Annotated in this window: 101 protein-coding genes, 1 tRNA gene and 1 rRNA gene; 33 read left to right on the top strand and 70 right to left on the bottom strand. The window is 70.2% G+C overall.

Going from position 1 to position 104,175, the window contains the following annotated elements; all coding sequences use genetic code 11:
* Nucleotides 1-95: 95 nt before the first annotated feature.
* From O2L01_RS06845 to O2L01_RS06830, 4 genes are all read right to left on the bottom strand, one after another.
* Complete coding sequence (locus tag O2L01_RS06845; RefSeq protein WP_270121169.1) at nt 96-491, bottom strand: type II toxin-antitoxin system VapC family toxin; 396 nt, start codon at nt 489-491, stop codon at nt 96-98.
* A complete protein-coding gene (locus tag O2L01_RS06840) occupies nt 488-718 on the bottom strand; it encodes a FitA-like ribbon-helix-helix domain-containing protein (RefSeq protein WP_270121168.1) in 231 nt (76 codons plus the stop codon). Before O2L01_RS06840 ends, O2L01_RS06845 begins: the two co-directional genes overlap by 4 nt.
* Before the next feature lie 67 nt (nt 719-785).
* Nucleotides 786-2,501, bottom strand: coding sequence for an ABC transporter permease subunit (locus O2L01_RS06835; RefSeq protein ID WP_270121167.1), 1,716 nt, complete (start codon nt 2,499-2,501; stop codon nt 786-788).
* 6 nt (nt 2,502-2,507) lie between these two features.
* Nucleotides 2,508-4,046, bottom strand: coding sequence for an ABC transporter substrate-binding protein (locus O2L01_RS06830; protein ID WP_270121166.1), 1,539 nt, complete (start codon nt 4,044-4,046; stop codon nt 2,508-2,510).
* A 65-nt stretch (nt 4,047-4,111) separates the two neighbouring features.
* On the opposite strand from O2L01_RS06830, the gene O2L01_RS06825 reads away from it, so the two are divergent.
* The gene (locus O2L01_RS06825) at nt 4,112-4,702 is read left to right on the top strand and encodes a GNAT family N-acetyltransferase (protein ID WP_270121165.1); all 591 of its coding nucleotides are present in this window, start codon (nt 4,112-4,114) and stop codon (nt 4,700-4,702) included.
* Between the two features lie 111 nt (nt 4,703-4,813).
* Here the strand turns inward: O2L01_RS06825 and O2L01_RS06820 are convergent, their stop codons facing one another.
* Nucleotides 4,814-5,848: a glycerophosphodiester phosphodiesterase family protein gene (locus O2L01_RS06820; protein ID WP_270121164.1), complete on the bottom strand. Its 1,035-nt coding sequence runs from the start codon at nt 5,846-5,848 to the stop codon at nt 4,814-4,816.
* 629 nt (nt 5,849-6,477) lie between these two features.
* On the opposite strand from O2L01_RS06820, the gene O2L01_RS06815 reads away from it, so the two are divergent.
* Complete coding sequence (locus O2L01_RS06815; protein WP_270121163.1) at nt 6,478-7,206, top strand: DUF6270 domain-containing protein; 729 nt, start codon at nt 6,478-6,480, stop codon at nt 7,204-7,206.
* 304 nt (nt 7,207-7,510) lie between these two features.
* On the opposite strand, the gene O2L01_RS06810 is transcribed toward O2L01_RS06815, so the two are convergent.
* The 10 genes from O2L01_RS06810 to O2L01_RS06765 all read right to left on the bottom strand — a co-directional run bounded on the left by O2L01_RS06810 (nt 7,511) and on the right by O2L01_RS06765 (nt 18,340).
* On the bottom strand, nt 7,511-9,325 hold the full coding sequence (locus tag O2L01_RS06810) for an ABC transporter ATP-binding protein (protein ID WP_270121162.1): 1,815 nt from the start codon (nt 9,323-9,325) through the stop codon (nt 7,511-7,513).
* 203 nt (nt 9,326-9,528) lie between these two features.
* The gene (locus tag O2L01_RS06805) at nt 9,529-11,397 is read right to left on the bottom strand and encodes a CASTOR/POLLUX-related putative ion channel (RefSeq protein ID WP_270121161.1); all 1,869 of its coding nucleotides are present in this window, start codon (nt 11,395-11,397) and stop codon (nt 9,529-9,531) included.
* Nucleotides 11,398-11,660: 263 nt separating this feature from the next.
* Nucleotides 11,661-12,122 carry a hypothetical protein gene (locus O2L01_RS06800; protein ID WP_270121160.1) on the bottom strand — a complete coding sequence of 154 codons (462 nt, stop codon included), beginning with the start codon at nt 12,120-12,122 and terminating at the stop codon, nt 11,661-11,663.
* Nucleotides 12,119-12,616, bottom strand: coding sequence for an RNA polymerase sigma factor (locus O2L01_RS06795; RefSeq protein WP_270121159.1), 498 nt, complete (start codon nt 12,614-12,616; stop codon nt 12,119-12,121). Before O2L01_RS06795 ends, O2L01_RS06800 begins: the two co-directional genes overlap by 4 nt.
* Nucleotides 12,613-13,980, bottom strand: a complete 1,368-nt coding sequence (locus O2L01_RS06790) for an alpha/beta fold hydrolase (protein ID WP_270121158.1) — start codon at nt 13,978-13,980, stop codon at nt 12,613-12,615. The genes O2L01_RS06795 and O2L01_RS06790 overlap by 4 nt, the downstream gene beginning before the upstream one ends.
* An 86-nt stretch (nt 13,981-14,066) precedes the next feature.
* Nucleotides 14,067-15,284 (bottom strand): methyltransferase, FxLD system, encoded by a 1,218-nt coding sequence (gene fxlM, locus O2L01_RS06785; protein ID WP_270121157.1) that lies wholly within the window; start codon nt 15,282-15,284, stop codon nt 14,067-14,069.
* Nucleotides 15,285-15,354: 70 nt separating this feature from the next.
* Nucleotides 15,355-16,209, bottom strand: a complete 855-nt coding sequence (locus O2L01_RS06780) for a hypothetical protein (protein WP_270121156.1) — start codon at nt 16,207-16,209, stop codon at nt 15,355-15,357.
* 238 nt (nt 16,210-16,447) lie between these two features.
* A complete protein-coding gene (locus O2L01_RS06775; protein WP_270121155.1) occupies nt 16,448-17,041 on the bottom strand; it encodes an RBBP9/YdeN family alpha/beta hydrolase in 594 nt (197 codons plus the stop codon).
* A gap of 124 nt (nt 17,042-17,165) precedes the next feature.
* Nucleotides 17,166-17,966, bottom strand: a complete 801-nt coding sequence (locus O2L01_RS06770; protein ID WP_270121154.1) for a hypothetical protein — start codon at nt 17,964-17,966, stop codon at nt 17,166-17,168.
* Nucleotides 17,966-18,340 (bottom strand): hypothetical protein, encoded by a 375-nt coding sequence (locus O2L01_RS06765; protein ID WP_270121153.1) that lies wholly within the window; start codon nt 18,338-18,340, stop codon nt 17,966-17,968. The genes O2L01_RS06770 and O2L01_RS06765 overlap by 1 nt, the downstream gene beginning before the upstream one ends.
* Nucleotides 18,341-18,448: 108 nt before the next feature.
* Here O2L01_RS06765 and O2L01_RS06760 point away from each other — a divergent pair, with 108 nt between their 5' ends.
* Nucleotides 18,449-21,784 carry a CHAT domain-containing protein gene (locus O2L01_RS06760; protein ID WP_270121152.1) on the top strand — a complete coding sequence of 1,112 codons (3,336 nt, stop codon included), beginning with the start codon at nt 18,449-18,451 and terminating at the stop codon, nt 21,782-21,784.
* Between the two features lie 36 nt (nt 21,785-21,820).
* Here O2L01_RS06760 and O2L01_RS06755 read toward each other — a convergent pair whose 3' ends face one another.
* The 3 genes from O2L01_RS06755 to O2L01_RS06745 form a co-directional block, all read right to left on the bottom strand.
* The gene (locus O2L01_RS06755; protein WP_270121151.1) at nt 21,821-22,633 is read right to left on the bottom strand and encodes a class I SAM-dependent methyltransferase; all 813 of its coding nucleotides are present in this window, start codon (nt 22,631-22,633) and stop codon (nt 21,821-21,823) included.
* A 166-nt stretch (nt 22,634-22,799) separates the two neighbouring features.
* Nucleotides 22,800-23,420, bottom strand: coding sequence for a LysE family translocator (locus tag O2L01_RS06750; protein ID WP_270121150.1), 621 nt, complete (start codon nt 23,418-23,420; stop codon nt 22,800-22,802).
* Between the two features lie 91 nt (nt 23,421-23,511).
* On the bottom strand, nt 23,512-24,216 hold the full coding sequence (locus O2L01_RS06745) for a YqeB family protein (protein ID WP_270121149.1): 705 nt from the start codon (nt 24,214-24,216) through the stop codon (nt 23,512-23,514).
* A gap of 293 nt (nt 24,217-24,509) precedes the next feature.
* Between O2L01_RS06745 and O2L01_RS06740 the strand changes: the two genes are divergently transcribed.
* Nucleotides 24,510-24,998 (top strand): hypothetical protein, encoded by a 489-nt coding sequence (locus tag O2L01_RS06740; protein ID WP_270121148.1) that lies wholly within the window; start codon nt 24,510-24,512, stop codon nt 24,996-24,998.
* A gap of 43 nt (nt 24,999-25,041) precedes the next feature.
* On the opposite strand, the gene O2L01_RS06735 is transcribed toward O2L01_RS06740, so the two are convergent.
* The 4 genes from O2L01_RS06735 to O2L01_RS06720 form a co-directional block, all read right to left on the bottom strand.
* On the bottom strand, nt 25,042-26,175 hold the full coding sequence (locus O2L01_RS06735; protein WP_270121147.1) for a PrsW family intramembrane metalloprotease: 1,134 nt from the start codon (nt 26,173-26,175) through the stop codon (nt 25,042-25,044).
* Nucleotides 26,172-26,768: a hypothetical protein gene (locus tag O2L01_RS06730; protein WP_270121146.1), complete on the bottom strand. Its 597-nt coding sequence runs from the start codon at nt 26,766-26,768 to the stop codon at nt 26,172-26,174. The genes O2L01_RS06735 and O2L01_RS06730 overlap by 4 nt, the downstream gene beginning before the upstream one ends.
* 64 nt (nt 26,769-26,832) lie before the next feature.
* Nucleotides 26,833-28,290 carry a hypothetical protein gene (locus tag O2L01_RS06725; RefSeq protein ID WP_270121145.1) on the bottom strand — a complete coding sequence of 486 codons (1,458 nt, stop codon included), beginning with the start codon at nt 28,288-28,290 and terminating at the stop codon, nt 26,833-26,835.
* 34 nt (nt 28,291-28,324) lie between these two features.
* Nucleotides 28,325-29,014: a hypothetical protein gene (locus O2L01_RS06720; protein ID WP_270121144.1), complete on the bottom strand. Its 690-nt coding sequence runs from the start codon at nt 29,012-29,014 to the stop codon at nt 28,325-28,327.
* A 238-nt stretch (nt 29,015-29,252) separates the two neighbouring features.
* On the opposite strand from O2L01_RS06720, the gene O2L01_RS06715 reads away from it, so the two are divergent.
* The gene (locus O2L01_RS06715; RefSeq protein ID WP_270121142.1) at nt 29,253-30,185 is read left to right on the top strand and encodes an FG-GAP repeat domain-containing protein; all 933 of its coding nucleotides are present in this window, start codon (nt 29,253-29,255) and stop codon (nt 30,183-30,185) included.
* A 4-nt stretch (nt 30,186-30,189) separates the two neighbouring features.
* On the opposite strand, the gene O2L01_RS06710 is transcribed toward O2L01_RS06715, so the two are convergent.
* Together O2L01_RS06710 and O2L01_RS06705 are read right to left on the bottom strand one after the other, a co-directional pair.
* A complete protein-coding gene (locus tag O2L01_RS06710; protein WP_270121140.1) occupies nt 30,190-31,698 on the bottom strand; it encodes a hypothetical protein in 1,509 nt (502 codons plus the stop codon).
* Entirely contained in the window at nt 31,695-35,996 is a 4,302-nt protein-coding gene (locus O2L01_RS06705) for a glycosyltransferase (RefSeq protein WP_270121138.1), read from the bottom strand. The genes O2L01_RS06710 and O2L01_RS06705 overlap by 4 nt, the downstream gene beginning before the upstream one ends.
* Between O2L01_RS06705 and O2L01_RS06700 the strand changes: the two genes are divergently transcribed.
* Together O2L01_RS06700 and O2L01_RS06695 are read left to right on the top strand one after the other, a co-directional pair.
* Nucleotides 35,988-36,218, top strand: coding sequence for a hypothetical protein (locus O2L01_RS06700; RefSeq protein WP_270121137.1), 231 nt, complete (start codon nt 35,988-35,990; stop codon nt 36,216-36,218). The genes O2L01_RS06705 and O2L01_RS06700 overlap by 9 nt on opposite strands.
* 241 nt (nt 36,219-36,459) lie before the next feature.
* Nucleotides 36,460-37,167 (top strand): hypothetical protein, encoded by a 708-nt coding sequence (locus O2L01_RS06695; protein WP_270121135.1) that lies wholly within the window; start codon nt 36,460-36,462, stop codon nt 37,165-37,167.
* Nucleotides 37,168-37,367: 200 nt separating this feature from the next.
* Here the strand turns inward: O2L01_RS06695 and O2L01_RS06690 are convergent, their stop codons facing one another.
* Entirely contained in the window at nt 37,368-37,733 is a 366-nt protein-coding gene (locus O2L01_RS06690) for a hypothetical protein (protein WP_270121133.1), read from the bottom strand.
* A gap of 85 nt (nt 37,734-37,818) precedes the next feature.
* Nucleotides 37,819-38,115 (bottom strand): hypothetical protein, encoded by a 297-nt coding sequence (locus O2L01_RS06685; protein ID WP_270121132.1) that lies wholly within the window; start codon nt 38,113-38,115, stop codon nt 37,819-37,821.
* A 359-nt stretch (nt 38,116-38,474) separates the two neighbouring features.
* On the opposite strand from O2L01_RS06685, the gene O2L01_RS06680 reads away from it, so the two are divergent.
* The 3 genes from O2L01_RS06680 to O2L01_RS06670 are packed head-to-tail and all read left to right on the top strand — an operon-like array spanning nt 38,475 to nt 40,138.
* Nucleotides 38,475-39,278 carry a Scr1 family TA system antitoxin-like transcriptional regulator gene (locus tag O2L01_RS06680; protein WP_270121131.1) on the top strand — a complete coding sequence of 268 codons (804 nt, stop codon included), beginning with the start codon at nt 38,475-38,477 and terminating at the stop codon, nt 39,276-39,278.
* Nucleotides 39,262-39,507 (top strand): DUF397 domain-containing protein, encoded by a 246-nt coding sequence (locus tag O2L01_RS06675; protein ID WP_270121130.1) that lies wholly within the window; start codon nt 39,262-39,264, stop codon nt 39,505-39,507. Before O2L01_RS06680 ends, O2L01_RS06675 begins: the two co-directional genes overlap by 17 nt.
* 4 nt (nt 39,508-39,511) lie before the next feature.
* Complete coding sequence (locus O2L01_RS06670) at nt 39,512-40,138, top strand: class I SAM-dependent methyltransferase (protein ID WP_270121129.1); 627 nt, start codon at nt 39,512-39,514, stop codon at nt 40,136-40,138.
* 96 nt (nt 40,139-40,234) lie between these two features.
* On the opposite strand, the gene O2L01_RS06665 is transcribed toward O2L01_RS06670, so the two are convergent.
* From O2L01_RS06665 to O2L01_RS06655, 3 genes are all read right to left on the bottom strand, one after another.
* Nucleotides 40,235-41,062 (bottom strand): alpha/beta fold hydrolase, encoded by an 828-nt coding sequence (locus O2L01_RS06665; RefSeq protein WP_270121128.1) that lies wholly within the window; start codon nt 41,060-41,062, stop codon nt 40,235-40,237.
* Nucleotides 41,055-41,492: a MarR family winged helix-turn-helix transcriptional regulator gene (locus O2L01_RS06660; RefSeq protein WP_270121127.1), complete on the bottom strand. Its 438-nt coding sequence runs from the start codon at nt 41,490-41,492 to the stop codon at nt 41,055-41,057. Before O2L01_RS06660 ends, O2L01_RS06665 begins: the two co-directional genes overlap by 8 nt.
* Nucleotides 41,493-41,578: 86 nt before the next feature.
* Nucleotides 41,579-42,115 (bottom strand): GNAT family N-acetyltransferase, encoded by a 537-nt coding sequence (locus O2L01_RS06655; RefSeq protein ID WP_270121126.1) that lies wholly within the window; start codon nt 42,113-42,115, stop codon nt 41,579-41,581.
* Nucleotides 42,116-42,250: 135 nt separating this feature from the next.
* On the opposite strand from O2L01_RS06655, the gene O2L01_RS06650 reads away from it, so the two are divergent.
* Nucleotides 42,251-42,838, top strand: a complete 588-nt coding sequence (locus tag O2L01_RS06650) for a DinB family protein (protein ID WP_270121125.1) — start codon at nt 42,251-42,253, stop codon at nt 42,836-42,838.
* A gap of 47 nt (nt 42,839-42,885) precedes the next feature.
* Here O2L01_RS06650 and sigJ read toward each other — a convergent pair whose 3' ends face one another.
* Nucleotides 42,886-43,788: an RNA polymerase sigma factor SigJ gene (gene sigJ / locus O2L01_RS06645; RefSeq protein WP_270121124.1), complete on the bottom strand. Its 903-nt coding sequence runs from the start codon at nt 43,786-43,788 to the stop codon at nt 42,886-42,888.
* Nucleotides 43,789-43,954: 166 nt separating this feature from the next.
* Here sigJ and O2L01_RS06640 point away from each other — a divergent pair, with 166 nt between their 5' ends.
* The 5 genes from O2L01_RS06640 (at nt 43,955) to O2L01_RS06620 (ending at nt 48,061) form a co-directional block, all read left to right on the top strand.
* A complete protein-coding gene (locus tag O2L01_RS06640) occupies nt 43,955-44,407 on the top strand; it encodes a nuclear transport factor 2 family protein (protein ID WP_270121123.1) in 453 nt (150 codons plus the stop codon).
* Nucleotides 44,408-44,434: 27 nt separating this feature from the next.
* Nucleotides 44,435-45,010 (top strand): NADPH-dependent FMN reductase, encoded by a 576-nt coding sequence (locus O2L01_RS06635; RefSeq protein WP_270121122.1) that lies wholly within the window; start codon nt 44,435-44,437, stop codon nt 45,008-45,010.
* A 66-nt stretch (nt 45,011-45,076) separates the two neighbouring features.
* A complete protein-coding gene (locus tag O2L01_RS06630) occupies nt 45,077-46,099 on the top strand; it encodes an adenosine deaminase family protein (protein WP_270121121.1) in 1,023 nt (340 codons plus the stop codon).
* A gap of 108 nt (nt 46,100-46,207) precedes the next feature.
* Nucleotides 46,208-46,786 (top strand): dihydrofolate reductase family protein, encoded by a 579-nt coding sequence (locus tag O2L01_RS06625; protein ID WP_270121120.1) that lies wholly within the window; start codon nt 46,208-46,210, stop codon nt 46,784-46,786.
* A 30-nt stretch (nt 46,787-46,816) separates the two neighbouring features.
* Nucleotides 46,817-48,061: a low temperature requirement protein A gene (locus tag O2L01_RS06620; protein ID WP_270121119.1), complete on the top strand. Its 1,245-nt coding sequence runs from the start codon at nt 46,817-46,819 to the stop codon at nt 48,059-48,061.
* Here the strand turns inward: O2L01_RS06620 and O2L01_RS06615 are convergent, their stop codons facing one another.
* A complete protein-coding gene (locus O2L01_RS06615; RefSeq protein ID WP_270121118.1) occupies nt 48,062-48,790 on the bottom strand; it encodes a hypothetical protein in 729 nt (242 codons plus the stop codon).
* Between the two features lie 115 nt (nt 48,791-48,905).
* On the opposite strand from O2L01_RS06615, the gene O2L01_RS06610 reads away from it, so the two are divergent.
* A complete protein-coding gene (locus O2L01_RS06610) occupies nt 48,906-49,664 on the top strand; it encodes a VOC family protein (RefSeq protein ID WP_270121117.1) in 759 nt (252 codons plus the stop codon).
* A 51-nt stretch (nt 49,665-49,715) separates the two neighbouring features.
* Here O2L01_RS06610 and O2L01_RS06605 read toward each other — a convergent pair whose 3' ends face one another.
* The gene (locus O2L01_RS06605) at nt 49,716-50,132 is read right to left on the bottom strand and encodes a DUF6069 family protein (protein WP_270121116.1); all 417 of its coding nucleotides are present in this window, start codon (nt 50,130-50,132) and stop codon (nt 49,716-49,718) included.
* A gap of 151 nt (nt 50,133-50,283) precedes the next feature.
* On the opposite strand from O2L01_RS06605, the gene O2L01_RS06600 reads away from it, so the two are divergent.
* The gene (locus tag O2L01_RS06600; RefSeq protein ID WP_270121115.1) at nt 50,284-51,249 is read left to right on the top strand and encodes an AraC family transcriptional regulator; all 966 of its coding nucleotides are present in this window, start codon (nt 50,284-50,286) and stop codon (nt 51,247-51,249) included.
* 289 nt (nt 51,250-51,538) lie between these two features.
* Here O2L01_RS06600 and O2L01_RS06595 read toward each other — a convergent pair whose 3' ends face one another.
* Nucleotides 51,539-52,762: an MFS transporter gene (locus O2L01_RS06595; RefSeq protein WP_270121114.1), complete on the bottom strand. Its 1,224-nt coding sequence runs from the start codon at nt 52,760-52,762 to the stop codon at nt 51,539-51,541.
* A 386-nt stretch (nt 52,763-53,148) separates the two neighbouring features.
* Here O2L01_RS06595 and O2L01_RS06590 point away from each other — a divergent pair, with 386 nt between their 5' ends.
* Nucleotides 53,149-54,063 (top strand): cation diffusion facilitator family transporter, encoded by a 915-nt coding sequence (locus O2L01_RS06590; RefSeq protein WP_270121113.1) that lies wholly within the window; start codon nt 53,149-53,151, stop codon nt 54,061-54,063.
* Nucleotides 54,064-54,072: 9 nt separating this feature from the next.
* Nucleotides 54,073-54,348 (top strand): Smr/MutS family protein, encoded by a 276-nt coding sequence (locus tag O2L01_RS06585; protein ID WP_205327976.1) that lies wholly within the window; start codon nt 54,073-54,075, stop codon nt 54,346-54,348.
* A gap of 60 nt (nt 54,349-54,408) precedes the next feature.
* Here O2L01_RS06585 and O2L01_RS06580 read toward each other — a convergent pair whose 3' ends face one another.
* Nucleotides 54,409-54,687, bottom strand: a complete 279-nt coding sequence (locus tag O2L01_RS06580; protein WP_270121112.1) for a helix-turn-helix domain-containing protein — start codon at nt 54,685-54,687, stop codon at nt 54,409-54,411.
* A gap of 251 nt (nt 54,688-54,938) precedes the next feature.
* On the opposite strand from O2L01_RS06580, the gene O2L01_RS06575 reads away from it, so the two are divergent.
* The 3 genes from O2L01_RS06575 to O2L01_RS06565 are packed head-to-tail and all read left to right on the top strand — an operon-like array spanning nt 54,939 to nt 58,865.
* The gene (locus tag O2L01_RS06575) at nt 54,939-55,778 is read left to right on the top strand and encodes an ABC transporter ATP-binding protein (protein ID WP_270121111.1); all 840 of its coding nucleotides are present in this window, start codon (nt 54,939-54,941) and stop codon (nt 55,776-55,778) included.
* Nucleotides 55,779-55,788: 10 nt separating this feature from the next.
* Nucleotides 55,789-56,784, top strand: coding sequence for an ABC transporter substrate-binding protein (locus O2L01_RS06570; protein ID WP_270121110.1), 996 nt, complete (start codon nt 55,789-55,791; stop codon nt 56,782-56,784).
* Nucleotides 56,781-58,865 carry an iron ABC transporter permease gene (locus O2L01_RS06565; RefSeq protein ID WP_270121109.1) on the top strand — a complete coding sequence of 695 codons (2,085 nt, stop codon included), beginning with the start codon at nt 56,781-56,783 and terminating at the stop codon, nt 58,863-58,865. Before O2L01_RS06570 ends, O2L01_RS06565 begins: the two co-directional genes overlap by 4 nt.
* Here the strand turns inward: O2L01_RS06565 and O2L01_RS06560 are convergent.
* Nucleotides 58,834-59,319 (bottom strand): HIT family protein, encoded by a 486-nt coding sequence (locus O2L01_RS06560; RefSeq protein ID WP_270121108.1) that lies wholly within the window; start codon nt 59,317-59,319, stop codon nt 58,834-58,836. The genes O2L01_RS06565 and O2L01_RS06560 overlap by 32 nt on opposite strands.
* 125 nt (nt 59,320-59,444) lie before the next feature.
* Between O2L01_RS06560 and O2L01_RS06555 the strand changes: the two genes are divergently transcribed.
* The gene (locus tag O2L01_RS06555; RefSeq protein WP_270121107.1) at nt 59,445-60,719 is read left to right on the top strand and encodes a phytase; all 1,275 of its coding nucleotides are present in this window, start codon (nt 59,445-59,447) and stop codon (nt 60,717-60,719) included.
* Between the two features lie 1,573 nt (nt 60,720-62,292).
* Here O2L01_RS06555 and O2L01_RS06550 read toward each other — a convergent pair.
* The 8 genes from O2L01_RS06550 to iolC all read right to left on the bottom strand — a co-directional run bounded on the left by O2L01_RS06550 (nt 62,293) and on the right by iolC (nt 71,534).
* Nucleotides 62,293-63,327, bottom strand: coding sequence for a TRM11 family SAM-dependent methyltransferase (locus tag O2L01_RS06550; protein ID WP_270121106.1), 1,035 nt, complete (start codon nt 63,325-63,327; stop codon nt 62,293-62,295).
* Between the two features lie 115 nt (nt 63,328-63,442).
* On the bottom strand, nt 63,443-64,450 hold the full coding sequence (locus O2L01_RS06545; protein ID WP_270121105.1) for a Gfo/Idh/MocA family protein: 1,008 nt from the start codon (nt 64,448-64,450) through the stop codon (nt 63,443-63,445).
* Between the two features lie 29 nt (nt 64,451-64,479).
* On the bottom strand, nt 64,480-65,436 hold the full coding sequence (locus tag O2L01_RS06540) for a TIM barrel protein (RefSeq protein WP_270121104.1): 957 nt from the start codon (nt 65,434-65,436) through the stop codon (nt 64,480-64,482).
* Nucleotides 65,437-65,457: 21 nt separating this feature from the next.
* Nucleotides 65,458-66,954 carry a CoA-acylating methylmalonate-semialdehyde dehydrogenase gene (locus O2L01_RS06535; protein WP_270121103.1) on the bottom strand — a complete coding sequence of 499 codons (1,497 nt, stop codon included), beginning with the start codon at nt 66,952-66,954 and terminating at the stop codon, nt 65,458-65,460.
* Nucleotides 66,955-66,964: 10 nt separating this feature from the next.
* On the bottom strand, nt 66,965-68,845 hold the full coding sequence (gene iolD / locus O2L01_RS06530) for a 3D-(3,5/4)-trihydroxycyclohexane-1,2-dione acylhydrolase (decyclizing) (RefSeq protein WP_270121101.1): 1,881 nt from the start codon (nt 68,843-68,845) through the stop codon (nt 66,965-66,967).
* On the bottom strand, nt 68,838-69,716 hold the full coding sequence (gene iolB, locus O2L01_RS06525) for a 5-deoxy-glucuronate isomerase (protein ID WP_270121100.1): 879 nt from the start codon (nt 69,714-69,716) through the stop codon (nt 68,838-68,840). Before iolB ends, iolD begins: the two co-directional genes overlap by 8 nt.
* Complete coding sequence (locus O2L01_RS06520) at nt 69,713-70,585, bottom strand: Cgl0159 family (beta/alpha)8-fold protein (RefSeq protein WP_270121099.1); 873 nt, start codon at nt 70,583-70,585, stop codon at nt 69,713-69,715. The genes iolB and O2L01_RS06520 overlap by 4 nt, the downstream gene beginning before the upstream one ends.
* A complete protein-coding gene (iolC, locus tag O2L01_RS06515; protein ID WP_270121098.1) occupies nt 70,575-71,534 on the bottom strand; it encodes a 5-dehydro-2-deoxygluconokinase in 960 nt (319 codons plus the stop codon). Before iolC ends, O2L01_RS06520 begins: the two co-directional genes overlap by 11 nt.
* 237 nt (nt 71,535-71,771) lie before the next feature.
* On the opposite strand from iolC, the gene O2L01_RS06510 reads away from it, so the two are divergent.
* Nucleotides 71,772-72,749 (top strand): LacI family DNA-binding transcriptional regulator, encoded by a 978-nt coding sequence (locus tag O2L01_RS06510; RefSeq protein ID WP_344469172.1) that lies wholly within the window; start codon nt 71,772-71,774, stop codon nt 72,747-72,749.
* Here O2L01_RS06510 and O2L01_RS06505 read toward each other — a convergent pair.
* Nucleotides 72,746-73,921, bottom strand: coding sequence for an MFS transporter (locus O2L01_RS06505; RefSeq protein ID WP_344469063.1), 1,176 nt, complete (start codon nt 73,919-73,921; stop codon nt 72,746-72,748). The two genes, O2L01_RS06510 and O2L01_RS06505, sit on opposite strands and share 4 nt — an antisense overlap.
* 276 nt (nt 73,922-74,197) lie before the next feature.
* A complete protein-coding gene (locus tag O2L01_RS06500) occupies nt 74,198-74,491 on the bottom strand; it encodes an SHOCT domain-containing protein (protein ID WP_270121095.1) in 294 nt (97 codons plus the stop codon).
* Between the two features lie 179 nt (nt 74,492-74,670).
* On the opposite strand from O2L01_RS06500, the gene O2L01_RS06495 reads away from it, so the two are divergent.
* Nucleotides 74,671-75,087, top strand: a complete 417-nt coding sequence (locus tag O2L01_RS06495) for a DUF7144 family membrane protein (RefSeq protein WP_270121094.1) — start codon at nt 74,671-74,673, stop codon at nt 75,085-75,087.
* 81 nt (nt 75,088-75,168) lie between these two features.
* On the opposite strand, the gene O2L01_RS06490 is transcribed toward O2L01_RS06495, so the two are convergent.
* The 13 genes from O2L01_RS06490 to hemW all read right to left on the bottom strand — a co-directional run bounded on the left by O2L01_RS06490 (nt 75,169) and on the right by hemW (nt 86,109).
* A tRNA-Met gene (locus tag O2L01_RS06490) sits at nt 75,169-75,242 on the bottom strand.
* Nucleotides 75,243-75,396: 154 nt separating this feature from the next.
* Complete coding sequence (gene era, locus O2L01_RS06485) at nt 75,397-76,296, bottom strand: GTPase Era (protein ID WP_270121093.1); 900 nt, start codon at nt 76,294-76,296, stop codon at nt 75,397-75,399.
* Entirely contained in the window at nt 76,289-76,627 is a 339-nt protein-coding gene (locus O2L01_RS06480) for a cytidine deaminase (protein WP_270121092.1), read from the bottom strand. Before O2L01_RS06480 ends, era begins: the two co-directional genes overlap by 8 nt.
* On the bottom strand, nt 76,620-77,924 hold the full coding sequence (locus tag O2L01_RS06475) for a hemolysin family protein (protein ID WP_270121091.1): 1,305 nt from the start codon (nt 77,922-77,924) through the stop codon (nt 76,620-76,622). Before O2L01_RS06475 ends, O2L01_RS06480 begins: the two co-directional genes overlap by 8 nt.
* A 6-nt stretch (nt 77,925-77,930) precedes the next feature.
* The gene (gene ybeY / locus O2L01_RS06470) at nt 77,931-78,404 is read right to left on the bottom strand and encodes an rRNA maturation RNase YbeY (RefSeq protein ID WP_270121090.1); all 474 of its coding nucleotides are present in this window, start codon (nt 78,402-78,404) and stop codon (nt 77,931-77,933) included.
* The gene (locus O2L01_RS06465; RefSeq protein ID WP_270121089.1) at nt 78,382-79,428 is read right to left on the bottom strand and encodes a PhoH family protein; all 1,047 of its coding nucleotides are present in this window, start codon (nt 79,426-79,428) and stop codon (nt 78,382-78,384) included. The genes ybeY and O2L01_RS06465 overlap by 23 nt, the downstream gene beginning before the upstream one ends.
* A gap of 142 nt (nt 79,429-79,570) precedes the next feature.
* Nucleotides 79,571-79,924, bottom strand: coding sequence for a histidine triad nucleotide-binding protein (locus O2L01_RS06460; RefSeq protein WP_270121088.1), 354 nt, complete (start codon nt 79,922-79,924; stop codon nt 79,571-79,573).
* Nucleotides 79,925-79,938: 14 nt separating this feature from the next.
* Nucleotides 79,939-80,664, bottom strand: coding sequence for a 16S rRNA (uracil(1498)-N(3))-methyltransferase (locus tag O2L01_RS06455; protein ID WP_270121087.1), 726 nt, complete (start codon nt 80,662-80,664; stop codon nt 79,939-79,941).
* Nucleotides 80,665-80,714: 50 nt separating this feature from the next.
* Nucleotides 80,715-81,194 carry a hypothetical protein gene (locus O2L01_RS06450; protein ID WP_270121086.1) on the bottom strand — a complete coding sequence of 160 codons (480 nt, stop codon included), beginning with the start codon at nt 81,192-81,194 and terminating at the stop codon, nt 80,715-80,717.
* Between the two features lie 160 nt (nt 81,195-81,354).
* Nucleotides 81,355-82,488 carry a molecular chaperone DnaJ gene (gene dnaJ / locus O2L01_RS06445; RefSeq protein WP_270121085.1) on the bottom strand — a complete coding sequence of 378 codons (1,134 nt, stop codon included), beginning with the start codon at nt 82,486-82,488 and terminating at the stop codon, nt 81,355-81,357.
* A 15-nt stretch (nt 82,489-82,503) separates the two neighbouring features.
* Entirely contained in the window at nt 82,504-83,520 is a 1,017-nt protein-coding gene (gene hrcA / locus O2L01_RS06440; RefSeq protein ID WP_270121084.1) for a heat-inducible transcriptional repressor HrcA, read from the bottom strand.
* Nucleotides 83,521-83,651: 131 nt separating this feature from the next.
* Nucleotides 83,652-84,776 (bottom strand): CapA family protein, encoded by a 1,125-nt coding sequence (locus tag O2L01_RS06435; protein WP_270121083.1) that lies wholly within the window; start codon nt 84,774-84,776, stop codon nt 83,652-83,654.
* 139 nt (nt 84,777-84,915) lie between these two features.
* On the bottom strand, nt 84,916-86,109 hold the full coding sequence (gene hemW, locus O2L01_RS06430) for a radical SAM family heme chaperone HemW (protein ID WP_344469174.1): 1,194 nt from the start codon (nt 86,107-86,109) through the stop codon (nt 84,916-84,918).
* 66 nt (nt 86,110-86,175) lie between these two features.
* Between hemW and O2L01_RS06425 the strand changes: the two genes are divergently transcribed.
* The 4 genes from O2L01_RS06425 (at nt 86,176) to O2L01_RS06410 (ending at nt 90,500) form a co-directional block, all read left to right on the top strand.
* Complete coding sequence (locus O2L01_RS06425; RefSeq protein WP_270121081.1) at nt 86,176-86,943, top strand: enoyl-CoA hydratase-related protein; 768 nt, start codon at nt 86,176-86,178, stop codon at nt 86,941-86,943.
* Nucleotides 86,944-86,976: 33 nt separating this feature from the next.
* Nucleotides 86,977-87,828: a hypothetical protein gene (locus O2L01_RS06420; RefSeq protein ID WP_270121080.1), complete on the top strand. Its 852-nt coding sequence runs from the start codon at nt 86,977-86,979 to the stop codon at nt 87,826-87,828.
* 130 nt (nt 87,829-87,958) lie between these two features.
* Nucleotides 87,959-89,620: an alkaline phosphatase D family protein gene (locus O2L01_RS06415; RefSeq protein WP_270121079.1), complete on the top strand. Its 1,662-nt coding sequence runs from the start codon at nt 87,959-87,961 to the stop codon at nt 89,618-89,620.
* Between the two features lie 214 nt (nt 89,621-89,834).
* Nucleotides 89,835-90,500: a hypothetical protein gene (locus tag O2L01_RS06410; protein ID WP_270121078.1), complete on the top strand. Its 666-nt coding sequence runs from the start codon at nt 89,835-89,837 to the stop codon at nt 90,498-90,500.
* A 55-nt stretch (nt 90,501-90,555) separates the two neighbouring features.
* Here the strand turns inward: O2L01_RS06410 and lepA are convergent, their stop codons facing one another.
* Together lepA and O2L01_RS06400 are read right to left on the bottom strand one after the other, a co-directional pair.
* Nucleotides 90,556-92,388 carry a translation elongation factor 4 gene (gene lepA / locus O2L01_RS06405; RefSeq protein ID WP_270121077.1) on the bottom strand — a complete coding sequence of 611 codons (1,833 nt, stop codon included), beginning with the start codon at nt 92,386-92,388 and terminating at the stop codon, nt 90,556-90,558.
* A 337-nt stretch (nt 92,389-92,725) separates the two neighbouring features.
* Nucleotides 92,726-93,757 carry a YhgE/Pip domain-containing protein gene (locus O2L01_RS06400; RefSeq protein ID WP_270121076.1) on the bottom strand — a complete coding sequence of 344 codons (1,032 nt, stop codon included), beginning with the start codon at nt 93,755-93,757 and terminating at the stop codon, nt 92,726-92,728.
* A 90-nt stretch (nt 93,758-93,847) separates the two neighbouring features.
* Between O2L01_RS06400 and O2L01_RS06395 the strand changes: the two genes are divergently transcribed.
* Nucleotides 93,848-94,444 (top strand): TetR/AcrR family transcriptional regulator, encoded by a 597-nt coding sequence (locus tag O2L01_RS06395; protein ID WP_270121075.1) that lies wholly within the window; start codon nt 93,848-93,850, stop codon nt 94,442-94,444.
* A gap of 235 nt (nt 94,445-94,679) precedes the next feature.
* On the top strand, nt 94,680-94,952 hold the full coding sequence (gene rpsT / locus O2L01_RS06390; protein WP_270121073.1) for a 30S ribosomal protein S20: 273 nt from the start codon (nt 94,680-94,682) through the stop codon (nt 94,950-94,952).
* Nucleotides 94,953-95,250: 298 nt separating this feature from the next.
* Here the strand turns inward: rpsT and O2L01_RS06385 are convergent, their stop codons facing one another.
* From O2L01_RS06385 to O2L01_RS06370, 4 genes are all read right to left on the bottom strand, one after another.
* The gene (locus O2L01_RS06385; RefSeq protein ID WP_270121072.1) at nt 95,251-95,502 is read right to left on the bottom strand and encodes a hypothetical protein; all 252 of its coding nucleotides are present in this window, start codon (nt 95,500-95,502) and stop codon (nt 95,251-95,253) included.
* Nucleotides 95,495-96,538, bottom strand: a complete 1,044-nt coding sequence (gene holA, locus O2L01_RS06380) for a DNA polymerase III subunit delta (protein WP_374727628.1) — start codon at nt 96,536-96,538, stop codon at nt 95,495-95,497. Before holA ends, O2L01_RS06385 begins: the two co-directional genes overlap by 8 nt.
* A 239-nt stretch (nt 96,539-96,777) precedes the next feature.
* Nucleotides 96,778-99,093, bottom strand: a complete 2,316-nt coding sequence (locus O2L01_RS06375) for a ComEC/Rec2 family competence protein (RefSeq protein WP_270121070.1) — start codon at nt 99,091-99,093, stop codon at nt 96,778-96,780.
* Nucleotides 99,094-99,129: 36 nt separating this feature from the next.
* Entirely contained in the window at nt 99,130-99,909 is a 780-nt protein-coding gene (locus O2L01_RS06370; protein ID WP_270121069.1) for a helix-hairpin-helix domain-containing protein, read from the bottom strand.
* A 216-nt stretch (nt 99,910-100,125) separates the two neighbouring features.
* Here O2L01_RS06370 and O2L01_RS06365 point away from each other — a divergent pair, with 216 nt between their 5' ends.
* Nucleotides 100,126-100,458 (top strand): hypothetical protein, encoded by a 333-nt coding sequence (locus O2L01_RS06365; protein ID WP_270121068.1) that lies wholly within the window; start codon nt 100,126-100,128, stop codon nt 100,456-100,458.
* A gap of 212 nt (nt 100,459-100,670) precedes the next feature.
* Here O2L01_RS06365 and O2L01_RS06360 read toward each other — a convergent pair whose 3' ends face one another.
* The 6 genes from O2L01_RS06360 to rrf form a co-directional block, all read right to left on the bottom strand.
* Nucleotides 100,671-101,519, bottom strand: coding sequence for a DegV family protein (locus O2L01_RS06360; RefSeq protein WP_270121067.1), 849 nt, complete (start codon nt 101,517-101,519; stop codon nt 100,671-100,673).
* Nucleotides 101,520-101,532: 13 nt separating this feature from the next.
* Nucleotides 101,533-101,994: a hypothetical protein gene (locus tag O2L01_RS06355; protein WP_270121066.1), complete on the bottom strand. Its 462-nt coding sequence runs from the start codon at nt 101,992-101,994 to the stop codon at nt 101,533-101,535.
* Nucleotides 101,995-102,115: 121 nt separating this feature from the next.
* Nucleotides 102,116-102,772 (bottom strand): histidine phosphatase family protein, encoded by a 657-nt coding sequence (locus O2L01_RS06350; protein ID WP_270121065.1) that lies wholly within the window; start codon nt 102,770-102,772, stop codon nt 102,116-102,118.
* Complete coding sequence (rsfS, locus tag O2L01_RS06345) at nt 102,769-103,194, bottom strand: ribosome silencing factor (protein ID WP_270121064.1); 426 nt, start codon at nt 103,192-103,194, stop codon at nt 102,769-102,771. The genes O2L01_RS06350 and rsfS overlap by 4 nt, the downstream gene beginning before the upstream one ends.
* Before the next feature lie 121 nt (nt 103,195-103,315).
* Nucleotides 103,316-103,909, bottom strand: a complete 594-nt coding sequence (gene nadD / locus O2L01_RS06340) for a nicotinate-nucleotide adenylyltransferase (RefSeq protein WP_344469176.1) — start codon at nt 103,907-103,909, stop codon at nt 103,316-103,318.
* A gap of 141 nt (nt 103,910-104,050) precedes the next feature.
* A 5S ribosomal RNA gene (rrf, locus tag O2L01_RS06335) occupies nt 104,051-104,167 on the bottom strand.
* Nucleotides 104,168-104,175: the final 8 nt, after the last annotated feature.

Genomic DNA, 104,175 nt, shown 5'->3' with positions numbered 1-104,175 from the left:
CCCCCGGCCCCCGGGGCGCGGCGCCCCCCCCCCCCCCCGCGGCCGGCCCCCCGCCCCCCCCCCCCCCCGGCTCCCCAACATCGCCGAGTCGCTTTCTAGGTCTCGGGAACCGTTATGACGCAATCGGTCCCGGGCGCGTTCGCGAGCCTGCGGTCGAAGGTCCACAGATCGGCCCCGAAGCGCTCCGCGAGCGCGACATAGGCCGCGTCGTAAGAGGTCAGGTTGTGCCGAAGCTCCCAGATCCGAGGCTCGAGCGCCGCCGAGGGCACACGCTCGACGGGAAACTCGTAAAGGTCGAAAAGCGCCAGTGCCGCTCGTTCTTCGGTGATGACCTTTCGCCGACAGTATTTGCGGAGGACGGACATCACCTCGAGGTTGATATGGCTCGGTGCCGCCATTTCGTGCTGCTGGATCGATTTCCGCAGCCGCATGTCCGCTTCGTCGAAGGAGAGCAGCACCGGCGCGAGCACCGAGGCATCGATGACGATCAACGCGACTCCCGGTCCTCGCGGAGCATGGAGACGATCTCATCGCGGTCGAGTTTCGGCCCGCCGCGGTGTTCTACCCTCGCGAGGACTTCGGCGACCGTGGGACGCTGCGCTTCCTGGGTCAGCTTGCGGTGCAGGTATTCCTGAAGCGACATACCCGCCGCCGCCGCCCTGGTCTTCCACACCCGGTGGACTTCGTCGGAAACGTTCTTCACCTGGATGTTCTTCATGGAGCCAGTGTAACTCTCAAGCATGCACAAAGCATATTTTCGATGCGAGGCCAATCCGCGTCTTAGCTCATGTTCGGCGCGTCGGGAGCGAAACCGCCGCCATGACGGCGAGCGTCAGGGCGATCATCGCGGCGGCCGGGGCGAGGGCCGCGAGCGGCGCCCGTTCGAGATACGGGAGCGACCGGGCGAGGCTCGCGCCCCATTCGGGCGAGTCGGGTGCGGCGCCGAGGCCGAGGAAGCCGAGCGAAGCGATGCCCAGGGCCATGCCGGGCAGGCGCAGACCGGCATGGGCCGCAAGGGGCCCGACGACGAGCGGCAGCGTGTGCCTGCGCAGCAGCCACCAGGGCCCGGCGCCGAGGGCAAGGCGCGCTTCGCGGTGTCCCGCGTTGCGGGCCTGGGCGGTGAGTTCGGCGGCGTGGGCGGCGAGCGGCGGCCAGGAGACGGCGACGACCGCGAGGACCGCCCCGAACTGGCCGCGCCCGAGGACCACGACGACGATCATCCCGGCGATCGCGACCGGGAACGAGTTGAACGCCTCCGCGAGCGGATGCGCCAGGCGCGGAACGAAACCGAGGGCCAGCGCGAGCAGGTAGGCGAGGCCGCACGCGAGGAACGCGGCCCCGGCCGTCCACAGCGCGCCCTGCCCGAGGCGGGCGAGCACGTCGCGGCCGAGTTCGTCGGTGCCGAGCCAGGCGGCGGCCGAGGCCGGTTCGAGCCGGGCGCCGGTCGCGATGTCCCCGGATCGCCAGAGGCCGTAGGCGACGGCCAGCAGGAGCGGCACGGCGGTGGCGGCGATCCAGGCGTGGTGGCGGCGGCGTCCGCCGCTGGTGGTGATGGCGCTGGCCGGTGGCGCGACGGGGAGGTCCGCGGCGGGTCCGTCGAGGGCGCTGGCGGCGAGGCGGGCGGTGAGGCCCGCGGTGAAGCCGAAGGCGATGAGGAGTGCCATGCAGGCCTGGAGGACCGGGAGGTCTTGGGCGTCGGCGGCGGCGAGGGCGGCGCGGCCGAGGCCGGGGACGGCGAAGATCGTTTCGACGGCGACGGCCGCGCCGGTGATGGAGACGGCGATGATCGCGAACTGCGGCAGTACAGGCGGGAGGGCGCGGCGCAGGAGGCCGCGGGCGATGCGGGCGCGCGGGTATCCGGCGGTGCGCCATTGGCGGACCCAGTCTTCGGCGGCGACGCGGCCGATGGCGTCGCGGCCGAGCCGGGCGAGGACGCCGCCGCCGGGCAGGCCCATGGCGAGCGCGGGGAGAACGAGGTTGGCGGGTCCGTTGAAGCCGTAGGCGGGGAGGAGTCCGGTCCAGGTGGCGAAGACGGCGACGCCGAGGGTCGCGATGAGGAAGTCGGGGAGGGCGGCGAAGGACGCGACGGCGACGCCGCCGGCGCCCACGGGCCGGCCCTCCGCGGCCCGGAGGAGGGCGGGTGCGCAGGCGGCGGCGGTGACGGCGAAGGTGACGGCGAGCGCGGCGATCATCACCGTGAGGGAGACGCCGAGGGCCGGGAGCACCGAGGCGGCGACGGGTTTCCCACTGGTCCAAGAGGTCCCGAAGTCGCCGCGCGTCAGGCCGGTGAGCCAGTCGCGCAGGAGGGCGAGGGGCCCGGCGTCGAGGCCGAGTTCGTTCCGGATGGCGGCGAGTGCGCCGTCGGTGGCTTCGCGGCCGGGGTAGCGGGCGCGGAGCACGGTGAGGGCCGGGTCGCGGTCGGCGAGCCATGGCAGGAGTCCGATGGCGGCGAGCACGGCCAGGAGGACGGCGGCCCGGGTGAGGATTCCCCGCAGGAGCATCACCGTCTACTCCATGGTGGTTGCGGCGGTGATGATCTCGCGTTCGCGCGGGTCGCTGGTGACGTTCGCGGCGCCGCCCGCGACGCCGGTGACGAGGCGTTCGTGGGCGATGGGGACGACGGCGACGGTGGCGAGCACGACGGCTTCGGCGTCGAGCACGGCGTTCTGGCGGGCCGCGGCGGCGGCGTCGGGGTCCATGCCGCCCTCGACGGAGCCTGCGGAGTCGTGAATTGGCACAGTGGCGGCGGTCGCGATCGCGGCGACGGCGGCGTCGACGGCGGGGTCGGCGAGGCGGGAGGCGTTGAAGCCGCCGTCGCTGGTGAAGTCGGAGTCGAGGTAGGTGTAGGCGTCGCCGGAGTCCTGGACGACGGAGCGGGACATGAGGAACGCGTCGAATGCTCCGGCGAGCATGTCGGGTTCGATGTCGTTGTATTCGCGCACTTCGGTTTCGACGGCGAATCCGGCGGCCTCGAGCTGGGCGGCGATGACGGTGAGCGCTTCGGGGAGCTCGGCGCGGTTGGAGTAGGTGGCGACGCGCAGCGCTTCGCCGGCGGGCGTCCCTGCCTCGGGGAGGGTGTGTTCGCGGTGGTCGGCGGCCCAGGCGAGGGCGGGGCCGAAGAGGCCTTCGGGGGCGTCGGCGCGGCCTTCGTAGATGTCGTCGACGATCGGCGCGGTGTCGATCGCGGCGGCGACGGCGGCGCGGAGCGCGGGGTCGGCGAGGGGGCCGGTCGCGGTGTTGAGGTAGAGGCTGACGGTGCGGCCGGTGGGGGCGTCCTGGAGCTGGGAGGCGTCGAGGTTCGCGATCTGGGCGTAGGGGACGGCTTCGATGACGTGGGCTTCGCCGGAGCGGAGCGCGGCGACGCGAGTGGCAGCGTCGGGCACGTAGTCGGCGCGGTAGCCGGCCATCGCGGCGGGCTCGCCCCAGTGGTCGGCGTTGCGTTCGAGGGTGACGCCGGTGGAGGTGGACTCGGTGATGGTGAAGGGCCCGGAGGCGAATCCGACGGGATCGACCGTGGCTCCCGTGTAGGCGCCGGGGGCGAGGATCGCGAGGTACGGGCTCGAGAGTCGTTGCGGCAGCACGGGGTCCGGGGCGGCGGTGGTGACGCGCAGGGTGCGGTCGCCGGTGGCTTCGGCGGCGAGGCCGACGCCGTCGATGACGCGGGGCACGGACGACGCGCCGGCCGCGGCGTTGAGCGCGGCGGCAGCGGCTGCGGCGTCGAGGGCGGTGCCGTCGTGGAAGCGGACGCCTTCGCGGAGTGTGAGGTCCCAGGCGGTGTCCTCGGTCTGGGTCCAGTCGAGGGCGAGCTTCGCGACCGGGAGGCCGTTGTCGTCGAGGCCGAGGAGGGTTTCGGCGACGGCCCAGCGGGCGAGGAGGAACGCGTCCTCGGACAGCGGCGAGAGGCCCGCGGCGGGGGTGAGGGCGGTGGCGAAGACGAGTGTGCCGGATTCGCTTGCGGTGGAGGAGAAGCAGCCGGTGGTGGCGAGGAGGCCGCCGAGTCCGAGGGGTGCGGCGGCGGTGATGAGGTGGCGCCGGGAGAGCGGCATGGAGTGGGCCTCGTCTCTTGTTGCGAAGGGTTTCCTATTGCAAATTGGATGCAATAATGGCACACATGTCAGATATCGCGGTGGCACGAGGAACCAGAGGTGTATCGGGTTACGTTCTGCGTCAGGCGGAACCGGAGGACCTGCCGGGCGCGCGGTCGGTGATGCTCGACACCGTCCACCGGGACTTCGGGCACGGCTACCTGCCGCGATGGCACTCCGACATCATCGATCTCGAGTCGTACTACCTTGCGCCCGAGGACAACGCGCTGTTCGTCGCGGTCCGGGACGGCGTCGTCGCCGCGACGGCCGGCGTGCGCGGCCAGACCCCGGTCTCGCCGCCGCACCCGATCGAGGTCGCGAGCCGCTTCGAGGAGGGACGCACGGCGACCCTCTACCGCGTGTACGTGCGGCCCAAGCACCGCCGCCAGGGGCTCGCGGGCGCGCTGGTCGACACGTGCCTGGCGTTCATCGCCGGGCGCGACCGCTACAGCGGCGTGTACCTCCACACGGACGCGCGCACCCCCGGCGCGGTCGAGTTCTGGTCTAAGCGCGGCGAGGTCCTGTTCGACGAACGGACCTCCCCCGACCGCATGAGCACCGAGACCCGCGACGAGCCGTTCCAGACCGTCCACTTCAGCCTCGACATCCCGCGCTGACCACCGGCTCACTGCTCGTGAACAAGACGAAGGGCCGCCCCGGCGGCAGGGCGGCCCTTCGTCTTCTTCTGGTGCGAATCCTGGATTCTCGGCGGCGATGCCGCCCCCGGTCTAGCAGTCGCGGGCCGCGATCGCCAGGTCCGGGAAGTCGCTGAAGACCGCGTCCACGCCGAGGTCGTAGAACAGCTCGAACTCGGCCTCGATGTCGCCCCACGCGGCCGGGTCGGAGCCCGAGCGCAGGTTGGCCGGCAGGAACGAGTTCTCGGCGCGGAAGGTCCAGACGTGCACGTCCAGGCCGCGGTCGTGCGCGCGCTCGACGATGTCCGTCGGCTCCGAGATCGAGCCGTCCGCCGCGCGCGGGAAGATGCGGTTCTTGTTGAGGCTCACCGTGTCCAGCGTCTCGGCGTACTCGTCGAGGGTCGCGTCCGGGATCTCGCCCTGGCCGTCGATGTTCAGACCGATCGGGTTGTCGACGCGCTCGGCGATGTTGAGCAGGCTCTGGTACTCGAACGACTGGATCCACACCGGCGAGCGCTTCCGGTCGAGCTTGCGCTCCTCCAGGAGGTCCGCGAGCGCGTCCTCGATGCTCATGCCCTTGTCCTCGTAGTAGGACGGGTGCTTCATCTCCGGGTAGGTGATCACCTTGCGGTCCAAGGTGTCCACGTAGTCGAGGACCTCGTCGTAGGTGACGAGCGCGAACTCCCCGTCGTGCTCGGCGCTGCCGGGCCGCAGGGCGGGCAGGCGCTCCTCGGCGCGGAGGGTCTTGAGCTCGGCGAGGGTGAAGTCGTCCGCGAAGAAGCCGGTGACGGGCTTGCCGTCGATGAGCTTGGTGGTCTTGCGGTCCGCGAACTCGGGGTGCGCGGCGACGTCCGTGGTCTCGTCGAGGACCGGCTCGTGGCGGGCGAGCAGTTCGCCGTCCTTGGTGAGCACGAGGTCGGGCTCGATGACGTCCGCGCCCATCTCGACGGCGAGGGCGTAGGCCTCGAGCGTGTGCTCGGGCAGGTAGCCGCTGGCGCCGCGGTGCGCGATGACGAGGGGCTCGTCGTGGTGGGGCTTGGCGACGGCCGGGGAGGCGGCGAGGCCGGCGAGGGCTCCGGCGGCGGTCAGCACGGCCGCACCGCGCACGAGCACGCTCTTGAGGGACATGAAGGTCCTTTCGTGGGGAAGGCGAGGCCTTGCGGCACCGGACGCCATCGGGGATGGGCCTTCAGTCAAGCGGCCGCGGTCGTCACCCGTTCGGCGCGAACGTGAACGACGCCTGAACGATGTCAGAAATCCGCCGCCCCCCGCGGCCGACACGCCGCCGCGAGCACCTCCGCAAGCAGCGCTTCGCCGCGCCCGTTCAGGAGGCCGTCGCTTCGGCGGTGGTGGCCACCCCGGCATACACCACCATGACCATCGGTACGGTCACCGAGGCGACGGCCTCCCGGTCGGTCCCTTCGGGTCCGATCCGGCACCGGCGGTCGCGAATCCGCAGGTATCGGTTTCTAGATCGGAACTCCTGTCGGGAAGCGGGAGAGGCTGTACCTCCCCCAAACGATCCATATATCGATAGGAACCGTTTTCTAAGACATCTTGGCGCATCCGCGCCCCGACGTCAAGCATCGATGCCCTCGAATGCCTCAGGTTGCGTCGAGGCGGGCGGGAGGTTGCGCGCGGATTGACGCCGGAGAAACACCGGGAAAGGGCCGGGCCGCGGCTTCCGGACGGCCCCTTAGTCCTGCATACTGGCCCCTTTACGTGCCTTTGTCGCCACTGGATCGGAGCATCCTCCAATGGAGCAACTTCCCCCGACCTACTCCCTGATCGGCTGCTGCGTCACCCGGGACGCCGCCGACCTCGGCCGCGACCCGCTGCCCCGCCCGGTCCACTTCGTCTCGCGCACGCGCATCCAGAGCCTCGTCTCGACGCCGAGCCCGATCGAGGCCGAGGACATCAAACTCGACTCGGCGTTCCAGCGACGCACCATCGTCGAAGACCACCACAAGACGGCGCTCGACCCGCTCGCCGGGATCGACCACCCGATCGTGATCGACCTGATCGACGAGCGCTGGCCGCTCGTCGACACCGGCTCCGGCCTGGTGACCTCGACGATCTACTTCCGCAACGCGGGCCTGGACAAGCAGCCGGGGGTGCGCCCGGCGATCAACGACGTCGAACTCGCCGCCGACGGGCCGTTCGCCTTGGCCACCAAGGAGTTCGCGGCCCGGCTCCCGAAGGTGCCGGTGCTGATCCACCGCGCGTTCTGGGCCTCGCACGACATCGCGGGCGAGCCGGTGAGCGACCTGCGGGTGACCCGGCGGAACAACAACTGGCTCGAGCACGCCTACGCGCTTCTCGAAGCGGCCCTGGGCGACCGCGCCCTCCCGCCGGTCGAGGTCGACGCGAGCGCCCGCATCGCCGACCCCGGCCACCGCTGGGGCCCGGGCCCGTACCACTACATCGACGAGTACTACACCGAGCTCTCGGACCAGGTCCGCAAGGCCTTGGCGAACGCCGGCTAGGAAAGCCGCCTACCAGGCAAAACGCCTCCGGGCAGCCCCCCGCCCTCCCAGGGGGGCGACCCCAGGCCAAGTCTCTCGCCGGGGTCCGACAAGAAACCCCCGTTCTTACCGTCGTAAGGAAAAGTGTCACCCGAAAGAGGTCGCCGCGGCATCTCTGGACGCCGGCTCCGGTTCGGCCACCGTGCGCCTTCGACCGCCCGTCGGAGGCGCGCACGACTCAGGCGGCCGCGTGCTGACGCGACCGCCTGAGCGTGGCCTTTGAGCCGCGTGTGCGTACGCGGGCCGCCGAAAGGCGCGGCTTTCGCTATGCGGCCGTGAGCAGTTGCGAGGCCGCCAGGTCGCGATACAGGTCGTCGTTCTCGACCAGTTCGGAGTGCGTGCCGACCGCACGCACCAGGCCGGCGTCGAAGACGACGATCTGGTCGGCACTCGTCACCGTCGAAAGACGGTGGGCCACAACGAGAACGTTCGTGCGCTCGGCCGCGTCGAGCATGACCTGCTTGAGCGCTGCCTCGTTCGCCGCGTCGAGCTGCGAGGTCGCCTCGTCGAGCAGCAGCAGGCGCGGCTTGCGCAGCAGCGCCCGCGCGATCGCCACGCGCTGGCGCTCGCCGCCCGAGAGCGTCGTGCCCCGGTAGCCGATGCGCGAGTCGAGCCCGTCCGGCAGCTTGCCGACCAGCTCGGTGAGGCGCGCGACCTCCACGACCTCGTCCAGCTCGGCGTCCGTCGCATCCGGCGCGGCCATCACCAGGTTCTCGCGGAGCGTGCCGTCGAGGACCGGCGCGTCCTGCTCGACATAGCCGATCAGGCCGCGCAGTTCGTCGAGCGGCCAGTCCACCACGTCGACCCCGTCGACCTTCACCGAACCGCTGGTCGCCGGATAGAACCGCTCGATGAGCGAGAACACCGTGGTCTTGCCGGCGCCAGAAGGCCCGACCAGCGCGGTGAGCCCGCGCCCGCTCGACGCGAACGACACTCCATGATGGACGTATGGCAGGTCCTCGGCGTACCGGAAGGTCACGTCCTCGAACACCACCTGCGCGGGCCCCGAAGTCACCGGGATGCGCACGGCCTCAGGGAGGTTGCCCTCCGAGGAGGAGTCCTCCGCCTCGAGGTTCTCGATCTCCTCGATGCGGTGGATCGCGGCCAGGCCGGTCTGCAGCTGCGAAAGCGACGCGACGAGGCCGTTGACCGGGCCCATCAGGTAGAACAGCAGCAGCAGGAAGCCGATCAGCGTGCCGACCTCCATCGCCCCGGAGGCGACGCGCGCGCCGCCCACGCCGAGGACCATGAGGAACGCGATGTTCACCGGCAGGAACGCGACGACCCCCGCCAGCGCCTCCCAGAAGGAGGCCTTGACGCCCGTGTCGCGGGCGGTGGTGGCCGCGCCGTTGAGGCGGCCGATCTCGTAGTCCTCGGCGCCGGAGGCCTTCACGGTGCGGAAGGCGCTGAAGGTCCGCTCGAGGAGCGAGCCCATGTTGCCGAGGGCCTGCTGCGAGGCGACGGTGGCCTTCTGGATGCGCGGCATGATGAACAGCATCGTGACCGTGATGAAGACGACCATGGCCATGGTGGTGCCGAAGAGGGTGAGGTCGAGCCAGGCCATGAGGGCGATGCCGCCGATGATCATGAAGGCGTCGGTGACGCCGCCGATGACGGTGGTGCTGGCGACGGTGCGCAGGAGGTTGGTGTCGGAGCTGAGCCGGGAGACGAGGTCGCCGGGTTTGAGGCGGTCGACTTCGGCGACTTCGAGGCGCACGAGGCGGTCGATGAGTTGTTTGCGCACGGTGAAGACGACGTCTTGGCCGGCGATCTGCATGAAGTAGGGGCCGAGGGCGCCGAGGGCGCCGCCGATGAGGACGACCGCGGCGAGGTAGAGCAGCGGTCGGGTGAGGGATTCGTTCGCGGAGAGGGTGTCGATGACGTCCATCGCGATGAGCGGTTGGACGAGGCCGACGAGTCCTCCGGCGAAGGAGAGGGCGCCGCCGATGATGAGGAGGCGCAGGTGGTGGCGGGCGTAGGCCCAGAGCCGGGTCATGGGTGCTTTGGATGGCGGCGCTGGGGCCGCTTCCGGTTCGGAGGCGGTGGCCGCTTCCGGTTCGGGTGTGGTGGTGTCGGTCATGTGTTTCGGTTTCCTCCGCTGGGTGCTGCGGTCTCCATCGAAGTTACCCGCGGGGTGTGACGCTGCCATCGGCCGATGGTCGGGAACGTCCTACGACCAAAGTCGTACGCCGGTCGGGTGAGGGAACCTGAGGGTTCCGCTCGGCCCGGCCGGCGTGCGTTCGGTCGTCGTTCGGTTCGTGCGTTCAGCCGTGGTTGGTTCGTTCAGTCTTCGGCGAGGACGATGATCTTGTCGCCTGGTTGGAGCATGAACTGCATGCCTTTGTCGGGGTTGAGGTGGACGCCGTAGCCGGGGGCCTGCTTGGCGAGGGCGGCGACGCGGTAGCCGATGGCGCATTCGCCGCGGCGGCGGGCGGATTCGGCGACGGTGTAGAAGTTGACCGGCACGCCGGGGCGCACGTAGTGCTCGGCGGGTTTGAGGTAGATCTCGGAGCCGTCGGGGCTGAAGAGCTGCCCGAAGACCTGGGAGAGGTGGGGGTTCTCGGCGGTCTGGGTGAGCAGGAGGCTGATGAGCTTGTCGCTGACGATGAAGTCGTCGGCCTGCGTGACCTGGGCGAGGGTGCGGTTGCGGTCGTCGGCCATCTCGGAGACGACTTTGAAGCGGCTGTTGGAGCGTTGGGCCATGTCGCGCAGGTGGAGCAGGGTGACGAGGGTCTTGGAGTCGGCGAGCTGCGGGGCGACGTCGTCGGAGCACAGCGCGATGATGTGGTTGTAGGAGCCGGGGTTGAGGGATTCGAGGAGGAGCCGGTCGGTGGTGTCGTCCTCTTTGAAGTTGAGGCCTTGGACGCGCATGGTGGGGCCGATCTTGCGGATGGCCTCGGGGGCGTCGGGGTGGTCGGTGACGACGTCGGTGACGGAGCCGGGGGCGACGTACTGGTCGAGCTGTTCGAGGATCGTGCGGGACATGGCGTTCCAGCCGAGGATGAGGGTGCGTTCGGGCCGGTTGGCGTCTTCGGCGCGGGCGACGATGACGCCTTCGTCGATGACGGGGCGGGAGCCGTCGAGCTGGATCGCGGAGTCGTCGGCGGCGATGAGGATGAGCTTGTCGCCGGGTTGGAGCGAGGCGGAGGAGGGCGGGTTGATGATGCAGCGGCCCTCTTTGGTGAGCACGCCGATGAACGAGGACGTGCGGTAGGAGTGGAGGGCTTGGCTGAGGGGGCGGCCGAAGAGGCCGGGTTCTTCGACCATGTAGATCTCGTCGCCGCCGAAGTCGAGGAGGTCGGTGTAGACGACGGAGAGGCCGGATTGGCGGCAGGTCTGGACCATGAGGCGGGCCATGAGGTCGTTGGCGTCGACGATGTGGGCGGCGCGGCCGCCGGCGAGGCGGGCGGCGGGGAGGTTGCGGCCTTGGGTGACGGCGCCGACGACGTGGCATTTGATGCCGTTGCCGCCCTGGGTGACGGCGAGGAGTGAGCGCACGAGTTGGGCGTCGGGGTCGTCTTCGGCGGAGGTGAGGAGGATGACGCTCTTGGCCTGGCCGGGGTTGACGAGGGCGATGCTGTCGGGGTCGGCGGGGTCGCCGGTGCGGCAGACGACGTGGGTGGATTTGAGGTCAGTGATCTTGGTGCGGATCTCGTCCTCCATCTCGACTTTGTCGCGGTCGGCGAGGATGGCGATGACGGCGCGTTTCTCGCTTTCGTTGGCCTCCACCAATTCCGAGATGACGATGAAGACCTGGTCGGACCATCCGAGAATGACGGTGTGATCTTTCTCAACGACGAGGGAGCGGCCTTTTCGGAGGTCTTCGAGTTTCGCGTCGAGACCGGTGGTCAGCACACCGACGAGTGACGAGAGGATGACGAGGCCGCCGATGGTGGTGACGAACATGACGACCATTCCGGGGCCGCCGGCGTCGTCGCCGGTGATGGTCCCGGCGTCGAGGATGTGGATGAACGACTTCCACAGTGTACCGCCGAAGCCGTCTCCCTCCCTTACGACGGCGAGGAACAGCGCGCCAATCGCGGTGAGCGCCAACGTGATTACGGTCAGCCAACCGATCAGCGCTTTCGTGCCCTTCGACATGGTGTTGTCGAACCAATAGCGTGCCCGCTGTTTGAACGTGGGATCGGACATCGGGAGCGTCCTTTCTGGGAACGGCTTTCGACCGGCCGACTCGGGGCGGAGGCGAGTGGGGCCGGGAGTGTTTTTCCGGGGCGTCAGCCACTATTACTGCATTGCGTCCACTGCGAACGGTCGCAGTGGGGCTACGCGGGGTCACCCGGATCCGAGGTGCGCCAGGGGGTGGGCGCGCTGTCGCCGGGCGACGACGCTTCCCACCCTAGTTCGAATCGTTGGGCGGATGTGCCGAGGGTGACCGGACGCCGCGGGCCGGGGGCTCAGCCTTGCATGCGGCGCTGCAGGAGCCGCAGTGACCGCCTCCCGGACTGCTTGACGCCCAACGGGATCAGTGCCGCGCGGCCGGGGACGCGGACGCCGCCGGTGAACGCCACCCGGGTGCGTTCGGGCCCGTCGGGGGCGGCGGCGACGCCGATGAGCAGGAACCGGCTCTGCAGCCAGCACCAGCCGGGCCGGAGGGTCCCGCGCAGCCGCGCGCGCATCCCGTACCGGCTGACGGCGAGCGCTTCGAGGCGGCCGTTCTCGTTGCTGAGCACGGTGAACCGCCGCATGTCCGGCTCGACGTCGCCGAAGCCCTTCTCGAGGTCGGCGAGGTGCGCCCAGACGCGCGCGTAGGGGGCGTCGACGACGCCTTCGGTGACGCTGGCGCCCCGGACCCCGGCGGCCAGGGCGTGGAGGCGGGCGACGGCGTCGGGTTCGGCCACGGGCCAGTGCTGGTTCACGCGGACCACACCTTCTGGAAGGATCGCCGGGCCCGGTGGAGCCTGGACTTGACGGTGCCCACTTCGATGGCGAGGAGTGCGGCGGCCTCGGTTTCGCTGTAGCCCTCTTGGTCGCGGAGGACGAGGATGGCGCGGTGCTCGGGCGAGAGCCGCCGCAGCACGTCGGCGATGTCGGTCTCGAGCTGGGGGTCGCCGGCCTGCGGGAGGTCGGCGAGTTCGGCGGGGACGGTGCGGCGGTCGTTGGCGATGCGCACGGCTTCGCGCACGGCGATGGTGCGCGCCCAGGCGAGGAGGGCTTCGGGGGCGCGGAGGTGCTTGAGGGACTTGAAGATCACGATGAGGGCTTCTTGGGCGGCGTCGGGGCCGTGGCCGAGGGCGATGGGCGCGCAGATGCGGCCGACGTAGGGCGCGAGGGCGTCGAGGAGGTCGTTCATGGCGAGGGTGTCGCCCCGCTGGGCCTGGCGGACCAGCGGGGCGAGCTCGTCGGGGTTCACGCGAGGAATCCTGACATGAGGGTGTCGACCTGGTCGGGGCAGTCGATGGTGAGGGCGTGCCCGCAGCCGTCGAGGATCTCGAGGCGGGCGTCGGGCAGGCGGGTCGCGAAGACCTCGGCGTCGGCGATGGGGACGACGGTGTCCGCGGTGCCCCAGACGAGGAGCACGGGTTGGCGGGTGGCGGGCATGGCCGCTTCGGTCGAGTACCAGTCGAGGCCGCGTTCGTAGAGGTAGGTGGAGCGGAGGTTCACGGTGCGGGTGTTGGGTTTCCAGAACGCGTCGATGAGCGCGTCGGTGACGACCTCGTCGTGTTCGACGATGCCGAGCAGGGATGCCTCGGCGGCGTCTCGTCCTGAGTAGACATTGGTGAGGAGTTCGCCGGCGACGGGCGGTTTGAGGGCTTCCCAGGCGGCGGGGTCGGGCCGGTCGGCGCCGCTGGGGGCGAGGAGGACGAGCCGGTCGACGCGGTCGGGGTGGGCCTGGGCGTAGGCGAGGGCCCAGCCGCCGCTCCAGGAGTACCCGGCGAGGGCGACGGTGTCGAGGTCCTGGGAGTCCAGGAACGCGTCGATCGCCTCCGCTACGGCTTCGAGGGTGTAGTCGAAGTCCTGGTGGAGTTCGGTGAAGCCTTGGCCGGGGAGGTCGACGGCATAGACGGTGTGCTCGGCGGCGAGGGTGTGCGCCTGCTCCTGCCAGGCGAAGAGCCAGGACGCGCCGGGCGAGAGGAGGACGACGGGGCTGCCGTCGCCTTCGCGGGTGTAGTGGAAGCGGGCGAGATCGGTGTCGGCGTAGCGGGAGTCGACGCCCGCCTCCGCGGGGTCGTAGGGCGCTTCCGTTGGGGCCCAGGCGTAGGCGCCGGCGAGGAGCGCGGCGATCGCGATGAGCGGCGCGGCCAGGGCGAGTTTCCCGCGCAGGCGCAGCGGTTTCGCGCCGTGCCGCGAGACGGCGAACACGGCGGCAGCCATGGCGAGGCACAACGGGGTGTAGAGCAGCAGGTTGAGCCAGTAGTAGGCGGGATAGTCGGGCGGCGTGCCGATGCCGAGGCACCACACGAGGCCGGCCATGGCACGGAAGGACAGGAAGGCGAGGAACGCGAGGGTCCCGGCCTGGAGGAGCGGGTAGAGCCGGTGGTCGCGGGTGACGCGGGCCCGGGCGTGGATCAGGGCGAGCGTGGCGAGGGCGATGCCGGCGAGCGTGAGCAGGAGCCGGGGCGCGAACGACACTTCGGCGCCGAGGAGCGCGTAGGAGAGCGTGCGGACTTCGCTTGCGGGCCAGGTGCTTCCGGTGGCCCAGAGGAGGTGGAACGCGGCGTCTGCGGCGAGGGCGGCTACGACGGCGTACGCGAGCCGGGTGGGGCGGGAGGTCAAGGTCTGCTCCTTCCGAACGGAATGGTTCGTCGGGAGAGAAGAGGAACGCCGGAGGTGGAACGTTCCCTGCAGTGGCGACGGCCACGTCAGAGGTAGTCGTCGGGGGCGACCTCGATGGCGAGGCGCGTGTGGCGCTTCGGGACGGTGAACCGCGGCTCGGACTCGGGGCCGGTGCCCTTGCGGTAGGCGGTGATCTGGAGGCTCACACCGTCGCGGCACTCGCGGTCCCACACGCGCACTTCCTCGGCGACGCGCGCGGCGAGCGCCGGACCGTTCGGGCCGTGGCCGCGCACGCCGATCTCGTTGCCGCCGCCGGTCTTGCGGCACACCAGGTACGCGAAGTCCTCGCCCTCCACCACGGCCGGGTTGGCCCAGCGCAGCAGCAGCCGCTGCAGGCCGTGGTCGCCGAAGGGCGCGCTCATCCGCCCGTACCCGGCGAACGCGCAGGCCAGCCACAGGGAGAGCTGCGTGGCGTCGTCGTTCACCTTGAGCTGCACCGGAGTCCAGACGGTGGTGCCGCGCCCGTCGAGCACGCCGCGCACGCCGTCGGCCTCGACCTCCTGCTCCACATGGAAGGTCATGATGCGGCCCTCGGAGAGCTCGACGGCCTGGCCCTCCTGGCTGCCGAGGCCTCGCATGGGCATGAAGCCGCAGCTCACGATCGAGCGGCTGCGCATCACGCCGTCCGCGTAGTCGAAGGCCACCGAGTGCTCGCAGCCGCGGATGCTCAGGGGCGCAACGAGTCTGCCGCCCTCGGCCAACTGGTCCCACCAGGCCGGGGGCAGGTCCCAGGTGCCGACGGTCGCGATGATCCGGTCGTACGGCGCGCCGTCGATGAAGCCGAGCTCGCCGTCGCCCTCCACGACCCGCACCCGTTCGGACCCGACCTCCTCGAGCGCCCGGCGGGCCCTTCCGGCCGTCTCCGCATCGATGTCCACAGTGGTCACCGCGCCGCCGGGGCCGACGAGCGCGTCGAGCAGCGCCGCGTTGTAGCCGGTGCCCGCCCCGATCTCGAGCACGCGATGCCCGGGCCGCACGTCGAGCTGCTCCAGCATCTCGGCCACGATCGACGGCTGCGAGGCGGAGCTGACGGCCTCGCCGTCGCTGTTGCGCTTGGTGACGTACACGTCGTCGGCGTAGGCGATGCGCAGCGGCGCCTCGGGCACGAAGCGGTGGCGGGGCACGGCGAGCATCGCCGTCTCGACCGCCTCGCTCCGGATCACGCCGCGCGACCGCAGGCCGCCCACGAGACGGGTGCGCAACTGGTGCGCCTCGTTACCCGAAGTATCGGTGTGATCACCCACGCTTTCCAGCGTACGTCCGATGTGCCATGTTCGCCTCCCCCAGTTCCAGCGATTGGAACGGTTCAACCGGTCATTCCCGCTCGCCGCACCGCACGTCGAGCATGCTCCACAGCGCCTCGCGCCGGTCGTCCGCCACGTTGAGCGGCACCGCGACCGGCTCGCCGCCGTCGATCGCCACCCACACGGTGAACCCGAACGGGTGCTTCGCGTCCCCCACCGCATGGCCGTCGCACCGGACCACGTCGAACAGCAGCGTCACCGTCACGCCCCCGCCCTCCGGCACCGACTCGCCGGCCAGGACTTCGAACAGGACGCTCCCGCGCACGTCGGTCACGTCCAGCGCCGCCTCCCCCAGCGGCGTCACGCTCAACCTCCCTTCGAGGGTGCCGTCCGCGGCGGCGGTCAACTCCCCCAGCTCGATGCGGGCCGATTCGGCGACGGCCTGCGCCGCGCAGGCCTCCCGCACCAGTCGGTCAAGTGTGCCGTTCGGGTACGACAATTCCAGTTCCACCAGGTGCACGGCCTGGTCCTCGGTCGCGACATGGAGGACCACGGCGGCCGGGTCGGCCTTCGACGCGGTGCCGTCCGGGCAGGTCGCCTCGCCGAACTTCGTGATCAGGTCGCGGGCGTTCGTGCTCGGCGGGACCTCGGTGTCGAATTCCTGGACGCCCAAGGGCGCGAACGAATCCGTGAGCAGTTCGACCCCGGTCACGCGCACCGGCGCGTCACCGTGGTTCGTGACCGCGATCGCGACCTGCCCCGGCTTCATGAACATGCGCCGCAGTTCAGCCGTGGCGGTCAGCTCGGGCGGGTCGGAGGTGAAGGCGGGCGCGTCGCCGCGCGGGCCCGCGAGACTCCCGGCCAGCGCCGCCGAACCGGCGACCAGCACGAAGACGCCCACGATGACGATCCGAACCCAGCGCATGAGCCCTCCCGGAGAGCCGATCCGAAGGCCCGCAGGGGAACGCGAGGAGCGAACGGGCCCGATCCGATCCAGTCTGGCACTGGTCGCGGCCCGTGTGAAGGGCTTGGTCCCGGTGGCGCCGTTCGGGGGAGCCGTTTCGGTGCCCCCGGGGTCGGGTGTGTCGGCGCGCGGCGCCCCGATACCAAGGGTGCCTCCCGGGTACGACAATGCGTCTCGACCGGGTTCGCCCGAGCCCGCGTCACCGGTTGGGGGTCAGGCGTTCCGACTCGTCGAGGCACCAGGCGAGCGCCGAAGGCCAGCGCCCGTAGCCGTCGCCGATCGCGAGGTGGCCGCCGCCGGGGATCACGTCGACCTCGCAGCCGAGCGGTCGGCCGTAGTGCTCGGCGGCGTTCTCGACGCAGTACGGGTCGTCGTCGGAGCAGACCAGCCGCGCCGGTCCCTTCGCGAGCCGCAGGCCCGCGAGGTCGAGGCCCGTGGTGGTGAACCCGGCGATGACGTCCCAGTCGAACGCCTTCGGTCCGGGCGGACTCACGAGGAGCACCCGGTCGGCCGAGTGCGGGTTCGAGGAGGCGGCGTCGGCCGCCGCGAGGTGCATCCACGCGACGCTCGCGAGGCTGTGGCAGACCACGACCTTCTCGCCGCGCATGAGCGCCAGCTCCGAGCGGATCGCGTCGGTCCAGTCCGCGAGCTTCGGCCGGTCGGTCTCGGGCAGTTGCGGGTAGAAGACCTGCTCGCCGCGCTCGCGCAGATCCATGGCGAGCTCGTGCTGCCAGTGCCCTTCGGGCCTGCGGTTCTCCACGCCGTGGAGGATGAGCATGCTGCGGTTCCACATGCCATCGGAGAATAGCGGGGGCACGTCACGGCCACAAGCGAAGTCTCGACATCCGGCGCCGGACACGGCCCCAGGTGAGATTGGCACTCCCGCGCCACCGGCTCTGTCGCATCCGGTGCTCGCTTCACGTGTGCTTGGTGATCAGGACATTGATTTGGGGCCCTTCCGCCCTGGTGACGCGACCGTCGTCCAGCTCGACTCCGAGGCTCGCCGCGAGGTCGCGCTGATGGAGGTCGACCGTCGATTCGATCAGCGTCGCGAGCACGGAGGCGCTCGCCAGCGACCGCCGATAGCCGACGGTGAGGCCGAGGCCCGCGAGCAGCGCGGCAGGCCACCACCAGACCGTCAACGGCAGCACGAGGAGCGCCCAGGCGGTGAGCACGGTGTCCGCCCGGTACCTGTCACTGGCGCGGGCCAGCAGCTCGCGAGTGTCCGGACCGGCGAGGATCAGCAGCCGTGGCCACACGTCCGGGAGCGAGAGCCCGTACTGGGCGTCGACCTTCTCACCGGCAGTCCGGAACCGGTCACCGATCGGCGTGAGCCGTTGGGGCGCATAGCGTTCCGGCACGTCTTCGTGGCGCGCCCTCCAGGCTTCCCCGCGGCGTGCGAGCCATCGTTTCGGCGCACGGCGCCCGCTCCACACGCGTCCCACGACCTCGGTCGCCACGGTCGAGGCGGCGATGCCGATCGCGGTGGCGGCGAGCAGCGCCAGGCCGATGTCGACGGCAAGGGCGAGCGGCACGGCCTGGGCCGACGCCGCCCAGCGGTCGATCACGGCGGCGACCCGTGTCGGCTCGAACGGGTGGGCGTGCCCGCTGGAGACGGCCCAGCAGGAGAGCGCGATGTACAACAGGCCAGGCAGTGTGAGCCTCGCGGCCACGCGTTCGGTGAGCCTGGTCCCGAGCACCGCCAGCATCTCGCCCATCAGGCGTCCTTGAGCGCGAACCGCATCGGGCGGCCCGCGAGGGCGCAGCGCGGCTCCGCACCGGACTGCGGGTGCACGCTGCCGCGGTTGGTGCACGCCCGAGCGAGTGGACAGCGGTATTCCCCTTTGACGGGTACCCGGTCGATGAGCGGCGTGAGGTCCACGGGCGCGCCGCGATCGGGCCCGCTCGCACCCAGTGGCGGCAGCCCGTGCCGGGCCTGCGCGTCGGCGAACGAGCCGCCGGCCCTGAGGTCCGCCACTACGGCGTCGAGCACGTCACGCCAGTCGTCAAGGTCCGCCGCCGCCTCGAACTCGGGAAGCTCTCGGCACAGCCTCGCCGTCTGTGCCGCTTGGGAGTCTGCATGCTCGGTCATTTGGCCTGGCCCGCTCCGTCTCGTCGAGGGTCGCACACAGGCGAGAACCACTCGCAATGGTCGAATCCACCTAGACTAGTACGTGAACCCGAGCCGAAGGGTCCGCACATGAGCGCATCCGAGCGATTCCAGCGTTTCCTTTTGAAGACCGCGTCCGCGCTCGATCCCGAGTTCGGGGCGATGGTCAAGGGAAACCAGCTCCTTCTCCGCGTGATGCACACGAAAGACTATGCGGCCATGGACGAGGCGATCGACTGCCTTCGCCGCGCGCTCGCCGGGACCTCCATCACCGGCGACGACCGCAGCACTACGCTCACCTCGCTCGCCACCGCCCTGATGATGCGGTTCGAGCGCACCCGCGACAACGCCGATCGCGACGGCGCCATCGACGCCGAGCGCCAGTCCCTCGCCATGCGCCCGCCCGGTCATCCCAAGCGGCACTCCAGCCTGGCCAACCTCGCCGGGATGCTGACCCAGCGGTACATGTTCGGCGGCGATCCCGCCGACATCGACGCCGCGATCGAATGCGGCAGTGAAGCGGTCGAACTCGTGCCGGAGGGCGACGAGAACCGTGCGACGGCGTTCGCGAACCTCGGCTCCGCCTACCGGTACCGGTTCGAACGCCAAGGCGACCCCAGCGACATCAGGGCCGCCGTCGAAGCCGCCGAGACGGCCGTCGAGTACTCCGTGGCGGGCGATCCGCGCGCCGTCACCCGCCGCTCCGACCTCAGCAGTGTGCTGGTCGCCAAGGTCCGAGCGGTCGGCGGCACCCGGGACCTCGACCGGGCCGTCGACCACGCGGCCGCCGCGGTGCTGGGGACCTCCTCGGAGAGTCCTTACCTGGCAACGGTGCTCACGAACTACGGCGTGGCGCTCCGGGCCCGTTTCGACTTCGTCGGCGAATCCTCCGACCTCGATACGGCGATCAAGGTCTCGGCCGCGGCCGTGGAGGCGACGCCCGAGCGGCACGTCAAACGCCCCGACCGGCTCACGAGCCTCGCACTCGCACTGCGCGCGAGGTTCGAATACCACGGCGGGGACGCCGACCTCGACGCGGCCATCGACGCGCTTCGCGCCGCCACACTCGGCACTGAGCACTCCAGAGCGACCGCGACGAGGCTCCAGAATCTCGGCTCCGTACTGCGAACCCGGTTCGCGCGCACCGGGGACCGCAGCGATCTCGACGCCGCCGTAGGCTTCCTGCAACAGGCCCTCGACGCGCTGGGCCCCGACGACCCCGCCCGCACCCGCGTACTCTCCAACCTCGGCATCACCCTCCTCACCCGGTCGGCGAGGTTCGGCGCCCCCGAAGACCTCGACGCCGCGGTGGACCTGGGCAGGCGCTCCATTGAGGCCACGCCCGACGGCGACCCGTACCTCGCCATGCGCCTGCTCAACACGGCCAGCTCGCTGATCAGCCGATACGAGAGGGCCGACGCCCCCTCCGACATCGACGAGGCGATCGACCTCGCCCGGCGTGCCGTCACGGCGACACCCGACGGCCATCCCCGCCTCGCAGCGGCATGGAACCTCCTCAGCGCCTCCCTCCAATACCGGTACAAGACCCGATTCGATCCCGACGATCTCCGCGAAGCGGTCGCCGCCTCCTCCCACGCCGTGGCGAAGAGCGCACCCGACGAGTTCAACCGAGCGCCCCGCCTCGCCTCACTCGCCGCCGCGCTGATGCTCCGGTACGAACTCGAGCAACGGATCGAACTCGTCGACGCCGCGATCGCAGCCCTGCAAGAAGGACTCGCCGTCAAAGGCGCCGCCACCACCGACCGCATCGACATCACCAAGAACCTGGCGCACACGACGATCGCCCGAGCCGAAGCTTCAGGTGCGGCTCCGAAGCGGGCCCCGGCGTTCGGCCTCCCCCACTACGAGAAGGCGATCGAGCAACTGGCCACCCTGTCTCGACGCGGACTCGCCCATGAAGACCACCAGCACCGACTGGAAGCCCACGCGGCGGCACTCGGGCGCGACGCGACCGCCGCCGCCATCGCCTCCGGCGACCTCGAGAAGGCCGTACGCCTCTCAGAGCAGGGCCGATCCGTCTGGTGGAGCGGCGTTCTCGACCTCCGGGCCGACCTCACGGAGCTGCGGACCGCCCATCCCGCGCTGGCGGCCGAACTCGAACGATGCCGCGCGATCCTCGACCGGCCTTCGATGTCGGCGTTCACCATCGAGTTCGAATCGACCGCCGAGGCACCCGACCGCGCCGCGACACTCGACGCGGGCGAACGATACGACGAGCTCGTAGGCCGGATCCGCGCTCTGGAACCGACCGAGGCGTTCCCGCACCCGGTCCGGTTCCTGCTCGGACCGTCGCCGGCAGACGCCTCCGATGTGGACCTCGGGGGGCCGGTGATCCTGGTCAACGTCAGCGGCTGGCGTTGCGACGCGCTCGCGATCACGGGCGGGACGATCGAGCATGTCGAACTCTCGATCACGCTCCGCGAGGCGGAGGAGAAGACGCTCCGCTATCTGGAGGCGTTGGGCCGCTACTCGAACGGCGATCCCGACGGTCGGTTCCTCCTGGAGATGGCGACCCGCCCGGTCCTCGAGTGGATGTGGAAGGGCATCGCCGAACCGGTCCTCAAGCGACTCGGCCTCCTCGGCGAACCCGGGGCCGAGCCGCCCCGCGTCTGGTGGTGCCCGACGGGACCGCTCTCGCTGCTGCCGCTTCACGCGGCCGCGACCCGCAAAGGCGACGGCGGCGCGGTGATGGACCAGGTGGTCTCCTCGTACACGCCGACCCTTCGCGCTCTCGCAGAAGCCCGCTCCAAGCCCGTGGACCAGTCACCGAGCCGCATGCTCGTCGCGACGATCGCCCGCACGCCCATCGGAAGCGCCTCAAGTGAACAGGCGACCTCCCGCGCCGACCTGGCGGGGGCCGCGGCCGAGCGGAGCCTGCTCGCGGAACTCTTCGACGAGGACCGCCTCACCCTGCTCGGCGACGAGCGGGCCACAAGGGAGGCGATGCTCACCGAACTGGGGCGCCACCGATGGGCTCACTTCGCCTGCCACGGCGTACAGAACCTCGCCGAACCCGGCCGAGGCGGCCTCGTCCCCTTCGACTGGGAGCACAGCGGCCTCATCACGGTCGCCGACCTGAGCAGCACCTCCGCCGGAGCAGGAGAGTTCGCGTTCCTCTCCGCCTGCCAGACCGCCACCGGGGGCGTCACGGGCTTCGACGAGGCGGTCAACCTGTCTGCCGCCCTGCACTATTCGGGTTGGCGACACGTGATCGGGACGCTCTGGACCGTCTACGACGACTCGGCGAGCCAGGTCGCGGACGACCTCTACCGAACCTTGGTCAAGGACGACGCCATCGACTCGGCCGAGACCGCCCGGGCACTGCACGATGCGATGCTGCGGATTCGGAAGGAGCACCCGAACGACACCGCCGCCTGGGCCCGATTCATCCACTCGGGACCGTAGCCGGGCGCCCGGATCGCTCCGGGCGCCCCGCGTCTCCTACGCCGGGATCGTCGCGATCGTCAGGAGGTGGTTGCTCGCGCCGAGGAGTGAAGGCTCGGCTTCGATGACCCGCAGGCCCTCCATCAGGTGTTCGCGCGCCGCTTCGTCGTCGATGAGCTTCTCGAGATCCGGCACGTAGCCGGGGAAGCCCTGCACCGCGTACTGCGCCGCGCCGGGAAGCCCCGCGTCGGCGAACTCGCTCGCGACCTCGCCGGGGTGGTGCAGGTAGGCGGTGGTGAACATGTCCTGCTCGAAGTGGCGCAGGTCGCCTTCGCGGAGGATGCGCATGCTGTCCTCGGCGTTCAGGCCCCGGTCGATGCCGTGGGACATCGACAGCAGCCAGTCGTTCCAGCCCGCGCTGCGGTTGATGGTCGCCGCCGCGACGATCCCGCCCGGCCTCGCGCAGCGCCGCGCCTCCGCGACGGCCCGCACGCGCTGCTCGCGGTCGGTCAGGTGGTAGAGCGGCCCCATCAGCAGGACGGCGTCGAAACTGGCGTCGTCCCAAGGGAGTTCGCGCGCGTCGCCGACCACGGCCGTGACGCCGGGCAGCGCGCCCGCGATCTCGACCTGGCTCGCCACCGGGTCGATCAAGGTCACCCGGTGGCCGTCCTCCGCGAGCCACTTCGCGTGGATCCCGGTCGCGCCGCCCACGTCGAGCAGGTCGAGGTGCTTACCGGGAAGCTTGCGGCGCAACACGTCCTGCGTGCGGGCGAACTCCAGGCGGCCGCGCGCGTTGCGCGTCAGGCGCTCGCGCTCCCCGCCGCGCTCGTAGTACGACTCGATCTCAGGTTCGAGTTCCCAGGTGCTCATGGCGATCATTCTGCGCGAATGGCAGGGAAACCGCTATCGAGTTACGTGCGGAGACGGCGGCCGGTCTGCCGTCCCGCCGTACTCCCGCAAGTGCGACGGGTCGGCCGGCTGGCCGCCGCGCTGTAATCTCACCGCATCGCCCGCGCGCCCCGCGCGCGGGGCCCGGTCAGTTGGCGGCGACCCGCAGACCGAGGCCGACCATGACCGCTCCGGTGACGCCGTTGAGCCAGGCGCGTACCCGCGGCCGTTCGAGCACCGCGCGGAACAGGTTGATCAGGTTCGCGAGTCCGATGTAGAACAATCCGCAGACCGCCATCCCGACGACCGCCAGCTCCCCGATGAGCACGGCCTGTGAGCCGCCCCCGACGAGGAACTGCGGCATGAGCGCGGTGAAGAGCACGACCGCCTTCGGATTGAGCAGGTTGCACAGCAGCCCCGACCGGAACGCCGCCCAGTGGCTCATCGGCCGGTCGAGTTCGACCTCCGCGACGGGCCGCCGCCGCTCCTTGACCGCCGCCCGGATCGACCGCACCCCCAGGTAGACCAGGTAGACGGCGCCCGCGAGCTTGACGACCGTGAACGCCAGCGCCGAAGCCGCGAGGAGCGCGGCCAGCCCGATCGAGGTCGCGACGACCCACACGAGGATGCCGAGCCCGATGCCCGTCGCCGTCCACATCCCGCTCACCCGCCCGGAGAGCACGGTGTTGCGCACGACCATCGCGAAGTCGGGTCCGGGCACGATGGCGGCGAGCAGGATCGCCAGGCCGAAGAGCAGCGGCGCGGTCATGGTTCCCCCTGTGGTCGGGTGCGTTCGCATCCATCCTCCGCGCCGGGGACGCGTGCCGCATCCGCACGGTGACGGGGTTCGGTGACCGGGTTCAGGCGGGGTCGGCGAGCCGCCAGTACTGCTTCTTGTCCTTGTCGTGGACGACGACGCCGAGGGCGTCGAGCTCGTCGAGGAGTTCGCGCAGGTCGCCGGTGTTGGACTTCTCGAGTGCGTGCTGGCGGGCTTTGAGCACGGCGTTGGCGCCCTGCGGGAGGCCGTCCGCGCCGGGGACCCAGCGTTTGAACTCGGCGGCGTACGGGTCGCCGTCGGGCAGCCAGCCGTAGCCGTGCCGGCGGAGGGCGGCGGCGAGGCGGTCGCGGTCGAGGTCGAATTCGACGTTGGCGAGTTCGCGGCGGCGGGGGCCGAGGACGACGATCCGCTTGTCCTGCACGAAGACGCCGGTGACGTCGGCGCGGTGGATCTCGCGCTCGTAGTCGCCGCGTTCGAGGCCGATGGCGTCGCGGCCGACGGTGACGGTGAGCATCTCGTGGAGGACGAGGAACGCGACGACGAGGCCGAGGACCACGCCGGCCGCGAGCCCGACGACGAGCTGCAGGGTCGGCGAGAGGTCGGTGAACAGCTCGAACAGGCCTTGGAACGGGAACCAGGAGAGCCCGACGATCCATTCGACGATGAAGGTGAGCCCCCACCCGAGGGCGGCCCCGGCGAGCGGCAGCCCGATGAGGAAGGCCGGGCCGACCCAGGGGGCGTCCGCGACGGTGGTGGTGTCGCCGGTGCGGGTGCTGTCGGTGGGCATGGGGTCGCCGCCTTTCCGTTCGATGCGAGCGCCTTCACTGTATCCACGCCTTATTACCTGCGCGAATGTTCGGTTCGAGATCCAGCCCAAGGGATGAGGGATCTGGCGCGGATCGATACCGAAGGCGCGCGGGGCGGGCCCGGGGCGATACGAAAGTATCGGCGATCCGACACCGCCGTACGGCCGTGAAGGGGCGAAAACGCCGCAGAGGGGCTGCGGCGCGACTAGCGTCCAGATCGTTCGATCCGGAACGCGGCCATGGCAGTGGCCGCGCGCGAGAAAGGCCCGGAGCCGTGCCGCACCGCCGCCCTGCAACGCTCGTCGCCGCCGCGGCGGCGCTCCTGCTCTGCACCACCGCCACCGCCTCGGTCGCCGCCTCCACCGGGGCGACCGCCGATTTCGTGGATCTCGTTCTGGCCGAAGGCGGGAGCCGCTGCGAGGCCGACCGCGTCCAGGTCGGGGCCGCGCCGCCGGCGACCGTGGCGATCGACGCCGACAAGGTCGACTTCGACTGCCGCGGCGACACTTCCTTCAAGTTCGGCGGGGACGCCGCGTTCGCGTTCGACGACGCGAAGGGCACCGCGACGGCCGAGGATGTGCGCATCGCGGCCAGGAAGTTCGGGGTGACCTGCACGTACGAGGCGTCGCGGGTGACGCTCGAACGCGACGGCGCGACCCGGGAGTACCGGGGCGGGCCGATCGGCGCGAAGAAGGTCGGCGGCTCGTTCCTGTGCCCCGGCTCGGTGAACCTCGACTCGGCCGAGGTCGTCTTCCACCAGTGACGCAACGGGAAAGGGCCGGGCGGGAAGCCCGGCCCTGCACGCGTCACAGGACCTGCGGCGGCCGGTCCAGCAGCGTCCCTTGCCTGGCGGCGGCGACGGCGTCGCGCCACGGCTGGGCGGCGGCCGGGTCGATCCCCTCAGGGATCCGCTCCTCGAGGAGGTCGAGTTCCAACTGCTGCAGGCGCTGCTGCGCCACCCGCACCGCCCCGAAGCTGCGCAGGAACCGCCGCCGCGCGCGCCGCTTCGACAGGCTCTCGGCCTCCACGGGCGCGAGGCTTCCGTACTGGACCTCCTCGGCCGTCACGGCGGCCCAGCGGGCCCGGAAGCCGCGGCGGACCACGAGGTACACGACGACCATGATCGCGAAGTTCGCGAGCGGCTTGCCGATCGTGCCCGCGATGCCGCCGAACAGCGGGCTGTTGAACAGCCAGTGCATGCCCATCGCCAGCGCGAAGCACCCGGCGGCGACCCCGATGCGCCGTGCCGTCGACCGTCCCGAGGCGCTCACGAGGTACCCGATCCCGGCGCCCGCCACCGCGCTCATCGTCCAGTGCGAGCCGATGCCGGTGAGGAGGATCCGCACCCATAGCACCTGCCCGGTCGCGCCCACCGGGTCCACGCCCCCGGCGAGGCCGATTCCGTTGAGCCCGTATGTGAAGTTCTCCATGATCTGGAAGCCGAAGCCGACGAGCGCGCCGTACACGAAGCCGTCCGCGGTGCTGCGGACGAGCCGCGTCGAGACGCACGCGAGCAGCACCACCCCGGCGGCCTTCGCCGCCTCCTCGTTGATCGGCGCGGTCAAGGCGGCCGCCCAGTCCCCGGCCGCGTTCGGCCCGAGGGCCCGCGACCAGGCCGAGAGGAGGATCCCGTTCATCACCAGCGCGAGCCCGCACGCGCCGAACGCGCCCCACATGAGCGCGAGCCACGTGCCCGACCACGCCGGGGCCTGCACCGGCCGCAGGAACCGCCGCGCGATCCACAGGGCGACCACGATGCCGAACCCGGTGACGAGGACGCCGAGCGCCGCGCTGCCCGGGAAGGCGATCACGACCGGCAGGAAGTCGGACTGCAGCGTCCACAGCCCGAAGGCGGACACGATGATGAGCATCCAGAACGCGACGGTCCGGGCGCTGATGTTGGCCGGGCGCGGCATCACGGTGTGCGCGTACGTGGTCATGACGCCTCCTGGAACGCGATCGAGTCGATGACCTTCGCGGCGGCGGCCAGGTCCTGGTCGCTCGCCTGGGACGGCGCGAGGACCTTCGCCTCGACCGCCTGCGCGCCGTCCGGGCCGGCGAGCACGAAGGCCTGCCCGACCCGGGTGCCGACCTGCAGGTTGCCTTGCAGCCCAGTCGTTCCGGCGGCGTTCTCGTAGTCGGTGGGGGTGTCGAGCCACACCTCGGTGCCGTGGTGGCGTTCGATGTCGAGGAGCCGGTCGAGGCCCGTCCACATCTCCTCCGGCGACGTGCCGGTCGGCAGGGTCACATCGGACAGTTCCACGAGCGTGTTGCCGCGGACCAGCACGATCTGCGAGTTGATGTCGCTCGCGCCGCTGTCGAGGACCCACCCGTCGCCGACCTGGACCGTCGCGTCCCGCTCGGCGCCGAACTCGATCACCGTGTCCGGCACCAGTGTCACCCCGGCCGGCTGCGACCTCGCGAAGAGCGCTTCAGCGCCGATCAGCGCCAGCAGCACCCCCGCCACGGCGAGCGGCGCCCAGATGCGGCGCCTCCCGTACACCGCGTTCCCCGCGGCCCCTATGTCGTTCATGCACAGAACATAGCCACAATCAGGCCGCGCTAACCTGGGAAAACTATCAACGTCAGATGAGGACTCACGGACCGCCGTGGACGGCGACCCCGTTGAGGAACGTCTGCTGGACGTTCCACACGTCCGGGTTGAGCGCCATCCGCGCCGAGTACCACACCTGGTATCCGGGCACGCCGTACTCGGTGCCCGGGAGCATCGACGCCCGGTACAGGTGGTCGTGCATGAACGGTTTGAGCCTCGGGACGGTCGAGAAGCTGCCGTTCGTGAAGCTCGTCGGCGTCGTGCCGTACAGGAAGATCAGGTCGCCGTCGCGGCCGGTCGAGGCGAGCGCGGTGTCGTTGAGCAGCCCGATGTAGGCGGTGCCGTTCTTGGTGATGGAGAGGTGCCACGGCTCCTTCTCCTTCTGCATCGCCCCCAGGCTCACCGTCTGCATCGCGCCCCAGTTGGCTTTGGCGGGGGTGGCCCCGCCTTGGAAGAACACCATGCGGTTCGGGGACCGGTTGATCTCGACCGCCCACATCTTCCAGGCGCCGTTCTCGTACATGAGTGCGGGGGACACCGGCCGGCGATCGGCCATGGAGCTCCGCAGGGCCTCCGCAGGCGCGGTCCAGTTGACGCCGTCGGTGGAGGTCGAGTACTTGATCCGCTCCTGGGAGAGGTCGGGGATCACGGTGCGCCAGAAGACGTACAGCGTGTTGTTCGGGCCCATCTCCAGGTCGGTGTCGGAGTTGTAGGGGCCCGGCAGGCCGGGCTGGTCGTCGATCGGGTTGGTCAGGCCCGGGGGCACGACCCAGGTGACGCCGTCGGTGGACGCGGCGATGTTCGGGTCCTCCCAGGCGGAGTTGCTGCCGGGGTAGGGCGTGTGCGCCATCCAGTACTCGTAGCCGTTCCAGCCGCCGGGCACCCGCACCACGCTCGGGTGGGTGGTCTGGCCGCCCGCGGGGTCCTGGTGGGTGGGGATGGTCCGCTTGCCGCCGTAGGGGCCCCAGACGCGGCCGGGGTTCTCGGCGCCCTGCTCGGCGCGCTGCTCGGGGCCGTGCTCGTGCTCGACGGCCTGTTCCGGGACGACCGGCGCGCATTCCTTCAGCACGGCCTCGCCTTCGACCACGATCCGCTCGGTCCCGTCCGCGGAGGTGCGGTCGATCTCGGCTTCGAGGATGACGTGCTTGGTGTCGCCCGGGACCACGGTCATGCCGGAGAGCGAGCCTTCGCCGGGCGGCGGCACCTCGGCACCGGGAATGAGCGTGCCCGCGAGTTCGCTGCCGTGCAGCGGTTCCGACTCGGGGCCGCTCCGCACATGGGTGCTGACGACGACGTACTTGAACTCGGGGTGGGCGGGGGCGCCGATCGCGTCGGTGAGCAGGAACTCCACGTCCAGCTCGCCCGAGCCGCTGCAGGTCGCCGTGGCGAACTCGACGACCGGCTCGGGGCTCCGCTCGGCTTGGGAGGGAAGTCCGACCGCCAAGGCGGCCAGGAGTCCGGTTGCGGCTACGACGAGCTGTCCGCGTGTGGTGAAGCGCATGCTGCTCCCTCTCTCTGGTGGAAGGGTCGTCCGTCTATCCGCCGTGGGTGATGGTCAGCTCGAAGTGGCTGATGAAGCCGATGGGCTCGGAGCCGGTGACGCCGTCCGCCCCTTCCCAGAGCATCACGATGCTCGGGATGGTGAAGGTCTGCTCGTACGGGGGGAACTCCGGGTCCGCGACGGGCGCGGTCGGCAGCATCCGGATCGGCTGGGTGTAGAGGTAGTCCGTGCCGTTGCGCAGGCCGGGCACCGTCTCCGCCTGGATCTCGATGCCGGGGTTGAAGATGATCGACTGGGTCGAGGTGTCGTACTGGTAGTCCACGGGGACGCCGGGGCGCATCGCGAAGTACACCTGGCCGAAGTCCGCGATCACGTCCGAGGAGCCGGTGAGGTTCGCGGCCACCATGGACTGGTCGCCTTCCGCCCTCGCGAGGTCGACCTCGCCCGTGACCCCGCCCGTGCTGAGCGAGTCGGGCTGGCCGAGGATCTCGACTGTCACGCCCGCGCTCGAGAACGCGACGCGGCGGTAGTTCGGGTTGTCGATGGTCGGGTCCTGCTCGGTCCGGTCCGAGGCGAAGGGCGGCGCGGCCGCGCTCAACGTGGCGGCCAGCATGACCGCGAGCGGTGCGGTGACCGCGACGACGGCCACGCGATGCCTGCGCAGGAGCGCGGAGAGGCGCCGGGGGGATCGTGCTGGCGACGGTTCGGCCGGTTCGGGCGCCATGACGCCTCCTGTTCCCTCGTTGGTCGCAAGTCATTCCATACCGGACGATAGTCACCAGAGGCACCGGATACACCGTTTCAGCCGAACTCCTCGGCGGGCGCCGCAACTAGACACTTTGGTACCGGCGCGGCCCGTCCTTCGCGAGAAACCCGTCTATTTCCCTTATGTCTAGTTGAATGAGGATCGCCCATATCGGGCACAACAGCGGGCCATCGGCCCTGATCAAGAGGGAAACGAAATGGAAGCAAGCACAAGGCGGGGGCGCCTCGCCCGGGTCCTGCGGCGGTTCCTCGCCTGGAGCGCCGGGATCGCGGGCATCGCGGTCCTCATCGCTCCGAGCGCGGCGTTCGCCCAGTCCACGACCGAAAGCGGCGTCAACACGGGCGGGTCCGAGCAGGTCCCCTCCGGGAACTACGACTACAACGGCGACGGCCTCGCGGACATCGTGGCCCGCCGCAACTCGACCGGCGGCCTGGAGATCTGGCCGGGCAACGGCTCGAGCGGCTTCGGCACCCACTACACCGTCGGCTTCGGCTGGAACGCGATGAACCTCATCGAGACCGCGGGCGACCTCAACAGCGACGGCCTGGCCGACCTCATCGCCAGGGAGACGAGCACCGGCCGGCTCTACCTCTACCCCGGCAACGGCACCGGCTTCGCGCCGTTCCAGTCCATCGGCCGCGGGTGGGAGGTCATGAGCCAGATCGTCTCGGGCCACGACTACAGCGGCGACGGCAAGGTCGACATCATCGCCGTCGAAGCCGGCACCGGCACGCTGTGGCTCTACCCGGGCACCGGGACGGGCGTCACGTTCGCCCCGCGGCAGAACATCGGGTCGAGCTGGAACCTGACGCACGAGCTGACCGCCGTCGGCGACACCAACGAGGACGGCTTCGCGGACGTCGTCGCGGTCCGCAACGCCGCCGAGTGCATGTACTTCTACGCCGGACCGGGCAGCGCGAAGTTCTCGCCCGGCGTCCTCATCGACTGCGGCTGGGACGTGCTGGTGGGGGCCGCCGCCGTCGGCGACTTCACCGGCGACGGCCACCTCGACTGGGTCGGCAAGGACCCGGACAGCAACTTCCTCATCCTGTTCCACGGCGACGGCACGGGCAGCTTCGACAACTCGCCCGTCATCGACACCGGCTGGAACTCCATGACGATCGCCTGACGGCTCACGCCGGTCCCGGCGCGCCCAGCGGCAGCCGGTCCATCAGCGCCTTCGCTGAGAACCGGTCGGCGAGGTGGCCCCAGGCGGCCGCCTGCTGCGCCGCGTACGCGGCGGGGTCGGCGGCCAGCCGCTCAGCGGTGGCGCCCACCTCGCCGGGTGCGCAGTACAGCGCGGCGGGACCGAACGCCGGCTCGAAGCGGCGGTCCATGAGGACCGGCACTCCCGCGGCCATCGCTTCGAGCGGCGCCCGGCCGAACGACGCGCCGCCCTCGGCGGCGGTGAAGTAGGCCATCACATCGATCTGGGCCAGGAAGTCCTTGGCGGGCATGGCATCCGCCGGATGCACGGTCCAGTTCCCCGGCAGCCCGTCGAGCAGCCGCGCCGGCGCTTCGGCCCCGCCGAGCACGTGGACCTCGAACGGGTCCCGCTCCGGGTAGCACTCCAGCAGCGTCCGCGAGTCCTCCGGCCACTGCAGCCGGTGGTCGCGGGTGTGGCGGCCGATCCGGATGCGCCCGTCGGGTGCGCGGCGGCCGTCGAGCCGCCACTGGTCGATCTCGATGACCCCCTCCCACGGCTCGGCGGCGAGGTCAAGGTCCGCGATCTCCTCCGCGTGGTGCTCCCGCAGCGCCGCCTGGACGAGCGGATCGCCCGCGTACCAGGTGTGCGGCCCCAGCCAGTCCGTGAGATGCCGCTCCACGGTCGCGATGTCCCACACGGACGCTCCCGGGCCCTCGGGCCCGTAGCTCAGAAACGGTGTCCGGTCGGCGATCACGGCCGTGCGCCCGGCGGTGATCGTGGGCCGCCGCTCGAGCGGGTGCATCATGACGACCGGCGGCCGCACGATGGCGAGCGCGCACTCCACCGCTTCGGGACCGCTGCCGATGCCGATGCGCCGCACCGACTCCCCGTCGATGAGCGCTTCGATCCGCGGGTGCACCGGCGCGTTCGGGTGCTCCGCGTAGACCGGGTGGTGCAGCAGTCCGACGGTGAGGCCGAGGTCCCGGCAGATCGCGATCTCGGCCGCGTTCGCGGCGGTCCCGCCGCCGGGCATCCCGGCGTGGGTCACGAACACGATGTCGAACGCGGAGCGCTCGGGCGCGGCCTGGAGCGAGCGGTCGTGCTCGATCTGCCACGCGGCCAACGACTGCAGCAGCGCGTACCGGTCCGCGATCGGGATCTCGGTGTCCGCGGCGAGCTCCTGCGCCTCCCGCGCCGCCGAGTCCGGGAACCCGCCTTCCAGCGCCTCGTGGATGCGCCGCATCCGGGCCGCGTCACGGGTCTCGCCGGACCGCACCGCGCGCGAACGCAGCAACTCGGCGGCGGCCTGCTTCACGGCGGTGTCGCGGCGCAGCCGCTGCAGCCGGCGCGAATCGGCCCAACCGAGTCCGATGAGGATGATCAGCATGAGCAGCGCCGCGGCCAGCGCGTACTGCGGTTCGAGCACGAACGCCAGCGCCGGGGCCACGGCGACCGCGGCGAAGGTGAGGACGGTACGGCGGAGCGCGGTGTTCATTCGGCGCCTCCCAAGCTCATCGGGACGATGGTCCGGTTCGGTTCCCTGGCGGTGACGCCGAGGCCGTTCACCCTGCGCAGCAGGGCGTCCGGCGAGAACCGCTCGTGCACGACGCGCAGTCCGGCGGCGGCGCGCTCGGCGTAATAGGCCTTGTCGGAGGCGAGCAGCCGCACTTGGGCCTCGACCTCCCCGGGCTCGCAGTAGATCGCGCCGTCGCCGAAGAGCTCGGCGAAGTTCGGCGGCAGCAGGCAGGGCACCCCGGCGGCCATGGCCTCCATCGGCGCGCGCCCGAAGGCTTCGAGCAGGTTCTCGTCGATGAAGTACGCGTACACGTCGACCTGCCCGAGGAAGTCCACGGCGGACATCGTGCCGAAGCGGTGCGAGATCCACCCCGGCGGGATCTTGCCCAGGATGCGGTGCAGCGCTTCGTGTCCGCCGAGCATGTGGACTTCGATGTCCTCGGCGACCGGGTAGGCGGTGAGCAGCCTTCGGGCCATGTTCGGGAACTTCGTGACGTGGTCGCGGCTGTGCCGCCCGAGCCGGATCGGCTCGCCTTCCCCGCGCACGCGGCGCTCGCGAGGCGTCCATTCGGCGATGTCGATGGTCTCGTACCAGAAGTCTTCGGCGAGGTCGATGTCCTCCATCTCCTCGGCGTGGTGGGCGCGGAGCACATCGCGCACGGCCGGGCCGATGGCGTACCAGGTGTGGTGGCCGACCCAGTCGGTGACGTTGCGGTGCACGTCGCGGATGCTCCAGGCGGTGCCGTACCCGCCGACCGGGCCGTACTCCTCGAACGGGGTCTGGTTGACCAGCAGCACGGTTCGTGCTGCTTCGATCCGCGGCCGGTCCTCCATGAGGTTCTCGAAGGCCACGGGGAAGCGCATGATCGCGAGGTCGCAGTGGACGGTGTCCTGGGGGCGGACCTCGAAGACCAGCTCGTCGTCGATGAGCGCCCGGATCTTCGGGTCGACAGGACGGCCCATCGCGCGTTCCTTCACCGGGTGGTGCACGAGCGCGACGGTGAGACCCGCGGCGCGGTACGCCAGGATCTCGGCCTCGTTGGCGGAGGTGGTGCCGCCCTTGAGGTTCAGCGTGGAGACGATGACGATGTCGACATGGAGCGTGCGCGCGCGCCGGTGGTTCCGGGCGCGGGCCGCACGGTAGCCGCAGAGGGCCGCGAGGGCCTGGATCTGCGTTTCGCGGTAGCCCTTCTCGGCGCCGGCCGCGATCCCTTCCAAAGTGGCGGTGGCGCTGACGGACCAGCCGTAGTGCAGGCGCGTCTCCCACCGCTTGATCATCTGGCGTTTCTGCGCGGTGAGCGCGACGCCGGTCTCAGTGGTCGCTTCCGGTTCGGCCGCTTCGGCTCTGACGCGTTCGTAGGCGCGATTGAGCCCCAGGTCGATGCAGGCGGCGAGCACGCAGAGCACGGTGATCGCGATGCCGGCCGGGAGCCAGGGCTGCGGGGCCGCGATGCCGAGCGCCGGGATGAGCGGCGCGGCGGAGGCGGCGGTCCAGATCGGCCGACGCGCGGCGGCGCTGGGAATCTGGCGCAGTCGGATCGGGTCCTCACTGGGCCCCTCGGGCATTTCGGCGATGGTCGACCGCCCGGGCGCGGGCCGCACGGCGGCGCGCCATGCGGTGAGCGCGGCGAAGGAGGCGACCCAGACGGCGGCGCTCGCGCCTGCGACCCAGGGCAGGGACGCGGGATCGAAAGCGGCCGTGAGCAACAGGGCCGCGACGACCGAGGCCAGGCCGCCGCCGATGACGAGAAGGTCATTGCGGCGGAAGATCCGCGGTGCGGCGGGTTGGGCGGCGGGTTGGGCGGCAGGTTGAGCGGCGGGTTGAGCGGAGTCGAGCGCTGGGTCAGCGGCCGAGCGGTCTGCCGCGGAGCCTCGCGTGGAAGCAGCGGCGTGATCCGCCGGGGTGCCTTGCACGGGCGCGGTGGTGGAGGCGGGGGTGTCGGTCGCGCCGGAGCCGCCACTCGACACGCCTTGCACGGCCGAGGCCGAATCGCTCGCCGCCCGGCCCTGCGCGGGTGCGGTCCCGGTCGCGCCGGAGCCGCCGCTCGCGCCAGGCGCAGACCCGGCCGAGGCCGAACCGCTCGCTGCGGCTTGCGAGGTCACCGCCGAGCCGGATCGGTCCGCCGCGGAGCCTCCTGCGGTTGAGCCCGAGCCGGATTCATCGTCCGCCGCGGCTTGCGCATTCGCTGCCGAGGCGGCATCGCTCGATGCAAGACCCTGCTCGGGCACGGCCGAGTCCGTACCTCCGGCCGAGCCGCCTTGCGCAATCGCGTCTCGCTCGACCGCAGCGGCTCGGTGAGGGCGGTCCACCACAGCGCCTTCCGCGATCGCGGCCGACTCGACCGGTGCGGCGCGGCCGAGACCACGCGCCGTCGAGCCTTGCCCGGTTGCGGCCGAACCGGGACCGCCCGCTGCCGCAGCGCCTTGCGCGGTCACCGCTGAAGCAGCGCCGCCCGCTGGTGCTTGCGCGGTCGCAGCCAATGCGGCGTCACCCGCCGCCGTGCCGTCCGTGGTCGCGTTCGAGACGGAGTCGTCCGCCGCGGCCCAGCCGGAGCGGTCCACCACGGCGCCTTGCACAATCGCCGCCGGTTCAACCGCTGCGTCCAAGAACGAATGATTCGCGGCCGCACCTCGCACGGGCGCGGTCGGACCGGCATCGCCGGCCGCGTCATGCGCGGACCCGCCGACGGAGGCGCGGCCACCGCGCTCCCTGTCGCCGAGCGCACCGGTTCCCGGCCCCGGCAGCAGGCGGATCCGTTCCGCCGGGATGTCGGGGTGCTCGAACCGGAGCAGCTCGCCGTACGCCTCGCTCGGGACGATCACCGGCGCGGTGTGCCGCGGCTCCGGCTCGATGAAGTCGAGCCCGTGCTCGGCGGCCGCACGGAGCACGGCCCGGTCCACCAGGGCCCGGTCGCCGATCACGCCGCTCCAGTCGGGCGAGTGCAGCAGCCCGACCGCCATGCCCTCGTCGGCGCGCTTGCCCGCGTCGTCGAGCATCGAGCGGCGGCGCGGGCCGAGTTCGCTCCAGTCGGCGGCGTAGATGCGACCGTACTCGATCGCGCGGTTCTCCGCGTTCGACCGGGTGAGGTCCTGCGTGATCGGGAACGGCCGGGGCCGCGGCATTGAAGCGAGGAACGGCGAGGCCTGCTCGCGGTCGATCGCGCGGTGCCAGCGGGCGAACCCGGAGTAGTAGGCGAAGCGAGCCGCGGACATCCAGTGCCGCGAGACCTCGCCCGCCGAGAGCGTGCTGTCGTTGTGCCGCACGGCGGTCAGCGGACCGCCGCTCAGCCGCACGAACGCGTCCTTGCCGAAAGCGGCCCGGATCCGGAAGCGGTACTCCGAGTCGGCGGTCTTGCGCACCTCGTCGTAGAAGCCGACCTTCCCCAGGACCTCCTCGGCCCGGATCATGATCGGCGTCGACCGCGCCGCGATGAGCGCGACCTGCGGGTCGATCATCAGCGACAGGTCCTCGGCGAGTGCGATGCACCGCGTCTCGACCATCACGAGGTTCGAGTTCGCGATCATCGGCCGCACCTGCGTCGCCAGGCGCGTCGGGTGCGCCCAGTCGTCCGAGTCGAGCCCGGTGATGTACTTGCCTTGCGCGACGGCCATAGCGCGGTTCCGCGCCTGGTAGGTCCCCGCGTTCTCGGGCTGGATGAGCAGCTTCACGCGCGGGTCGAGCGCGGCGGCCGCCAGCAGCACGTCCTCGTAGTCGGGCCCCGAGCCGTCGTCGACGAGCAGCAGCTCCCAGTTCTGCCACGTCTGCGCCACGATCGACTGCACCGCGGTCAGCAGCGCCTCGTCGGGACGGAAGCAGGTCATGACGACCGAGATCTTCGGGCCGCGGGCGATCGGCTCGAGCGGCGCGGTCCGCAGCGAGTCGAAGCACAGCGACGCACCGGGCTCGGGCGACTCCAGCTCGGGCCAGCCGGTGAACTCCTTGAAGCGCCGCATGTACGCCTTCACGCTGCCGCCGTGGCGAGGATGGGCGTCCTGGCACGCGAACGAGTCGGCCACCGACTCCGGGATCGCGCCGTACGCCTTCATCAACTGCTTGAACAGCAGCTTGCGGCCGTTCAGGTAGGCCGTGGTCACGTGCAGCGCTTGGTGTTCGGCGGGCATGTCGCCGCCGAGGCGGCGATAGGCGAGGTCGAACAGGGCCAAGGCGCGGTCGCGCTCCATGTGCGTGCGGGCCTTGAGCCCGATCGACGCCGCGAGGGCGCACACCGCTTCGAGGTTCAGCGCGGCCTTCTCCAGGCGGCGTTCCCGGTGGCGCACATCGAGAAGCGCCGCGGGCTCCTCCGGGAAGGCAAGCCGCGCCAGCACATGCAGTGCAAGACGCGAATTGTGGTACTGGCCCCACTCGTGAATGTCATTGATACTGGCGGAACCAACCGAGTCGAGCGCGCGCTCCACGAGATCATGAACGCTCGCAGGCGGTTTCGCCTGCCGAGATTCATCATGGTCGGCGATTGGGCTTCGCCGGGATTCGGGCACTGACTGGAGGGTTCTGATATCGGGCGAACCGGTCATGGGCAAGAACTTTACGAGTGTTTACAACCCGATTCAGCCATCTCTCCGGCGTGTTGCGCTTCTCCTGATCGCACCGCGAGGAATCGCACTCGCGACGGCAAGCGCTTGGAATCGCACCCACGCCCTCGCACACCTGGACGCGAATTCCGCTTGTGGGATAGGCGATTGACGGACCAGGTGGAAGGAGGCAGGATCAGCTTCCGTGACAATGTCAAAGGATTACCTGGTCCGGCTTGCGGCCCGCAACAACGCCGAATGGTGCGAGGCGATGTGCCGCTCGCATGGACTGACGGGCGCGTTCAGTCCTCAGGCGTGGACCGCGGCGGTCCGGACGCCGCTGTTCTACCCCGACGCGGTGACGCTGGCTCCCGCCGCCGACGCCGCCGAGCTGGTCCACTCGATCGACACCGCCGCGCCCGGGGCGAGCATCAAGGACAGTTTCGCCGACCGCGACCTGACCGGGTACGGCTTCGGAGTCTTGTTCGACGCGCAGTGGATCTGGCGCCCGGCCGGACCTCCGGCCGCCGCCTCGGACCTCGATTGGGAAGTGGTGCGCGAGCCGGCCTCGCTGCATGATTGGGCGCTGGCCTGGGACGGCGGGGACGGCAACGCGGATCTGTTCGGGCCCGCGCTGCTGGAGGACGCGGCCACGTTCGTGCTCGCGGGCCGCTCTGCCGACGGACGGCTGGCCGCCGGTGCGGTGGCGAGCCGCAGCGAACAGGTGGTGGGCGTTTCCAACGTGTTCGCGCTCGACGGTGACGCCGATGCCGCGTGGCCGGGAGTGTTGGCGGCGTTGCACGAGCTGTTTCCCGCTGTGCCGGTTGTCGGCTACGAACACGGAGACGACTTGGCGGCCGCCGTCCGCCACGGCTTCGCACCGATCGGTCCTCTTCGGGTCTGGATGCACGGCCTCTGATCGAGCGAGCCGGGCACCCTCATTCTTTCCCCACCGCCGCGTCCTTCCGCACCAGTGTCATGGGGCTTGGTGCCGAAGGGCGCGCACGGGGCCGGTGCCCGGGGCGCGCCCACGACCGGCGGGCAAACACGCCGCCCTGCGCGATTGGGGCCGGCCGACCCCCACCTGAGTCGGCCGGCCCTACCGGGAGGGTCAAGTCTTCAGTTGTCGCCCGAGGCGGCGATCAGCTCGCACACGCGGCCCATGATCCAGCCGCACCACTGATCGCCGTTCCACGCGCCGCGCCAAGTCACGTCGAACCCCCTGAGCTCCGAGCCACCGGTCTTCGAGACGCCGGGTCTTGAGCCCCGGCGCTTCGAACCGCCGCTCGCTTCGGCGTCGCCGTGTTCGGACGCGCTGCGCTCGGACTCATCGACGCTGAACCGGCAGACCTCATGCGGCCCAACGCCGTCATCGCAGTCGACCAGGTACTCGCACGGACCGTTCGGGTACTGGCTCTGATCCGGACCGAGGCGGTACAGCGAGAACAACGCATGGCCCCTTGCGAAGTCGCCGAGGAAGCCCACCGTCGCCAACCCGCCGTCAGATCGTCGTCCGCACCGCCCGCGACCGGGATCGCCCGGGGAGGCGGTCGCAGCGGCGACGGCCGAATCAGCCATCACAGAACCTCAGCGACGCCGGGTTGCGCTCGATCATGTGCTGCCCCATCGGGGACGGTCGGCCCGGACGCGGACGCTCCCCCGCCCGGGCGCCCACGTGCGCGCCCACGATCACGAGGCTGAAGGCGCACTCCTCCACCCAGACCTTCCAGTCCTCTTCCGCCCCACGCCAACCCGGGCCCCAAGTGGCCTTGAGGTCGCCGGAGTTGATCCCGGAGACGATGAGCACGATGTCCTCGCGCTGACCGGTGTAGACCTGGAACGAGTCCGGTGCTTCATTACTTGACACGCGAACCCGATAAGTCCGCAAGCTGTCCCGGAACTCCCCTCGTTCCAGTCCCTTACCCTCTCCCGCATTGTTCTGCTGCTGCTCGATCAATGCCTTACCTCCTTTCGAGCTGTCGCATTCCTGACAGATTCAGGAACCGAACCGATCTTCTCGATGGATTCAATCTAGGCTCTGACCATGGGTTTTGGAAGTTCGACGCGATGGCACTAGCTGCCTCACAGTACCTCTCAGGCAGGTAACGACCGGAAAGTTTTGCACCCCAAAACTTTCCTTATCGGACTCCGTATTGCGCCGCATATTTGCGCGAGGGTACCGTCTGATTACAGTGCGTTTCCACCAACGAACTCCGGGAGGCCTGAATGCCGCTCTCACACCTCGCCGACTGGTATGTCCCGGCAGAACTCCAAGCGCTGTATACGGAATCGGGTCTAACCTACGCTCAGATCGGAGCCAAGCTCGGCGTGAGTGTGCGAACCGTCGGGAACTACCTGACCGGCGAGACCCGACCCAAGCTCGCGATGGCGGCGAAGTTCGCCGAGGTCTGCGGCGCGACCGAGAAGCAGGCCGGATTTCTGATCCATGTCATCAGCCAGATGGACCACGGAAGGATCGTGTCGGACCTCGACGAGAGAAATATCTTCATCATTGAACGAGCTGAGGCGAGCTACGGCGATTTCTGGAAGTGGGAACCTTGGTATATCCCAGGGCCACTTCAGATCGAGCTCTATCACATGGAAGCCTTGGCAGGCCAAGACGAGAAACCGATGGAGCAGTGGCAGCGCAAGCTCCGCCGCCAGATCATGATCCTCCGCCGCAACCCGCGCCCAGCCATGAGGTTCCTCATCGGCCTCAACGCCCTTCAGCCCCTGGTGCAGTGGGAGTGGGGCCAAGACCAGTTCACAAAGCTCCTTGAATTCAACCGGCTGCCCAATTGCGAGATCCGAATTCTCGAAGGCCTGCACCGAGGCGTGGAGCACTCCTTCGACATCTATCAACCAGCCGAAATGACCAAAGCCGGACCGGCTTTCGTCTACGTCGAAGCCCTTGATCAGAGCCGACACATCGAAGAGGCGATCAAGATCGACATGTACCATGACCGGGTCAACAAGATGTGGTCGTTTGGTACACGATTCGGAGGGTGCCTGAATGACTGGGTTCACTAGCTGGCGGAAAAGCTCCCGCAGCTCAGGGGCATCAGACAGCAACTGCGTCGAGTGCCGCGTGACCTGGCGGAAGAGCATCCGTAGCGGCGGCGGCGATGACAGCAACTGCGTCGAGGCCCGTTCGCAAGACGGAGCATTCCAAGTCCGGGATTCGAAGCTGGGTCACGATTCCCCGGTCTTCGACCTCGGAGTAACCGACTTCAGGGCACTGCTCAGTGCAGCCGAGTGAGTTCGTGAACTCCGCCGAGTACTGGGAGCGCCGGTACGCGAAGGGCGGCAACTCGGGTGCGGGCTCGCGCGGCAGGCACGCCGAGTTCAAGGCGGAGGTCCTGAACAGGTTCGTGTCCGAGCAGGGCATCGAATCGGTCATCGAGTTCGGTTGCGGCGACGGGGAACAGCTCGCGCTCGCCGCGTACCCCCGTTACCTCGGGTTCGACGTGTCCCCCACGACGCTGAGCAACACCATGGCGAAGTTCGAGGCGGACGCCTCGAAGAGCTTCGCGCTCTACGACCCGGAGCGGTTCAGCGACCGGGCGGGGTTCGTGACCGCCGACCTGGCGCTCTCGCTCGACGTGATCTTCCACCTCACCGAGGTGAAGGTCTACGAGCGGCACTTGGAGCACGTCTTCGGGGCCGCCCGTCGGCACGTCATCCTCTACACGAGCGATGCCGACGACCCCGGTCTGGACGCGGAGTTCGCGCCGCACATCCGTCACCATCCGGTACTTAGCGATGTCGAGAAGCACTATCCGGAATGGCGTCTGGCCGAGCGCATCGAGAATCCGCACCCTTGGTCCGCCGAGGACGAAGAGGGTTCGATCTCGGACTTCTTCATCTACGAACGCGTCACGCCGAACTAGGCCGAGTTTGCAAAGTTGAGGAAGCCTCCGGGTGAATCTGTTGCACTGCAACAAGATTCGCCCGGAGGCTTCAATCGTCGAGTGTGAGCACGCCCGTCATACCTCGGCGACCCGCAGGAACTCGGTGAGCGCGGCGGCGACTTCAGCCGGGTCTTCCGCGTGCGGGAGGTGGCCTGTGTCCTCGAAGGCCTGCAGGTCAGCGCTCGGCATGGCGGCGCGGAGGCGTTCGCGGTCGGGCAGCGGCGTTACCCGGTCGTTCCGGCCCCATAGGACCAGTGTGGGGACGCCTCGCTCGCCGCTTCGCCGATAGAGGTCTCCCGCGTCGTGGATCGGCATGTGGCGCAACGAGGAGAGCACCGCGCGTCGGAACCCTGGGGCGCTCACGTGCGGCTCGAACTTCTCGCGCAGCGCCTTCACCACTTCGGCGCGGTCCGAATAGTCCGGCAAGCGATTGAGGAGCATGGCCTTTCCCGCGATCGCGAGCAGCGCCTCGCCGATCAACGGATACCGCAAGAGCCGCACCGCCGCCGACATCTCGACACCGAAACCGTCCGGTGCCATGTACGTCAGGCTCGCCACCCGCTCCGGTCGGGCCTCCGCGAAGCGGGCGGCGATCAACGCTCCGAACGCGAGCGAGACCAGGTGGACCGGTCGGCCCGGGAGCACCCGGTCGAGCAGTTCCGTGAGTTGAGCGTCGAACGCGTTGGCGTCGTATGCGATTCGCGGGGCGGCAGAACCGCCGCGGCCGATCAGGTCGTAGCGCAGGACCCGGTGTCCGGCGTCCGCGATCGTGTCGGCCAGGCCGTCCCAGACGAACATGGGCAGTGTCGCTCCCGGCACGAACACCACGGCGGGGGCCTCGTGCGGGCCGTCGAGGCGGTAGCGGGTGCGGCCGGACTCCAACTCGATGCACGGCTCAACCATGACCGGCCTCGCCTTCGATGAGGTGCCGGGTCGCCTGGGGCGCTTGCGCAACGGCCTCTGCCGAGAGGCCGCGCATGACCAGCCGCCAGCCTTCGGCCGCGGCGGGTCCGGCGGACTCGAAGACCGCTTCCAGGTGCGCGAGCTGCGGGCCGGTGGCGGCGCGTTCCAGCTCCCGCCCCGCGGCCGTGGCGGAGAGCTCGCGTTCGCGCTTGCTGCGTTCGGAGACCTCGACCGCGATCAGGTCTCGCCCGCGCAGGTCGGTCAGCGGCCGGTGCAGGGCCTGGCGGGAGATGCCAAGGGCCGCAGCCAGTTCGCCGACACCGATCCCGGGGGTGCGAACTACGGCGTAGAGCACCCGGTGATGCAGCCGTGCGAGCCCGTGTTCGTCCAGCACCGCGTCGGCGTCGGCGACGAAGGACTGCCAACCCATGAAGAACAACGCGATATCGCGCTCACTCGCAAACATGTCAACTATGTTGACATGTTTTGTACTGGATGGCCATCCCCGCAGGCTCCTTACGCCTGGGGATCGCGCAGCCCGACCGAGTCGTGCTCCCAGAAGACCGGCGAGTACACCAGGGTCCCGGTCATCCAATCCTCATACGCCGCAAGCGGATAGACCTGGAAGGCGCCGTCAGGGATGCGCAGCGACGGCTTGCGGAAACCCAGGTCCCCGCCGGTCTTGAAGCCGGCCCTCGAATAGAACCCCGGGTCGCCTTCCAGGAAGACCAGCGGGGCTCCCCGCTCGTCCAGAATCTCGAGGCCGCGCCGGATCAGCGCCGAACCGATCCCGTTGCCGTGCAACTCGGGCAGCACCCCGATCGGACTGAGCACCGGGACCTCGACCAGCTTCCGCGGGGCGTCGAGCAGGCTCGTCGAGAACATCACGTGACCGACCACCGCCCCGTCGACCTCCGCGACCAGCGAGAGCCCGCCCATCCGGCGCAACGCCTCGTTCAGGTCCGCGACCTTCACGCCGTGGTCGCCGAACGCGGCCTCGTGGACTCGCCGGACCGTCGCATGATCAGCGGGAACTTCTTCACGTATCTCCATGCCGGAACCCTAGCCACGTCCCCCGCACCCGGCAATCAAGATTCCGTCGGCCTCCCGACCGCCACCCGTCCTTGCGGCAACCCGAGTTCCCGGTCCGTATCGCCGGTGTCGCACCTGCGTGGCAGCATCGCGGCCATGACCGACACGAAGGCGCGCCTGCACCGCGATCTGCGCCATGCCCGCGAAAGCCTGCTGTGGAAACTCGACGGCCTGGGCGAATACGACCTGCGCCGTCCCATGACCCCGACCGGCACCAACCTTCTCGGCCTGGTCAAACACGTCTCGGGCATCGAGGCCGGTTACCTGGGCGAGGTCTTCGACCGACCTGTCAGCGAGCCCCCGCCCTGGTTCGCGGACGACCCCGATGAGCCCAACGTCGACATGTGGGCCCGACCCCACGAGTCGAGCGCGTTCATCATCGCGTTCTACCGCCGCGTGTGGGCCCATGCCGACACCACGATCGAAGCCCTCGACCTCGACGCTCCCGGCACCGTCCCGTGGTGGCCCGCCGAGCACGCCGAGGTCACCCTCCACCAGATGATCGTCCTCATGATCGGCGAGACCAATCGCCATGGCGGCCATGCCGACGTCGTCCGCGAACTCATCGACGGCACCGCCGGCCTGCGCCCCGATTTCGGCGGCCTCCCCGAACGCGGCGAAGCCTGGTGGGCCGCCTACCGGGCCCGCCTCGAACACGCCGCCCGCCAGGCGGCCGGGTCCTAGCAGGGTCCGTCGTCGCCTTCCCCGGCGACTGGGCCCTTGATCGCAGGTCAGTCGGCCTGCCAGGCGCGGAGCTTCTCGGGGTTGCGGATCGCCCAGATGCGCTTGATCTTCTCGCCCGCGACCTCGAACGCGTACACCGTCACGATCTCGCCCGCCTGGCGCGCGACCAGCCCTGCCTGGCCGTTGACCTCGCTCTCGTGGAAGGTCAACACCCCGTCCATGCGGTTCGCGATCTCGATCCAGGCGTGCGCGACCTCCTCGGCCCCTTCGAGAGTGTGCGGGAAGGTGACCGCGCGTCCGCCGCCGTCGCCGATCGCGACGGCATCAGCGTCGAGCAGGCCGATGAGCGCGCCGATGTCCTTGGCCTCCCAGGCCTCCTTGAACTCGCGCACGACCCCGGACTGCCCGGCGGGCGGCGCGGCGGGGCCCTCGGCGGCCCCGATGCGCCGCCGGGCGGAGGAGGCGAGCTGACGGCACGCGCCGGGCGTGCGTCCCACGATCTCGGCGATCTCGTTGAAGGGGTAGCGGAAGACGTCGTGGAGGATGAACGCGACGCGCTCGGCGGGCGTCATCGCCTCCAGAACCACCATGAACGCCATGCCGACCGACTCGTCGAGCGTCACCTGGTCGGCCGGGTCGGCGGCGCCCGGCCCGCGGAGGGCGGGGCCCGGAAGCGGCTCCGGAAGCCAGTCGCCCACATAGCTTTCGCGGCGAGCGCGGGCCGAGCGGAGCTGGTCGAGGCAGATCCGGCCGGCGACCGTGGTCAGCCACGCGCCCGGGGACTCGACCGCCTGCTGCTGCTTCCTGGTGAGGGCGTACCAGCGCAGATAGGTCTCCTGGACGGCGTCCTCGGCCTCGGCCAGGGAGCCGAGGAGGCGGTAGGCCAGGTTGATGAGGTGGCGGCGCTCGCTCATGACCGCGCTCAGGCTCTGCCCGTCCCCGTTGCTCATGCTCGTCTCCGAATCGATCGTCGTGGGTCAGTGTCCACCTCTCCGACGAGACAGCGCACCGAAATGTGAGGCGAGCGTCTCCCTGACATTTCCGGGGGCTGTCTCGTCGTACCCGTGCAACCGAAACCGGCATCGCCTCCGATGCCGGGAGGCGAAGGAGGAGACCATGAACGACTTCCAGGCGATCGCGGACCGCGTCGAGATCGAGGCGCTGCGCGGCGAGTTCACGGACGCGGTGATGATGCGCGACTACGACCGCGTCGCCGATCTGTTCACAGTGGACGGGGTGTGGCGGATGCCCGACATCCCCGCCGAGATGCACGGCCAGGCGGCGATCCGGGCCTGGGGCGAACGCGTGCCCGGCTTCGTCGACTTCCTCATCCAGAACAGCCACCCCGGCCTCATCGAACTCGACGGTCCCGCGCCGGCCGACACGGCCACCGGCCGCACGTACATGTCCGAGATCGGCCGCGGCACCGACGGCCGCTCGGCGCTCAACTACGCGATCTACCACGACCGGTACGCGCGGACCGCCGACGGCTGGAAGTTCGCCGAGCGCGCCTACGAGATCCGCTACTTCGACGAGACCCCGCTGACCGGCACCGTCCCCGGCCACTGAGAACCCTTACCCGACAGGAGCTTTGACATGACCAAGATCGGCATCATCCTCGGCAGCACCCGGCCCGTGCGCAACGGCGAACAGGTCGCCGCCTGGGTCCACGACCTCGCCTCCCAGCGCGCGGACGCCGAGTTCGACGTGATCGACCTGCGCGAACAGGCCCTCCCGCACCTGGACGAGCCGAAACCGGCGATGTGGGGCGTGTACGAGCATGAGCACACCAAGGCGTGGTCGGCGCGGATCGCCACGTTCGACGGGTTCATCGTCGTGACCCCCGAGTACAACGGCACCGCACCGGGGGCGCTCATCGACGCCTTCGACTTCCTGTTCGCCGAATGGGCCGACAAGCCGGTCGCCCTCGTCTCGTACGGGGTGCTCGGCGGCGCGCGGGCGGCCGAGCAGCTCCGGTTGCTGTGCGGCACTTTGCAGATGGCCGTGGTGGGCCCGCAGGTCCTGCTGTCGCTCGCGACGGACTTCGAGAATCAGGCGGCGTTCCGTCCGACCGAACGGAGTACGGCTGCGCTGAACACCTTGCTGGACAAGACGATCGAGTGGAGCAGGGCGCTGGCTCCCGTGCGCGGGAAGGCCCTCGCCGCGGCTTGAGAACGGAGGTCGGCGGGCCGTGCCGGGCGTGGCCCGCCGACCGCCCGGACCCCCTAGGATCAGACGATGGACGCCCTCGAATCCCTTGCCGGACTGCCCAAAGCCGACCTGCACGTTCACCAGGAAGCGACCCGCTACCTCGATCTGATCCTGGCCGAACGCGAGGGCCGGGAGCCGTACGACTGGGCGGGTTGGCGCGAGCGTCTGGCCGCCGAGATCCCGCCGGGCAAGGAGCGCCTGCAGCGCATCGGGTCGGTGCAGCCGGTGCCGCTCGACGAGTACGACGACGACGAGTTCTTCGTGGCGCGGTTCGCGGCGCTCATGCGCGACCACGCCGCCGCCGGGGCGTGCTATGTCGAGATCCGTTGCGGCGGTGAGGTCGTCACGCGCGAGGCGTTCATGTCGCTGTTCCGGCGGGCCGAGGCGCAGGTGCGCGCCGAGTACCCGCTCCTGCGGGCCGAGGCGCTCGCGATCGTCATCAATCCGGGGCAGAACCCGGCAACTGCGGACGCGTTCGCGGACGGCTGCATCCGCGCCGCCGGCGAAGGGCTGGCGGGCATCGACTTCCTCTACGCGCCGTACGACGCCGAGGCCGACTGGACCCCGATGTACCGGCTGGCCGGGCGGTTCGCCGAAGCCGGTCTGGGGATCACGGCGCACGCGGGCGAGGTGTCGACGGCGAACATCGCCGCCGCCGTGCGCATGCCGGGGCTGACCAGGATCGGGCACGGCGTCCACGCCGCGGCCGACCCGGCGCTGCTGGAACTGCTGAGGGAGAACGGCGTGACCCTCGAATGCGCGTTGACGTGCAACGAGTACTTCGGGGTGCTGCCCGAGACCGAGAGGCATCCGCTGGCGCGCCTGGTCGAAGCCGGAGTCGCGGTCACCTTGGCCACGGACAATCCCGTCCAGCTCAGCACCACGATCGAGCAGGAGTACGCCGGGGCGGCCGCGCTCGGCATGAGCGCCGAGCAGCTCGCCGGGTTCACCCGGAACGCGATCCGCGCGGCGTTCACCTCGGAAGAACGCAAGTCCGCCATGCTCAGTGAGCTGGACAGCGCTTGTTCGGCGATGACGCGGGAACCCTAGGCCGCACTGCCCTGGGCCGGTGCGATGAATCGGGGCCGTTCGCGTCGTCTCTACCGATATGCGGCCCGCGCTCGGGCTGGGCCGTGCCGTGCGAAGAGAGGAACCGCCATGGAAAGCGCACTCGAGACCAGCGCACTCACCGCCGATCTGTTCGTGTCCGTCGACGGCTGGGCCCGGGGCGAGAACTCACCCGGGTACTTCGGCTATTACGGCCCTGACCTGGGGCGTTGGATCGAAGAGGAATCGGCCCGCCCGCAGCACGTGCTCATGGGCCGCCGCACCTACGAAGCCCTCGACTCCGTCCCGGACGAGGCCCGCGACGACGGCTACCTGCGCATGACGCGGCTCCCGGTGACCGTGTTCTCCAGGACGCTCAGCAGCGTCGACTGGCCCGGCGCTTCGGTCGAGTCCCGCGACCTCGTCGAGTCCGTGCGACAGCTCAAGCAGACGACGAACACGCCGATCCGCACCATGGGGAGCCTGTCCGTCGTCAAGCAGCTCCTGAACGCCGGCCTCGTGGACCGGCTCCGGCTCATGGTCTTCCCGCTGCTCGTGGGCCCCGGTGGGCGCGAAGCGATGTTCGACGGGGTCGACGAGGCCGACCTCGCGCTCGTGGACCAGCGGGTGCTCGACGGCCGTGTCCTCCTCGTCGAGTACGCGCCCACAGGGCTGCCCATCCCGCACTAGGCCGGCGACCCCGGTGGGAAGATGTCGCACATGTCGACACCTGAGACCAGAGCCCACCGCGCCCGCCGGATGACCAGCCGCGACCCCGAAGAGCCGCACCGCACCTCGACGCCGCTCGAACTGCTCTTCGACCTCACGCTGGTCGTCGCGTTCAGCCAGGCCGGGACGCAGATGGCGCGGCTCCTCGAACTTGGGCACTTCGGGCCCGCGATCGGCGCGTTCACGTTCTCGGTGTTCGCGATCTGCTGGGCCTGGATCAACTACTCGTGGCTGGCGTCCGCGTTCGACAACGACGACGTGTTCTTCCGCGTCGCGACCATGGTCCAGATGATCGGCGTGCTCATCCTCGCGCTCGGGCTGCCGCAGATGTTCAGCTCGGTCGACGAAGGCGCGCACGTCGACAACAGCGTCGTCGTCGCCGGGTACGTGGTCATGCGCGTGGCCATGATCGCGCTGTGGCTCCGCATCGCCCGGCACGACGAGTCGCAGCGCCGCAACGCGCTCACCTACGCCCTGCTCATGGCGATCGCGCAGGTCGGCTGCATCTCCCAGATCTTCCTCGACCCGTCGCTGGCCGTTTCCACCGGAGTCTTTGTGGCCCTTGCCGTCTTCGAGATGCTGATCCCGATCATCGCCGAGCTGCGCGGCGGGCGCAGCCCGTGGCACCCGCACCACATCGCCGAACGGTACGGCCTGCTCGTCATCATCACGCTCGGCGAGGTCGTGCTCGGCACCATCCTCGCCGTCTCGGCGGTCGTCGAAGCGCAGGGCTGGTCCGTCGAGGCGGGGCTCGTCGCGTTCGGCGGCACCGCGCTCGCGTTCGGGCTGTGGTGGGTGTACTTCACGATGCCCTCGGCCGAAGTGCTCGAACACCACCGGGAACGCGGCTTCGTCTGGGGCTACGGGCATCTCGTCATCTTCGGCTCGCTCGCCGCGACCGGCGCGGGCCTGCACGTGGCCGCCACGGTCATCTCGCACGAAGCGCACATCAGCGCGACCGCCGCGATCCTCACCGTCGGCATCCCCGTGGCGATCTTCCTGACCGGCCTGTTCACGCTGTACTCGCTGCTGATGCGCGAACTCGACCCGCTCCACCTCCTGCTGTTCGTCGGCTCCGTGCTCGCGCTCGCCGCTTCGGTCATCGCCGTCGCAGCCGGCGCCACGGTCGGTGTGGGCATCGTGATCGCGGCCTGCGCGCCGCTGGTCGTGATCGTCGGCTACGAGACGGTCGGCCACCGGCACCAGGCCGACGCACTAGCGCGGGCCCTGCGGTGATCAGGGGCGCATGAGGGCGAGGTCGTCGCCCCAATCGTCGAGGGTCTTGCCGTGTCCCGCCTTGCGGGCCTTGGGTTCCACCTCGGCGAAGAGGCGGCGCTGCAGATCCGCGTCGGCGGTCGCGGTGATGCGGCCGAGTGTGTCGAGCAGGGTCGCGGTGTCCCAGCCGGGGAGCGGGTGGTGCTCGAGTTCCCATTCCAGGCATTTGTTGTACGGGCGGGGGCGGCCGTCGAGGGTGAAGAGCAGTTCCAGGAGGTAGCCGACGCTGTCGGCCGCGTCGAGGTGGCCCGCGAGGGCGCGGCCGTCGCGCAGGTTCTTCATGGACCGGAACATCGAGTTCGCGTACGCGTCAAGGACCTCGGCGGCCTGATCGAAGGCCCGCTGCGGGTCGAGACGACGCTTCGACTCGAGGAACGCGGTCATGCGGCCGTCCGTGCGGTCGAGGACGACGCGGCTGCGGGCGAAGGCGTATCGCACGTACTCGGGCACGACATCGCCCAAGAGGTCGTCGAGGGGCAGCACGTTCAGGTCGAGCATGGGGGAGCGCATCCCGTGGTGGCGTTCGAGTCCGCTCGCTGTGGCCGCGCCGGTGATGACGAAGAGGTCGTAGTCGGAGAGGTCGGTGGTCAAGCCGTCCATGGACTGCGAGCCGATGAGGAAGAGCCCCACCACGGCCGGGTCGGCTTCGGCGAGGCGGACGACGGCGTCGTAAGTCAGCGTTTCGGTCATCGTCGTTGTCTAGCAGCCGTTCGGGGTGCGAGGAAAGCGAGTTTCGGGTCTCGGCCGGGGGCGGTCTTCGCCTGAAACTCGGGTGAGGTCCGCTCGCGGTCTTTAGAATGCGGGGATGGCGATTCGATGGACCACCGCGTTCTGGGACTACCCCGCTGACGAATTCGAGAGCGGTATCTCGTTCTGGCTCAAGGTGACCGACTCGACGATGTCGGAGCGGCGGGGCCCCGACGGCGAATTCGCGACCCTCATGCCGGCTGCGGGCGACGCGTACCTGCGGGTGCAGCGGATCCGGGAGGGCAAGGGCGGCAACCACCTCGACCTGCATGTGGACGACGTGGAGGCGGAGGCCGAGCGGGCGGAAGGGCTCGGGGCGAGCGTGGTGCACCGGGAACCCGGGCTCGTCGTGCTCCGCTCCCCCGGCGGTTTCGCGTTCTGCCTGGTGCGGCACCACTGCGAGGCGGTCGTGCCGCCCGCGGTCGAGTGGCCCGGCGGGCAGCGCAGCCGCGCCGACCAGGTGTGCCTGGACGTGCCGCCGCAGGCCTTCGACCACGAGCTGGCATTCTGGCAGACCCTCACGGCCTGGCGGCAGACCGTGACCGATACTCGGGAGTTCCGGCGGCTCCTGCCGCCGCCGGAGCTCCCGCTCCAGTTCCTGTTGCAGCGCTTGGACCTCGCCGAGCGCGGGCAGACCGCGACCGCGCACATGGACCTGGCGTGCAGCGACATCGAGGCGGAGACCGAGCGGCACGTCGGGCTCGGGGCCGAGGCGGTGCGGCGGCACCACCAGTGGCAGGTCATGCGCGATCCGGGCGGGCTCGAGTACTGCATCACCGGGCGGGACCCGGAGGTCGATCTGCATCCGATCACGTGAGCACGAACGCCTCCCGCGAGTGTTTGCGGGAGGCGTTCGCTCTGCGCCGCATCAGGCTTCGGGCAGGCGCCTGCCGAGGACCGGGATGAGGACGACGGCGACGATCACGTGGAGGATCGCGAGGAAGACCTTGGTGCCGACGGTCGCTTCGGTGAGGATCACCGGGAAGACCTCGAGGAGGAACACGGCGCCGGCGCCGATGCGCCAGATCAGGACCGCGCGGCGCTTCGCGAACCGGTCGAGGATCACGCGGGCGAGCCAGCCGAGGCCGCCGAAGAGCACGACCGAGGCGGCGACGTTGACGAGGCCGATCGGGACGGCGTCCTGGCCGGGTTGACTGGCGCGCAGTTCGACGCCGGCGAGGTCGGCGACGACCCATGCGAGCATGGTCGCGGCGAGCGCGACGCCGAGGGCGATCAGGCGGGCGCGCCAGGCCGGGGCGGCCACCCGTTCATCCAATTGAGACATTTCTTGACTCCACTGCCTTGAGTTTCGTTTCGGGGGAACGTCTTCGAAGGTATGGGCAGCGTCCGGAAGCGCCCATCAGTGAGCGTCCTCGGTTCATACGCGATCGTCCTCGGGCCTGCTCAACGGCGCTTGCGCTGGCTAGGGTTGCCGCATGGATGTGCTCAGCGATGTTCTGGCCGCGCTGCGGACCGGCAGGCCCTTCGCGGTCCGGCTCAACGTCACCGCGCCGTTCGGGCTGCGGCGCCGCAGCCCGAACGGGTTCGGCGTGCAGATCATGGTGCGCGGCAACGCCTTGGTGACCACCGCGGACGGCAAGGTCATCGAGGTCGGCGAGGGCGACGTGCTCGTCGTGCCGCGCGGCAGCGCCCACACCGTCGTCTCCGACACGCTCGAACCGCGGGAGGTGACCGAATGCGAGGGCGAGGCGCCCGCCGGGCTCATCATCCGCTCCCCCGAGGATCCGGCCGCGACGCACGTCTTCGTCTGCCTCGCTTACGAAATGGCGCCCGGCCGCACCCACCCGCTGCTCGCCGCCATGCCCGACTTCACCCGCATCCCCAACGACCCCGCGGCCCGGCCCGAACTCGCGGGCGCGATCGCCATGCTCGAGAACGAACTCCGCTCCGAACGCGGCGGCGGCGACACCCTCGTCCCGGCCCTCCTCGACGCCGTCCTGATGTACCTCCTGCGCGCCATGCTCGAAGGCGACACGCGGCACTGCGGCTTCGACGGCTGGGCGGCCGCGCTCGCGGACCGCCCGATCGGGGCGGCGCTCCAGGCGATCCACGCGGAACCGTCCCGGCAGTGGACGGTGAGCTCCCTCGGCGAGGTCGCCGGCCTCTCGCGCTCGGCGTTCTCGCGGCGCTTCACGGAACTCGTGGGCCAGCCTCCCTTGGGCTACTTGACGTTCTGGCGCCTCACCCTGGCCGCCCGCCTCCTCGCCGACACCGACGCACCCCTGTCCGCGGTCGCCCGCCAGGTCGGCTACGCCTCCGAATTCGCCTTCGCGGCCGCCTTCAAACGCGACTTCGGCCAACCCCCGGGCCGCTTCCGCAAGCAGGCGCCGGTGTGCGAACCGGCGGTGCCGGCGTTCCAAAGGGAACCCGTGCCCGCCTGACCAGTGCCCTACTTGCCCGATATATCCAGGTATCGTTTCGCCGTCAAATCATGAACGACGAAAGGCACCCGATCCCCGCGAGTCCGCGCAGCGCCTGCAGGCACGCCGCCTCTGGTACGGAGCGCTCTTCGCGATCGTCCTGGTCTCCCTGACCTGGCAGACGATCCTGGTCATCCAGGGAGGCACCGACGTCAACGCGGGCGAATCCGCCGCCAGTGACAACAAGGTCCGTTCTTAGGTACGGGGCCTTCCAGTCTCTCCTATGCGGGCCGCCCGTGGGGCCCGGCGGTCAGGCGTCGGCGCGCTTGCGGGCCCGGATCGCGATCAGGACGACCGGGATGAGGAGGACGGCGCCGATCCAGAGGACGCCGCTGGGGGCGGTGGCATCGACGACGTAGCCGCCCGCGAAGGAGCCGACGGCGATGGAGAGGTTGAACATGACCGTGTTCAGGGAGGTCGCGATCTCGACCTCGCCGGGCTCGACCGAGTTCATGTACCAGGTCTGAAGGACCGGCGAGACCAGGCCGTAGCCGATGCCCCAGAGGAGGAGCACGGCCGTGGCCGAGAAGAGGTCGCCGACCGCGAACGCCATGAGCGCCATGCCGAGCGCCATCGCGACGCCGAGGACCGCGAGGGTCCCGCGCAGCCGCGTGCCGATGAGCGAACCCGAGGCGACGGTGGCGATGAGGGCCGCCGCGCCGAAGGCGAGGAGGAGGCCGCTGACCTGGCCGGCGGCGATGCCGTTGGCCTGGAGGATCGGGCTGATGAACGTGTAGGCGATGAAGTGGCCCGTGACGATGAAGAAGGTCAGGGCCAGGCCGACGCGCACGCCCTTGTTGGCGCGCACCAGTTTCGGCAGCGAGGCGAAGGAGACCGTCGTGTTCGACGGGAGCTTCGGCACGAGGATCGCGATCGCGGTCATCGCGACGATCGCGAGCCCGGCGAGGGTCCACAGCGCTGCGCGCCAGCCGAAGTGGTCGCCGATGAGGGTGCCGGCCGGGACGCCGAGCACCGTGGCCGCGCCGATGCCGCCGTAGACCGCGGCGGTCGCGCGCGGCACGTCACGGACGGGGACGAGGCGCAGCGCGATGCCGCCCGCGACGGCCCAGAACGCGCCGATGGAGAGGCCGACGAGGACTCGGGCCGCGAGGAGCAGTTCGAAACCGGAGGCCAGCGCGGCGCCCACGTTCGCGCCGGCGACGAGCACGGCCAGGCCGATGAGGACGAGGCGGCGGTCGAGGCGGCGGGTGAAGACGATGCTGAGCGGGGCGGCGACGGCCGCGACGAGGCCGGGCACGGTGACCATGAGGCCGGCGGTGCCGGCGCTGACGCCGAGCTCGCCGCTGATGGGGGTGAGGAGGCCGACCGGGAGGACTTCGGAGGTCATGACGACGAAGACGCCGAGGGCGACGGCGGCGACGGCGAGCCACTGCTTGAGCGTGGCGCGTTCAGGCGCGGCGACAGCGGTGGTCGCTTTGACGGTGGAGGTGGGGCGGTCGTCGAGGGTCGTCACGGCGTCTGAGCCTTTCGCGGCGGTTCGGTTCGGGTCGGAGTCCTGGGACTCTTTGCCGGAACCGGTCCACCACTCGGTCCGCGCTCGGTGACACGGGCACTGCTCGTACAGGGGCTGCGGGCCTCGTGAGGAGGCGTTCGGCCGGAAGGAGACCTTCCTTGGCGGTGTACGAGCGTATGCCCTGGCCAGATGCACGTGGTACTTCTGGGGCGTCGCCTGTCCTCCAGGGTAGCGCTGCCGGGGCCGATGCGGAATGGTGAAATCCGTCGCATCCGCCACTCGCGCACCTGGCGGGACGCCCAGGGACTGGTCGCTTCAGGTGTGGCGGGGCCATGACAGACTCCTTTCTGCGTGTCACGCACACATACGGAAGGAATGGCGAGCAGATGTCAGCAGAAGGCGGCACCAAGGCGATCGTCGCGGCGCTAGCGGCGAACACCGGCATCGCGGTGAGCAAGTTCATCGCGGCGGCGATCACGGGGTCGGCGTCGATGCTGGCCGAAGGCGTGCACTCGGTGGCCGACGCGGCCAACCAGGTGCTCCTCCTGATCGGCGGCAAGGCCTCGCGGAAGGCCGCGAGCCCGGCGCACCCGTTCGGGTACGGCCGGGAGCGGTACATCTACGCGTTCATCGTCTCGATCGTGCTGTTCTCGATCGGCGGCGTGTACGCGCTGTACGAGGGCTACCACAAGCTCTCGCATCACGGTGAGCTGGAGTTCCCGCTGGTCGCGGTGGGGGTGCTGCTGGTGGCGATCACGTTGGAGTCGTTCTCGCTGCGCACGGCCGTGAAGGAGTCGAACGTCGTCCGCGGGAAGCAGTCGTGGGCGCAGTTCATCAAGGGCTCGCGCTCGCCCGAGCTGCCCGTGATCCTCCTCGAGGACATCGGCGCGCTCGTCGGCCTGGTGCTGGCGCTGCTCGGTGTGGGCCTCTCGTGGATCACCGGGGACACGCTCTTCGACGCGCTCGGCACGCTGGCCATCGGCGTGCTGCTCGTGCTCATCGCGATCGTGCTGGCCATCGAGATCCGCTCGATGCTCATCGGCGAGTCGGCGACGCTCGAGGACATCGCGGCGATCGAGACCGCGATCAACGACGGCGAGGGCAACGCCCTCATCCACCTCAAGACCCTGCACGTGGGCCCGGACGAGCTGCTCGTGGCCGCCAAGGTCGGGATCGCGGAGTCGGCTACGGGCGAACAGGTCGCGGCGCAGATCGACGAGACCGAGGCGCGCATCCGCGCGGCCGTGCCGAAGGCGAAGATCATCTACATCGAGCCGGACATCCCGCGCGCGGGCGCTTAGGCTTCGATCATGGCCAAACTGGTGCTGGACCTGCACGACATCTTCAACAAGGGCGACCAGATCGAGAAGGCGCTGCGGGACGTGATCGACGAGGCGGTCGCGAAGAAGATCGACCTCGTGGAGATCATCCCGGGCAAGGGCTCGGGGCAGTTGAAGAAGAAGGTGCTGCGCTTCCTCGACCAGAAGGAGATCAAGGCCTTGTACCACCGGGTGGACAAGGACTCGAAGAACTTCGGTCGGTTGTTCGTTCACTTCCAGCACAAGGACAAGCGCAAGAAGCGCTGAGTGCTTCGATGCGGCGGCGCCGCTCTCCTCCCCAGGGGCGGCGCCGCCGTTTCGCGTCCGCTAGTCGATCAGCATCCGGTCGCGCTCGGCCCTCGCGTCAGGCGCGCCGAGCAGTTCGAGCAGCCGCAGCACCGGAACCCGGTAGCTGTGGCCGATCCGAAGGACTTGGACGGGGAACTGTCCGTCCTTCGCCAGCCGGTAAGCGACCGTCCTGCCGATCCCGAGGATCTGCGCGGCCGTCTCGACATTCGTCATCACGCCGAGCGACTTGACTCGCTCGACGGTCCAGATCTCGTCGATGACGACACTCGAAGGCCCCACCTTCGCATTCGGTGTCATGTTGGTCCTCTCTGGCGCGCCGGGCCGACACGGGGTGCATCGGCCGGCTGACGCCTAGGACCAGTCGACCCCACCCGGCACCGCCAAGTCCAGAGCGCCGCGCCGGAATTCACTCTTACGCGTGGTATCCGATTGCTCACTTGGAGGAGAACGTTTGGGCGCGAATGGGACTCATTGCTCATAAAGAACGCTTGCAGAAGGCTTGACCTGCCGAGATGCGTCACGGCGAAAGATAGGTTAGCCTTGCCTACATGCCAGACGGCCTCGCCTTGAACGACGCCGGCCTCAGCGGCCGCGCCCTCCGACTCGCCTACTTCGGCGACACCGTCGTGCACGACGCCGACATCGACCTCCGCAGCGGCCGCGTCACAGCCCTCCTGGGCCCCAACGGATCCGGCAAGTCCACCCTCCTGCGCTCCCTCGCCCGCCTCCACAAGGCCGACGCCGGCTCCGTCGCGTTCACCGACGGCACCGACGCCACCGCCCTGAGCCCCAAGGACTTCGCCCGCCGCGTCTCCCTCCTGGCCCAGTCCCGGCCCGTCCCCGGCGGCATCCGCGTCGTCGACGTCGTCGGCTACGGCCGCCACCCCCACCGCGGCCGCTGGCGCCAAGGCGACCAGGAAGGCCCCGCGAAGATCCAGCGCGCCATGGACATCTGCGGCGTCGCCCACATGGCCGAGAAAGGCGTCGAAGCCCTCTCCGGCGGCGAACGCCAACGCGTCTGGCTCGCCTCCTGCCTCGCCCAGGACACCGCCGTGCTCCTCCTCGACGAACCCACCAACCACCTCGACCTGCGCTACCAGGTCGAGATCCTCGACCTCGTGCGCGACCTCGCCGACGAGCACGGCACCGCCGTCGGCATCGTCCTCCACGACCTCGACCAGGCCGCCGCGGTCGCCGACCACGTCGTCCTCCTCCACGACGGCCGCGTCACCGCCGCCGGCACCCCCGCCGCAGTCCTCACCGCCGAGAACCTCACGGCCGCATACGGCATCGACATCCGCGTCGACACCGACCCCGCCACCGGCCTCCTCACCGCCCGGCCCGTCGGCCGGCACACCCGCAGGCTCGCGAACACCGCCACCGAATAGAAGGAACCCGATGCGACTCCCCCACCTCCAGCGCTCCGCCGTGCCCGCGGCACTGGCCGCCGCCGCGCTGCTCGCCCTCTCGGCTTGCGGCACCACCGAAGAAGGCGGCGGTGATGACGGGACGGAGGCCGCCTCCGGTCCTGTCTCCACAGTCGACTTCCTCGGCCGCACCGTCGAGCTCGACAAGCCCGCCGAGCGCGTCGTCATCCTCGAATGGTCCGAGGTCGAGATCAGCATCAGCCTCGGCGTGATGCCCGTCGGCGTGGCCGACATCGAGGGATACAACGTGTGGGCCGGTGCGGCCGAACCGCTCGACGACTCGGTCACCGATGTGGGCATGCGCTCCGAGGCGTCGATCGACTCGATCGCCGGGCTGAATCCGGACCTGGTGATCCTGGAGAACGACAACGAGGCGATCATCGATCCGCTCGAGGAGTTCGTGCCGGTACTGGTCACCGAGGGCTCCAACGAAGAGGACAACCTCGCTCGGATGCAGCGCGACGTGAACATGATCGCCGACCTCACCGGCAAGAACGCCGAGGCGGACGAGTTGTGGGCCGCCTTCGAGACGAAGCTGGCCGACACCGCGGCCGCGATCGAGGCGGGCGGGAAGTCCGACGTGCCCGTCCTCATCGTGGACGGCTGGATCGACGGCTCCTCGATCTCCATCCGGCCCTTCGGTGAAGGATCGCTGTTCGGCGCGCTCGCCAAGGAAGTGGGGCTCACCAACGCCTGGACCGGGGAGACCGACGGCGTCTGGGGCGGCGGCGCCACCGACGTCGAGGGCCTGGCCCAGTACACCGACACCGAGCTGAACCTCGTCTACAACAACTCGTTCAACGACGACATCTTCAACGAAGCGCTCGTCGGCAACCCGATCTACGACAACCTCAGGTTCGTCAAGGACGGCACGATGTACGAACTGCCCAAGGGCGCCTGGACCTTCGGCGGTCCGCGCTCGTCCGAGATCCTGCTCGACTTCCTCGCCGAGGTCTACGCGAGTTGAGCACTGGCCCGCGCGCGCGGCCCTCGCCCCCGCCCCCGCCCCCCCCGGGTCGGCGCCCGACCGCCGCGGTCTTCACCGCGGCGGTCGGCGCACTCGTCGTCCTCTCGGCACTGCACCTCACCCAAGGCACCTCCTCAGTGGACAGCGTCGACGTGCTGAAGCTCATGGTCGGCGCCGCCGACCCGGGCGTGTGGAACGTGCTCGAAGGGGCCCGCCTGCCGCGACTCGCCGCCGCGATGCTCGTCGGCCTGGCCCTCGGCGCCTCGGGCGTGCTGCTGCAGACGGTGGCGCGCAACCCGCTCGCCAGCCCGGACACACTCGCCGTCAACGCCGGGGCCTACCTGGCCGTCACGGTAGTAGCGGCCTTCGGAATCAGCCTGCCGCTCCTGTCGGGGATCGGCGTCGCCTTCGCCGGGGCCGTGGCGACGGCGGGCCTGGTGCTCGCGCTCGCCGCGGGCGGCGGCGGTTCGGCCACGACCCGGCTCATCCTCGCCGGGTCCGCGACCGCGATGGCCGCGAACTCGCTCGTGTCGGTCCTGCTCATCCTCTTCGAAGAATCGACGACCGGTCTGTTCGCCTGGGGCTCAGGGAGTCTCAGTCTCGCCGGATTTGCGCCGGTGGTGCAGGCCGCGCCGCTCGTCGCCCTCGCGGTCGCCGGAGCCCTGCTGCTCGGGCCGCACCTGGACCTGCTGCGGCTCGGCGACGACACCGCCGCGAGCCTGGGCGTCCACGTGCGACGCACCCGGACGCTCGCGGTCGTCTGCTCGCTCATGCTGGCCGCCTGCGCCGTCGCCGTCGCGGGCCCGATCGGGTTCGTCGGCCTCGCCGCGCCGGTCATAGCGCGCCAGATCGCACAGCGCCTGCCCGGGCTGCACGCCCACCGCGTGCTCATCCCCTTCAGCGCCGTGTGCGGCGCGCTCGTCATCGTCGGCGCCGACCTCGCCCTTCGCGCCACAGTGGACGCCGAGAAGGCCATCTACATCCCGGTCGGCGTCACCACGACCCTCCTCGGCGCGGGCATCATGGTGTGGCTCGCGCGCAGCGTCCGCAGCGCCGGGTCCCAGGACAAGCCCGCGATCCTCCACGGAGCGGCGAACCGCGGACGGACCGCCTACGCGCTCATCGTGACCGGCCTCGCGGTCGGCGCCGCGGCGGCGCTCGTCGCCGGGATGCTCGCCGGGGACACGATGCTCCTCGGCGGCGACCTCCTCAACTGGCTCGCGGGCAAGACGGGGTCCACGTACACGTGGATCATCGACCAGCGCTACCCGCGCGTGCTCGCCGCCGTCCTCGCCGGAGCCGCGCTCGCGTGCGCGGGAACCGTCACCCAGGGCGTCCTGCGCAACCCGCTCGCCGAACCCGGCCTCCTCGGCGTCACCGCCGGCGCGGGGATAGGCGCGGTCACCCTCATCACCTGGGCCCCGAACGCGGGAGCCTGGACGCTGACCGGTGTGGCGGCCGCGGGAGGCCTGGCCGCCTTCGGGATCGTCTACGCGCTCGCGTGGCGCGGCGGCCTCGACACCGGGCGGCTCGTGCTCATCGGCATCGGCGTCTGGTCCTTCGGCATGGCCGTCATCACCCTCATCATCCTGGCCTCCGACCCGTGGGACACACCGAAGGCGATGACCTGGCTGTCCGGGACGACCTACGGCCGCACCGCCGACCGGCTCATCCCGCTCGCCGCCGCGCTGGCCGTGGTCCTGCCGCTGGTCCTGGCGCACCGCAAGGAGATCGACCTCCTTGCGCTCGACGACGACACCCCGCGCGTCCTCGGAGTGCGCCTCGAACGCACGCGCCTGCTCCTGCTGGGCGCGGCGGCCGTGCTCACCGCGGCCGCGGTCGCGGTCGTCGGCGTGATCGGCTTCGTCGGCCTCGTCGCCCCGCACCTCGCGCGGGCCCTGGTGGGCAGCAGGCACACCCGGGTCCTGCCCGTCTCGATCTTCCTGGGCGTGCTCCTGGTGAGCATCGCGGACACGTTGGGCCGCACCGTGATCGCCCCCGCCCAGATTCCGGCCGGCCTGGTCTGCGCCCTGATCGGCACCCCCTACTTCATCTGGCTCCTGTGGAGGACGAGGACGTGAAGTAGTCCCGCAGCCGCTCCGCGTACACCTGGCGCTCTTCGAAGGACGCCCAGCCGGGCAGCGGCGACGACTGGTAGAGGCGATCGCCCTCATAGCGCGGGAAGACATGGACGTGCAGATGCCACACGTCCTGATTCCCCGCCGGCTCATTGTGCTGGCGGGTCGAGACGCCGTCGCAGCCGTAGGTCGCACGGATCGCCACGGCGACCTCGCGCACCAGGTCCCCCACGGCCGCATAGGCATCGGCGGGAATCGAATACAGGTTCTCGTGGTGCTCCGCCGGGATCACGAGCACATGCCCGCGGTTGTTCGGCCACCAGCGCGGCGAGACGAACGCCGCCGCGCGCTCGGTGCGGCGCACGATGTCCTCGACCGAGCCGACCGCGTCGCTGCGGCCGGCGAGCCGCTCGCAGAACGGGCACACGTAGCCGGGCGGTTCGTGGGAGGTCTCCATCCCGCCAAGGTAACCGCCCGCCCCGGCGGGGAAATTCGCCCGGGCGGTCAAGCCTCGTTCACCTGGGATTCATTGAGGGCGTTGACCATCGAATCGACAACTCAACCCCGATTCGAGGAGACCCCTTGCTTTCCCGACTCATCACGCTCACCGCCTTCGGGACGGCCGCCGTGCTCGTGTGCTCCGCCTCGGCGCAGGCGCACCAGCGTTCCGACGAGGAGCTGACGGCCGAGCTCGAGACCCCCGCGCTGTGGGACGAGGACGACGCCGACGCCGACGACCCCGCGATCTGGGTGGACCGGGACGACCCCGAGGACAGCCTCGTGATCGCCACCGCGAAAGAGGCCGGGATCTACGTCTACGACCTCGAAGGGGACCAGGTCCAGCACCTCGCCCCGAAGCCCGCGCCCGGCGAGGACGATGCGCCCGGCCGCTACAACAACGTGGACCTCGTCCTCGGCTTCGCGCTCGACGGCGAGACCGTCGACCTCGCCGTGGCCTCCGACAAGGGCATGGACAACCTGGGCGTCTTCGTCATCGACGACGGCGAGCTCACCGAGGTCACCGACCCCGACGCCGGCTGGATCTTCAGCGCCTCGCAGGAGGAGGTCAACGGCGAGCACACCGCCTACGGCCTCACCACCTGGCAGGACGAGACCGGCGCGTACGCCCTCGTCAGCCGCAACTCCGAGACCGAGGTGGCCCTGCTGAAGCTCGAGGCCAAGGGCGACAAGGTCGGCTGGACCAAGGTTCGCACCCTTACGCTCCCCGCCGAGTTCACGATGCCCGACGGCTCGACCTGGACCACCTGCGACGACCCGGGCGAGTACGCGCAGGTCGAAGGCATGGTCGTCGACAAGTCCACCGGCACCGCCTACCTCGGCCAGGAACTCGTGGGCGTCTGGAAGATCGACGCGGACCTCACCGGCGAGCCCGAACTCGTCGACACCGCAGTGGAATACGGCCTCCCCGGCGCCTACGACCCCGAGACCGACGAGTGCGTCTACGGCGCTGACCCCGGCTTCGGCGGCGAGCACCTGCGCACCGACATCGAGGGCCTGACCATCTACTACACCGGCCGCGGCGCCGGCTACCTCCTCGCCTCCAGCCAGGGCGACGACACCTACGCCGTCTACGAGATCGAGGGCGGCAACGACTACCTCGGCTCCTTCGCCATCGCCGCCGGGGACGTCGACAGCACCCAGCACAGCGACGGCGCGGACGTCACCAGCGTGAGCCTCCCCGGCTTCGACGGCGGCCTCCTCGTCGTCCAGGACGGCGACAACACCCCCGAAGGCAGCGACGAGTCGTCCACCAACTTCAAGTTCGTGGAGTGGGAGGACGTGGCCGAGGACAGCGGCCTCGACCTCGCCCAGGCCCGCGGCCGCGGCCGCCGCTGATTGAAAGCCGAAAGGCTGAGAGTCGAAGCTGTATCCGCACCGGCCGCCGGGGCCCCCAGGACCCGGCGGCCTTTCGCTTGCACGGCACTTGCGGTTCAGTCAGGCGGCGATGGTGGGGTGTGGTCGGGGTGGGTTGTTTCCTTGGGGCGCAGTGGGGTTGGGGCGAATGTGAGGATCTTGTACCCCTGTGGGTGATGACGGTGTGGGGTGGTGTGAGGGATGATTGATGTACGCACAGGGATACGGAAAACGTACAGGTGGCGAGTAGGTGCAAGCAGACTACGCCAAGCCTCTGGCCGAAACCCAAACCGGATGATTTTCCCGAGCCTCGTCAGCTCAGTCTCTTCGTGCTATCGGGTTCCACAGCGGACCACGGCCCCTGCGAAAGGGGGCGTGCTGGGTGGGAGATCGTTGGTCGGGATCACCTCGACCGCGGCAGTGCTCTGAACGAGGCACACACTGGTAAGACCGCCAGCATGAACGGTGATGCCAGACCAGGCAATAGAGGACCTGGTCTCCCCATCGCTGCCATGCGAGGCAAACAAACCTTCCCGCGATCGCATCAGCTTGGTGCGCGCGGGAAGCAGCACCACACCCTCTGGGCGTCACCGTGCGCTCGGGAGGCATGGGCCTCCTGGACGGGCAATCGCACGGCACGGACGGCAATGCGCCCGGGCTGGTGCGGCACGCCAGGAGGACTGGCCAGGTTGCCGCAGTGGCAGACACAGGGCAGCAGTGTGCCCAGGTCGGTGCGAGTGAAGGCCGAGAAGCGGAAAGGCTTCCCGGGTAAGGCGCGAGGCGCTAGATGCAGGACCGCGAGGCAACGCTGAGGAAGGAGGCGGCAGGAGACATGACGACGCTCGACCATGGGCTGTGTGAGCCGCACCTGCGGTGCTCTGGCGCTGCCCGCTCGATCTCCGAGCAGGGCTTGCGGGTTCGGCCCGGCTGTGGTGTGGGTCGTCAAGGGCTGGCCGTCGATGAGCGGTGGATCCAGGGCCCGCCCCGCACCGGCAATCGGCTGGCCTCGGCGTCAGCGCCCGGGACCAGCTCCCGCCGCTCCGTCGCTGAGGGGTTGAAGTCGGCCCCGACGCTGGCCTGGCCGCGGCAGTCGGGCCTCAGGTCGGCTCCCGGCCGCTCCGTCGCCGACAGGGTGAAGTCCTCCCCCACGCGGCCGAACCTCGGCCGCGGCGCTCGGGTTGGATCGGGTGGCTTCCGTCGCTGACCGGTTGAAGTTGGCCCTGACGCGGGCCCGGCTCCGGTCGCCGGGCCTCTGGTTGGCGTTCGCTGCCGAGTGGTTGAAGCCGACCGCGATCCGGCCCGGCCCCGGTCGCCCGACCTCGGGGCGATTCCCGCCGTTCGTCGCTGATCGGTTGAAGTTGGCCTCGACGCGGGCCAGGCCTCAGTGGTCAGACCTCGGGTCGACTACCGCCGCTCCTACTACCGCCGCTCCCTCGCCGACAGCCGGATCCGCGACCGGCCCGAGCCTCGCTAAGGCAACATGACCGGGGCCGCTCCCGCCTCTCCGTCGCTGATTGCTGGAACCGCAACCGGACACAGCCCGAGGTGCGGCCGCTCAGTGCTTGCGGGCGACGATCAGGTCCCGGTTGATGGCCTGGTCGACGCGGTGCTCGAAGTCGTGGAAGGGCTCGTCGTCGATCACGTCGAGGCCCGCTTCCTCAAGCATCGCAACGAGTTCGGCGCGACTCGTCGTGTAGAGGTTCCAGGACAGGCCGATCGCGCCGCCGGGCTTGAGCAGCTCCGCCCAGACCGGGATCGCGCCCTCCAGGACCTCCGTCGGACGCCTCGTCAAGGCCCGGTTGTCCTTCACTGCGGCATGCTTCACGCCGTAAGGCGCGTCCGTGACGATCAGGTCGAACGCGCGCTTCCTGAAGATCTCGCCGCTGCGCAGGGTGTCGGCGTTCACGACCTCCAGGATCTGCAGGTCGTCGTCCCGGAAGCGCTCCTTCGTCGCCGCGAACTCGACCCGCGTGTGCTGGCCGACGCCGCGGCCGTCGCGCTTCACACGGCTGGTCACCGCCTTGTGCTTGAGCCGCTTGTCCTTCAGCCAGCGCTGCACGAAAGCCCCGTACGCCTCGTAGTCGCGCTTGTCGACCTCCACGCCGAACGCGTCCCAGCCGTACATCGCGGCCTGGTTCAGCGTCGTGCCGCGCCCGCACATCGGGTCGAGGACCTTCACGCCGCCGCCCAGGATCCGGTCGGGCGGCAGCGCCACCGCGGCGGTGACGTTGAGCAGCAGCTTCGTGAACTGCTCATTGGTCTTGCCCGCGTATTTGAGGATCGTGACGAGGTCGTCGTCATAGCGGTCGAGCCGTTCGACCGCGATCGGCTCCAGCAGCTCCCCGCGCACCGCGAACAGCGCGTACAGGGAAGAGAGGTTCGCGAGAAGCCGCAGGTCGCGGGCGCTGAGCGAGTCCGAGCGGAAGGTCAGGTACGGGACGCCGCCGAACGCGGCCTCCTCCACGTCCTCGACCGCACCGTCGAGCGCGCGGGCGCTGAAGACCCGGATCTCGTTGGCCGCCATGCGGGCGGCCGTGCGCGCGTAGACGCGGTTGGCGGAGGGCGATATCAACATCGCATACTGCTGCATCGACTTGCAAACCTTCAAGGACTCTCGGACACGTGAAAGGCCCCGGCCTACCGGCAGGGGCCTTGACCAGCGTGACCTTAGCAAACACCGGGCGGCGACGCCCGGGGCCGCCGCATCACGCGTAGAACTCGGGCCGCTCGGGCAGCTCGATCGGGACGATCTCGCCCGAATGCAGCGAGCGCACGGCCGCGTCCACGACCACGGTCGCCGCGAACCCGTCCCAGGAGGACGGGCCGCTCGGCTCCTGGCCGCCGAGCAGTCGGTCGACCCACTCCTGCAGCTCGACGTCGAAGGCGTCGGCGAATCGGTCGCCGAACTCCTGCAGCACCTCGACGCTCGCCTTGGCGGCCTTGCGGACCGCCGGCGCGGCCGGGTCCGGGAGGCGCACCGCGCCCTCCTCGCCCACGATCTCGCACTGGATGTCGTAGCCGTACTGGCAGTTCACGAACGCCTCGACGTCCACGCGCGCGCCGGACGCGGTCTCGAACAGGAAGATCTGCGGGTCCTGCAGGTGCGGGAAGCGCTTCGCGGTCTTGCGCGGCAGGATCGTCTGCACCGAGGTGAACTCCTCGCCGAGGAGCCACCGCATCGCGTCGACCTCGTGCACGGCGGTGTCCTTGGCGGCCATCTCGGTCGTGTAGGCCTCGCGCACGTTCGGGTTGCGGTGCACGCAATGCGCCATCAGCGGCTCGCCGATCTCGCCGGCGTCCAGGACACGCTTCATCTGCCGGTACCCGGCGTCGTAGCGGCGCATGAACCCGACCTGGACGAGGCGGCGCCCGGCGGCCTGCTCGGCCTTGAGGATCCGGAGCCCGTCGGCGATCTCGGTGATGAGCGGCTTCTCGCAGAACACCGGCTTGCCGGCCGCGATGCAGGCCAGCACCTGCTCGGCGTGCGCCGGTCCCCACGAGGTCACGACCACCGCTTCGACCTCGGGGTCGGCGATCAGCCGCTCGGCCGTGTCGATGACGCGCGCGCCGACCGAGGCCGCGACCTTCCCCGCCGACTCCGGGTCGATGTCCGCGACCGCGACGACCTGCGCCCCGGCGACCTTGTCCGCCAGCCGGTGCACGTGCTGCTCGCCGATCCAGCCGGTGCCGATCAGGCCGATGCCGATGCTCATGGTGTTCCTCGCTGTTCGATTGGGCTGGTTCAGGACTGCTGGCGGCCGGCGCCGAGGCCGCAGCCGCCCAGGTACTTGCGGGTGCGCACGGCGATCGGGAAGGGCACGTCAGGCTCGCACGGGTACAGGTCCTGCTCGACGATCACGAAGAGCTCGGCGTCGAGAGTGGACAGTTCGGCGACGATGTCCGCCGGGTTCGGCACGCCCGCGGGCGGCTCCACGCAGACGCCGCGCTTGACGGCCTCGCCGAAGCCCAGGCCCTCGTCGCGCACCTGCCGCAGGATCTCGGGGTCCATCTGCTTGATGTGCACGTACCCGATCCGCTCGCCGTAGCGCCGGATCAAGTCCACATTGTCCCCGCCGCCGTACGCGACGTGGCCCGTGTCCAGGCACAGGGACACGTAGTCCGAGTCCGTGCCGTCCAGGAACGTCTCGATCTGCGGCTGGGTCATGATCTGGCAGTCCGCGTGCGGGTGCAGCGCGATCGTGACGCCGTACTCCTCGAACATCTGCTTGCCGATGCGGTTCGCGGTGGCGTGCACCGTCTTCCACTGCGTGGCGTCCCACTCGGTCACATCGTTGATCGCGTCGGTCTTCTCGTCGCGGAACAGCGGCGGGATGAACACGACGTGCTTCGCGCCCTGCGAGGCCGTCAGCTTCGCGACCTTCGAGACGATGTCGATGGTCTCCGCGAACTTCTCGGGCCGGTGCAGGTTGCCGAACACGGTGCCGCCGGAGACCTTGAGGCCGCGCTTGCCCACCTCGTCGGCCAGTACCTCGGGGTCGGTCGGCAGGTACCCGTACGGGCCCAGCTCCAGCCATTCGTAGCCGGCGCCGGCCAGCTCGTCCAGGAACCGGTCGTACGGGAGCTGCCGCTCGTCCTCGGGGAACCAGACGCCCCACGAGTCGGGGGCCGAGCCGAGCCTGAGGTTCAGCGCTTCTGTCGTCGTCCCTCTTGGCGAAGCTTGCGAGCCATCAATTGGCATTGTCGGTCTCCTTTGCGGTGCTTAGCTGGAGGTCGGGAAGTGGAATGCGGCGTCGACCGACTGCTTGACCTCGGGCCAGCGGGTGGTGACGGTCTTGGCGCGGGTGTAGAAGCGCACGCCTTCGGGGCCGTGGATCGGGGAGTCGCCGATGAGGGAGTCCTTCCAGCCGCCGAAGGAGTAGTAGGACATCGGCACGGGGATCGGCACGTTGACGCCGATCATGCCGACCTTGACCTCGCGCTGGAAGCGGCGCGCGGCCGCGCCCGAGGAGGTGAAGATCGCGGTGCCGTTGCCGTACGGGTTCGCGTTGATGAGCGCGATCGCCTCGTCGATGTCCGCTGCGCGGGCGACCGAGAGGACGGGCCCGAAGATCTCCTCCTGGTACGCGTCCATGTCGACCGTGACGTGGTCGAGGAGCGAGGGGCCGACGAAGAAGCCGCCCTCGTGGCCGGGGACGGTGAGGTCCCGGCCGTCCACGATCACTTGGGCGCCTTGGGCTTCGCCCTTGGCGACAGCGCCCGTGACGCGGTCCTTCGCGGCGGCGGTGACGACGGGGCCCATCTCGGAGGCCGGGTCGTCGCCGGGACCGACTTTGACCTCTTCGGCTTTGCGCTTGAGCACCTCGACCAGGGCGTCACCGGCGTCGCCGACCGCGACGCCGACCGAAATGGCCATGCAGCGCTGTCCGGCCGAGCCGAACGCAGCGGCGGTCAGGTGGTTCGCGGCGAACTCCAGGTCCGCGTCGGGCAGGACGATCGCGTGGTTCTTGGCCCCGCCGAGGGCCTGGACCCGCTTGCCGGTCGCGGACGCCTTCTCGTGCACGTACTTCGCGATCGGGGTCGAGCCGACGAAGGAGACGGCGGCGATGTCCGGGTGGTCCAGGATCGCGTCCACGGCGGTCTTGTCGCCGTGCACGACGTTGAAGACGCCGTCGGGCAGCCCGGCCTCGGCGTACAGCTCCGCGATCAGGTTCGACACCGAGGGGTCGCGCTCGGAGGGCTTGAGGATGAAGGTGTTGCCGGTGGCGATCGCGATGGGGTGCATCCACATCGGGACCATGATCGGGAAGTTGAACGGGGTGATGCCCGCGCAGACGCCCAGCGGCTGGCGGAAGTTGAAGACGTCCACACCGCGCGAGACCTGGTCGGAGTAGGAGCCCTTCAGGACGTCGGCGATGCCGCAGGCGTACTCGACGACCTCGCGGCCGCGGATGATCTCGCCGCGGGCGTCCTCGACGACCTTGCCGTGCTCCGAGGAGATCAGCTTCGCCATCTCGTCCTCATGCTCGACGAGCAGCTCCCGCAGGCGGAACATCACCTTGCTGCGCTGCGAGAGCGACGAGTCGCCCCAGGTCTCGAAGGCCTTCGCGGCGGCCGAGACCGCGGCGTCCACATCGGACTCCTCGGCCAGCAGCACCTGCTTCTGCGCTTCGCCCGTGGCCGGGTTGAACACCGATCCGGTGCGGGTCGACGCGCCGCGCGTGAACGCCCCGCCGATCCAATGCTCAATGGTCGTCATGACAAGTCCCTCAGAGGTAGTGGCGCTGGGCGCGCTTGTGGTCGGCGTAGGTCGCGCGGGCCGCGCGGGTGGAGTCGAGCTCGGACACTTCACTGACCGGCACTTCCCACCAGGCCGAACCGGGCGGGTTCGGGCCGGTCGGGTCGGTCTCGACGTGGACGACGGTGGTGCGGTCGTTGGCCTTCGCCTGGGCGACGGCCGCGCGGAAGGACGCCACGCTGTCGGCCTCGATGACCTCGGCGCCGAAACTGGCGGCGTTCGCGGCCAGGTCGACGGGGAGCACGTCGCCGTCGAGCAGGCCGGACTCGCCGTCGCGGTAGCGGTACTTGGTGCCGAACCGCTGGGAGCCGAGGGATTCGGAGAGCGACCCGATCGAGGCGAACCCGTGGTTCTGGACGATCACGATGATGACCTTCAGGCCCTCGGAGACCATGGTCGCGATCTCGGAGGACAGCATCAGGTACGAGCCGTCGCCCACCAGGACCACGACTTCGCGGTCCGGGGCGGCCATCTTCGTGCCGACGCCGGCCGCGATCTCGTAACCCATGCACGAGAACGCGTACTCGACGTTGTAGGCCTTCGGGTCCCTTGCGCGCCAGAGCATCTGCAGGTCACCGGGCATCGAGCCGGCGGCGTTGATGACCACGTCCGAGTCGTCGAGCACGTCGTTCAGCGCGCCCAGGATCTCGGTCTGGGCGGGCAGCGGGCCGTGGTTCAGGTTGAAGCACGCATCGGCGGCGACCTGCCATTCCTCGGCGAGGCGGCGCGTCTCCGCGCGGTACTCGTCGGCGACGCTCCAGCCGTGGAGAGCCTTCGCAAGCGCGCCCAGACCGGTCTTGGCGTCGGCCAGCAGCATCTCGGCGGAGTGCTTGGCGGCGTCGAGGCGGGCGACGTTCAGGTTCGCGAACGTGACGTCGGGGTCGCCGAACACGGTGTGCGAGGCGGTCGTGAAGTCCGAGTAGCGGGTCCCGATGCCGAGCACCACGTCCGCTTGGGCGGCAAGGGCGTTCGCGGCCGAGGTGCCGGTCGAACCGAGCCCGCCGACCGCCGAAAGGTGGTCCCACGGGATGGCGCCCTTGCCGGCGTGCGTGTCGGCCACGGGAATCCCGGTCGCCTCGGCGAAGGCCCGCAGCTCGACTTCAGCTTCGGAGTAGACGACGCCGCCACCGGCGACGATCAGCGGCCGCTCCGCGGAGCGCAGCAGCGCCGCGACCCGCGCGACCGCGTCCGGTTCCGGCATCGGGCGGCCGATGCGCCAGACCCGCTTGCGGAAGAACTCGACCGGCCAGTCGAACGCCTCGGCCTGCACGTCCTGCGGCAGGCACAAGGTCACGGCCCCGGTCTCGACCGGATCGGTCAGCACCCGCATCGCCGCCAGCGCCGCCGGGATCAACTGCTCGGGCCGCGAGACGCGGTCGAAGTACTTGGAGACCGGCCGGAACGCGTCGTTCACGGAGACGTCCCCGGCGCGCGTGTCCTCCAGCTGCTGCAGCACCGGGTCCGGCACGCGCGAGGCGAACATGTCGGAAGGCAAGAGCAGCACCGGAAGCCGGTTCGTCGTCGCCAGCGCCGCGCCCGTGATCATGTTCGTGGAGCCCGGTCCGGTCGAGGCGGTGCAGGCGAACGTCTGGAGGCGGTTCTTCATCTTCGCGAACGCCGCCGAAGCGTGGACCATGGCCTGTTCGTTGCGGGCCAGGTAATAAGGCAGGTCGGCCTCACCGATCTGGGCGGCCTGCAGGAGCGCCTGCCCGAGCCCGGCGACGTTCCCGTGGCCGAAGATCCCCCACACGCCCGGGATGAGGCGCTGCTCGATCCCGTCGCGCTCGGAGTACTGCGAGGCGAGGAACCGCACCAGCGCCTGGGCGGTGGTCAGTCGAATCGTGTCAGGCATCGTCGCCCTCCTTCTCCACGGCCGAGGACAGCGGCAGGCGCGGATCGAGATCCTCAGGGGTCCAGGTGGACCGGACCCATCCGTGCGCGGGGTCGTCGCTGATGAGCCAGGCGCGGTCCGCGCCGGGTCCGGCCATCACGTTCAGGTAGTAGAGGTCGTAGCCGGGGGCGGCGGCGCTCGGGCCGTGCCAGCCGTGCGGGATCACGACCACGTCGCCGCTGCGGACCTCCTCGGAGACCTCGATCGGGCGTTCGGGAGTGCCGTAGACGCGCTGCCAGGCGAATCCTGCAGGGTCGCTGACCTCGAAGTAGTAGATCTCCTCGAGCTCGGCCTCGCCGTCCTTCGCCTCGTCGTGCTTGTGGGGCGGGAAGGAGGACCAGTTGCCGCCGGGGGTGATGACCTCGCAGGCGATGAGCTTGTCGGCCTCGAAGGTCTCCGGGGTGCAGAAGTTGTTGACCTGGCGCGAGGCCTGGCCGGAGCCGCGCAGTTCGACCGGCACGTTCTCGGCGGGGCCGTAGCGGGCGGGCAGGCGGCGCTCGCACTTCGCGGAGGGCAGCGCGAACCGGCCGCCGCTCGCGCTGGTGACGGTTACTTCGGCATCCCTTGGGACGTAGACGAAGTCGGTGACGCGGCTGAAGACGTTCCGGCGGCCCTGGACCTCGAAGGTTTCGCCGTCGCAGATGACGGTGCAGCTCCCGGAGAGCGGCAGCACGAGCGCTTCGGCGTCGCCGGTCGTGAAGGTCGCGGTGCCGGAGGGCTCCAGCGCCAAGACCTTCAGCCCGGAGTAGCCCCAACCGGCCGATTCGGGAGTGACGACTGTGTCGTACGAGCCTTCGGCGGTGGACCCTGCGGGCCAGTAGTAGGTGCTCACAGCAGGCTCACCACCGCGTCGACGGCCCCGGCGACGTCGCCGTCGGCCGGGTAGAGGAGCGACCGTCCGACGGTCAGACCGACCACATTGGGCAAGCTCAGCGAGGCGCCCCAGCTTTCGCGTTGGGCCGCAAGGTCGGCGACCTCGCCGCCGAGGATCACCATGGGGAGCGTCGAAGCGGCCGCGACCCGCGCCATGTCCGGCGCGGTCGGGACCTTCAACCAGGTGTAGGCCGAGGTCGAGCCGAGGCCCGAGGCGATCGCGACCGACTTGACGACCCCCTCCGTCGTCAAGTCGTTCACGACCTTGCCGTCCACGCGCTTCGACATGAACGGCTCGACCATCGCGATCAGCCCACGTTCGGCAAGGGCGTCAACGGCATGCGCCGTCGCCTCCAGCGTCGGCGCGGTGCGGTCGTCCCCGAGATCGATCCGGGTGAGCGTCTTGCCGCCGTCGAATCCCATGCGGGCGATGGATTCAGCGCGCATGCCGGTGAACCGGTCGTCGATCTCGAACGAGGCGCCGGCGAGGCCGCCGCGGTTCATCGACCCGAAGACGACCTTCCCGTCCAGGGCCCCGAGCAGCAGCAGGTCCTCGAGGATGTCGGCGGTCCCCAGCACCCCGTTGCACCCAGGGTTCCGGAGCGCGACGACGAGCCGGCCGAGCAGGTCCCCGCGGTCGGCCATGGCCATCGGGTCGCCGCCCGTGGCGAGCGCGCCGCGGGCGGGGTGGTCGGCGGCGATGATGAAGCACTTGCCCGAGGGCCCGACGGGACTCGTGGCGCGTTTGCGGGCGTCGGCGGCCTTGCGGATCGCGGCGGGGTCGGTGAGGCGGATCCGGGCCAGTTCGGCGAGCCGGTCACTCCACATCGCGTGCCTCCTGCAACTTGCGCTCCACTTCGGCTTCGGTCGGCATGGCGTCGGAGCAGGCGAGTTCGCCCGCGACGATCGCGCCCGCCGCGTTGGCGAAGCGCATGATCCGCTCGGTCTCCCAGCCCGCGAGCAGGCCGTGGACGAGAGCGCCGCCGAAGGCGTCGCCGGCGCCGAGGCCGTTGACCACGTTCACGGGCGCGGGCGGCACTTCCACTTGGCCGCTGTCGTCGAGGGCGAGCACGCCTTTCGGGCCCTGCTTGACGACGGCGAGCGAGACGCCGGCCGCGCGGAGCGCCCGGGCGGCTTCGGCGGGAGTGTCCGTCGCACCCACGGCGACCTCGCATTCCTCACGGTTGCCGACCGCGACGGTGACGTGCGGCAAAGCCAGTTTCACCCAGTCGCGGGCGGCCTGGGGCGAGTCCCAGAACATCGGCCGGTAGTCGAGGTCGAGCACGGTGATCCCGCGCTTGCCCCTCGCCTCGAGCGCCGCGAGCGTGGCCGAGCGCGAAGGCTCCTGGCACAGCCCGGTGACGGTCACCCAGAAGACCGAAGCATCTCGGATGGCGTCGAAGTCCAGCTCCACCGCGCGAATGTCGAGGTCAGGAGCTTTGGGAAGCCGGTAGAAGTAGAGCGGGAAGTCGTCGGGGGGGAAGATCTCGCAGAACGTGACCGGCGTGGGAAGCCCCTCCGAGGTCCCCACAAACGCGTCGTCGACCCCGTACCCGCGGAGCGCGTTGCGCACGAACCGGCCGAACGGGTCGGCGCCGGTCTTGGTGATGACGGCGGCGCTGCGTCCGTACCTGGCCGCGGCTACGGCGACGTTCGTGGGGCTGCCGCCCAGGAACTTGCCGAAGGACTCGACGTCCTCGAGGCCGACCCCGATCTGCTGCGGGTAGATGTCGACCCCTACCCGGCCCATCGTGACGACGTCATGCCTCGCGGCCACAGGCACCTCCTCGTGCGTGAAATCTGGAGCGCTCCACTGTCGCGCGTTACTGTCGCGCGACAGTGATTTGGAATATACTCACTTCCGGGGCCGCGCGTCAAGCCGCCCCGCCGGACGGAAATAAACTCGGGTCACCGCCCGGTCGCCCCACCGAGGCCAGGAGAGGATGAGTCGTTGGACGAAGCGCTCGAGCCGCAGCAGCAAGAGGCCCCCCAGGGCGCCCCGCCGCGCGCCACGATGGCCGACGTCGCCAAGCGCGCCGGCGTCTCCCGCACCCTCGTCTCCCTGGTCCTGCGCGACCGCCCCGGCGCCGGGGCGGCGACCCGCGAGCGCGTCCTCAAAGCCGCCGAAGAGCTCGGCTACCGCCCCGACAGCGCCGCCCAGATGCTCGCGCGCGGCCGCAGCCGCACCCTCGGCGTCCTCATGAACCTCGAGCAGCCCTTCCACGCCGAGGTCGTCAAGGCCATCTACCCGGCCGCCGGGCAGCTCGGCTACGACGTCCTCCTCTCGGCCGTCGCGCCCGGCCGCGACGAGCACATGGCCACGGGAGCGCTCCTCGGCCACCGCTGCGAAGCCCTCGTGCTCCTCGTCTCCGACCCCGAATCGCACGCCACGGAACGCCTCGGCGGCACCGTCCCCACGGTCGTCGTCGGCCGCAAGGCGACCACCCCCGGCGTCGACAGCGTCCACACCGCCGAGGCCAAGGGCGTCCGCCAGGCCGTCGACCACCTCGTCGACCTCGGCCACCGCCGCATCGTGCACATCGACGGCGGCAAGGGCCCCGGCTCGGCCGACCGCCGCACCGCCTACCGCGCCGCCATGCGCCGCCACCGCCTCGCCGACGAGATCCGCGTGATCCCCGGCGCCCAGGACGAGGACGCCGGCATCGCGGCCGGGATGCTCCTCCTCAGCGAGGACTCGCTCCCGACCGCGGTCCTGGCCGCCAACGACCGCTGCGCGATCGGCCTCATGCACGCCCTGCGCAGCGGCGGCGTCGACGTCCCCGGCGAGGTCTCGATCGTCGGCTACGACGACAGCAACCTCTCGCACCTCTCCCACATCAACCTCACGACGGTCCGCCAGGACGCCACCGGCATCGCCGAGCACGCCGTCCGACATGCCGTGGAGCGCTTGGAGAACGGCGCCCTTCCCGGCCGCGAGACCGTCTGCGACGCCAAACTCGTCGTCCGCGCCTCGACCGCCCAGCCCCGCTAGGCGCCCTTCCGAACGCCGACCAGCGCGGCCATGAGCAGGGCGGTGACACCGGCCGCGACCATGACCGCCGACACCGAGGACCGGTCGAGCACCGCGCCGCCGAGGAGCGCGCCGAATCCGATCGTCGCCTGGAACGAGGCCGTGAACAGCACTGACGCCGCTTCCCGGGCGCCCGGCGCGGCGTTCGCGAACCAGGTCTGCGAGCAGACCGGCACCCCGCCGTACGCCGCGCCCCAGACCACGAGCAGCACGACCGCCCCGGCGAGCCCGTGCCCGAGCACCGGCAAGAGCAGCGTCGCGACACCGATCGCCAACGCCGCCAAAGCGAACGCGCCGCGAGGGAACCGCACGACCAGGCCGCCCAACACCAGGTTCCCCGCGATCCCGGCCGCGCCATAGGCCAAGAGCACCACGGTGACCGTGGCCGGACCCGCGCCCGTCACCTGCTCGAGAAACGGCGTGACGTACGTGTAGGCCCCGAAGTGCGCCAGGACGATCAGGAACGTCGCCGCCAGGGCGAACCGCGTGTCGACGCCCCGCAGCAGCCCCAGGAGGACGCTGGGCCGCGTGGCGACCTGCGCGGGCAGACGGGGCAGCGTGAACGCCAGCGCGGCGAGCACCAAGGCGCTCAACGCCCCGAGCACGACGAACGCGGTGCGCCACCCGGCGAGGTCCCCGATGAGCGTCCCGGCCGGAACGCCGAGCACGGACCCGAGCGGGACGGCGGAGAAGATCACGGCCGTCGCCCGGCCCACCGACGCCGCGGGCACCAACCGGTCCGCGAGCCCGGCGCCGATCGACCAGAACCCGCCGATGACCACCCCGACCAGCACGCGCGAGGCCAGCAGCAGCCAGTAGGTCTCGGCAACGGCCGCAAGCACATTGGCGACGGCCAGCAGGAGGATGAGCAGGCAGAGCATCAGGCGCCGGTCGAACCGCGCGGTCGCTACGGTGACCAGCGGCGCGGCCACCGCGGCCAGGAACCCGGGCATGGTCATCATGAGCCCGGCCATGCCGTCCGAGATCGCGAAATCCGCGCCGATCGAGGTCAGCAGCCCGATCGGCAGGATCTCCGTCGTGACGATGACGAAGATCCCCGCCATCACGGCGGCCACGGCAGGCCAAGAACCTCGTAGACGAGCGTCGGAAGCGGGCAGGGTTGCAGTGGTCATGGGCGGAGGTCCCGTCTGAGAGCGGCGAACAGTGCCGCTCAACTCCACCCGCAGACCACCGCGAATGCTGGCACGAATGCGACCTCAACGTTCCTGGCGTGAGGCCAGGAGGCCTTGCGATCGGGGAAGGCCGGGCCGATGCCCGATGCTCACGAGCAGCGCACCCCAGGAGGCGGGCCAGCACCCGTCGATCTCCCGCTCAACAACAGCGCGACGAGCGCGAGCGCCGCGGCCGTGACCAGGGTGTGGACGATGAACCGCATGGCCGGCTCCCGCTCAGGCCAGGAGCTTCGCTTTGGCGGCGGCGAACTCGTCGTCGGAGAGCACGCCCGAGGCGTGCAACTGGCCGAGCTGGTTCAGCTTCGCGATCATGTCGTCCCCGCCCGCAGGGGCGGCGGCGGGCGGCGGTGCGGTCTGCTGCTGGCGGTAAGCCTCCGCGTCGGCCTGCGTCTGCGCCCGGTTCTCCGCGGCGCGGTTCATCCCGCGGTTCACGGCCCCGGCCGTACCCGCGACGACCGCGGTCCGGGCCATCGTGCCGAGCAGTCCCGGTCGTCCGGCTCGTCGAATCATCGTGGCACTCCCATCGTGCGCAGGTTGAACGCGGCGAACACGCCCGCGATTCCGGACGCTACACGGAACCCGAACCTGCCCCGGCCGATTTCCCGAACCGCCCGCATTCGCCAACCCGCGGACACGCGGCCCTCCACGCGACGATGATCGAATCAGCCGCATTCGGATCGGGGGAAGCGATGTCATCGACGATCAGCACCAAACGGGCCCTGCCCGGAGCGCTCCTGCTCATGCTCGGCGGCCTCGTCCAAGCCGTCCAAGGCATCGCGGCCCTCTCGACCGGCGGCTACTTCACCGCCCCGCCCGGCTACGACTTCGGATTCAGCATCGGCGCCTGGGGCCTCGTCCACCTCATCATCGGCGTCCTCGCCATCGCGGTCGGCATCGGCGTCCTCCGCGCCAACGCCCTGGCCCGCCTCCTGGGCCTGGCCCTCGCGGCCGCCTCGCTCCTGGCGAACTTCCTCTGGCTCCCGATCGAACCCGGCTGGTCGGTCGTCCTCATCGCACTCGCCACCCTGGCCCTCTGGTCCCTCGCCACATCAGGACCGTCCCTCATGGCCACAAGGAACGACGACGCCACCAAAACAGCGCACTGACCACGAGACACCATTCACGCCTATCAGGAAACACAGAAAAACCCGGTTCCCTCTTTCGAGGAAACCGGGTTTTTCATCCAGTAGCGGGAGGCGGATTTGAACCACCGACCTCCAGGTTATGAGCCTGGCGAGCTACCGAGCTGCTCTATCCCGCGTCGGTAGTTAAAGAGTACATGATCCCATTCCGGTGCTGCCACAGCGGGGTCCGTGAGCGCAGTCACCGCGCGTTCACCTGGTGTTTCTCGGGAATGGGGAATGCGAACGGCCCGGCTTCCCGCGAATGGGAGGCCGGGCCGTTCGCGATGTCGGTCAGAAGCCGAGGCGTTCGAGCATCTTCGGGTCGCGCTGCCAGTCCTTGGCGACGCGCACGTGGAGGTCGAGGTAGACACGGCTGTCGATGAGCTGGGCGATGCCCTTGCGGGCCTTGGTGCCGACGCGCTTGAGGCGTTCGCCGCCCTTGCCGATGATGATGCCCTTCTGGCTGTCGCGCTCGACGTAGATCTCGGCCCAGATCTTCTTGCGGGGGCCGCCGTCGGAGTCCTCGTCCTCGACGTCCTCGATGACGACGGCGAGGGAGTGGGGCAGCTCGTCGCGGACGCCTTCGAGGGCGGCCTCGCGAATGAGCTCGGCCATCATGACCCGCTCGGGCTCCTCGGTGATCATCCCGTCCGGGTAGAGCTGGGGGGACTCGGGCAGTTTGTCCGAGAGGACGCCCACGAGCTCGTCGAGGTTGTCGCCGGTCTTGGCCGAGACCGGGACGATGTCCGCGAAGTCCGCGAGGGCGGCGACGTTCGTCAGGTGGCGCACGAGGGCGTCCTTGGAGACGAGGTCGATCTTGGTGACGACCGCGACGACCTTCGCGTTGAGGTTGGCGATCTCGCCGGCGATGAACTTGTCGCCCGGGCCGGGCTTCTCGTTGGCCGGCAGGCACAGGCCGATGACGTCGACTTCGGACCAGGTCTGGCGGACGAGGTCGTTCAGCCGCTCGCCGAGCAGCGTGCGCGGGCGGTGCAGGCCGGGCGTGTCCACCAGGATGAGCTGCGAGTCCGGGCGGTGGAGGATCGCGCGGACCACGTGGCGCGTGGTCTGCGGGCGCTTGGAGGTGATCGCGATCTTCTGGCCCATGATCGCGTTCGTCAGGGTGGACTTGCCCGCGTTGGGGCGCCCCACGAAGCAGGCGAAACCTGCACGGAAGTCATTGCTAGGCAAGACGGGTCACCTCTTTGCGAATGACCGACCAGACGGTGAGGTCGGCACTGATCTCCCGGGCGGCCTGGAGGCCGTCCTCGTCGGACGCGGTGCCGAAGAGCACCGCGGCCTCAAGCTTGTCGGCGCCGGCCGCGTAGGCCTGCGCCACCGCCGCCTGGAGGGCGGTGAGTCGCAGTGAGGGGAGGTCGACGGCCGCCGAGGCGTAGGTGCGGCCGATGCCGTCGCGCACGGCCGCGCCGGTGGGCTGCTGGACGCGCCCCGCGGCCCCGCGGGCCAGCGTGGCGAGTTTCGCGTCCTCGGCGTCGAGCGCGTCGACGTGAAGGTCAGACATTGATCTTGTGCCTCTCATCGTTCTCGGCGGCCGCAGGGGCGTCGCCGGCCTCGGGCAGGCGCGCGACGCGGACCGTCTCGATGCGGTTGCGGCGGCCAACGGTACCTTCAGCGGTCAGCTCGAGTCCGCCCAGCCGGGCCCGGTCGCCCGCGAGCGGGACCTTCCCGAGTTCGGCGGCGAGCAGTCCGGCGACGGTGTCGACGTCGAGTTCGGGCAGGTCGACGTCGAACAGCTCTTCCAGGTCCTGCACGGAGAGCCGGGCGGTGACGCGCGCGGTGCGGTCGTCGAGCCAGGCCACCGGGGGGAGCTCGTTGTCGTACTCGTCGGTGATCTCGCCGACGATCTCCTCGAGGATGTCCTCGATGGTGATGAGCCCGGCGGTGCCGCCGTACTCGTCCACGACCGTGGCGATGTGGATGCGGGCGGTCTGCATCTCGCGCAGCAGGTCGTCGACCGGCTTCGAGTCCGGGACGAACGACACCGCGCGCATGACCTCGCTGACGTGCGGGTTGACGCGGTCGTCGAGGCGCACGAGGTCCTTGAGGTAGACCACGCCGCGCACGTCGTCGAGGTCCTCCCCCACGACCGGGATGCGCGAGAAGCCGGAGCGGAGCGCGACCTGCTCGGCCTCGTCCGCGTGCATGTCCGCGGGGACCCACACCATCGCGGTGCGCGGCACCATGACCTCGCGGGCCACGGTGTCGCCCAAGGCGAACACGGAGGCGATCATGTCGCGCTCCTCGTGGTCCACGGTGCCCTGGGCCTCGGCGGCGTCGACCATCTCGCGGATCTCGATCTCCGAGGTCGCGAACGGGCCTTCGCGGAAGCCCTTGCCGGGCGTGACCGCGTTGCCGACGAGGATGAGCACCTTCGCGAACGGGCCGAGGGCCTTGCCGAGCAGGGCCACGGGCCCGGAGACGGCGAGCGCGATCGGGTAGGCGTGCTGGCGGCCGAGCGTGCGCGGGCCGACGCCGATGGCGACGAACGACACGACGGTCATGATCGCGGCGGAGATGCCCACCGCGAGCCACGAGTCCTGCCAGGAGTCGAAGGCCACGACGGCGACTATCGCGATCGCGGCGGCCTCGCAGGCCAGGCGCAGCAGGATGAGCAGGTTGAGGTGGCGCGGCAGGTCCTCGATGATCTTCACGAGGGCTTCCGCGCCCCGCTGACGCTGCTCGGCGAGCTCGGCGGCGCGGGCGGGCGAGACGGCCGTGAGGGCCGAGTCGACCATGGCCGCGGCCCCGGCCACGACGGTCAGCGCGACCGCCGTGGCCAGGAGCGAATACGGGATCATGCGGGCCTAACTCTCCGCTGCGGCGTCGCGTTTGGCCCGCCAGGCGTCGAGCAGCCGGTTCTGCAGGCCGAACATCTCCTTGGCCTGCTCGGGCTCGGCGTGGTCGTAGCCGAGGATGTGGAGCACCCCGTGGACGGTGAGCATGTGCATCTCGTCCGCGGTGGAGTGCCCGGCCTCCTTGGCCTGGGCCTCGGCCACCTCGGGCGAGAGCACGAGGTCGCCGAGGATCGGCGTGCCCGGCTCGGAGGAGTCGGGGCGGCCGGGCATGGCGTCGTCCATCGGGAACGAGAGGACGTCCGTGGGACCCGTGCCGCCCATCCAGCGCTTGTTGAGCTCCGTCATGTGCTCGATGTCGACGACGAGGATCGAGAGTTCGGCGAGCGGGTTCACGCCCATCTCGTGGAGGGCGAAGTCGGAGACGGCACGGATGCCCGACTCGTCGACTGCTCGCCCTGACTCATTGATGATCTCGATGCCCACGGTTTCCTCGTTGCCCCTTCTTGGCGGGGTCGCCGGTGCGGGCGTCCCACTTCTCGTAGGCGTTCACGATATCGCTGACGAGCTGGTGCCTGACGACATCTTCCGCCCGGAGGGTGGCGAAGTGCACGTCCTCGACGCCTTCGAGGATGTCGCGGACGACGCGCAGCCCGGAGGTGGCGTTGTTCGGCAGGTCGACCTGGGTGATGTCGCCCGTGACGACGATCTTCGAGCCGAAACCGAGCCGCGTCAGGAACATCTTCATCTGCTCGGGCGTGGTGTTCTGCGCCTCGTCGAGAATGATGAAGGAGTCATTCAGCGTCCTACCCCTCATGAAAGCCAGGGGCGCGACCTCGATCGTGCCGGCTTCCATGAGCTTCGGGATCGACGTGGGGTCGATCATGTCGTGGAGCGCGTCGTAGAGCGGTCGCAGATACGGGTCGATCTTCTCGAAGAGCGTGCCCGGCAGGAAGCCGAGCTTCTCCCCGGCCTCGACGGCGGGGCGGGTCAGGATGATCCGGTTGATCTCCTTGGCCTGCAGCGCCTGCACGGCCTTGGCCATGGCGAGGTAGGTCTTGCCGGTACCGGCCGGGCCGATGCCGAAGACGATCGTGTTGTTGTCGATCGCCTCCACATAGTGCTTCTGGCCGAGCGTCTTGGGGCGGATCGCCTTGCCGCGCTTGGAGACGATGTTCTGCGTCAGGACATCGACGGGCCGCTCGCCGGGGGCGGCCTTGAGCATGTTCTCGGTGCGCCGGATCATGTCCGGGTCGACGCTCTCGCCGTTCTCGACCAAGGCGAGCAGCTCCTTCACGAGTCGTTCCGCGGCGTGCAGGGCGCCGTTGAGTCCGGTGAGAGTGATGGTGTCCCCGCGTACGTGGAGGTCGACGCCGGGGTTGCGGCGTTCGATGTAGCGGAGGTTCTCGTCGGCGCGGCCCAGCAGTGCCATGAGCGAGCTCTGGTCTCCGACGGTGATCGTGGACGTGATCGTCGAGTTTCGCTGGCCGTTGTCAGAGCGGTCGGTCATAGGCTTCGCCCGCGGAGGGCTGTTCGCCACCTGCTTCCCAAAGTGAGACTTGCAGCGGCCTTCAGGCCGCTGTTCGACATGCCTCAATGGTAGTTGCCGCCTGCGACACACGACAACGAGTAATCGCGGACGCGGTGTGATTTCAGCTCGAAAGCATCCGTCCGAGCGGTTTTCCGCCGAAGACGTGGAAGTGGACGTGGAACACTTCCTGGCCGCCGTTCGCGCCCGTGTTGGCGAGCAGGCGCCAGCCGTCCTCGGCGACGCCCTCCGCGGCCGCGACCTCGGCGGCCGCGTGCAGGACCGCGCCGGCGAGCTCCGGGTCGGCGGCGGCCAGCGCGGCCGTGTCGCGGTAGTGCTCCTTGGGGATCACCAGGACGTGCGTGGGGGCCTTCGGGTGGAGGTCGCGGAAGGCGAGCACGCGGTCGGTCTCGAGGACCTTCGTGGAGGGGATGTCCCCGGCGACGATCTTGCAGAAGATGCAGTCGGTGTCGGTCATGCCCGGAATCCTAGTCACCAGCGGCCGAGTCGGGCCTGAAGCACCGCCAGTGCGGCGGGGCCGGCGGTGGAGGTGCGCAGGACGGTGTCGCCGAGGCGGATCGGTTCGCCGAACTCTTTGAGGGCGTCCAGCTCGTCGGGGCTGATGGAGCCTTCGGGGCCGATGACGATCACGATCTCGCCGGTCGCGGGGAGGTCGACCTGCGAGAGCGGCGAGTCGGCCTCTTCGTGGAGGACGAGGACCCGGCTCGCGTTCCGGAGGCGGGCGACGAGCTGCTTGGTGGTGTGGAGCTCGGCGACGTGCGCGAGGTGGGGCCGCCGGGCTTGTTTCGAGGCTTCGCGGGCGGTGGCGGTCCACTTGGCGCGGGCCTTGTCGCCGCGCGGGCCCTTCCACTGGACGATGGAGCGCGAAGCGGCCCAGGGGATCACTTCGTCGACGCCGATCTCGGTGAGCATCTGGACGGCGCGTTCGCCGCGGTCGCCCTTGGGGAGGGCCTGGACGACGGTGAGCTTCGGGTCGGGGGCGGCGACGGTGCGGCGTTCGAGGATGTCGAGGCGCAGGGACCCGCGTTCGGCGTGGGTGACGCGCGCGGAGGCGACCTCGCCGCGGCCGTCGGTGAGCAGCAGCGTCTCGCCGGGCTGGAGGCGCTGGACGTCGGCGGCGTGGTGCCCTTCGGGGCCGTCGAGAACGAAGCCGTCGGCGGCGGGGACGGCGTCGACGAGGAAGACCGGGTCGCTCACAAGGTTCCTGTTCGGTCGCGGATCGGTGACCGGGCCAGCTTAGTCGGGGGTCAGCGCACGAAGTCGACGGCGCGTTCCCACCGGAGGCGGCCGGTGATGTCGCGGTAGAGGCGGCGGTCGGCGATGCGGCCGAACGCGTGCGCGAAGCGAGCCTTGGGGAGGTGGTACGGGACGAGGTCGACGTAGCCGTCGCGGTCGGCGTCCGGGTCCCAGCGGTCGGCGGTCACGGGGACGCGCCATTCGGCTTCGCGGGGCGCCTGGGTGGTGCATTTGAGGACCCAGTAGCCGCGCCCGGAGTGACCGATGACGAGGCAGGGTCGGCGCTTGGAGCGGCGCGACTCGTCCTCGAAGGGCACGTCGGCCATCCAGCGTTCGCCGATCTGCGGGCCGCCGGCGGGGGCGGGCACGTCGAGGCGGGGTCCGCGCGGGGCGCGGCGGGAGCGCAGCCGCAGGGCGATGACGAGGGCGACGACGCCCGCGACGAGGACGACCGCGAGGCACAGGAGGCTGCTGGGGTGGAGGCTGGTCACGGGCCCGGAGTGTAGCGGAGCCCCGCTTCCCGGCCGCGGTTCGCGGCGGGGAAGCGGGGCCCGTCAGTGTCCTCGGTGCGCTACGCGTGGCCGTGCTGCGCTTCCCGTTCAAAGGCCCCGCTACGCGTGGCCGTGCTGCGCTTCCCGTTCAAAGGCCCCGCTACGCGTGGCCGTTGAAGGCGTCGCGCATGCGGCTAAAAAAACCGCTGCCGCCTTTGACCTCTTTGATCTCCTCGTCGCGGAGGCTGGCGAGCTTCTTGAGGAGTTCTTCCTGCTCGGCGTCGATCTTGGTGGGGGTGCGCACGTCGAGTTCGACGTAGAGGTCGCCGCGGGTGCCGCCGCCGCGGAGGCGGGGGACGCCGTGGCCGCGGACCTTCTTGATCGTGCCGGGCTGGGTGCCGGAGGCGACTTCGACCTCGACCTGGTCGTCCAGGGTGTGGATGTTGAGCTTGGTGCCGAGCGCCGCCTGGGTCATGGGGACGCGGACGCGGCAGCGCAGGTCGGAGCCTTCGCGGGTGAAGACCTCGTGGGGCTTCTCGTGGACCTCGACGTAGAGGTCGCCGGCAGGGCCGCCGCCGGGGCCGACCTCGCCTTCGCCGGAGAGGCGGATGCGCATGCCGTCCTCGACGCCCGCGGGGACCTTGACGGTGATGCGCCGCCGGGAGCGGACGCGGCCTTCGCCGCCGCACTTGCGGCAGGGGTCGGTGATGATCGTGCCGTAGCCGGAGCAGGCCGAGCAGGGGCGCGCGGTGCGGACCTGGCCGAGGATCGTGCGCTGCACGACCTGGACCTCGCCGGAGCCGTTGCAGGTGGAGCAGGTCTGGGGTTCGGCGTCGCCTTCGGTGCAGGTGCCCTCGCAGGAGTCGCAGATGATCGCGGTGTCCACGGTGAGGGTCGACTCGGTGCCGAACGCGACCTCCTCGAGGTCGAGGTCGAGGCGCAGGAGCGCGTCGTTGCCGGGGCGGGTGCGCGAGCGCGGGCCGCGGCGGCCGAAGCCGCCCATGGAGCCGCCGAAGAAGGCGTCCATGATGTCCTCGAAGCCCATGAAGGGGGCGCCGCTGCCGGCGCCCGCGGTGCGGGAGAACGGGTCGCCTCCGGCGTCCACGATGGCGCGCTTCTGCGGGTCCATGAGGACTTCGAAGGCGGCGTTGATCTCCTGCAGGCGCTCTTGCGCGTCCGGCTCGTCGCTGACGTCGGGGTGGTACTTGCGCGCCAGCTTCCGGTACGCCTTCTTGAGTTCGTCGTCGGCGGCGTTCCGGTCGACGCCGAGAATGCCGTAGTAGTCCTTAGCCACGTGCGCTCTGTCCTGTCAGCGGTTCTGTTCCAAAATCTCGGACACGTACCGGGCGACGGCGCGGACGGCCGCGATCGTGCCCGGGTAGTCCATGCGGGTGGGTCCGAGGACGCCCATGTGGCCGACCACCGAACCCGGTCCGTATCCGGCGGTGACCACGGTGGTCTCGCGGAAGTCGTCCAGGTTGTTCTCGTCGCCGATGCGCACGGTGAGGAGCGCGTTGGAGTCGGCTCGGCCCAGCAGCTGCATGAGCACGACCTCCTCCTCGAGGGCTTCGAGGATGGGCCGCAGGGACCCGGCGAAGAAGTTCCCGGGGCGCGTCAGGTTCGCGGCGCCCGCGACGGCGACGCGCTCCTCGGTGCGCGCGACCACGGTCTCCAGGAGCACGCGCGCCAGCGCCGAGGCGGTGGGGTGCAGCTCGGGGCGGGCGAGCCCGGCGAGGTCCGCGATGATGCGCGGCGCGTCGGCGAGCGGCTTCCCTTGGAGCTGTTCGTTGACGAGGCGGCGCAGTTCGAGGACGTCGTCCTCGCTGAGCTCGGCGGGCATCTCCACATAGCGCTGCTCGACGCGGCCGGTGTCGGTGATCATGACGACCATGAGCCTTGTGGGCGTGAGCGACACGAGTTCGAGGTGGCGCACTGAGGAACGGTTGAGACTCGGGTACTGGACGACCGCGACCTGGTGGGTGAGCTGGGCGAGCAGCCGCACGGTCCGGGTGACGACGTCGTCGAGGTCGATGGCCTCGGAGAGGAAGCGGTGCACGGCGCGGCGCTCGGCGGCCGAGAGCGGCTTGATCTTGCCGAGGCGGTCCACGAAGAGCCGGTAGCCCTTCGCGGTGGGGATGCGCCCGGCGGAGGTGTGGGGCTGCTGGATGTAGCCGGCCTCTTCGAGGTAGGCCATGTCGTTGCGGACGGTCGCGGCCGAGACGCCGAGGGAGTGGCGCTGGGAGACCGCTTTGGAGCCGACGGGCTCCTGGGTGGCCACGTAGTCCTCGACGATGGCGCGCAGCACTTCGAGTTTGCGATCGTCCATCGCCGCCACGTCCCCTCCGTCTTCGCCGGTCGTTCGACCGTTCGGTGTGTCCCGGACCGAACCCGCGGGGTTCAGTCGGCCGGACTCAAGTCTGGCACTCCCGGTCCGGGAGTGCCAGTCTACGTGTGCCGTCAGGCAGAGGGGAGGACGAGCACGCCGTCGTCGCCAACGGTGGCCGCGTCGTCCCCGAAGTCCTCGGCGAGCTCGTTGAGGTCGTCGTAGGCGCCGTTCTCGTCGTCGAGCTGCGGGTAGCCGTCGCCGTCCATGCGGGTCGCGGTCATCTTGGCGGTGACGATGGTGCCGTCCTCGCGGAGAGTGACCGAGAGCACTGCGGAGCGGCCGAGGGGGCCGTCGGTGGAGAAGAGGTTCTGGCCGCCGCCGAAGTTCCCGAGGGAGTAGCAGATGAGCTTGCCGTTGTAGACCTCCATGCCGCGCAGCACGTGCGGGCCGTGGCCGACGACGAGGTCCGCGCCGTTGTCGATGCAGGTGTGGGCGAAGCCGCGGGTGTCGCCGCGGTCCTCGCCGAGGTAGTTCTCGACGCCTTCGGGGACGTGCCGGTAGTCGGTGCCCTCGGCGCCGAGGTGGGCGGTGGCGATGACGATATCGGCCTGTTCCTTGGCGGAGGCGACGAGCGCGGCGACGGCGTCGAGGTCGCGGCTGTCGGTGTAGAAGGTGTACGGCGCGAAGCCGACGAGGCCGACGGTGAGGCCGCTCTCGGTCTCGACGAGGGCCACTTCGTCCTTGATGCCGCAGACCTCCATGCCGGCGGCGCGGATGGCCTCCTGGGTCTCGGTGGCGCCGTCGGGGCCGGCGTCCCAGCCGTGGTTGTTGGCCTGGTTGAGGACGTGGAAGCCGGCGTCGGCGAAGACCTGCGCGTACTCGCCCGGGAGGCGGAAGTAGGTGCACTCGCCGCCGCCGCACTTGTCGAACTCGAGGGTGGAGAGGGCGCCTTCCATGTTGGCGATGACGACGTCGCCGGTGAGGACGTCCTTGACGCCGTCGAAGAAGCTCGCGCCGTCGTCCGAGGCCATCTGGTTCGGGTAGGAGCCGGGCATGGTGTCGCCCACGTGCGTGATGGTGATCTCGCGGGGCTCGGGCGAGGGCTCGGCCGAGGTGGGCTCCTCGGCGCCCTGGCCGCCTTCGTCCTCGACCGCCGGGGGCGGTTCCTCTTCGCTGCAGGCGGCGACGGCGGCGAGGCCGGCGGCGGAGGCGACGAGCAGGCCGCGGCGGGCGAGGGTGGGTGTTGCGGTGCGCATGGGTGGCGGGCTCCGGGTGGTTTCGTATTGGGGGGTCCGTGCGGGGTCGCCCGGCCTCTAGGGGGAGGCGCGCGGGGCGAGCACGGTGAGCGAATGCGTTACGTCTTCACGAATCTAACGGTGACCGGCCGGAACGCCGTCAGGAGGTGAGGTCTCTCACGACCGCGTCCGCGAGGAGCCGACCGCGCAGCGTGAGCTGGAGGCGGCCGTCCGCGATGACGGCGAGTCCGTCGGCCGCCGCGCGTTCCGCGGCCGCCGTACCGGTCGGACGCAGCAACGATAGCGGCAGTCCGCTCGCCAGCCGGGTGCGCAGCAGGATCCGCTCGAGGTACTGGTCATCACTCGTGAGGACCTCGTGCCCGGCCGCGGGCAGGCCCTCAGCGAGCGCCGCGCCGTAGGTCGAGGGGTGCTTGTGGTTCCACCAGCGCACGCCCGGCAGGTGCGAGTGCGCGCCCGGGCCGGCGCCCCACCAGTGGCCGCCCTCCCAGTAGAGGAGGTTGTGGCGGCATCGGGCGGCTTCGGTGGTGGCCCAGTTGGACACCTCGTACCAGTGGAAGCCGGCGTCGGCGAGGACGGCCTCGGCGGCGAGGTAGCGGTCGGCGGCCACGTCGTCGGAGGGCTGCGGCACCTGCCCGGAACGGATGCGGCGGGCCAGCGCGGTGCCGTCCTCGACGATGAGCGCGTACGCCGAGACGTGGTCGACGCCGGCGTCCACGGCCGCGTGGAGGCTCGCCCCGAAGTCGGAGGCGGTCTCGCCGGGCGTGCCGTAGATGAGGTCGAGGCTCACGTGCTCGAATCCGGCCTTGCGGGCGTAGGCGACCGCGTCGAGGGCCTTCTGCGGGGAGTGCTCGCGGTCGAGGATCTTGAGCACGTGGGACGCGGTGGACTGCATGCCGACCGAGAGCCGGGTGAAGCCGCCGTCGTGGAGTTCGGCGAGGTAGTCGGCGTCCACGGATTCGGGGTTGGCCTCGGTGGTGGCCTCGTAGCCGTCGGCGAGGCCGAAGGTCCCGTCGATCTCGGCGAGGATCGAGGAGAGGTCCGCGGCGGAGAGCAGGGTGGGGGTGCCGCCGCCGAAGAACACGGTGTCGACCTTGGGGCGCTTACCGCTGCGCCCATCGTTCGCTGCGCTGCGCTCCGCGAACCGTGAGGCGGCGTCGCGGATCTCGGCGCGGACGATCGACGCGTACGTGTCCCGCGAGACCCCGGCGCCCAGTTCGGAGGCGGTGTACGTGTTGAAGTCGCAGTAGCCGCAGCGCGAGACGCAGAACGGGACGTGCACGTAGAACCCGAAGCCGGCCTCGCCGACCGAGGGGTCGGCGGCCGCCGTCGCGATGGCGGCGGCGGGCGAATTCGGGTCGGCTACTGGCGAAGCGGTGGACACGCCCACTACGGTACTGGCGTGGACAGCAATGACGCTCTCATCAGGTACCGGCCGGACCGGATCGTGGCTTCGATTACCCTCGACGCCCCCGAACGGCGGAACGCGCTCTCGGTTCGCATGATCGGCGAACTGCGCGAAGCCCTCGCCAAGGCGGTGGCCGACCCGGAGGTGCGGGTCATCGTGATCGACCACACCGGGCCGGTGTTCTGCGCGGGCGCCGACTTGAAGGAGTCGGTCGCGGCGACGCGGCTCGAGGACCTTCCGGCCGCGCACCTCGCGGAACTGCTCGCGGACCTCTGCGAGGCGCCGAAGCCGGTGGTGGCCGCCGCGAGGGGCGGCGCGAAGGGCGGCGGGATGGGCCTGCTGGCGGCGGCGGACCTGGTGATCGCCGAGTACCGCGCGCCGATGGCGTTCAGCGAGGTCAGGCTGGGTGTGGTTCCGGCGGTGATCGCGCCGGTGGTGGCGCGGAAGCTCGGTCCGGGCCTGATGCGGCGCCTGTTCCTCACCGGGGAGTCGTTCGACGCGGTGATCGCCTGCTCCTGGGGGCTCGTGACCACCGCCGTCGCTCCGGAGTCGTTCGAGCACCAGCAGGCCGCGACGGTCGAGAGCCTGGTCGCGGGCGGGCCTTCCGCCCAAGCGGGGATCAAAGTGCTCACCGCCACACCGGACCTGCGCGGCGAGTTGCGCAGGGCGGCTGCCGTGACGGCTGAATACTTCTTCTCCGAAGAGGGCAGGGAAGGCACCCGTTCGTTCCTTGAGAAGCGTCCTCCGTCTTGGGTAGGCTGATCAGCCGCCGACCGACCTGATCGGAGTCACCAGTTGCGCGCACTCCCCGCTCTGACCTGCCTGTTGCTGCTCGCGGGCCTCACCGCCTGCACCGATGACGCCCGGGACGCCCTGCGCCCCAGCAAGACCGGCTGCTACCTCGGCGGCGGCGGCGAGGTGCACCTGAGCGCCGAGCAGGCCGCGAACGCGGCCACGATCGCGGCGGTGGGCATCCGGGACGGCTTCGGCGAGCAGGCGGTGGCCGTGGCGATCACCACGGCCATGCAGGAGTCCGAGCTCGTGAACGTGAACTACGGGCACGACGACTCGCTCGGGCTGTTCCAGCAGCGCCCGAGCATGGGCTGGGGCTCCGAGGAGGAGCTCATGGACCCGGTCTACGCCTCCTACAAGTTCTACGAGAAGCTCGACCGCACCGACGGCTGGGAGGACATGCGCCTCGCCGAGGCGGCCCAGGCCGTGCAGGTCAGCGCCTACCCCGAGCTGTACGAGCAGTGGGAGAGCGACGCGCAGGTCATCGCGGACGCCTTCGCGGGCGGCGAGGAGACCGGGCTCGCGTGCATCTCGGGGAGCGCGGACGAGCCGGCGACGGACGCGGCCTCGCTCGCGGACGCCTATGCCTACCAGTGGGGCGCCGATGTGTCCAATGTGGAAGAATCCAGGATCGTCATCGAGGCCGACGGCGCAGCCGAAGGCTGGAATCGGGCTGCCTGGGCGGTAGCCAGGGCGTACGACCACCGGATCGCGTCCGTCTCCTACAACGGAAAAGTCTGGACCCCAGGGGAAGAGGCCTGGTCGGAACCGGGCTCCGAAGAGGACGGCGAGGCGCAGGTCGTGGAGGTCGCGGATTCGACGGCCGTGATCATCACCTTCGCGGCCCCCGAGTAATCGCTTCCGCACGCCCTAGAGTTCCGCGCCGGTTCACCGGCGCGACCACCGACGGTTCCGGCGCATCCACGCTCGCTTGTTGGGCTGTACGGGTCACAAACCCGCGCAACTCCCCCGAAGCGAGGTCCATATGCGCCTGTCGCGCCGAATCCTGCTCGCCTCCTCCGCCGCCGGTGCCGCCGTAGCGGTCCCGACGGCCGGCTGGGCACAATCGAACACGCACCCCACGCTCGAAGCCGACCCGTTCACCCTCGGCGTCGCCTCCGGCGATCCCGAGCCCGACGGCGTGGTCCTCTGGACCCGCCTCGCCGTGAACCCCCTCGCCGAGGACGGCATGGGCGGCATGCCGAACGGCGCCTTCGACGTCGAGTGGGAGATCGCCCGCGACGAGCGCTTCCGCCACCGCGTCGCCCACGGCGAGGCCCAGACCGCCGCCGAGATCGGCTACAGCGTCCACATCGAGGTCGAGGGCCTGCGCCCCGGCCACGAGTACTACTACCGGTTCAAGACCGGCAAGTGGACCTCCCCGATCGGCCGCACCGTCACCGCCCCGCCGCGCAACGCCATGCCCGAGGAACTGCGCATGGCCTTCGCGTCCTGCTCCCAGTACGAGCACGGGTACTTCACCGCGTACCGGCACATGGCCGAGTCCAACCCGGACCTCATCCTCCACCTCGGCGACTACCAGTACGAGTACAAGGCCAAGGTCTACAACTCCCCCGACGGCAACGTGCGCGACCACGAAGGGCCCGAGACCGTCACGCTCGCGACCTACCGCCAGCGCCACGCCCAGTACAAGGCCGACCCGGACCTGCAGCTCGCGCACGCCGTCGCGCCCTGGCTGGTCGTCTGGGACGACCACGAGACCGAGAACAACTGGGCCGATGAAATCCCCGAGGCCGGCTCGGACACCCCGAACACCGCCGACTTCCTCGTCCGCCGCGCCGCCGCCTTCCAGGCGTACTGGGAGAACATGCCGCTGCGCCGCTCCTCCGTGCCCGAGGGCATCGACATGCAGCTCTACCGCCGCGTCCGCTGGGGCCGCCTCGCGAACTTCCACATGATGGACACCCGCCAGTACCGCGACGACCAGGCCTGCGGCGACGGCACCCAGTCCAACTGCGCGGACGCGTGGGACGAATCGCGGACCATCACCGGCGAGGCCCAGGAGGAGTGGCTGATCGACGGCTTCCACGAGTCGCGGGCCCGCTGGGACATCCTCGGCCAACAGGTGTTCTTCACCCAGCGCGACAACACCGCCGCCGCGGACGTGCTGCGCACCAGCATGGACGGCTGGGACGGGTACGCCGCCTCGCGCCAGCGCATCATCGACGGCTGGGTCGAGGCCGGCGTGCGCAACCCGGTGGTCCTCACCGGCGACGTGCACACCCACTGGGCCGGCGAGATCCTCACCGGCTTCCCCGACATCGACGGCGAGTCCGTCGGCGTCGAGCTCGTCGCCACGTCGATCACCTCGGGCGGCAACGGCGTCGACTCCGTCCCCGAGGACAACGCGGCCCTGAAGATCAACCCGCACATCAAGTTCCGCAACGCCCAGCGCGGCTACGTCGAGACGGTCATCAAGCCGGACGAGATGAACGTGGACTTCAAGGTCGTCCCGCAGGTCACCGTGCAGGACGCGCCCGTCTACACGCGCCGGTCCTACACGATCGCCGACCGCGAGCGGGCCCTCCACCAGACCTACGACCGCCCCGTGGACACCGCCAACATGTCGACGAACACGAGCCCGTTCGCCGGCTCGGACGAGAACGCCGACGACAGCCTGGACTAGATCCTCCCGCCGCGGGCGGCCCCGGTTCGCCGGGGCCGCCCCCCTTTTTTTCTCCACCGTGATCGATTCGGGTTCTTTCGAATGGCGTTCAATATTGCGCTGATTGCCATATCCGCCACTGAAATGCACAGGAATCGCCGGACCCCGGGGCTGGCGCGGAAAGGCTACAGTGAGCAGTGAAAGCACGCCCTTCTCTTTGCCCGGAGCAGCGATCATGACCTATCCGCCGCAACCGCCCGAATCGAATCCGTACGGCGCCGCCCCAGGTGGCGGCCCCGCCGGCCCGCCGCCCCCGCACGGCGGCCCGCAACCCGGACAAAGCGACTTCGCCACCGAATGGGGCATCAAGGAAAACTTCTCCCGCCCCAAGAAGGTCAATCAGCTCACGCAATTGCTGTGGGCCTATGCCGCCGCGACGGTGCTGGTATTCCTGTTCTCGCTCATCGCCTCCGCGACCGCGCCCTGGTGGTACGGCACCGGCTACATCGTCGGCGGCGCCGTCTTCGGCCTCGTCATCGGCGCCCTCTCCGTCGCGATCGCGTACTTCATCACCAAGGACAAGCTCGGCACGTTCGGCGCGGCGGACCCGCGCACGCCGCTGTACATCGGGCTGGGCGTCCTCGGGTTCTTCTCGCTCGGCGGGTTCGTCGGCGGCTGGGGCCTGGGCTGGTACGCCGCGCTCGGCTCACTGCTGGCGCTCGCGAAGCTCGCGGCGGTCGGCTTGTCGTTCTACCTGGTCACGCAGCCCGAGGTGGAGCAGTACCTGAAGTCGCGGCCGGGCAACCTGCCGAAGCCGCCGCACCAGGGCCCGCCGCCGGGCTACCCGCAGCAGCCCCCGGCGCCGCCGCAGACGCCGCCGGGCTACCCGAACGAGATGTAGGCAGCGCAAGCGACAAGGGGCGGAGCCGCACGGCTCCGCCCCTTGTTCGTCGTCCTCAGTCCTCGTCGGTCCGCAGCGCGGCGATGAACGCCTCTTGGGGGACTTCGACGCGGCCGATGTTCTTCATGCGCTTCTTGCCCTCCTTCTGCTTCTCGAGGAGCTTGCGCTTGCGGGAGATGTCGCCGCCGTAGCACTTGGCGAGCACGTCCTTGCGCAGGGCGCGGATGGTCTCGCGGGCGATGATGCGCGAGCCGATCGCGGCCTGGATGGGCACCTCGAACTGCTGGCGCGGGATGAGCTTCTTGAGCCGCTCGGAGAGGCGCACGCCGTACGCGTAGGCCTGGTCCTTGTGGACGATCGCCGCGAAGGCGTCCACGCGCTCGCCCTGGAGCAGGATGTCGACCTTGACGAGCTCGGACTCCTGGGAGCCCTCGATGTCGTAGTCGAGCGAGGCGTAGCCCTTGGTGCGCGACTTGAGCTGGTCGAAGAAGTCGAAGACGATCTCGGCCAGCGGCAGGGTGTACCGGATCTCGACCCGGTCGGTCGAGAGGTAGTCCATGCCGGTCTGGACGCCGCGCTTGGTCTGGCACAGCTCCATCACCGTCCCGATGTACTCCTTCGGGGCCAGGATGGTGGCCTTGGCGATCGGCTCGGTGATCGAGTGGATCTTGCCTTCGGGGAACTCCGAGGGGTTGGTGACCTCGACTTCCTCGCCGTCCTCCTTGACGACCTGGTAGACCACGTTCGGCGCGGTCGAGATCAGGTCGAGGTTGAACTCGCGCTCGAGTCGCTCCTGGATGATCTCCAGATGCAGCAGGCCGAGGAAGCCGACGCGGAAGCCGAAGCCGAGCGCCGCGGACGTCTCGGGCTCGTACTGAAGCGCGGCGTCGTTGAGCTGCAGCTTGTCGAGGGCTTCGCGGAGGTTGCCGTAGTCGGAGCCGTCGATCGGGTAAAGCCCGGAGTAGACCATCGGCTTGGCCTCGGTGTAGCCGGGCAGTGCCTGCGTGGCCGGGTTCTTGTTCAGCGTGACGGTGTCGCCGACCTTCGACTGGCGCACGTCTTTCACGCCGGTGATGAGGTAGCCGACCTCGCCGACGCTGAGGGCCTTCGAGACGACCGGCTCGGGGCTGATGACGCCGATCTCGAGGAGCTCGTGGTCGGCGCGGGTCGACATCATGCGGATGCGGTCGCGGGCGTTGAGCTTGCCGTCGATGACGCGGATGTAGGTGACGACGCCGCGGTAGACGTCGTAGACCGAGTCGAAGATCATCGCGCGGGCGGGCGCGTCGGCGTCGCCGACCGGGGCGGGGATCTGCGCGACGACGGCGTCCAGCAGCTCGGCCACGCCGACGCCGGTCTTGCCGGAGACGCGGAAGACGTCCTCGGGCTCGCAGCCGATGAGGTGGGCGATCTCCTCGGCGTACCGGTCGGGGTCGGCCGAGGGGAGGTCGATCTTGTTGAGCACCGGGATGATCGTGAGGTCGTTGCTCATCGCGAGGTAGAGGTTCGCGAGGGTCTGCGCCTCGATGCCCTGCGCGGCGTCCACGAGGAGGATCGCGCCTTCGCACGCGGCGAGGGACCGCGAGACCTCGTAGGTGAAGTCGACGTGGCCGGGCGTGTCGATCATGTTGAGCACGAACCCCTGGCCCTCGGCCGCGCCGGAACGGGCGGTCCAGGGCATGCGGACGGCCTGGGACTTCACGGTGATGCCGCGTTCCCGCTCGATGTCCATCCGGTCGAGGTACTGCGCGCGCATCTGGCGGGCGTCGACGACCTCGGTGATCTGCAGCATGCGGTCGGCCAGCGTGGACTTGCCGTGGTCGATGTGCGCGATGATGCAGAAGTTCCGGATCGACTCCGGAGCGGTCGAGCCTGGCGCGTTGGTCACGGTGGCCTTCCTTCTCGGCGACGCTCGCGAGCCGTAAATTGGCCCGGCTCGAGCGGGGTGGCTAGCCAATTCTGCCTTACTCCTGCGGGAACCCCCGCCCACCCAGCAGGAAAAGGCTCCCGCTCACCCGACCGAGCCCGCGAAGGCGTCGAGGCGGTGCGCAGCCCGTCATCGAAGCCGGGAACGCCGGTCCTCGCCGAACCCGATCGACGGCGCCGCGGGCCGCGGCGTTCCCGTCGTGACCACCCGCAACGCGAGCGCGGACCGCCACAGGATTTCCCTGAACACGCCGACGGCCCCGACCCGTCGTGCGGACCGAGGCCGATTCGTCGTGTCCTTACGCGGCGGCCGGAACCGGCTCGCGCACTTCCTCGCCGGTCACGCTCTTGACCTTCGCCCGGACGGCGCCGATCGTGAAGAGCAGCACACCGACGACGACCCAGCCGGCGAGCGCCAGCAGTGCCGCCTCGCCGCCGTTGCCGTCGAAGTAGGCCGTCGAGCGCACCAGGGTGCCGCCGGCGCCCGGCGAGAGGAACTGGCCGAACGCGCCCCACGGCGCGGGCAGCAGCTCCGGCGCGCCGGACATGCCCGAGAGCGGGTTGCCGACGAGCATCACGGTCACGGCCCCCAGGACGAAACCGGGGCGGCCCAGGAACTTCGCCAGGCCGAGGATGCCCCACGCGGTCGCCGCCATCGTGAGCGCCAGCGCCCCGGCGATCGCCAGGTAGTCGCCGTCGATCGATTCGAGCACGTACATCAGGATCGCGGCGACGGTCGCGCCCACGGCCGGCGGCGCGAGGATCGCGGCCGCGGCCTGGCGGCCCGAGCCGCGCACGTTGAACGCGATGAGCGCGGCGATCACGATGCCGCCCATGGCCATCGGGAAGCCCGCGGCCGCGAGTCCGGCGCCGTTCGGGTCGTCCGCGGGCAGGGGCGCCACGTCTTCCGCGCTCACCTGGACGCTGCCGGGCTGCCCGGCGGTCTGGCTCATCTGCGCCGCGATCTGCTGGGCGATGCCGGTGACGAGCCGCGCGACGGTCGGCGAGGCGGCCGAGGCGGTGTAGAGGTCGACGGATTCGGGGGTGATCGCGAGGGCCGCGTAGACCTCGCGCTCCTTGATGAGGGTCTCGGCCTCGTTCGCGTCGGCGACGGCGGTGACGTCGAACCCGTCGGGCTCGGCCTCGTCGAGCTTCGCCTGGACCTCGTCGGCGGCCGCGTCCGGGCCGATGACGGCGATCGGGATCTCGTTGGGGCCCATGCCCGCCGAGGGCCAGGCGAAGGCGAGGGTGAGGATGCCGACGATGAGTGCGAGGGCCGCGCTGATCCCGATCACCCGACCGACGGGCGTGGGCTTGGGGGTGGTTTCCATGATGGTTTCCAATCATCCGCAAGATACGGTCCGTATCTTGATGGATCTCAAGCTAACATAAGAAACGGCAAGTATCTAGAGGGGGTTCGGTTGGAACGCAAAACGGCATCCCGGCGGCGCGGCGACGAGCTCGAGCAGGCGATCCTCGACGCCGTCTGGGAGGAGTTCCAGGCCGTCGGCTTCTCCAAGCTCACGATGGAAGGCGTCGCGAAGCGCGCCGGCACGAGCAAGCCCGTCCTGTACCGCCGCTGGTCGAGCCCGGTGGACCTGATGATCGCGTGCGCGGCGAACCGGATTCCCAAGGCCGAGTCCGTGCCCGACACCGGCTCCCTGCGCGGCGACACCATTGCGTTGCTCACACTCGCCCACGAGCGGATGCGCATGGTGGGGCAGACGGCGATGCTCAGCATGCTCGCGCAAGTGAGCGTCGACCCCGAGGCCCGCAAAGTGCTCATCGAGGGCATCGTCGTCAACCTCGTGAAAGCGCTCAGCGGCACGGTCTACACGCGGGCGATCGCCCGCGGCGAACTCGCCGGGGAACACCTCACCGAGCGGCTGACGCGACTCCCGATCGACTTGATGCGCAACGAGTTCATCCTCTTCGGCCACGTCTCGGAGGACGCGATCGAGAGCATGCTGGACGAGGTGATCCTGCCCGCGCTGCGAGCCCGCGGCGCCAAGGTCTGAACGCCGCCCCCGCCCGCATGAAACCCGCCGCACCCCGGCGGCGGGTATCGCGGGTAACAGCCGGGCACCTGGACTCGGACGGCGCCCTCGACCTCGTGTAACCTGGTTCGCGGTCATGCTCCCAGGGCGTGTGCGATGCTCGGCTCCTGGTAACGTTGACAGGCGCTCGGAGTGCCCTCTGCCTCTGACGCGATCAATTAAGGAACCAAGCAATCACGAAACTGAGGCTTCACGCGTGGCGAACATCAAGTCCAAAGAAAAGCGCATTCTGACGAACGAGAAGCGCCGGATGCGCAACAAGGCAGTGAAGTCGTCGCTCAAGACGTCCGTCCGGAAGTTCCGTGAGGCGTCTGCCGCTGGCGACGTCACCGCTGCCGAGACCCACCTGCGCGCCGCCAGCCGCGAGCTGGACAAGGCTGCCACCAAGGGTGTCATCCACAAGAACCAGGCCGCCCAGCGCAAGTCCAAGCTGGCCGCGTCCTACAACAAGCTCTCCGCCGCCGCCTAAGCGAGCGAACGAGAAGCGACAAAGCTTCAGAAGGCCCAGGGGCACCGGCCCCTGGGCCTTCGGCGTTCCCCAGCGATGTCACACCCCCGAGGCACCATTGAAAACCGGGGGCCCAACCCACCAGCTCCCGCAAACGATCGGCGTGCCCGCCGACTCCCGGCCCCCTCGAGCTGTCATACCCCTCAGGCACATTTGAGTCAGGGGCGACTGCGACCCGACACACCCGACCTCGGGGACCGGACCCCCACCGAACGCGCAAGCACGCACCTCGCAGGGCGCCCGTCTCAACCCGACCGGCTCAGCCGTGGCGCTCCAGCGTCCCCGCGATGATGTCGTTGAGCTTCACCATGCCCGCCACCGCGAGCGGCAGCAGCAGCACGACCCACCACGACACCAGCTCCGTCAGCGCCATCAGCACCGCCAGCGCGATCGAACCCTCGAAGAGCAGCACGCACCAGACGTTCGACAGGTACAGGTGCTTCAGATGCAGCGCCCGTGCGTACCAGGGCCGGCGCGGCCGGGACACTCGCCCGTGACGGTACTCAGACACGACTGCCCTTCCCTGCCGCGCTCAGACGCGTGATCTCGAGGATCGCGTGCTCGAGCGCCCACCCCCGGTCGTCGGCGCCACCTTTGACCTCGCCGTTCAACCGCGCACACACCCGCATCGCCTCGGCGAGCGCGTCCGCGGTCCAGTTGCGGGCCTGCTTGCGCGCCTTCTCGATCTGCCACGGCGCCATGCCGAGCTGCCCGGCGAGCTGCGCCGCCCCGCCCCGCTCCGCGGCCACCCGGGAAAGATTCCGCACGGCCATCGCCAGCGCGTCGGCGATCGGCACCGCGTCGACCCCGACCTGCATGGCCCACCGCAGCGCGCCCAGCGCCTCGGCGGCATCCCCGGCGATCGTCGCGTCGGCGACGGCGAAGCCCGTCACCTCGGCCCGCCCGGAGTAGTACTGGGCGACGCTCTCCTGGGTGATCTTGCCGTCCGTGTCCGCGACGAGCTGCGCGCACGCCGAAGCGAGCTCGCGCAGGTCGGAACCGACGGCCTGGATGATGGTGTCGGCGATCTCCGCCGACGCCGACCGCGGCGAAGCCCCGGCGTCGCGCAGTTCACCGCGCACGAACGCCACCCGGTCGGGCTGGCGCTTGATCTTGGAGACCCGCACGACCTCGACGTCGAGCTTCTTCAGACCTTCGGCGAGGCCCTTGCCCTTGTTGCCGCCGTTGTGGCAGACCGCGAGGTAGATGCCGGGGGCGGGCTGCTTCGCGAAGGCGAGCACGGCGGCGGCGAGATCCTTGTCGACGTCCTGGCCGGACTCGATGATGCCCACGACGGCGCCGCCGAACAGGGTAGGACTGGTCAGCTCCGCGAAGGCGCCCGCGTTGAGGTCGCCGCCGCTGATGCGGTTGACGGCGGGCGCGGTCTCGCCTTCGGGGAGCTCGGCGCGCACCGCCTTCACGAAGTCGGCGGCGGCCCGCTCGGCGAGGAATTCGTCGTCGCCCTGGATCAGGCGGATGGGTTGGAGTGCTGCCACGGGACCATCCTCCCATGCCGCCCGCGGACCCACGGGTTTCGACCGGGCCATCGTCTCCCGCGCAACCCCCCTGTACTGCCGAGTCATGTCGGGACGCACCGACCCGTCCGCCACCCATTCACCCGAAAGAAGACCGACTCCCAACCCGCCTCGCCCGACTACGCCTGCCACCGAAGCGATCCGAGCGCCCGCGCTCCAAGCCGCCCCGACCGGCCCGGCCCGGTCTCCGCCAACCGACACACCCAACCTCGGGGGCGTGGCCAATGCGCCGCCCTCCCCCCTCGCTCGCCTCAGTTCTCCGTCATCACCTCGAACTCATCACCGTTGCGCGCCACCGTGATCCGGCCCGACTCGTCCGTGCGGAACACCAGCGCCCCGCCGTCAGCCAGCACCCCCAGCGGGCCCGGGTCCGGGTGGCCGTACTCGTTGCCGCGCCCCACGCCGACCAGCGCCACCGCCGGGTCGGCCGCCTCCAGGAACTCCCGCACCTGGAACGACGACCCGTGATGCGGCACCTTCAGCACGTCCACCCCGAGCGCCGCCCCGCTCCCGAGCAGCGCGCGCTGGCCCTCCAGCTCGACGTCGCCCGTCAGCAGCACGCTCGTCCCGGCCACGTTCGCCCGCAACGCCACCGAGTTGTTGTTCGGGTCCGACCGCGTCCCGCTCAGCAGCTCCGTTGGCGGCCCCAGCACCTCCAACCGCGTCGCCCCGAACTCGAACACCTCCCCCGGCACGGCCTCCAGCACCGGCACCGCCCCGGCCTTCTCCTCCACCAGCTCGTACCCGTACCGGGCCTCCCCCGGCGGCGGCGCGAGGATCGCATCGACCTCACGGCTCTCCATCACCCCGCCGATCCCGGCCGTGTGGTCGATATGGAAGTGCGACAACACGAGGAGCGCGATCCGATCCGCCTCCAACTCGTCGAGGCACGCGTCCACGGCCGCCGGCTCCGGCCCGACATCGACGACCACCACCGCGTCCCCCGCCGGCAGCACCAGCGCATCACCCTGCCCCACATCGCACATGGTGATCACCCACCCCGAAGGCGGCCCGCCTGTCAGCAGGCACGCCGGGAGGGTCCCCACGCCCGCCGCCACGAGCACCGCCAACACCATCACCCGCGCGCGGCGGATCTGCAGCAGCACGATCAGCAACGCCAGCACCGCGGCCGACCCCAGACCCCGCCACACGCCACCCGGCAGCGGCACCAACGCGCCCGGGATCTCGGCCCCGTTGCGCGCCAACCAGATCAACCAACGGGACGGAATCGCGGCCAACTGCGCCGCGACCTCCCCGGCAGGCAGCCACACGGCCGCCACCGCCGCCGCGCCCACCGACAGGACCACCACCGGCGCGGCCACCAACGCCGCCAGCACGTTCACCGGGACCGACACCAGGCTCACCCCGCTGCCGAGGCCGATCAGCAGCGGCGTCACCGCCACCTGCGTCGCCAGCGGGATCGTGACCGCCAGCGCCACCGCCGGGGGCCAGCCGCGATGCTCCAGCGGCCGCGCCCAGCGGAACGCCAAGAACAGCAGCCCGACGCACGCCGCGACCGACAGCGCGAACCCCGCCTGCGCCGCCATGTCCGGGTCGGCCAGGACCACCACCAAGACCGCCGTCGCCAAACCGGGCATCGCCGCCCGAGGGCGACCCGCGGCCAGCGCCAGCAGCGTCATCCCCGCCATCACCGCGGCCCGCAGCACGCTCGGCTGCGGCCCGGCCACCACCACGATCGCCGCGATCGCAACGGCACCGGCCAACACCCGCCCGCGCGGTCCCGCCCTGCACGCCGACGCCACCGCCAGGACCGCCCCGACCACCAGACTCAGGTGGTACCCGGAGACGACCACGAGGTGCACCAGCCCCGTCGCCCGGAAATCGGCGGCCAGCTCCGGATCCATCATCGAGGTGTCCCCGACCGCGAGCGCCGGGATCAGCCCCGCCTCCGGCTGCGGCACCGCCTCGACGGCGGTCGCCAACCGCTCCCGCACATGCGCGGCGATCCGGTTCGGCATCGACAGCGTCCCAACGGGTTCCGGCGGACCGCGAGCGCTCACGATCGCAGCGGTCAGCCGACCGCCGTCGGCTTCACGCAGCACCGCGGGCAGGGTGATCCGCTGCCCGGCGTCCAGCTCCGTCCACTCGTCGCCGCTGGCGACCAGCAGGACCTGCCAATGCCCCTCGAACGCAGCGCCGTCGGCGCGGAACGCATGCATCCGCGCGGTCGCGGTGATGAGCTCCGGTCGCCGGTTCGACGGCTTCGGCGCGGTGTGCAGCACCAACTCGGCCTCGCCATGCGTCTCGGCTTCGGTCAGCGCCGCGAGCCCGGCATGGTCCCGAACGGCGACATGCACGGTCGTCACCGCCGCGCCGAGCACCCCGCCGAAGGCCACCGTGGCGAGGGCGGCCGCGAAGCCCCGCTTCCACTTGCGGCCCAACGCCACGAGCGCCACGCACCCGCCCGCGACCAGAAGACCGCTGACCACGTTGCCGTACAACCCCGCCAACGCCGCCGCCCACACGCCGGCCGCGACGAGCGGCAGCCGCCAATCCCGCCGAACGACCTCTGAAGGCGCGGGCCGAAGCGCGAACTCGTAACTCATGGCACCGGCCCCAGGGGCCCGAGGCCGTCCACGGCGTCATAGCGTCACCTGATCGCGGAGCTGTTCCAGCAGCGCAGTGCCGATGCCGGAGACCTCCGACAACTCGTCCAACGACTGAAAACTGCCGTTGGCCTCGCGGTACTCGATGATCCGCTCGGCGAGGACCGGGCCGATGCCCTTGAGCGCGTCCAGTTCCTCGGCGCCGGCGACGTTGATGTTCACCAGCCCGCCGCCGCTCGCGCCGGCTTCGGCGCCAGGAACCGGAGCCGCCGCTCCCGATGCGGCGGCATCCGGGACCGCGACGAGATCGCCGTCAGCGACGACCCGCGCAAGATTGAGGAACCCAGGGTCGGCGCCCTCGGTCAACCCACCCGCGGCCTCGATCGCATCCGCGACACGAGCCCCGGCCTCCAACTCCACGATCCCCGGTTCCTTCACCGCCCCCGCGACCGAGACGATGATCGTCTTCGGTTCGGCCGCAGTCGCTTCGACGGGAGTAGCGGGCGCCGTCGCGACGGGTTCGGCATCAGGCCAGGACAAGATCGTCACCGCCAGACCGACGCCCGCGACGAGCAGCGCGACGACCACCAGCACCCACCGGTTGAGGTGCGAGAGGCCGAACCGGTTCTGGAGCCGTTCGAGCCGTTCGTCGAAACGCCTCGCGGGCGGTGAGTTCAGCACAGGTTCCGGTTCGGCCTCACCGGAATCGGCGTCGACGGTCTCCCGGCACACGCCGGGCTCATCGTCGGGATCATTGAGCCGCATCCGAAGCCTCGCGGCGAGAGCGGCGGAATCAGGTGGCAGTTCGCGTTCCATACCCGGCTCAACGAGCGAAGGACACGGCCGTCACTGCGATTTTTTCGGCCTGTGGATAACCCGAATCCCCCCTGTGGATAACCGCAACAAGTGTGGACGCAACCCAATCCACCAGGCATAATGCCGACTCCGGGAAGGGTCTACGCTGTGAGATGCCTGGAGCAGGCGGCGGTCGAAGGGGCGACGCAGACGCGCCGTCCCATATCTGGAGGACAAGTGCAACGTGGCGAAGTCTGGTGGGCGGATTTCAACGGGCAGCAGGCAGTCGTACTGCTGTCGGGAGAAGAGGCGTCCGGTTTCTCGGCGATGCAGATCGTCGATCCCGCGGACACCGATCTGAGCGGCGTGGCCGTCGAGGTGGCAGTAGGCGCGGACGAAGGGCTGCCTCTCGAAGGCGTCCTGAGAATCGCACTTCCACGTCCCGGCCTCATCCCGTGCACTTGGCTGGTCACCCTGGCAAAGGAAGACCTCATCGGCCAGGCGGGCGTCCTGCCGTCCGCGAAGCTCAGCGAGATCGAGGACGCCCTTCGTCTCGGCGGTCTCAAGTAGGCTTCGGACCACGCTGCCCAGCGGGCCACCCAGGCAGCAGCGGCTCCCACAGTTCCTCGTCGACGCTCCACGGTTTGCTCACGCGCCGAGGGGCTCTCTGTCGCTGCCCGGCCCGCACGAACCGACACTCCTGGCCAGGGGGACCAATCACCGCGGCTCGAATCACGAACCTGCCGATTAACAGTCAGCTGATCTTCGAGTTGAGTCCCCCGTTAGGGCAGCCGCCTGGTGATCACGCCGACCAAGCCCGGCCCGCAGTGCGCCCCCACGGCAGCCCCCACCTCGGTCACGTCCATGCGCCGCAGCCGGCCCTCGAACCGCTCCCCGAGCCAGCCCGCCAAAGCCTCGGCCCGACGCTCGGCACCCAAGTGGTGCACCGTCATCTCGACCTCGGCATCGCCTGCGTCGGCGACCGCGAGCGCCGCCAGGCGCTGCAGACCGCGAGTCGGCGTGCGCACCTTCTCCACCACGTCGATGCGGCCGTCCTCGACCCCGAGGATCGGCTTGACCGACAACGCCGTCCCCACGATCGCGCGCGCCGCGCTGATCCGCCCACCGCGCCGCAGGTACTCGAGCGTGTCCAAGTAGAAGTACGTCGAAGTCCGCCCGATCGCCGAATGCGCCGCCGCAGCGGCCGCCAGCAGTTCAGCGCCCCGCTCGATCGCCTCAACCGCCGCGAGCGCCGGATACCCGACGCCCATACCGGCCCCCAGCGAATCGACCACCGCGACCCGGCCGCCGAAACCGGCCGCCGCGGCCTCAGCCGCCGCCACCGTCCCCGAAAGCCGCCCGGAGAGGTGCACCGAGACGATCCCGCTCGCGCCCTCGTCCAGCAGCCGCGTGTACGTGGCCCGCAGCTCCTCCGGCGGCAGGCCCGAGGTGGTCACCTCGTGCCCGTCGCGCATCGCGCGCAAGATCGCCTCGCCGCCGATGTCCTCGCCCTCGCGGTACTCGACACCGTCGATCAGCACCGGGATCCCGAGCACGGTCAAGCCGCCGCGCGCAGCGCGCAGCGGCTCGGGCAAAGCCGAAGTGGAATCGGTAACGACGACGACGGTCACGCCGCCACACTACCTAATCCGAGGATTGGGCATCCTCCACCACGAACGGGGTCCCCTGCTGACAGGTCGTCATCATCCCGTCGTCGACCGCGCCCGTCAGCGTGACCTCGGCGCCGGCGTACACGACCGACGCGTCGTAGTTCCCGAAGATCCCGTACACCGTCCCCTCGTACTCGAGCACGAGGCAGCCGGCCTCCACACCGGCCTCGACGGTCCCGCTGATCGTCATGGACGACGAACCGGGCTTGGACGAGTCGCCGAGCGACGGGTCCAGGTAGGGGGTGGTCTCCTCGGGCACGGGGCTCTCCTCGGTCGTCTCAGGCGCACTGGTCGGCTCGGCCGAAGTGACGGGCGTCGACGTCTCGTCTTCGGAGCCGCCGCCGCCCGAACCGCAGGCGGCGAGCACGGCCACCATGAGCACGCCGACGAGCGGACCGGTCAGGCCCGCGATCCGTCGAACGCGTGAAGTCTGCACTGTCACAGTTTGCGCTGTCATGCCGGTTTGACGCCTCCGAGGCCGGCGCGGTTGCACCACGATCGAAGCGTACGACGCCGAGGCGAACGCGGTCCAGGGTTCCGGGGGTCCGGACCCGCCGCTAACGGGCCGCTTGCTGGCCTTTCGCGAGCGGGCTCTGCCCGATCGTGTGCGGCGCGGGAACGCCCAGGTTGTACCCGAACAGGCGCCACTTGCCCGACCGCATCCGCCGCAGCTCGGCCCAGTGCGCGTTGTCCATGCCCGAGAGGCTGCTCGCCGAGGCCTCGTCGAATCCGAGGACGCCGCCCACGATCTGCCGCGCCGAACCGCCGTGGCAGACCACGATCGCGGTCCCCTCGATCTGCGATTCGACGATGTCCCGCACGGCCTCGCCGGTCCGCCGGTGCAGATCGCCCCACGTCTCGATGTCGGGGTGCTGCAGCGGCTCCTGCGCGCGCCAACGCCGGTGCTCCTCCGGGAACCGCTCGGCGATCTCGCGCTGCGTCAGGCCCTCCCAAGGGCCGTAAGCACGTTCGCGCAGCCGCTTGTCGAGCTCGATCTCGATCCCGGTGAGGTCGGCGATCGGCCGGGCGGTGTCCACCGCGCGGCGCAGGTCCGAGGAGATGATCCGGGTCGGCTCGTACGCGGCCAGTTCGGGAGCGGCCTCGGCGGCCTGCGCCACCCCGGTCGCGTCGAGGTCGATATCGGTCGAGCCCTGGATCCGGCCCGCGATGTTCCACTCGGTCTGCCCGTGGCGGACCACCAGCAGCCGGTTCACTCGGCGGCCTCGCCATCGCCCCCGCCGGCCTCGGCATTGCGCGCAGCCCGCTCAGCGTCGGTCTGGTCGACGAACTCGATCTCGGGGCAGTCCTTCCAGAGCCCGTCGAGACCGTAGTAGTCGCGGGCCTCCTTGTGGAAGACGTGCACCACGATCTCGTTGTAGTCCAGGAGCACCCACTGCTCGCCGCCCTTGCCCTCGCGGCGCAGCGGGCGGGTGTCGTGCTCCTTGATGAGCTTCTCCTCGACCGCGTCGACGACCGCGTGGACCTGCCGCTCGTTCGAGGCCGAAACGATCACGAAGACGTCCGTGAGGGCGATCTTCGAGGTGACGTCCCGAAGGTTGATGGCGAAGGCCTTCTTGTCGGCCGCGGCCTGGGCTGCGGCGAAGGCCAGGGTCATTGCGGTTTCACTTGCGGTCACGAACGCTCCTGACAACGGGATTCCCACCGGCACTGCGCCGGCGCAGCTCTAGTCTTACACGCGGGGTACGACGACGACTTCCCTGTTTCACGCCAGTCGCTGTGCGAAGCGTCCCAACCCCTCAACTGCGGTAAAGCCCGTGCTCGCGCACATACGCTTCCACCGCATCGGGAACGAGGTACCGGATCGGTCGCCCGTCCCGCACCCGCTGCCGGCACTCCGTCGAAGAGACGTCCACCGCAGGCATGTCGATGAACTCGACCCGCGCTCCGAACGAGGTGTCGACTTCCCTGCGCGAGTGCCCCGGACGGTTCAACGCGATGAACTTCACTGCCTTGCAAAGCTCTTCGACCCGATGCCAGGTGTGCAGGTTCGCCAACGAGTCGGCGCCGATGATGAAGTACAGCTCCACGTCCTCGTCGTATTCGGCCCGCACATCGGCGATGGTGTCCACTGCGTACGTCGCACCGTCCCGCTCGATGTCGCAGGTACTCACCCGGAACAGCGGGTCAGACTCCACCGCCGAACGCGTCATCGCCAGCCGCGCAGCGGCATCGGTGACCTTCAGATGGTGCTTCTGCCACGGATCACCGGTCGGGACGAACACGACTTCGTCGAGCGCACAACGGAACGCCGCCTCACTGGCGGCCACGAGGTGCCCCAGGTGCGGAGGATCGAAGGTCCCCCCGAACACTCCGATACGACGTACTGGCAGCTCGACCACAGCCGAATCCTATCGCGCCCCTCCGAATCCAGGGCACGCAAAAAGGGCTCCACCAAAGAATGGTGAAGCCCTTGAATCGCTGCAAATGAAAAAGGCCTGACGCCTAAGCGTCGAGCCTTTTCCTAAGTAGATGTTTGGCGGTGTCCTGCTCTCCCACACCCTCTCGAGTGCAGTACCATCGGCGCTGGAAGCCGTAACGACCGGGTTCGGAATGGGACCGGGTGTGTCACTTCCGCTCTCACCACCAAACAAACCAT

The sequence above is a fragment of the Glycomyces lechevalierae genome, from assembly GCF_027622945.1.
Classification (GTDB): domain Bacteria; phylum Actinomycetota; class Actinomycetes; order Mycobacteriales; family Micromonosporaceae; genus Glycomyces; species Glycomyces rutgersensis.
Note: the sequence above shows the minus strand (reverse complement) of the source record. Positions and strands in the feature narration are given on the sequence as shown.

Bases quoted from the DNA above. Each gene is read 5' to 3' on its own strand.
- O2L01_RS06835 (WP_270121167.1), bottom strand. From the start codon at position 2,501: ATGCTCCTGCGGGGAATCCTCACCCGGGCCGCCGTCCTCCTGGCCGTG.
- O2L01_RS06780 (WP_270121156.1), bottom strand. From the start codon at position 16,209: ATGCGCTGGGTTCGGATCGTCATCGTGGGCGTCTTCGTGCTGGTCGCC.
- iolD (WP_270121101.1), bottom strand. From the start codon at position 68,845: ATGCCTGACACGATTCGACTGACCACCGCCCAGGCGCTGGTGCGGTTC.
- O2L01_RS06505 (WP_344469063.1), bottom strand. From the start codon at position 73,921: ATGACCACTGCAACCCTGCCCGCTTCCGACGCTCGTCTACGAGGTTCT.
- O2L01_RS06585 (WP_205327976.1), top strand. From the start codon at position 54,073: ATGGCCAAACTGGTGCTGGACCTGCACGACATCTTCAACAAGGGCGAC.
- O2L01_RS06755 (WP_270121151.1), bottom strand. From the start codon at position 22,633: ATGAGCACCTGGGAACTCGAACCTGAGATCGAGTCGTACTACGAGCGC.
- O2L01_RS06770 (WP_270121154.1), bottom strand. From the start codon at position 17,966: ATGGGCGAGATGCTGGCGGTGCTCGGGACCAGGCTCACCGAACGCGTG.
- O2L01_RS06500 (WP_270121095.1), bottom strand. From the start codon at position 74,491: ATGATTCGACGAGCCGGACGACCGGGACTGCTCGGCACGATGGCCCGG.
- holA (WP_374727628.1), bottom strand. From the start codon at position 96,538: ATGGCCCGGTCGAAACCCGTGGGTCCGCGGGCGGCATGGGAGGATGGT.
- O2L01_RS06805 (WP_270121161.1), bottom strand. From the start codon at position 11,397: ATGTCCGATCCCACGTTCAAACAGCGGGCACGCTATTGGTTCGACAAC.
- O2L01_RS06480 (WP_270121092.1), bottom strand. From the start codon at position 76,627: ATGTCTGACCTTCACGTCGACGCGCTCGACGCCGAGGACGCGAAACTC.
- O2L01_RS06540 (WP_270121104.1), bottom strand. From the start codon at position 65,436: ATGCCAATTGATGGCTCGCAAGCTTCGCCAAGAGGGACGACGACAGAA.
- O2L01_RS06810 (WP_270121162.1), bottom strand. From the start codon at position 9,325: ATGACCGACACCACCACACCCGAACCGGAAGCGGCCACCGCCTCCGAA.
- O2L01_RS06830 (WP_270121166.1), bottom strand. From the start codon at position 4,046: ATGCCGCTCTCCCGGCGCCACCTCATCACCGCCGCCGCACCCCTCGGA.
- O2L01_RS06630 (WP_270121121.1), top strand. From the start codon at position 45,077: ATGGACGCCCTCGAATCCCTTGCCGGACTGCCCAAAGCCGACCTGCAC.
- O2L01_RS06510 (WP_344469172.1), top strand. From the start codon at position 71,772: ATGGCCGACGTCGCCAAGCGCGCCGGCGTCTCCCGCACCCTCGTCTCC.
- O2L01_RS06415 (WP_270121079.1), top strand. From the start codon at position 87,959: ATGCGCCTGTCGCGCCGAATCCTGCTCGCCTCCTCCGCCGCCGGTGCC.
- O2L01_RS06750 (WP_270121150.1), bottom strand. From the start codon at position 23,420: ATGACCGCGCCGCTGCTCTTCGGCCTGGCGATCCTGCTCGCCGCCATC.
- O2L01_RS06695 (WP_270121135.1), top strand. From the start codon at position 36,460: ATGTCAAAGGATTACCTGGTCCGGCTTGCGGCCCGCAACAACGCCGAA.
- O2L01_RS06815 (WP_270121163.1), top strand. From the start codon at position 6,478: ATGGAGCAACTTCCCCCGACCTACTCCCTGATCGGCTGCTGCGTCACC.
- O2L01_RS06435 (WP_270121083.1), bottom strand. From the start codon at position 84,776: ATGCGCACCGCAACACCCACCCTCGCCCGCCGCGGCCTGCTCGTCGCC.
- O2L01_RS06745 (WP_270121149.1), bottom strand. From the start codon at position 24,216: ATGCCCACCGACAGCACCCGCACCGGCGACACCACCACCGTCGCGGAC.
- O2L01_RS06760 (WP_270121152.1), top strand. From the start codon at position 18,449: ATGAGCGCATCCGAGCGATTCCAGCGTTTCCTTTTGAAGACCGCGTCC.
- O2L01_RS06680 (WP_270121131.1), top strand. From the start codon at position 38,475: ATGCCGCTCTCACACCTCGCCGACTGGTATGTCCCGGCAGAACTCCAA.
- O2L01_RS06635 (WP_270121122.1), top strand. From the start codon at position 44,435: ATGACCAAGATCGGCATCATCCTCGGCAGCACCCGGCCCGTGCGCAAC.
- O2L01_RS06660 (WP_270121127.1), bottom strand. From the start codon at position 41,492: ATGGGTTGGCAGTCCTTCGTCGCCGACGCCGACGCGGTGCTGGACGAA.
- O2L01_RS06675 (WP_270121130.1), top strand. From the start codon at position 39,262: ATGACTGGGTTCACTAGCTGGCGGAAAAGCTCCCGCAGCTCAGGGGCA.
- O2L01_RS06605 (WP_270121116.1), bottom strand. From the start codon at position 50,132: ATGTCTCAATTGGATGAACGGGTGGCCGCCCCGGCCTGGCGCGCCCGC.
- O2L01_RS06550 (WP_270121106.1), bottom strand. From the start codon at position 63,327: ATGCAGCAGTATGCGATGTTGATATCGCCCTCCGCCAACCGCGTCTAC.
- O2L01_RS06665 (WP_270121128.1), bottom strand. From the start codon at position 41,062: ATGGTTGAGCCGTGCATCGAGTTGGAGTCCGGCCGCACCCGCTACCGC.
- O2L01_RS06495 (WP_270121094.1), top strand. From the start codon at position 74,671: ATGTCATCGACGATCAGCACCAAACGGGCCCTGCCCGGAGCGCTCCTG.
- O2L01_RS06735 (WP_270121147.1), bottom strand. From the start codon at position 26,175: ATGACCACGTACGCGCACACCGTGATGCCGCGCCCGGCCAACATCAGC.
- O2L01_RS06640 (WP_270121123.1), top strand. From the start codon at position 43,955: ATGAACGACTTCCAGGCGATCGCGGACCGCGTCGAGATCGAGGCGCTG.
- O2L01_RS06650 (WP_270121125.1), top strand. From the start codon at position 42,251: ATGACCGACACGAAGGCGCGCCTGCACCGCGATCTGCGCCATGCCCGC.
- O2L01_RS06720 (WP_270121144.1), bottom strand. From the start codon at position 29,014: ATGGCGCCCGAACCGGCCGAACCGTCGCCAGCACGATCCCCCCGGCGC.
- O2L01_RS06715 (WP_270121142.1), top strand. From the start codon at position 29,253: ATGGAAGCAAGCACAAGGCGGGGGCGCCTCGCCCGGGTCCTGCGGCGG.
- O2L01_RS06400 (WP_270121076.1), bottom strand. From the start codon at position 93,757: ATGGAAACCACCCCCAAGCCCACGCCCGTCGGTCGGGTGATCGGGATC.
- O2L01_RS06375 (WP_270121070.1), bottom strand. From the start codon at position 99,093: ATGAGTTACGAGTTCGCGCTTCGGCCCGCGCCTTCAGAGGTCGTTCGG.
- O2L01_RS06620 (WP_270121119.1), top strand. From the start codon at position 46,817: ATGTCGACACCTGAGACCAGAGCCCACCGCGCCCGCCGGATGACCAGC.
- O2L01_RS06765 (WP_270121153.1), bottom strand. From the start codon at position 18,340: ATGACCGAGCATGCAGACTCCCAAGCGGCACAGACGGCGAGGCTGTGC.
- O2L01_RS06465 (WP_270121089.1), bottom strand. From the start codon at position 79,428: ATGACCGACCGCTCTGACAACGGCCAGCGAAACTCGACGATCACGTCC.
- O2L01_RS06560 (WP_270121108.1), bottom strand. From the start codon at position 59,319: ATGGAGACCTCCCACGAACCGCCCGGCTACGTGTGCCCGTTCTGCGAG.
- O2L01_RS06775 (WP_270121155.1), bottom strand. From the start codon at position 17,041: ATGTGGAACCGCAGCATGCTCATCCTCCACGGCGTGGAGAACCGCAGG.
- O2L01_RS06370 (WP_270121069.1), bottom strand. From the start codon at position 99,909: ATGGAACGCGAACTGCCACCTGATTCCGCCGCTCTCGCCGCGAGGCTT.
- O2L01_RS06590 (WP_270121113.1), top strand. From the start codon at position 53,149: ATGTCAGCAGAAGGCGGCACCAAGGCGATCGTCGCGGCGCTAGCGGCG.
- sigJ (WP_270121124.1), bottom strand. From the start codon at position 43,788: ATGAGCAACGGGGACGGGCAGAGCCTGAGCGCGGTCATGAGCGAGCGC.
- O2L01_RS06460 (WP_270121088.1), bottom strand. From the start codon at position 79,924: ATGACCGACACCGACTGCATCTTCTGCAAGATCGTCGCCGGGGACATC.
- O2L01_RS06625 (WP_270121120.1), top strand. From the start codon at position 46,208: ATGGAAAGCGCACTCGAGACCAGCGCACTCACCGCCGATCTGTTCGTG.
- O2L01_RS06410 (WP_270121078.1), top strand. From the start codon at position 89,835: ATGACCTATCCGCCGCAACCGCCCGAATCGAATCCGTACGGCGCCGCC.
- O2L01_RS06580 (WP_270121112.1), bottom strand. From the start codon at position 54,687: ATGACACCGAATGCGAAGGTGGGGCCTTCGAGTGTCGTCATCGACGAG.
- O2L01_RS06520 (WP_270121099.1), bottom strand. From the start codon at position 70,585: ATGTGGAGTGACCGGCTCGCCGAACTGGCCCGGATCCGCCTCACCGAC.
- O2L01_RS06825 (WP_270121165.1), top strand. From the start codon at position 4,112: ATGTCAGATATCGCGGTGGCACGAGGAACCAGAGGTGTATCGGGTTAC.
- O2L01_RS06655 (WP_270121126.1), bottom strand. From the start codon at position 42,115: ATGGAGATACGTGAAGAAGTTCCCGCTGATCATGCGACGGTCCGGCGA.
- O2L01_RS06840 (WP_270121168.1), bottom strand. From the start codon at position 718: ATGAAGAACATCCAGGTGAAGAACGTTTCCGACGAAGTCCACCGGGTG.
- O2L01_RS06710 (WP_270121140.1), bottom strand. From the start codon at position 31,698: ATGAACACCGCGCTCCGCCGTACCGTCCTCACCTTCGCCGCGGTCGCC.
- O2L01_RS06725 (WP_270121145.1), bottom strand. From the start codon at position 28,290: ATGCGCTTCACCACACGCGGACAGCTCGTCGTAGCCGCAACCGGACTC.
- O2L01_RS06820 (WP_270121164.1), bottom strand. From the start codon at position 5,848: ATGTCCCTCAAGAGCGTGCTCGTGCGCGGTGCGGCCGTGCTGACCGCC.
- O2L01_RS06535 (WP_270121103.1), bottom strand. From the start codon at position 66,954: ATGACGACCATTGAGCATTGGATCGGCGGGGCGTTCACGCGCGGCGCG.
- O2L01_RS06475 (WP_270121091.1), bottom strand. From the start codon at position 77,924: ATGATCCCGTATTCGCTCCTGGCCACGGCGGTCGCGCTGACCGTCGTG.
- hrcA (WP_270121084.1), bottom strand. From the start codon at position 83,520: ATGGACGATCGCAAACTCGAAGTGCTGCGCGCCATCGTCGAGGACTAC.
- O2L01_RS06610 (WP_270121117.1), top strand. From the start codon at position 48,906: ATGGCGATTCGATGGACCACCGCGTTCTGGGACTACCCCGCTGACGAA.
- O2L01_RS06570 (WP_270121110.1), top strand. From the start codon at position 55,789: ATGCGACTCCCCCACCTCCAGCGCTCCGCCGTGCCCGCGGCACTGGCC.
- O2L01_RS06615 (WP_270121118.1), bottom strand. From the start codon at position 48,790: ATGACCGAAACGCTGACTTACGACGCCGTCGTCCGCCTCGCCGAAGCC.
- O2L01_RS06600 (WP_270121115.1), top strand. From the start codon at position 50,284: ATGGATGTGCTCAGCGATGTTCTGGCCGCGCTGCGGACCGGCAGGCCC.
- O2L01_RS06545 (WP_270121105.1), bottom strand. From the start codon at position 64,450: ATGAGCATCGGCATCGGCCTGATCGGCACCGGCTGGATCGGCGAGCAG.
- O2L01_RS06575 (WP_270121111.1), top strand. From the start codon at position 54,939: ATGCCAGACGGCCTCGCCTTGAACGACGCCGGCCTCAGCGGCCGCGCC.
- O2L01_RS06730 (WP_270121146.1), bottom strand. From the start codon at position 26,768: ATGAACGACATAGGGGCCGCGGGGAACGCGGTGTACGGGAGGCGCCGC.